Source organism: Streptomyces sp. DH12 (assembly GCF_020873895.1).
Taxonomy (GTDB): Bacteria; Actinomycetota; Actinomycetes; order Streptomycetales; family Streptomycetaceae; genus Streptomyces.
Genome location: NZ_JAHWGT010000022.1, coordinates 1 through 115343, shown reverse-complemented (window position 1 = coordinate 115343; position 115343 = coordinate 1). Strand labels below are relative to the sequence as shown.

The 115343-nt window shown below is 72.8% G+C and carries 104 protein-coding genes and 1 tRNA gene (1 of these 105 running past the window's edge); 83 read left to right on the top strand and 22 right to left on the bottom strand.

Annotation, left to right across the window (positions count from 1 at the left end; genetic code table 11):
* Positions 1 to 273: the beginning of a hypothetical protein gene (locus tag LPA54_RS21295; RefSeq protein WP_228980194.1), read on the bottom strand. It extends 336 nt beyond the left edge of the window; 273 of the gene's 609 nt are visible here — the first part of the coding sequence; the start codon lies at positions 271 to 273; its stop codon lies off the left edge, out of view.
* A 200-nt stretch (positions 274 to 473) separates the two neighbouring features.
* Between LPA54_RS21295 and LPA54_RS42895 the strand changes: the two genes are divergently transcribed.
* The 24 genes from LPA54_RS42895 to LPA54_RS21175 all read left to right on the top strand — a co-directional run bounded on the left by LPA54_RS42895 (position 474) and on the right by LPA54_RS21175 (position 22601).
* Positions 474 to 1238 carry a PP2C family serine/threonine-protein phosphatase gene (locus tag LPA54_RS42895; protein WP_228980192.1) on the top strand — a complete coding sequence of 255 codons (765 nt, stop codon included), beginning with the start codon at positions 474 to 476 and terminating at the stop codon, positions 1236 to 1238.
* Positions 1239 to 1387: 149 nt separating this feature from the next.
* Positions 1388 to 1750, top strand: a complete 363-nt coding sequence (locus tag LPA54_RS21285; RefSeq protein ID WP_228980190.1) for a hypothetical protein — start codon at positions 1388 to 1390, stop codon at positions 1748 to 1750.
* A gap of 31 nt (positions 1751 to 1781) precedes the next feature.
* A complete protein-coding gene (locus LPA54_RS21280) occupies positions 1782 to 2060 on the top strand; it encodes a hypothetical protein (RefSeq protein ID WP_228980189.1) in 279 nt (92 codons plus the stop codon).
* A 206-nt stretch (positions 2061 to 2266) separates the two neighbouring features.
* The gene (locus LPA54_RS21275; RefSeq protein ID WP_228980187.1) at positions 2267 to 2728 is read left to right on the top strand and encodes a hypothetical protein; all 462 of its coding nucleotides are present in this window, start codon (positions 2267 to 2269) and stop codon (positions 2726 to 2728) included.
* Positions 2729 to 3026: 298 nt separating this feature from the next.
* Positions 3027 to 3326, top strand: coding sequence for a hypothetical protein (locus tag LPA54_RS21270; RefSeq protein WP_228980185.1), 300 nt, complete (start codon positions 3027 to 3029; stop codon positions 3324 to 3326).
* 66 nt (positions 3327 to 3392) lie between these two features.
* Complete coding sequence (locus LPA54_RS21265) at positions 3393 to 6137, top strand: DUF3560 domain-containing protein (RefSeq protein WP_228980183.1); 2745 nt, start codon at positions 3393 to 3395, stop codon at positions 6135 to 6137.
* Between the two features lie 116 nt (positions 6138 to 6253).
* A complete protein-coding gene (locus LPA54_RS21260; RefSeq protein ID WP_228980181.1) occupies positions 6254 to 6520 on the top strand; it encodes a hypothetical protein in 267 nt (88 codons plus the stop codon).
* A 63-nt stretch (positions 6521 to 6583) separates the two neighbouring features.
* The gene (locus LPA54_RS21255; RefSeq protein WP_228980179.1) at positions 6584 to 6880 is read left to right on the top strand and encodes a hypothetical protein; all 297 of its coding nucleotides are present in this window, start codon (positions 6584 to 6586) and stop codon (positions 6878 to 6880) included.
* Positions 6881 to 6973: 93 nt separating this feature from the next.
* On the top strand, positions 6974 to 7999 hold the full coding sequence (locus tag LPA54_RS21250; protein WP_228980178.1) for a DUF3560 domain-containing protein: 1026 nt from the start codon (positions 6974 to 6976) through the stop codon (positions 7997 to 7999).
* 132 nt (positions 8000 to 8131) lie between these two features.
* Positions 8132 to 8521 (top strand): hypothetical protein, encoded by a 390-nt coding sequence (locus tag LPA54_RS21245; protein WP_228980175.1) that lies wholly within the window; start codon positions 8132 to 8134, stop codon positions 8519 to 8521.
* 82 nt (positions 8522 to 8603) lie between these two features.
* Positions 8604 to 9431: a methyltransferase gene (locus LPA54_RS21240; protein WP_228980173.1), complete on the top strand. Its 828-nt coding sequence runs from the start codon at positions 8604 to 8606 to the stop codon at positions 9429 to 9431.
* Positions 9432 to 9487: 56 nt separating this feature from the next.
* Positions 9488 to 10537 carry a hypothetical protein gene (locus LPA54_RS21235; RefSeq protein WP_228980167.1) on the top strand — a complete coding sequence of 350 codons (1050 nt, stop codon included), beginning with the start codon at positions 9488 to 9490 and terminating at the stop codon, positions 10535 to 10537.
* 29 nt (positions 10538 to 10566) lie between these two features.
* Complete coding sequence (locus LPA54_RS21230; RefSeq protein WP_228980166.1) at positions 10567 to 11454, top strand: hypothetical protein; 888 nt, start codon at positions 10567 to 10569, stop codon at positions 11452 to 11454.
* Between the two features lie 116 nt (positions 11455 to 11570).
* Positions 11571 to 13376, top strand: coding sequence for a DNA cytosine methyltransferase (locus LPA54_RS21225; protein ID WP_228980164.1), 1806 nt, complete (start codon positions 11571 to 11573; stop codon positions 13374 to 13376).
* A 117-nt stretch (positions 13377 to 13493) separates the two neighbouring features.
* Positions 13494 to 13841: a hypothetical protein gene (locus tag LPA54_RS21220; protein WP_228980162.1), complete on the top strand. Its 348-nt coding sequence runs from the start codon at positions 13494 to 13496 to the stop codon at positions 13839 to 13841.
* A gap of 117 nt (positions 13842 to 13958) precedes the next feature.
* Positions 13959 to 14909 (top strand): magnesium chelatase domain-containing protein, encoded by a 951-nt coding sequence (locus LPA54_RS21215; protein ID WP_228980161.1) that lies wholly within the window; start codon positions 13959 to 13961, stop codon positions 14907 to 14909.
* Positions 14910 to 15005: 96 nt separating this feature from the next.
* A complete protein-coding gene (locus tag LPA54_RS21210; protein ID WP_228980160.1) occupies positions 15006 to 15674 on the top strand; it encodes a hypothetical protein in 669 nt (222 codons plus the stop codon).
* A 142-nt stretch (positions 15675 to 15816) separates the two neighbouring features.
* Positions 15817 to 17058 (top strand): ParB/RepB/Spo0J family partition protein, encoded by a 1242-nt coding sequence (locus LPA54_RS21205; protein ID WP_228980159.1) that lies wholly within the window; start codon positions 15817 to 15819, stop codon positions 17056 to 17058.
* A gap of 133 nt (positions 17059 to 17191) precedes the next feature.
* Positions 17192 to 17704 (top strand): DUF488 family protein, encoded by a 513-nt coding sequence (locus LPA54_RS21200; protein WP_228980157.1) that lies wholly within the window; start codon positions 17192 to 17194, stop codon positions 17702 to 17704.
* 118 nt (positions 17705 to 17822) lie between these two features.
* Positions 17823 to 17899 (top strand) — tRNA-Arg (locus LPA54_RS21195).
* 100 nt (positions 17900 to 17999) lie between these two features.
* The gene (locus LPA54_RS21190; RefSeq protein WP_228980156.1) at positions 18000 to 19457 is read left to right on the top strand and encodes a hypothetical protein; all 1458 of its coding nucleotides are present in this window, start codon (positions 18000 to 18002) and stop codon (positions 19455 to 19457) included.
* Positions 19421 to 20269 carry a ParB N-terminal domain-containing protein gene (locus tag LPA54_RS21185; RefSeq protein WP_228980154.1) on the top strand — a complete coding sequence of 283 codons (849 nt, stop codon included), beginning with the start codon at positions 19421 to 19423 and terminating at the stop codon, positions 20267 to 20269. The genes LPA54_RS21190 and LPA54_RS21185 overlap by 37 nt, the downstream gene beginning before the upstream one ends.
* Positions 20270 to 20346: 77 nt before the next feature.
* Entirely contained in the window at positions 20347 to 21024 is a 678-nt protein-coding gene (locus tag LPA54_RS21180) for a hypothetical protein (RefSeq protein WP_228980152.1), read from the top strand.
* Positions 21021 to 22601, top strand: a complete 1581-nt coding sequence (locus LPA54_RS21175) for a terminase family protein (protein WP_228980150.1) — start codon at positions 21021 to 21023, stop codon at positions 22599 to 22601. The genes LPA54_RS21180 and LPA54_RS21175 overlap by 4 nt, the downstream gene beginning before the upstream one ends.
* Before the next feature lie 43 nt (positions 22602 to 22644).
* Here LPA54_RS21175 and LPA54_RS21170 read toward each other — a convergent pair whose 3' ends face one another.
* A complete protein-coding gene (locus tag LPA54_RS21170) occupies positions 22645 to 23901 on the bottom strand; it encodes a PIN domain-containing protein (protein ID WP_228980148.1) in 1257 nt (418 codons plus the stop codon).
* A gap of 112 nt (positions 23902 to 24013) precedes the next feature.
* On the opposite strand from LPA54_RS21170, the gene LPA54_RS21165 reads away from it, so the two are divergent.
* The 13 genes from LPA54_RS21165 (at position 24014) to LPA54_RS21105 (ending at position 35986) form a co-directional block, all read left to right on the top strand.
* Positions 24014 to 24247, top strand: a complete 234-nt coding sequence (locus LPA54_RS21165; RefSeq protein ID WP_228980146.1) for a DUF2800 domain-containing protein — start codon at positions 24014 to 24016, stop codon at positions 24245 to 24247.
* Between the two features lie 117 nt (positions 24248 to 24364).
* Positions 24365 to 24700: a DUF1360 domain-containing protein gene (locus tag LPA54_RS21160; protein ID WP_228980144.1), complete on the top strand. Its 336-nt coding sequence runs from the start codon at positions 24365 to 24367 to the stop codon at positions 24698 to 24700.
* 4 nt (positions 24701 to 24704) lie between these two features.
* On the top strand, positions 24705 to 26393 hold the full coding sequence (locus LPA54_RS21155; RefSeq protein ID WP_228980143.1) for a hypothetical protein: 1689 nt from the start codon (positions 24705 to 24707) through the stop codon (positions 26391 to 26393).
* On the top strand, positions 26390 to 26617 hold the full coding sequence (locus tag LPA54_RS21150; RefSeq protein ID WP_228980142.1) for a hypothetical protein: 228 nt from the start codon (positions 26390 to 26392) through the stop codon (positions 26615 to 26617). Before LPA54_RS21155 ends, LPA54_RS21150 begins: the two co-directional genes overlap by 4 nt.
* Positions 26610 to 29978, top strand: coding sequence for a phage minor head protein (locus LPA54_RS21145; protein WP_228980141.1), 3369 nt, complete (start codon positions 26610 to 26612; stop codon positions 29976 to 29978). Before LPA54_RS21150 ends, LPA54_RS21145 begins: the two co-directional genes overlap by 8 nt.
* Before the next feature lie 2 nt (positions 29979 to 29980).
* Positions 29981 to 30133, top strand: coding sequence for a hypothetical protein (locus tag LPA54_RS21140; RefSeq protein ID WP_228980139.1), 153 nt, complete (start codon positions 29981 to 29983; stop codon positions 30131 to 30133).
* 120 nt (positions 30134 to 30253) lie between these two features.
* Positions 30254 to 31900 carry a major capsid protein gene (locus LPA54_RS21135; protein ID WP_228980137.1) on the top strand — a complete coding sequence of 549 codons (1647 nt, stop codon included), beginning with the start codon at positions 30254 to 30256 and terminating at the stop codon, positions 31898 to 31900.
* Between the two features lie 84 nt (positions 31901 to 31984).
* Entirely contained in the window at positions 31985 to 32821 is an 837-nt protein-coding gene (locus LPA54_RS21130) for a cupin (protein WP_228980135.1), read from the top strand.
* Entirely contained in the window at positions 32818 to 33318 is a 501-nt protein-coding gene (locus tag LPA54_RS21125; RefSeq protein WP_228980132.1) for a hypothetical protein, read from the top strand. Before LPA54_RS21130 ends, LPA54_RS21125 begins: the two co-directional genes overlap by 4 nt.
* A gap of 96 nt (positions 33319 to 33414) precedes the next feature.
* Entirely contained in the window at positions 33415 to 34116 is a 702-nt protein-coding gene (locus LPA54_RS21120) for a hypothetical protein (protein WP_228980130.1), read from the top strand.
* A gap of 88 nt (positions 34117 to 34204) precedes the next feature.
* Entirely contained in the window at positions 34205 to 35008 is an 804-nt protein-coding gene (locus LPA54_RS21115) for a hypothetical protein (RefSeq protein ID WP_228980128.1), read from the top strand.
* Positions 35009 to 35018: 10 nt separating this feature from the next.
* A complete protein-coding gene (locus LPA54_RS21110) occupies positions 35019 to 35612 on the top strand; it encodes a hypothetical protein (RefSeq protein ID WP_228980126.1) in 594 nt (197 codons plus the stop codon).
* Positions 35609 to 35986: a hypothetical protein gene (locus LPA54_RS21105; RefSeq protein WP_228980121.1), complete on the top strand. Its 378-nt coding sequence runs from the start codon at positions 35609 to 35611 to the stop codon at positions 35984 to 35986. The genes LPA54_RS21110 and LPA54_RS21105 overlap by 4 nt, the downstream gene beginning before the upstream one ends.
* Before the next feature lie 45 nt (positions 35987 to 36031).
* Here LPA54_RS21105 and LPA54_RS21100 read toward each other — a convergent pair whose 3' ends face one another.
* The 3 genes from LPA54_RS21100 to LPA54_RS21090 are packed head-to-tail and all read right to left on the bottom strand — an operon-like array spanning position 36032 to position 37614.
* On the bottom strand, positions 36032 to 36181 hold the full coding sequence (locus LPA54_RS21100) for a hypothetical protein (RefSeq protein ID WP_228980119.1): 150 nt from the start codon (positions 36179 to 36181) through the stop codon (positions 36032 to 36034).
* Between the two features lie 57 nt (positions 36182 to 36238).
* Positions 36239 to 36967 (bottom strand): hypothetical protein, encoded by a 729-nt coding sequence (locus LPA54_RS21095; RefSeq protein WP_228980118.1) that lies wholly within the window; start codon positions 36965 to 36967, stop codon positions 36239 to 36241.
* Between the two features lie 50 nt (positions 36968 to 37017).
* Entirely contained in the window at positions 37018 to 37614 is a 597-nt protein-coding gene (locus tag LPA54_RS21090) for a hypothetical protein (RefSeq protein ID WP_228980116.1), read from the bottom strand.
* A 114-nt stretch (positions 37615 to 37728) separates the two neighbouring features.
* Between LPA54_RS21090 and LPA54_RS21085 the strand changes: the two genes are divergently transcribed.
* The 11 genes from LPA54_RS21085 (at position 37729) to LPA54_RS21035 (ending at position 48736) form a co-directional block, all read left to right on the top strand.
* Entirely contained in the window at positions 37729 to 38259 is a 531-nt protein-coding gene (locus tag LPA54_RS21085; RefSeq protein WP_228980114.1) for a hypothetical protein, read from the top strand.
* Between the two features lie 279 nt (positions 38260 to 38538).
* Positions 38539 to 42258 carry a hypothetical protein gene (locus LPA54_RS21080; RefSeq protein ID WP_228980112.1) on the top strand — a complete coding sequence of 1240 codons (3720 nt, stop codon included), beginning with the start codon at positions 38539 to 38541 and terminating at the stop codon, positions 42256 to 42258.
* Between the two features lies 1 nt (position 42259).
* A complete protein-coding gene (locus LPA54_RS21075; RefSeq protein WP_228980110.1) occupies positions 42260 to 43702 on the top strand; it encodes a hypothetical protein in 1443 nt (480 codons plus the stop codon).
* Positions 43703 to 43716: 14 nt separating this feature from the next.
* Positions 43717 to 44724 carry a hypothetical protein gene (locus LPA54_RS21070; RefSeq protein ID WP_228980109.1) on the top strand — a complete coding sequence of 336 codons (1008 nt, stop codon included), beginning with the start codon at positions 43717 to 43719 and terminating at the stop codon, positions 44722 to 44724.
* Between the two features lie 5 nt (positions 44725 to 44729).
* Entirely contained in the window at positions 44730 to 45152 is a 423-nt protein-coding gene (locus tag LPA54_RS21065) for a hypothetical protein (RefSeq protein ID WP_228980107.1), read from the top strand.
* Positions 45153 to 45208: 56 nt separating this feature from the next.
* Positions 45209 to 45931, top strand: coding sequence for a hypothetical protein (locus tag LPA54_RS21060; protein WP_228980106.1), 723 nt, complete (start codon positions 45209 to 45211; stop codon positions 45929 to 45931).
* A gap of 182 nt (positions 45932 to 46113) precedes the next feature.
* Positions 46114 to 46857 carry a PIG-L family deacetylase gene (locus tag LPA54_RS21055; protein ID WP_228980103.1) on the top strand — a complete coding sequence of 248 codons (744 nt, stop codon included), beginning with the start codon at positions 46114 to 46116 and terminating at the stop codon, positions 46855 to 46857.
* Positions 46858 to 46868: 11 nt separating this feature from the next.
* Positions 46869 to 47096, top strand: coding sequence for a hypothetical protein (locus tag LPA54_RS21050; RefSeq protein WP_228980101.1), 228 nt, complete (start codon positions 46869 to 46871; stop codon positions 47094 to 47096).
* Positions 47097 to 47099: 3 nt separating this feature from the next.
* Positions 47100 to 47987, top strand: a complete 888-nt coding sequence (locus LPA54_RS21045; RefSeq protein ID WP_228980099.1) for an N-acetylmuramoyl-L-alanine amidase — start codon at positions 47100 to 47102, stop codon at positions 47985 to 47987.
* Between the two features lie 4 nt (positions 47988 to 47991).
* Complete coding sequence (locus LPA54_RS21040) at positions 47992 to 48375, top strand: hypothetical protein (protein WP_228980097.1); 384 nt, start codon at positions 47992 to 47994, stop codon at positions 48373 to 48375.
* Positions 48376 to 48424: 49 nt separating this feature from the next.
* Positions 48425 to 48736 carry a hypothetical protein gene (locus LPA54_RS21035; RefSeq protein WP_228980095.1) on the top strand — a complete coding sequence of 104 codons (312 nt, stop codon included), beginning with the start codon at positions 48425 to 48427 and terminating at the stop codon, positions 48734 to 48736.
* Between the two features lie 992 nt (positions 48737 to 49728).
* On the opposite strand, the gene LPA54_RS21025 is transcribed toward LPA54_RS21035, so the two are convergent.
* The 3 genes from LPA54_RS21025 to LPA54_RS21015 are packed head-to-tail and all read right to left on the bottom strand — an operon-like array spanning position 49729 to position 52924.
* Positions 49729 to 50847: a hypothetical protein gene (locus LPA54_RS21025; RefSeq protein WP_228980094.1), complete on the bottom strand. Its 1119-nt coding sequence runs from the start codon at positions 50845 to 50847 to the stop codon at positions 49729 to 49731.
* Positions 50844 to 51746, bottom strand: a complete 903-nt coding sequence (locus LPA54_RS21020; RefSeq protein WP_228980092.1) for a 2-dehydropantoate 2-reductase N-terminal domain-containing protein — start codon at positions 51744 to 51746, stop codon at positions 50844 to 50846. The genes LPA54_RS21025 and LPA54_RS21020 overlap by 4 nt, the downstream gene beginning before the upstream one ends.
* Complete coding sequence (locus tag LPA54_RS21015; RefSeq protein ID WP_228980090.1) at positions 51743 to 52924, bottom strand: hypothetical protein; 1182 nt, start codon at positions 52922 to 52924, stop codon at positions 51743 to 51745. Before LPA54_RS21015 ends, LPA54_RS21020 begins: the two co-directional genes overlap by 4 nt.
* 231 nt (positions 52925 to 53155) lie before the next feature.
* Here LPA54_RS21015 and LPA54_RS21010 point away from each other — a divergent pair, with 231 nt between their 5' ends.
* A complete protein-coding gene (locus LPA54_RS21010) occupies positions 53156 to 54412 on the top strand; it encodes a helix-turn-helix domain-containing protein (protein ID WP_228980088.1) in 1257 nt (418 codons plus the stop codon).
* Between the two features lie 162 nt (positions 54413 to 54574).
* On the opposite strand, the gene LPA54_RS21005 is transcribed toward LPA54_RS21010, so the two are convergent.
* Positions 54575 to 54745 (bottom strand): hypothetical protein, encoded by a 171-nt coding sequence (locus LPA54_RS21005; RefSeq protein ID WP_228980086.1) that lies wholly within the window; start codon positions 54743 to 54745, stop codon positions 54575 to 54577.
* A 759-nt stretch (positions 54746 to 55504) separates the two neighbouring features.
* Between LPA54_RS21005 and LPA54_RS21000 the strand changes: the two genes are divergently transcribed.
* The 3 genes from LPA54_RS21000 to LPA54_RS20990 all read left to right on the top strand — a co-directional run bounded on the left by LPA54_RS21000 (position 55505) and on the right by LPA54_RS20990 (position 59250).
* Positions 55505 to 55942, top strand: coding sequence for an NfeD family protein (locus LPA54_RS21000; RefSeq protein ID WP_228980084.1), 438 nt, complete (start codon positions 55505 to 55507; stop codon positions 55940 to 55942).
* Positions 55943 to 55969: 27 nt separating this feature from the next.
* On the top strand, positions 55970 to 57082 hold the full coding sequence (locus tag LPA54_RS20995) for an SPFH domain-containing protein (protein ID WP_228980082.1): 1113 nt from the start codon (positions 55970 to 55972) through the stop codon (positions 57080 to 57082).
* 230 nt (positions 57083 to 57312) lie between these two features.
* Positions 57313 to 59250 (top strand): acyl-CoA dehydrogenase family protein, encoded by a 1938-nt coding sequence (locus tag LPA54_RS20990; protein WP_228980079.1) that lies wholly within the window; start codon positions 57313 to 57315, stop codon positions 59248 to 59250.
* Between the two features lie 84 nt (positions 59251 to 59334).
* On the opposite strand, the gene LPA54_RS20985 is transcribed toward LPA54_RS20990, so the two are convergent.
* Positions 59335 to 59796, bottom strand: a complete 462-nt coding sequence (locus LPA54_RS20985; RefSeq protein ID WP_228980078.1) for a hypothetical protein — start codon at positions 59794 to 59796, stop codon at positions 59335 to 59337.
* 139 nt (positions 59797 to 59935) lie between these two features.
* On the bottom strand, positions 59936 to 60610 hold the full coding sequence (locus tag LPA54_RS20980; RefSeq protein ID WP_228980076.1) for a helix-turn-helix domain-containing protein: 675 nt from the start codon (positions 60608 to 60610) through the stop codon (positions 59936 to 59938).
* Positions 60611 to 60856: 246 nt separating this feature from the next.
* On the opposite strand from LPA54_RS20980, the gene dxr reads away from it, so the two are divergent.
* The 6 genes from dxr (at position 60857) to LPA54_RS20950 (ending at position 68194) form a co-directional block, all read left to right on the top strand.
* Positions 60857 to 62116: a 1-deoxy-D-xylulose-5-phosphate reductoisomerase gene (dxr, locus tag LPA54_RS20975; RefSeq protein ID WP_228980073.1), complete on the top strand. Its 1260-nt coding sequence runs from the start codon at positions 60857 to 60859 to the stop codon at positions 62114 to 62116.
* Positions 62113 to 63414 carry an RIP metalloprotease gene (locus LPA54_RS20970; RefSeq protein ID WP_228980072.1) on the top strand — a complete coding sequence of 434 codons (1302 nt, stop codon included), beginning with the start codon at positions 62113 to 62115 and terminating at the stop codon, positions 63412 to 63414. The genes dxr and LPA54_RS20970 overlap by 4 nt, the downstream gene beginning before the upstream one ends.
* A 160-nt stretch (positions 63415 to 63574) precedes the next feature.
* Entirely contained in the window at positions 63575 to 64729 is a 1155-nt protein-coding gene (ispG, locus tag LPA54_RS20965) for a flavodoxin-dependent (E)-4-hydroxy-3-methylbut-2-enyl-diphosphate synthase (RefSeq protein ID WP_228980071.1), read from the top strand.
* A 166-nt stretch (positions 64730 to 64895) separates the two neighbouring features.
* Positions 64896 to 65741 (top strand): GNAT family N-acetyltransferase, encoded by an 846-nt coding sequence (locus LPA54_RS20960; protein WP_228980070.1) that lies wholly within the window; start codon positions 64896 to 64898, stop codon positions 65739 to 65741.
* A 59-nt stretch (positions 65742 to 65800) separates the two neighbouring features.
* Positions 65801 to 66340, top strand: coding sequence for a GNAT family N-acetyltransferase (locus LPA54_RS20955; protein WP_228980068.1), 540 nt, complete (start codon positions 65801 to 65803; stop codon positions 66338 to 66340).
* A gap of 156 nt (positions 66341 to 66496) precedes the next feature.
* Positions 66497 to 68194, top strand: a complete 1698-nt coding sequence (locus LPA54_RS20950; RefSeq protein WP_228980066.1) for a proline--tRNA ligase — start codon at positions 66497 to 66499, stop codon at positions 68192 to 68194.
* A 131-nt stretch (positions 68195 to 68325) separates the two neighbouring features.
* On the opposite strand, the gene LPA54_RS20945 is transcribed toward LPA54_RS20950, so the two are convergent.
* The 4 genes from LPA54_RS20945 to LPA54_RS20930 all read right to left on the bottom strand — a co-directional run bounded on the left by LPA54_RS20945 (position 68326) and on the right by LPA54_RS20930 (position 71608).
* Complete coding sequence (locus LPA54_RS20945) at positions 68326 to 69465, bottom strand: slipin family protein (protein WP_228980064.1); 1140 nt, start codon at positions 69463 to 69465, stop codon at positions 68326 to 68328.
* 89 nt (positions 69466 to 69554) lie between these two features.
* Positions 69555 to 70559, bottom strand: coding sequence for an aminoglycoside phosphotransferase family protein (locus tag LPA54_RS20940; RefSeq protein WP_228980062.1), 1005 nt, complete (start codon positions 70557 to 70559; stop codon positions 69555 to 69557).
* 45 nt (positions 70560 to 70604) lie between these two features.
* A complete protein-coding gene (locus tag LPA54_RS20935; protein WP_228980060.1) occupies positions 70605 to 71024 on the bottom strand; it encodes a DUF4439 domain-containing protein in 420 nt (139 codons plus the stop codon).
* Complete coding sequence (locus LPA54_RS20930) at positions 71021 to 71608, bottom strand: hypothetical protein (protein WP_228980058.1); 588 nt, start codon at positions 71606 to 71608, stop codon at positions 71021 to 71023. Before LPA54_RS20930 ends, LPA54_RS20935 begins: the two co-directional genes overlap by 4 nt.
* Before the next feature lie 152 nt (positions 71609 to 71760).
* Between LPA54_RS20930 and rimP the strand changes: the two genes are divergently transcribed.
* The 9 genes from rimP (at position 71761) to LPA54_RS20885 (ending at position 84228) form a co-directional block, all read left to right on the top strand.
* A complete protein-coding gene (gene rimP / locus LPA54_RS20925) occupies positions 71761 to 72261 on the top strand; it encodes a ribosome maturation factor RimP (RefSeq protein ID WP_228980056.1) in 501 nt (166 codons plus the stop codon).
* A gap of 2 nt (positions 72262 to 72263) precedes the next feature.
* The gene (nusA, locus tag LPA54_RS20920) at positions 72264 to 73262 is read left to right on the top strand and encodes a transcription termination factor NusA (RefSeq protein ID WP_228980050.1); all 999 of its coding nucleotides are present in this window, start codon (positions 72264 to 72266) and stop codon (positions 73260 to 73262) included.
* A 295-nt stretch (positions 73263 to 73557) separates the two neighbouring features.
* Complete coding sequence (locus LPA54_RS20915) at positions 73558 to 73836, top strand: YlxR family protein (RefSeq protein ID WP_228980048.1); 279 nt, start codon at positions 73558 to 73560, stop codon at positions 73834 to 73836.
* A 152-nt stretch (positions 73837 to 73988) separates the two neighbouring features.
* Entirely contained in the window at positions 73989 to 77072 is a 3084-nt protein-coding gene (gene infB, locus LPA54_RS42680; protein ID WP_228980047.1) for a translation initiation factor IF-2, read from the top strand.
* A gap of 152 nt (positions 77073 to 77224) precedes the next feature.
* Entirely contained in the window at positions 77225 to 77518 is a 294-nt protein-coding gene (locus LPA54_RS20905) for a DUF503 domain-containing protein (RefSeq protein WP_058943802.1), read from the top strand.
* 27 nt (positions 77519 to 77545) lie between these two features.
* Positions 77546 to 78028 (top strand): 30S ribosome-binding factor RbfA, encoded by a 483-nt coding sequence (gene rbfA / locus LPA54_RS20900; RefSeq protein WP_228980044.1) that lies wholly within the window; start codon positions 77546 to 77548, stop codon positions 78026 to 78028.
* Positions 78025 to 78927, top strand: coding sequence for a tRNA pseudouridine(55) synthase TruB (truB, locus tag LPA54_RS20895; RefSeq protein WP_228980043.1), 903 nt, complete (start codon positions 78025 to 78027; stop codon positions 78925 to 78927). Before rbfA ends, truB begins: the two co-directional genes overlap by 4 nt.
* A gap of 303 nt (positions 78928 to 79230) precedes the next feature.
* The gene (locus LPA54_RS20890; protein ID WP_228980041.1) at positions 79231 to 83226 is read left to right on the top strand and encodes a serine protease; all 3996 of its coding nucleotides are present in this window, start codon (positions 79231 to 79233) and stop codon (positions 83224 to 83226) included.
* Positions 83227 to 83271: 45 nt separating this feature from the next.
* Complete coding sequence (locus LPA54_RS20885) at positions 83272 to 84228, top strand: bifunctional riboflavin kinase/FAD synthetase (protein ID WP_228980039.1); 957 nt, start codon at positions 83272 to 83274, stop codon at positions 84226 to 84228.
* Positions 84229 to 84360: 132 nt separating this feature from the next.
* On the opposite strand, the gene LPA54_RS20880 is transcribed toward LPA54_RS20885, so the two are convergent.
* The 4 genes from LPA54_RS20880 to eccE form a co-directional block, all read right to left on the bottom strand.
* Entirely contained in the window at positions 84361 to 87522 is a 3162-nt protein-coding gene (locus LPA54_RS20880; RefSeq protein ID WP_228980035.1) for an SCO5717 family growth-regulating ATPase, read from the bottom strand.
* Positions 87523 to 87996: 474 nt separating this feature from the next.
* On the bottom strand, positions 87997 to 88230 hold the full coding sequence (locus tag LPA54_RS20875) for a DUF397 domain-containing protein (RefSeq protein WP_168437561.1): 234 nt from the start codon (positions 88228 to 88230) through the stop codon (positions 87997 to 87999).
* A gap of 327 nt (positions 88231 to 88557) precedes the next feature.
* Complete coding sequence (locus LPA54_RS20870; protein ID WP_228980033.1) at positions 88558 to 89274, bottom strand: hypothetical protein; 717 nt, start codon at positions 89272 to 89274, stop codon at positions 88558 to 88560.
* Complete coding sequence (gene eccE / locus LPA54_RS20865; protein WP_228980032.1) at positions 89274 to 90656, bottom strand: type VII secretion protein EccE; 1383 nt, start codon at positions 90654 to 90656, stop codon at positions 89274 to 89276. Before eccE ends, LPA54_RS20870 begins: the two co-directional genes overlap by 1 nt.
* Positions 90657 to 90841: 185 nt before the next feature.
* Here eccE and eccB point away from each other — a divergent pair, with 185 nt between their 5' ends.
* The 7 genes from eccB to LPA54_RS20830 all read left to right on the top strand — a co-directional run bounded on the left by eccB (position 90842) and on the right by LPA54_RS20830 (position 98021).
* Positions 90842 to 92374 carry a type VII secretion protein EccB gene (eccB, locus tag LPA54_RS20860; RefSeq protein WP_228980029.1) on the top strand — a complete coding sequence of 511 codons (1533 nt, stop codon included), beginning with the start codon at positions 90842 to 90844 and terminating at the stop codon, positions 92372 to 92374.
* Positions 92375 to 92391: 17 nt separating this feature from the next.
* Positions 92392 to 93675, top strand: coding sequence for a type VII secretion-associated serine protease mycosin (gene mycP / locus LPA54_RS20855; protein ID WP_228980028.1), 1284 nt, complete (start codon positions 92392 to 92394; stop codon positions 93673 to 93675).
* A gap of 135 nt (positions 93676 to 93810) precedes the next feature.
* Positions 93811 to 94227 (top strand): hypothetical protein, encoded by a 417-nt coding sequence (locus tag LPA54_RS20850; protein WP_228980027.1) that lies wholly within the window; start codon positions 93811 to 93813, stop codon positions 94225 to 94227.
* A gap of 5 nt (positions 94228 to 94232) precedes the next feature.
* The gene (locus LPA54_RS20845) at positions 94233 to 95912 is read left to right on the top strand and encodes a hypothetical protein (protein ID WP_228980026.1); all 1680 of its coding nucleotides are present in this window, start codon (positions 94233 to 94235) and stop codon (positions 95910 to 95912) included.
* A 26-nt stretch (positions 95913 to 95938) separates the two neighbouring features.
* Positions 95939 to 97207 carry a S8 family serine peptidase gene (locus LPA54_RS20840; protein WP_228980024.1) on the top strand — a complete coding sequence of 423 codons (1269 nt, stop codon included), beginning with the start codon at positions 95939 to 95941 and terminating at the stop codon, positions 97205 to 97207.
* Between the two features lie 91 nt (positions 97208 to 97298).
* Positions 97299 to 97658 carry a WXG100 family type VII secretion target gene (locus LPA54_RS20835; protein ID WP_058943790.1) on the top strand — a complete coding sequence of 120 codons (360 nt, stop codon included), beginning with the start codon at positions 97299 to 97301 and terminating at the stop codon, positions 97656 to 97658.
* 60 nt (positions 97659 to 97718) lie between these two features.
* The gene (locus LPA54_RS20830) at positions 97719 to 98021 is read left to right on the top strand and encodes a WXG100 family type VII secretion target (RefSeq protein WP_058943789.1); all 303 of its coding nucleotides are present in this window, start codon (positions 97719 to 97721) and stop codon (positions 98019 to 98021) included.
* Between the two features lie 386 nt (positions 98022 to 98407).
* Here LPA54_RS20830 and eccCa read toward each other — a convergent pair whose 3' ends face one another.
* The gene (gene eccCa, locus LPA54_RS20825) at positions 98408 to 102382 is read right to left on the bottom strand and encodes a type VII secretion protein EccCa (protein ID WP_228980022.1); all 3975 of its coding nucleotides are present in this window, start codon (positions 102380 to 102382) and stop codon (positions 98408 to 98410) included.
* 357 nt (positions 102383 to 102739) lie between these two features.
* Between eccCa and eccD the strand changes: the two genes are divergently transcribed.
* The 6 genes from eccD (at position 102740) to LPA54_RS20795 (ending at position 110055) form a co-directional block, all read left to right on the top strand.
* On the top strand, positions 102740 to 104242 hold the full coding sequence (eccD, locus tag LPA54_RS20820; protein WP_228980020.1) for a type VII secretion integral membrane protein EccD: 1503 nt from the start codon (positions 102740 to 102742) through the stop codon (positions 104240 to 104242).
* Between the two features lie 164 nt (positions 104243 to 104406).
* Positions 104407 to 104697, top strand: coding sequence for a 30S ribosomal protein S15 (gene rpsO / locus LPA54_RS20815; RefSeq protein ID WP_003958228.1), 291 nt, complete (start codon positions 104407 to 104409; stop codon positions 104695 to 104697).
* A 507-nt stretch (positions 104698 to 105204) separates the two neighbouring features.
* Complete coding sequence (locus tag LPA54_RS20810; RefSeq protein ID WP_228980019.1) at positions 105205 to 107424, top strand: polyribonucleotide nucleotidyltransferase; 2220 nt, start codon at positions 105205 to 105207, stop codon at positions 107422 to 107424.
* Entirely contained in the window at positions 107421 to 108800 is a 1380-nt protein-coding gene (locus tag LPA54_RS20805; protein ID WP_228980017.1) for a pitrilysin family protein, read from the top strand. Before LPA54_RS20810 ends, LPA54_RS20805 begins: the two co-directional genes overlap by 4 nt.
* Before the next feature lie 44 nt (positions 108801 to 108844).
* Positions 108845 to 109597 carry a 4-hydroxy-tetrahydrodipicolinate reductase gene (gene dapB, locus LPA54_RS20800; protein ID WP_228980015.1) on the top strand — a complete coding sequence of 251 codons (753 nt, stop codon included), beginning with the start codon at positions 108845 to 108847 and terminating at the stop codon, positions 109595 to 109597.
* 5 nt (positions 109598 to 109602) lie between these two features.
* Positions 109603 to 110055 (top strand): hypothetical protein, encoded by a 453-nt coding sequence (locus LPA54_RS20795; protein ID WP_228980013.1) that lies wholly within the window; start codon positions 109603 to 109605, stop codon positions 110053 to 110055.
* Between the two features lie 111 nt (positions 110056 to 110166).
* Here the strand turns inward: LPA54_RS20795 and LPA54_RS20790 are convergent, their stop codons facing one another.
* Positions 110167 to 110721 carry a hypothetical protein gene (locus LPA54_RS20790; protein ID WP_228980012.1) on the bottom strand — a complete coding sequence of 185 codons (555 nt, stop codon included), beginning with the start codon at positions 110719 to 110721 and terminating at the stop codon, positions 110167 to 110169.
* A gap of 94 nt (positions 110722 to 110815) precedes the next feature.
* Positions 110816 to 111055: a hypothetical protein gene (locus tag LPA54_RS20785; protein WP_228980010.1), complete on the bottom strand. Its 240-nt coding sequence runs from the start codon at positions 111053 to 111055 to the stop codon at positions 110816 to 110818.
* A 196-nt stretch (positions 111056 to 111251) separates the two neighbouring features.
* Between LPA54_RS20785 and thyX the strand changes: the two genes are divergently transcribed.
* From thyX to LPA54_RS20770, 3 genes are all read left to right on the top strand, one after another.
* Positions 111252 to 111971 carry an FAD-dependent thymidylate synthase gene (gene thyX, locus LPA54_RS20780; RefSeq protein ID WP_228980204.1) on the top strand — a complete coding sequence of 240 codons (720 nt, stop codon included), beginning with the start codon at positions 111252 to 111254 and terminating at the stop codon, positions 111969 to 111971.
* 226 nt (positions 111972 to 112197) lie between these two features.
* Positions 112198 to 113097: a 4-hydroxy-tetrahydrodipicolinate synthase gene (dapA, locus tag LPA54_RS20775; protein ID WP_058943782.1), complete on the top strand. Its 900-nt coding sequence runs from the start codon at positions 112198 to 112200 to the stop codon at positions 113095 to 113097.
* Positions 113098 to 113207: 110 nt separating this feature from the next.
* Entirely contained in the window at positions 113208 to 114893 is a 1686-nt protein-coding gene (locus LPA54_RS20770) for a ribonuclease J (protein WP_228980008.1), read from the top strand.
* The last annotated feature ends 450 nt before the right edge of the window (positions 114894 to 115343 follow it).

Below are 115343 nucleotides of genomic sequence, written 5' to 3'. Positions count from 1 at the left end.
CGGCTCGCCCTCCGCCTGGCGGTGGCGCTCGCGCGGCGGGACGTCCCGGTCGGCCATGAGCAGCCGCAGCATCTCCGCCGTCCACGGCAGGTGCTGGGCGAGCACGTTCAGGGTCAGCTGACGGTCGTCCCTCAACTCCTGGGCGATGCCCTCCTCCAGGGCCTCGCGGGCCTGCGGCTCGGTCTCGTCCACAGCCTTTTCCCAGGCGGCGAGGGAGTCGCGGAGCTGGTCACTGGGCTGGTAGCCGCTGGGCGGCGGGCTGGTGGTGGCCATGCCGAAAGTCTGGCACAAGGCCGCCGGGATAAACGTGAGCGCCAGACCCAAGGAATGGAAAAACCCGGCCTGACCTGGCTTTTTATCGGCCAAACGAGTCTGGATGAATGTGGGGTCGGAAAGACTGAGGACGACACACCAACCACCACGAACCCCGAGTGGCCCACCGCCCCACTCGCTGACGGAGAACGGAGCGCCCCGTGCGCAACTACGCCACCGCCCAGGCCCTCGGCTCGCGCGCCGCCCAGTGCGACGCCACGGCCATCCACACCGCGCCCGACGGCGCCCGCGCCTACGTCCTGCTCGACGGCATCGGCGACTACCTCAGCGTCCGCGACTGGAGCCGGAAGGCCGCGCGACGCCTGGCCCGTGCCGCATCCCGCCGGGGCGACGCTGAGGCCGGACTGCGCCACATCTACCAGGACTACGCGGCGGACCCCGACCGCCGGGACCCGTACATCCGGCGCTACATGCCCTCGGCCGCGGCGGTCGTGGTCGTCGTCGCCCCTGGCCGGCCGATGACGGTCGCCTGGTGCGGCGACTCCCGGGCATACCTGCTGGACCGGGGCATCGCCCGCCGGCTCACCGCCGACCACAACGACCGCCGGGTCCACCCGCCGACCGCCATGCACCCGGGCGGGGACCGGAACGTCATCACCTCCTACCTCGGCAGCGCGTACGCCGACGAGGAGCTGATGGCCCGGTTCGGCCACCCGGCGATCGAGGCGGCCACCGTCGGCCTGGACGGGCCCTGTCGGCTGCTGCTGGCCTCGGACGGGGCGTACGGGCCGCACCTTGACGCCGGGCACGACCTCTTCGTGGAGCTGGCCTACGAGCCGCTGGACGAGGTCGCCCGGGACTTCGTCGCCCTCGCGGTCGAGACGTCGCTGCGGACCACGGGTGCGAAGGAGTCGGCCCACTCCTACGCGGACAACGCCACCGTCCTCCTCGCCGACCTGGCCTGAGCGCTCCCTCGGTGCCGCGACAGGGCCGCCGGACGCGAAAGATCGCTTGACCAATCCTTGACCAAATCAACTTGGATAACTTAGACATCCCAGAGATATTTGTTCAATGATGAAGGTGTAACCCCACTCCACCACCCCAGGGAGTCGCCGTGGCCGCCACCGCCGAGACCGAGAACACCACCCGGTGCACCCGGTGCGGCCGGCGACTGCGCAACGTCAGCCCCGACGGCTACGGCCCGAAGTGCAGGCGGAAGGTCCGCAAGGCCACCCGCTCCACCGAGCTGGACCAGCACAAGCCCCACCTGGTCGAGAAGGCGGTCGAGCTGCTGGAGCAGGGCGGCGTGATCCCCCTGCGCGACACCACGAAGAACAAGGTCTTCCTGGTCGTAAGCAGCGACGGCAGCGAGACCTACCGCACCGCCCGCGCCGCCTGCACCTGCCCGGCCGGGCTGCGCGCCCTCCATGTGTGCGCCCACCGGATCGCCGTCCACGTCCTGGACCTGGCGGGCTGACCCCCTTCACCGCCGAGAGAGGAACTACGTCATGTCCGACCACGCCGTCACCTGCCAAGACCCGGTACCCGCCTACGTCGCGATGCCCTGTGTGCGCTGCCTCCTGAGTGGCAGGCGCGCCCAGGCGACCGTCATGATCAGCGCGGCCAGCGGCCACGGGCTCGCGGCCTGCACGGAGCACCGCGAGGAGACGGCCACGGTCGTCCCCCGGATCCAGGTCGACGACGACAACGCGCTCCGGGTGCTGTTCGGGGTGCCGGAGCTGCCCGAGCCGGTCGAGCCCGGCCGGACCCGACCGGTCATCGCGTGACACTCCATCTGCCTGGCCCTCCATGAGGAAGCCCGGTCCCTCACCCGGCGCCATCGCGAGACGGTCGCTGCCGACTTCGTGAACGGCCTCTCGGTCGCCTTCGCCATGGCGCTCGCCGCGCCCTGACCCCTCGCCAGACGTCCGGACGTGTCCGCCTCGACCTCGGACATGTCCGGACCTCCGGCACCGTACAGCAGGAGAACCCGTTGAAGATCACCCCGAGCGTCGTGCGGGGCGTCTACGCCACGGCTGCCGCTCTCATCCCCGCCGACGGTATCCAGGCCGAGCCCCGCCACCTCCGGGAGGCGGTCAGCAAGGCGATCGACTGCCGGCACGGCGACGAGGCGTTCTCGGACCAGACGAAGATCCGCCGCAAGGCCCTGGGCGAGGCGCCCGAGTGGTCGTGTCGGTGGACCCGCAAGGATCTCGTCGGCGAGCTGCACCGCTCCGCCCGCCACGGCCTGGACCTCGCCGAGCTGGTCGGCGAGCGGTACGGGTCGGCGGCGGCCCGGATCTGGTTCCACGGCTCCTACAGCTCGGCGCGCGTCAGGGCCGGCTTCCCCCCGCGTCAGGGGCTGTCGATCGGTGGACGCCCCTGGCTCTGGCTCTGGCCGGACGACGACAGCCAGATCAACCCGACCATCGTCCGGGCCGCGTACGCCAGCTGACGCCGGACACATCCGGACAGTGTCCGTCGAGGTAGAACCCCATCCTCCGTCCGGCCGGACGGCCGGAACGGACAGTGTCCGGACGTCGATCCGGCGGTCTCGCAGGTCCGCTTTGACGGCTGGACGATGGTGCGCGCGCTGTCTGACCTCGACGGCCGGGGCTGACCCGGCGGCCGCGTCCCCGGCGCGGGACGGGGCCCCGAAACTCCTCCAAACTTTCCTGGATACCAGGGTTACTCAAGACCTATTTTGTCAATGAAGAAGGTGTAACAACCACCACAGACCTGGAGGAAACGACATGGCCTTCACCGATCAGCGCTGGCAGATCCGCTACAGCTACCCCGCACCGGCCGAAGCCTGGTGGTGCCGGGACGGCCTGGAGAAGAACACGACCTACCTCAACAACGGCGAGGAGAAGCTGACGCCGGAAGAGGCCGCCGCAATCGTCGCCCGCCAGTACCGGCACGAGGGCCCGCTGACCGACATCACGGTCTGGCAGGAGACCCCCGAGGAGCGCGACGCCCGCCTCGCCGCCCGCCGGAAGGCCGAGGCCGACGAGAAGAACGGCATCTGGTGGGGGATGGGCGGCGCCAACTGACCGCCCCACCCCCCGCGGCCCGGCACGCAGGTGCCGGGCCGCTCCCATCCCCGAAGGAGGAACCCCATGGCAGTCGTCCAGACCGCCCGCACCCCCAGCGTGGCCATCGCCCGCGCCCTTCGCCGGCTCGGCCTCACCCAGGGCCGCGGCAAGGACTTCCGGGTGGAAGGCGAGTACCGCGACGGCGAGCGCGTCGCCACGTACGTCCTCACCCTCACCCAGCACGCGGACGAGACGGTCGCCGCCCACGCGGACGACATCGAGCGCTGGGCGAGCGAAGACGGCGGCTGGTCGTTCAAGGTGTCCGTCCGCTACATCGACGGCAAGCCGCGCCCGATGACCACGATCAGCAACGGGGCGGGCGGGCGGGTCCGCGAGGAGCCGCCCACCACCACCCACGAGCCCGAGCCCGAGCCAGAGCCGGAAGCCGCGCCCACGCCGGACCCGGAGCCCGAGCCGGAGCCGGAGCCGACGGCCGGCAAGGCGGTCCTTGAGGACCCGGCGGAGCCGGAAGAGGAGGAGCCCCCGGCACCCCCCAAGGCGTCGGTGACCATCACCCACACGAGGGCGGACGGCACGCTCCTGGACGGCTCCAGGAAGGGCGACGGCGTCTTCGAGGTGGTCCGGCCGTTCGGCTTCCGGCCCTTCCGCTCCCTCGGCGTCCTCGGCATCCAGCACTCCCGCGACCGGGAGGCGGACTACTGGCGGATCAACCGCGCGATCGCCGCGCTGCGGGGGGCCGGATACGAGGTGACCGTCGAGATTGACGAGACGAAGCGGCGCAGCTTCGCGGAGGCCGAAGCCGAGCGGCTGGAGCGAGCCGGGGACCGCGCCGAGCGGTACAGCGACCGCGCCGACCGCGCCGCGAGCAACAGCACCACCCGGTACAAGGCGGCGATGGGCGCGCTGGACGGCATCGAGCCCGGCCAGCCGATCCTCGTCGGCCACCACAGCGAGCGCCGCCACCGCCGCGCTATCGAGCGCAGCGACAACAACATGCGGAAGTCGATCGAGGAGCAGAACAAAGCCACCCACTACGGCTACCGGGCGGAGGCCGCCGAGCAGTACGAGGACCGCCGCTACGACCCCAACCGCACCCGGCGGCGGCTGGAGAAGCTGCGGGCGGACCTCCGACGGGTTGAGCGCCAACGCGAGCGCGCATCGAACACCAGCCGGTACGACCGCCAGATCGAGGACTTGAAAGAGCAGATCGCCTACTGGGAGGGCGTGGTCGAGAAGGCCCGCCAGGACGGCGTGAAGCTGTGGGAGGCCGACGACTTCGCCCCCGGCGACTTCGCCCGCTACGGCGGCACCTGGTACCAGGTGAAGCGGGTCAACCCGAAGACGCTGAGCATCGCGTGGAACCTCCGGCTGGCCTCCAAGGCGGTCATGACGCTGGAGGACGCCACCGAGTGGGGATCCCTCGGCACGTTCACCATCGACTACAGCAAGATCGCCGCCCGCTGTCCCGAAGAGGCGATGCGGGCCTTCCTCGCGGACGGCAAGGTCCCCGGCATCAAGACGGCGTGGGCGGCCTCCGAGGCGCAGCCGGCGAGCGCGGTCCGCGAAGCCCAGGCCGTCAAGCCGAAGGAGAAGCGGCGCAGCGACCCGAAGGTCCCCAAGCGGGTCAAGGTCGTGTCCGAGTGGGACGCCACCGAGGCCACGCTGACCTATCTCGACGGCAGGGGGAAGCCGCACAAGCTGTACGAGCCGGTCACGATCAGCGCGCCGGACGGCGAGAAGTTCACCGAGGCCGCCTCGTCCCGGTCGCTCCTGGCAGCGGTGAAACGGCACCTGGAGGAACGCGGCTTCCAGTACCGGGGTGACCGGTGGTCAGGTGGCTCCAGGAGCGGCCTGGTCCGCACCATCGAGCCGACCCCGGCCGCGCCCACCGAGACACCCCCGGCGCCCGAGCCCGAGACCGAGAACCCGGCGGTGGAGGAACCACCGGCCGGTGAGCCGGAGCCCGCCCCGCCGGTGGACGAGCCGGAGCCGGAGGAGCCGCCGGCACTCAGGCCCGCCGACGACCCGGAGCCGGAGGAGCCCCCGGGCGACGAGCCCGCCCCGCCCGTCGAGGCCCCGGAGGAACTGCGGCTCCAGCGCGAACAGGCCGCGGCCCTCGGCTGGTCCGCCGGTCAGGCCGAACTTGTCCTTGCCGCAGCGGCCGGACGGCTCTACCGCCACGCGTTCGGAACGCTGCACTGCCAGGACCAGCCAGGCACCGCGGGCCGCACCATCTCCAACCACCGACTCGGCGCCCTCGTGAAGGCGGGGTTCCTCACGGTCGGTACGCCGGACGCGACCAGGCGGCGCCCCATCCTGGTCACCGTCGACGGCCGCCGGGCCGCGATGGTCTGGAAGCGCTGGAAGCCTCGGCCGGTCGAGATGAACCGAGAGCAGGAGTGCGAGCGGCTGCGCCCCCTCCTTCACGGCGAGCAGGCCCGCAGGCTGGCCCGGCAGGCCCAGGAGGAGGACGCGAAGCGCAAGGCTGCGAGGGCGGCATTCCGGGAGGCCCACCAGCGGCTGATGGCGTGGCAGGACCGGCAAGACCGGCTCTGGGACGCCTGGGCGAAGGTCAACGACATCGCGTACCGGATCCACCGGCGGCCGGCCGGATGGGTGCCGACCGAGGAGGAGATCGCCGAGCATCGCCTGGACCCGGCCGTGGTCGCCGAGCTGCGGGCCGACGCGGAGAACCCGGAGCCCAAGCCGGTCCTGCCGGACCTCAACCAGGGGTCGATGGAGGAGCTGCCCCAGATGGCGGCCGACGGTCAGACGCCCGAGCAGCTTGACCTGTTCGCCATCACCTGACCTGGACCGATTGACGAATCTTTGACCAAATTAATCGGCATAAAGACACTACTCCAGATGCTATTGGTCAATGATGAAGGTGCAACACAACCCACCACAACCCCCAGGAGCCGGACATGGCCATCATCCCCACCACCCTCACCGCCACCGAACTGGCCAACCACCTCGCCGAGCAGGTCATCCCCCTGCGGGCCATGTTCCGCTCGACCAACGCCCAGACCGGGATCGGCGCGGTGTACGTCCACGACGGCGTGTTCGCCCTCGTCCGGGCCCTGCGCGCCGGCGAGATGGCCCCGGCCGTCGCCCGGGTCCGACTCCTCGGCATCAACCGGCAGGGCGCCTGCTACGGCATCCGGCACATCACCGCTCACCCCGCGCCCTGAACCCCACCAGCCTCGCCGGCCCGGCGCCCGCCGGGCCGCCCTCCACCCAAGGAAAGGGTCCCCATGGCCACCCAGCCCACCATCACCGCCGACGCCCTCGGTGAGGCCGTCGGCAAGGTCGCCGCCCTGGCCGCCCGCTCGCTCCACCAGTCGTTCCCGCACCTGGACCTGGACCGGCTCGTCGAGACCTTCACCCGCCCCTGCGCGCTCGACATGCTCGCCGTCCGCTTCCTCGCCGGCCTCGACAGCGGCCTGACCCCCGGCGAGGCCGCGGCCAACGCCGGAACCGCCCTCATCCGCGTCTGGGCCGACGCCCGCCTCACCGCCGAGGAGGCGACCGCGGGCCGCCTCCCTTCCTGACCCACCTCCACCGGCCCGGCGGCGACCGCCGGGCCAGCTTCCTCCATGTCCACACCGACGCAGTCACGCCACACAACCCCAGGAGGTACCGGCATGGCACACATCGCGATCAGGCACACCAGAGCCGCAGGCACGACGATCGACGGCTCGGAGCGCGGTGACGGCGTCTTGCCGCTGCTGCGCCCCCTCGGCTTCCGCAACGCCTATTCCACCGGAGTCATCTACCTGCGCGGCTCGCGGGACCGGGCGGCGGACACGAGTCGCATCCGAGGCGCCCAAGCCGCACTCGAAGCCGCTGGGCACACGGTCACCCTGGACATCCAGGAGACCGTACGGCGCCCCTTCGAGGAGGCCGAGGTCGAGCGGTACGAGCAGGCCGGCCGCCGCGCCGTACGGCTCGACGCCAAGGCTGACCGCCTGCAAGAGTCGTCCGACGAGAAGTGGCTGCGTGCCCGGCAGATCGGAGCCAGCTACCAGGGTGAGCCGGTGAAGGTCGACCACTACTCGTCCGGCCGGCACCTCCGCGACCTGGAGCGCGCTCACACCCTCTCGGGGCAGTCCGTGGCCGAGCAGGAAGAGGCCGACCGGTGCCGGGCGCGCGCGGCCGCGGCGGCGCGCTTCGAGCAGGGGCGGAAGGACCCCGGAGCGACCCTCCGCCGCCTCGACCGGTTGCGGGCCGACCGGCGGCGCGTGGAGCGGCAGATGGACCGGGTCGTCCGGACCGCCACCGACTGCGCCGAGGCGGGCAATCCGATCGACCCGCACGTGATCGTCGATCACCTGGTCATCCTCGACGCCGACCACCTCGACCTCTGCGACGAGATCAGCCGGTGGGAGCGTCACATCGAGTCCGTCCAGGCGAAGGGCGTCAAGATCTGGAGCCAGGACGACTTCACCGCGGGGGACTACGCCCGCACCGGGGACCGCTGGTACCTGGTCCTCCGGGTGAACAAGAGGAGCCTGACCGTCCCGAGGTCGGCCGACTGGCGGGCGCGCGTCTACAACCGCGACAACCAGCTGGCCAACCGCACGAGCACCCTGCCGTATGACAAGGTCACCGGCCGGATGAGCGCCGAGGAGATGGCCGACCGGCTCCAGGCGGACGCCGTCACGGAGTAGCCGGGCCAAAGGGCCCGGCGACACGGACCCCTTGACCCTTTCTTGACCAAACTACTTGGGATAACGAGGTTATCCCGTTCTCCTTGTCCAAAGATGAAGGTGTAACCACCCACCACCACCGAAAGGCCCCACATGGCCACCATCAAGGTCATCCCCCCGGAGCTCGCCCAGCGGATCGCCGACCTCGCCACCTCCACCAGTGCCACCCCCCTCCACGAGGCCCGCATCTTCGTCACCCTCGCTGCGGCCGGATACACCACGGACGAGATCGCCGGCATGGCCGGCCGCCGCCCCCGCTACATCAGCTGGTGCCTCGACCTCCTCGGCCTCCTCCCCAGCGGCCAGGCCGACCTGGAGGCGGGCCGACTGCCCGTCACCCTCGCCTGGCACGTCGCCCGACTCAGCTCCGCGAACCAGAACCTGCTGCTCGTCCGCTGGGCGCGCGGCGGATTCTCCAGCGCCCGCCACGCCGAGCGCTACGCCCGCGCCATCGCCGCCGACGAGACCGGCACCCCCGCCTGACCACCCTCCACCCGCGGCGCGCCCCGCCCACCCAACGGACGGGGCGCCACCACCCACGCCCGCACGCACCCAGGAGCAGCCCATGCGCATCCCCGACGACATCCACGCCGTCCTGAGCGACCCCCGCACCGTCATCAACGGCAGCCGCGTCCAGGTCCCCTTCGAACTCGACAGCGCCCTGTACGAGCGGATGAACACGGTCCTCAAGGACATCGGCGGCCGCTGGGACGGCCGCAAGGCGGTCCGCGCCCACGTCTTCCCCTTCCCGGTGCAGGAGTTCATGCGGGCCTGCCTCGCCGCCAAGGAATGGCCCTCGCGGTTCGAGCAGGGGTGGTACCCGACCCCGCCCCGAGTCGTCTTCGACATCCTGGAGCACGCCAGCATCCGGGTCGGCCACACGGTGCTGGACCCGTCCGCCGGCGCCGGCTCGCTCGCCAAACCCGCCGCCGAGCAGATGGGCCTCGTGGACTGCGTCGAGATCGACCCCCGCCGCGCCCACGTCCTGCGCGAGCTGGGCGTCGCCCGCCGCGTCATCGAGGGCGACTTCCTCAGCCTCGACCCGATGGCCATCGAGGACCCGTACGACCGCGTCTTGATGAACCCCCCGTTCGCCGACGCCATTGCGCACGTCATGCACGCCCTCGGCTTCATGGCGGACGGCGGAACCCTCGTCGCGGTCATGCCTGAGTCGATCACCTGGCACACCGACCGGGCCACGGTCGCCTTCCGCAAGCTGATCGCCGACGCCGAGGGCGAGCTGATCCCGCTCCCCGCCGACGCGTTCGCTCCGGCCGGAACGAACGTCCGCACCGTCCTGCTCAGGCTCGACGGCGGCCCCGGCAGCGCCCTCCCCACCCACGGCTGGCACCAGCGCCAGCCGCTCCAGCTCGACCTGTTCGCCCAGGCGTGAACCACCCCGGGCCGCACGCCACACACCACCCGACGCTTCACACGGAGGCACCCGTCATGACCAGCACCACCCCGGACATCACCAGGCTCGAACTGGCCGCCGCCCTCAACTCCGTGGCCAAGGTTTTGCAGGCCCGCATCAACTACTCCGACGGCCGCGCGCTCCTCGACCGTCGGGTCCTCCTCCAGGTGGCCGCCGGGCTGCCCAACACGGCCCGCTTCGACCGGCACGTCTGGGAGAAGGCGTGGCGGGCCAGCCGCCACGACGGCACCGGCCCCCACCGCAGGGCCCTCTACAAGCAGATGTGCCAGACGCTGGCGGACGAACTGGAGGACGAGGCCGGCCGGTGGGAAGGACGGCACGAGCCCGCCGTCATCCGGCGGCTGGCGTCCCGCCTCCGCAGCGTCGACACCCGGGTCTGCATCGACGACACGCTGGGCCCGCTCGACGCCAAGGTCGACCCCCAGGACCGCTGGAACGGCTGGCTCTCGCCCCGCTTCACGCTGGACGCCGTCCGCGAGCTCGCCGCCCAGACGCAGCGCCTCGCCGAGGAATGCGGCGCGGAAAGCGTCGACACGGTGCACGTCATCCACTGCGGCGGCAAGGACGCCGACGGCAACCCGTTGGCCGTCGTCCTGCGGGTCACCTGGATGTACCTGGCAGAGGAGGGCGCCCGCCAGTCCACCCTCATCATCGAGCCCGACGACGAGGGCCGGTACAACGTCGGCGCCTGCGAGTGGACGTGGCACTTTGCGTCCTGGTGGTGCCTGTGCATCGACCCCGGCCAGGACTGGCACGTCCTCCACTGCGAGGACTGCGGGATGACCCGCGAGCAGGCGTTGGCCCTCAAGGACACCACGCGCCGCGTCGGCCAGACCCTGCGCAGGCTCGCCCCCGGGGCCACCGCGGCCCTCTTCGAGGCCGACGGAGCCCCCCGGATCGTCGGTGTCTTCGCCGGCGACACCGAGCTGACCCTCGGCGACGGCGGCCCCTTCGACACCGAAACGCTCGGCGAGGTGGACGCGGTCCTGCTCGCCGGACTGGGCCGCGACCTGACCGACATCGGCCCCCACTGGCTCCGGTTCCCCAACCCGCCCGCCAACTGACCCCCACCCCCACGAGACAAGGACGGCGCATGAAGAACCAGACCCCTCCCCACTCCACCTACCAGCTCCCTGACAGCAACACGCTCGGCGCGGCCGTCAAGGAGGCTCTGGACGGGGCCACGGCGGCACGCGAGCGGCTCGGCCGGGTCATGGCCGTGGCCACCGCCGCGGCGGTCCGCGACATCCTCACCAGCCACCGGCCCGGCGCCCCGTTCGACGCCAGCGCGGTCGAGCTCGTCGAAGGCGATGACGGCTCGCTGTTTCCCACCGGCCAGTACTGGACGACAGCCGGCAGTCTGCGCACCTTCGCCGACATGGTCGGCTGGGTCGAGGCGGTGAGCGCTCTGCACGGCATGAGCGAGTGGACCATGCACCTGGACGGCGGCACCCGCGATGTCTGGCACCCGCTGTGCACTGAACTGCCCGACCGCGGCCGACGGCCGGCTTACGCCCTCGACCTCGTCCGCGCGGCGTCCCTCACCCTCGGCCCACCACCCCTCGCCCACCAGGCCCGCGCGGGGAGCGCGATGGTTGAGGTCCTGGTGTGCGCGAACAACCGCGACCGCTACCCGGCGATGGTGGACCCCGCCGACCAGCGCGACGGGTACGTGCGGCCGTGGTTCGACCTTGACACGGTCAGGCGGATCGCGGAGAACACACAGGAGGAGTCCGACTGCTACGGGCATGGCTCGGTCGACACGGTGCACGTCCTGGACGGCACGGTCGACGGCCGGGCGCACGCCGTGGTGCTGGTCGTCTGCTGGATGTGGCTCGACGGCGAGCGCCGAGAGGAAGCGGTAGAAGTCCTCCAGCCGAACGAGGACGGCCGGTACGCGGTCGGCGGTCACGACTGGTGTTGGTACGTGCTCTCGGACGACCTGACGCCGCTGATCCCGTTCACGCCCGACGGCGCCTGACCTGCGCTTTCCTGACGACCTCTTGACCAAACCCCCCGGGATAACGAGGTTATCCCGGGGGGTTCGGTGAATGACTGAAGACGACACCACCACCCACTCAGAACGGACAGGCCCGCATGCCCTACATCTCCACCACCACCCGCGCCATGGCCGCCGCGCCGACCCAGGCCGCCCACGCGCGGGCCAAGGCGTACAAGCACGACGGCACCGAGTTGTCGGTCATGGACTGGTTCTGCGGAGCCGGCGGCTCCACCCAGGGCGCCGACGCCGTCCCCAACGTCAGCGTCACCCGGGCCGCCAACCACTGGCGGAAGGCCATCGAGTCCCACGAGCGGAACTTCCCCGGCGTCGCCCACTACATCGGCGACATCCGCAAGGCCCCGGTCTGGGCCTGGCCGATCGCGGACATCCACTGGGGCTCGCCCGAATGCACGAAGTGGTCGATCGCCCAGGGCAAGAAGCGCTCGTTCGCCAAGGCGGTCCAGGGCGATCTGCTGGACCTGTACGCCGAGCTGGAGTCGGAGAAGTTCCAAACCGGCGAGGAGCGCGACAACGGCCCCACCGAAGAGGAGGAGGCCAGTCGGGCACTGATGGAGGAGATCCCGCTGTACCTGCGGGGTGTCATCGAACGCGGCCACCTGGTCAAGGCGGGGGTCGTGGAGAACGTGGTCGACGTCCGACAGTGGGCGGAGTGGGACCGCTGGGTGGCCGAGTTCCACAAAATGGGCTACCGCACCCGGCTGATCGCCCTCAACTCCATGCACGCCGACCCCCGCAGCGTCCACCGCGCCCCGCAGTCCCGCGACCGCCTCTACTTCGCCTACTGGCACCAGAGCCTCGGCCGTACGCCGAACTGGGCGAAGTGGCTCAACCCCCGCGCCTACTGCACCGGCTGCCGCGAGTGGATCCGGGCCGAACAGTCGTGGCGGCGGCCCGGCATCGACATGGGCCGGTACAAGAGCCAGTACGACTACCGGTGCCCGAACACCCAGTGCGGCCGCCAAGTCGTGGAGCCCGAGGCGCTGCCCGCCGCGGCGGCCATCGACTGGTCGATCGCCGGTACCCGGATCGGCGACCGCGACAAGCCGCTCGCCGACAAGACGATGCGCCGGATCCAGGCCGGCTTGGACCGGTTCGCTCGCCCGCTGATGGTGCCCACCGGCGGCACCTGGCGGGACGCGGCCACCGACCTGTTCGAGCCGATGCCGACCCGCACCACCCGCGAGAACGACGCCCTCGCGGTTCCCCCGCTCCTCGTGCCCTGCGACGGCCGCGAGGGGAAGAATGCCCGCCCGATCTACGGGCCGATGCAGACCCAGACCGCACGAGCCGAAGCCGGCCTGGCCTGGCTGCCGTGGATCACGGAAATCCGAGGCGGCAGCAGCGACGTCCGCTCGATCGCCGACCCGCTCGCCACGGTCTGCGCCTCCGGCAACCACCACGGCCTGGCCGCCGCGCCCGTGCCGGGGATGATGATGCGGAACAACGGCAGCCGGGGCGACGGCGGCGAGCACTGCACCAGCCTGGCCGACCCGATGCGGACCCTCACCACCACCGGCCACCAGTCCCTCGTCACCTGGGAGCCGTTCTTGGCCCCCTACTACGGCAACGGGACCCCGCGCCCGGTCAGCGAGCCCGTCGGCACCCTCTCGACCCGTGACCGCTACGCCCTGGTCACCGGCGAGGTCAACATCGAAGACGTCCTGTTCAGGATGCTCCAGCCGCACGAGATCGGCCGCGCGATGGCCTTTGCCGACGACTACGTGGTCCTCGGCAGCAAGAGGGACCGCGTCCGCCAGTACGGCAACGCGGTCACGCCCCCGGCCGCCGAGATCCTGATCAGCGCGCTCGCCGAGTGCATCACCGGCGAGGAGATCAGCCGGTACGCCCCCGAGCGCGGTGACTTCACGACGACCGCATGACCAGCGAATACTTGCCGATTACTTGACCAAATAAGATTGGATAAGGAAGGTAACCCCGGTCGCATTGGTCAATGATGAAGGTGTACCCACTCCCCACCACCAACCACGGAGCCCGCCATGACCGCCACCACCACCGCGCGCAACTGGACCACGACGAACGCCCAGACGGCCCTGATGCAGGCCCTGCTCCAGGGCACCGCCCGCCTGACGGAGATGGTGCAGGAGTACCTGCCCGAGGCGACCACCCTCACGATCAACGCCCGCACCGGCGCCCCGGTCGCCATCAGCGAGACCGGCTACCTCGCCTGGCGGGCCGGCGAGGACAGCATCCTCGCCCCCACCCTCCTCCACCGCATCGAGCAGACCGCGGGGAACCTGCTCGGCCTCAGCTCGAAGCGCACCACCTACATCGACGCCGGCTGGAGGCCCACCATCGACCGCCGCTTCGTCATCGAACTCGGCTGACCCCACCAGGCAGGGCGGCCGGCCCCCGGCCGCCCCCTGAGCCGACAGCACGGTCCCCCCAGGAGCGTGCTGCCCGCCCAGGACCCCCCTGGACACCATCCCGGAAGGACACACCCCATGGGCAACACCACCGCCGGCCCCGCGAAGGCCACCCCCCTCCACCCCCTCTACACCGACCCCACGACCGCCGCCCTCTCCCAGGCCGCCGAGGACGCCCTGCAAAACGCCGGCCGCGCCCGCCTCCTCCTCCTGCGCAACACCATCGAGTACGTCGCCGCCTTGATCCGACAGGACCTCCCGGAGGCGGCCGCCGTCACCATCGACACCGCCGAGGCCGAACTCGTGGACGTGATCGACGGCGACGGCCGCACCATCTGGTACGCCCCGGCGAGCGCGGGCAGCCTGCTCCGCGACGGCATCGCGGACGACATCGGCGCCCTCCTGGCCGACGCCATGCCCTACGGCGGGCTGGACGAGGCCGGCTGGGAGGTCGCCGATCGCGGCGAACCGTTCCGCAGGGTCCTGCTCCCCACCGGGCAGGTGTTGCGGCGCGGCATAGCGGCCATCGCGATCCCCACCCGCAGGGGCATGGTCACGGTGCACGCCGAGTACACCCCGGGCGGCACCCCCGCGTTCCAGGTCACCGGCCCCAACTCCATGTGGAGTCGCGAGACCCGCGACCGAATCCGGGCGGCCATCGTGAACAGCGGCCAGGAGTGGAAGCCCGGCCTCATGCAGGTGACCTCCAACTGGCCGATTTCCCTCGGCGGCGCCGGTGCCGACCTGGCAATCGCCTGCACCGCGCTCGCGGCGGCCGGCGCCTTCAGCCCGGTCGCCCTCCACGAGGCCGTGCTTCTCGGCGAGCTGGGCCTCGACGGGTACCTCCGGCAGGTCACCGACCTTCGCCACACCGCCACCGCGGCGGCCGCCACCGCGTGCCGCACCGTCATCGTCCCGGCCCAGCAGGCCCCGTACGTCCACGGCCTGGGGCTCGACCTGGACGTCATCGGCGTCCGGCACCTGCCCGAGGCGGTCGCCGAGCTCAAGCGGCTCGCGCCGGAGGCGTAGCGCCAGCGGGGCGGGCCCAGAGCGCGCAGGACTCCCGGCCCGCCCCCGTACCACGACCCACCAGCCTCCACCCCCTGCCAGAGAAGGGACGTCCGCATGGCCGCCTGGGCGCCGCGACCGATCTACCTCCCGCACAGCCACCTTCCCCACGGCATCGACAGCGGTAGCCCGACCTGCCGGGCCTGCGGCACGGCTTGGCCGTGCGCCATCGCCGGGGAGTACCTGACCACCTGCCGGTGCGTCTGCGGAGCGACCACCTGGGCGGACACGACAACGCCCCGCCAGTGGCACGGCGGCCCCCGCTGCTACACCGACGCCGAGGCCGTCACCGCCCAGGCCGCCAAGCTCCGGCCCGCACACCCGCACTACCCGCCGAGCCACTACTACCCGCCGAAGCCCGCCCGGCCGGTGCGGCAGCGCCCGCCCTACCGGCACACCACGACCGGGCCCGGCGACGTGAACCTCGGCACCTGGGTCTACGTCCGCCCTGGAGCACTGCACCCCGGGTGGGGCGACATTCACCAGCTGGCCATGGTCACCGCTCTCGGCGCGCCGAAGTGCGAGGTGTGGTTGATCCTTGACGGCACCGTGCACCGAGCCCGCGCAGACCTCCTCATCCTCTCCGCGAGCGCCGGACAGTACACCTCGGGTGGCGCCTGGACGCGCTGGACGGTCGCCCAGCACCTGGCCCACCGGGCGGCCGGCCAAGGCGGCGGACCCGTCGTGGAAGCCGCCCAGCTCGACCTGTTCGGCGAGCCGGCCTGAACGCCCCTGCAAGGCGCTGACCTGCGGCTTTGCTTGACGACTTATTGACCAAATCATCTGGGATAAACCGGTAATACCAAGTGTGTTGGTCAATGATGAAGGTGTACCAACCCACCACCCACCACCCACTACGGAGGGCACCATGACGGCCACCACCACCGAGACCACCACCACGGAGGCGGTCCAGGCGGCCACCTCGAAGGCGGCCCCCGAGGAGGCCGCCCCGCGGAAGGCGGCTGCCCAGCGGAAGGCGGCTGCCCCGCGGAAGGCGGCCGCCCGGCCGGCTAAGGCGGTGGCGGCCAGGAAGGCTCCGGCCAAGAAGGTGGTCGAGCCCGCCAGGGTGGCCCGGCCCGAGCTCAAGACCGCACTCAGGACCATCCCCACCGATCGCATCGACCGTGACGAGAACCAGCCGCGCGAGGTCTTCGACGAGGAGGCGCTGCGCGAGCTGGCTGCCAGCCTGAAGGAGATCGGCCAGCAGCAGGCCATCAGCGTCCGCTACGTGCCCTCCGCCAAGCGCTACGTCCTCATCTCCGGCGAGCGCCGCTGGCGGGCGGCCCGGATGGCGGGCCTGACCGAGATGCACGCGATGGTCTTCCACGGCCTGGACGGCGGCTCGGAGACCCTGGAGACCTTCGAGCGGTCGGTCGCGGAGAACCTGAGCCGCGAGAACATGACGCCGCTGGAGGAGGCGCAAGCGTTCCAGAAGCTGGTCGACTTCGGCCTCGCCCCGGAGGAGGTCGCCAAGAGGGTCGGCAAGAGCTGGAACTACGTCGACTGCCGCCTCCAGCTCCTCAAGCTCGTGCCCGCCGTGCGGGAAGCGCTCCTCAAGGGCCACATCCCGGTCGGCCTCGCCTGGTACGCGGCCCAGATCAGCCCGGCCAACCAGAACGCGTTCATCGCCCGCTGGAGCCGGGGGCAGTTCAACACCATCAGGGACGCGGAGATGTTCTGCCAGAAGGTCCGCAGCGAAGAGGAGCAGGCGGCCACCCAGTCCGTCATGTTCGTCCTGGCCGAGGAGGCGCCGACCCCGGGCAAGGCCGGGGACAGCATGTTCCCCGAGCTGGAGGCGGACGTGGACCGACGCGAGAAGATCATCAGCGACCGCGCCAAGCTGGTCGGCAAGATCGGCAAGCTCGGCGCCGCCGGCGAAATCCTCCAGGAGATCGCCAGCATGGACCCCGACGAGCTGGCCATCCTCCTCTCCGGCGCGCACGGCGGCATCCCCGGTAACCGGATGCGCATCGACCACCTGCGCCAGGTCGCCACGAAGGCCGCCCAGAACCTGGCCAAGGCGGCCACCGCGGCCACCGTCCGCGCGGGCGCCCTCCGGGTCGCCCCGGACGCCGAGGCCACCCAGACCCTCGACACCACCACCCCCTGACCCAGGACGCTCAGGGGCCCCGCACGCGCCGGGCCCCTGAGCCAAAACCACCGGGATAACGAACGTAACCCCAGTGGACCGCTGAAGGGTGAGCGAGTACAACCACCACCCGCACACAGGAGAAAGGCCCACCATGATCAACCTTCACCACCTCGGCCTGCACGGCCCCGAACCCGCCGTGGAACGCATCGACGTCGCCCAGCCGCTGGACCTGGCGACCGGCCGCTACCAGGACTGGCGGGAAGAGGCCGGCGTCCCCATCGGCATCACCGTCGGCCGGCCCCGCTTCGTCCGCTACCGCTACATCCAGATCCAGGCCCTGGCCCCTTGGGAGCTGATGCGGCCCCCGCTCAAGGGCATCGACGACATCCCGATCGAGCGCCGGGTCTACCGGCAGCGGCTTACCCGGCACGAGGCGGAGATCCTGGCCGCCCTGCGGGAGGTGGCACGGTCGTACCCCACCCTGCCGGGCGTCCTGCTGTGCTACGAGAAGGTCAACCAGGGCGAGGCGTGCCACCGGCGGTGGGCGGCCGAATGGTTCCTGGAGCGCTACGGCTGGGAGGTCCCGGAACTCCCTGACCCCCAGTCCGCGACGGCGCCCCGCGCCCGCAAGCCGAAGATGCCCGAGCCGCCCACCCTGTTCTGATCGAGGAAGGCCGGTGGCCGGGGAACCACACGCCCGGCCACCGGCCTTCACCGCCGTCCATAAGGCCGCCGAGGGGTGCCGGAAACGCCTGCTACCATTCCGCCGGCGTCACGGCCAACCGCGAGCAGCTCGACTGGATGGAGCACCGCTTCTCGTAGGCGGAGGTTGGAGGTTCGAGTCCTCCCTCGCGGTCCATCCCGGCCCCGTTCCGCTGACCAGCCCAGCAGCTACCCTGTGCCCCCGAACGCTGCTGGTTGTGGGCCGAGCGAACCGCTGAGACCCCCCTGGGATCGCGATGCCCGCTGGATTCGCCCAACCCGGTGTCCTGTTCGCCGGCAACTCCTCAGCCCCAGACCGCGCCTTCTACCGCAAGGTGTTCAACAAGCTGCCGCGCGACCAGTACACGCGGTACGTGGAGGTCGGCGTCGGCTCGTTCGCCGCGGCCCTCGTCGCCGCCAACGCCGGCATCCCCCCGTCGTCCATGGAGACCTCCGACGTCACCCTCTACACCGGCATCGTCGGCACCTGCGTCTCCGGCGGCGACCTGGAGTCGCTGGGCATGACCCTCGACGGCGAGCCGGTCGAGCTGCCCGACGGGCCGCTCGTCGACCAGGCCGCCCACCTGCTGTACGTCCACTGGCTGGCCCGCATGCAGGCCAAGCCGGAGGTCGACTACTGGACGAACCTGGTCACCGACATGATCGAGCGGGAGGACGAGCACAAGAAGCGCCTCTCCGGCTCCCTCGCTTCGATCGCCGAACGGCTCCCCGGCGTGAAGTTCGCCCCGAAGTGCATGTGGGACCACATCGCGGAGGCCGAGGACGACCCGCACGCGATCATCATCGCCGCCCCGCCGACGTACAAAGCCGGGTTCGAGAAGTTCTTCGACACCGGCGGCCGAGTCGAGTGGGCGGAGCCGCCCTACTCGGTGTTCGACCCCGAGGTCGACATGCAGCGGCTCGCCGACCACATGCGAGACAAGGCCGCGCTGCTGATGTTCCTCCAGGAGGAACGCTCCGGCGTCGCTGCACACGAGACCCCCGTGTTCGCGCACCCGCTCGGCGACGTCGCCCGCGCCTTCGTCATCAGCAACCGACCCGAGGAGATCTTCAAGCTCACGGGAGGCCCCAAGGTCGCTCTGGGCATGTCCCGGACCTACGCGCCTACCTCCCTACCGATCATCCCGCCAGACCACCAGGTGACCGACCAGTCCCGCATCGAGGTCGTCCCGGCCAAGGGCACGGAGGTCGACTACTACCGCGACCTGTGGATGCACCGTCTCGCCGCCGCCCCCGGCTCGTACAACATGCTCGTCGTCGTGGACGGCTTCGTAGCCGGCGTCATCGGCTACGGCGCCGAGACGATGACCCGCCCGTACCCCGGCGCGACGAAGTACACGACGCACCTGCTGATGCGGTTCGCGTTCGGCGCCCCCCACTACGAGCTGCGGCTGACCCGCCTCGCCACCATGCTCGCCCTGCGCCGCGACACCGCGAAGCTCGTCTTCACCGGCGCCTCGGAGATCCTGCTGGCCGCCTCGAACGGCCTCGTCACCGTCGAGTACACCCGACACCCCGAGGCGAAGGGCCTGCGCGGCCTCATGCAACTGGAGTCCCGAGCCAAGCACCCCGACGGCTACAAGCTGTCGTACCGCGCCGACTGGGTCACCGACGACATCCCCACCACCCTCAGCACGTTCCTCGCGAAGGAGAAGGCATGGCGCGCAAGCCGCAGCAAGGCGAAGAAGAAGTGACCACCCCGGCCCCCCAGGACCAGGACCCGGCGCCCGCCCCGGAGCCCAGCCCGACAGGCACGTCCTGGGACACGGCGAACCCGCCGCAGGACGTCATGCAGATCGGCGACGACCTGTACATCCGCTGGGTCGATGTCTCCTCCCTCCGCGAGCAGGACATCAACGCGCAGGTCATGCAGCCGCGGCACTTCGAGAGGCTGACCGGCAACATCCGCAAGCGCGGCATGGTCGAGTCCCTGCCCTACTGCCACCAGCCCGGCGGGGAAGGCCCGATCGAGGTCATCTCCGGACACCACCGCTCCCGCGCCGCACGCTCCGCCGGCCTCCAGCGGATCCCCGCCATCATCGACACCCGCAAGATGCGGCGCTCCGAGGTCATCGCCAAGCAGATCGCCCACAACGAGCTGCACGGGGACCCCGACAAGGACGTCCTCGCACAGCTCGTCTCGATGATCGACAACGTGGACGACCTGATCGCCACCGGCCTGGACGAGGACCAGCTCCCCACCGTCGAGCCCGACGACACCAAGCTGGCCATCCCGCACGGCGAGTTCGACTGGCGCGCCGCGACGCTGATGTTCCTCCCCCACCAGATGGAGGACTTCAAGGACGCCGTGACCGCCATCGCCAACGGAACCGACCTGGTCGGCGTCGCCCCCGCCGCCCAGTTCGAGGAGTTCGCCGCCGCGGTGTACGCCTTCGGCCGCTGCAAGGACGTACGGAACTTCACCACGATGATCGCCCTCCTCACCGACATCGCCCGCCGAGAAGTCGAGCAAGCCGCCGAGCAGGACGAGCCGGCCACCACCTGACCCCGCCCAACCACGCCCGCGAAGCACCCGCGTGCGCGCTTCGCGGGCCCCGCACCCCCCAGGGACCGTGATCAGCCATGAGCGACCGCATCACCCTTGACCCGACGCTCGACCCCTGGGAGCGCCAGCCCCGCGAGACCCCGAAACGCCACGCCCGCTTCCTCGCCTTCCGGGACCTCGGCCTCACCCGGACCCTTGCAAAAGCGGCGGACGAGCTAGCACTTTCGTACAGCCATGTACGAGCCATGGCCGCCGAGTACCGCTGGCACGACCGCGCCTCGGCCTGGGACGCGCACCAGCAGCGCCAGTACGCCGCCGAGATGGAAGAGGAGCGCCGCCGCGCCGCCCGCGAGGACGTCCGCGTGCTCCGCATCATGACCGGCATGATCGGCCAGGCCCTGCCGAACGTGCAGCAGCAGGCGGCGGACATGACGCTCGCCGAGTTCACCCGCTTCGTGGACATCACGCTGAAGTGGCGCAGGACCCTGTTCGGGGATCCGACAGAGACGATCGCGGTCACCGGCCCCGGCGGCGACCCGCTCACCGTCGCGGTGGAGGAGTACGCGGCCATGCCGCTGGAGCAGAAGCGCGTACGCCTCGCCGAGCTGGCCGCCACGGTGGCCCGCCGCGCCCGCGCCCTGGGCGACGCGGACGACGAGGACGACGGCGAAGAGACGTACGAGCCGGCCGACGAGGACGACGCCGAGGAGCACGAGCCCACCCCGGCCCTGGACGAGCACACGGAAGACGAGTGACGGCCGAGCACGACTACCGAGAGCTGGACCACCTTGACGACGTCCAGGTGTTCCGGCGGCTCCAGGCTGCCAAGCGGGCCGCCGCGCGGGACCTGCTGCGCGACCCGGCCACCCTCGCCCGCGGCCTGGACCCCGGCTACCGGATGCGCCCGCACCTGAAGATCATCAGCAACGCGCTCGTGGGCCTGGAGCGAGGCGAGTACAACCGGCTCCTCGTCGTCACGCCGGCGCAGGTCGGCAAGTCCACCACGGTCGCGGAGTGGTTCCCGTTCTGGTGGCTGTGCCTGCACGGCGAGGACCGGGTCGGCGTGACGTCGTACTCGGATGACCTGGCGCTGCGGCGCGGCAAGGCGATCCGCCGGTACGTCGCCGAGTTCGGTGGCGAGTACGACCTGGCGCTGCTGCCCGGCTCGGAGGCCGCGCAGGACTACGACACCAACAAGGGTGGCGGCGTCCGCTCCGTCAGCATCGGCGCGGGCCTGACCGGCTTCGACGTCAACCTCCTCGTCGTGGACGACCCGCACAAGGACCGTGCTGAGGCCGAGTCGAAGAAGATGCGCGAGCGCGTCCACGACTGGTGGTCGTCGGCCGCCGTGAAGCGGCTGCAACCGGACCGCCATGCCGTGGTGGCGATCCAGACCCGGTGGCACCCGGACGACTTCGCGGGCCGCCGACTGGCGGAGGACGGCCGACTCGAGGAGGGCGGGAAGTGGAAGGTGGTCCACCTCCCGGCCCTCGCCAACCCCAGCAAGTTCGGGCCCGACCCGCTAGGCCGGCGCGACGGCGACCCGCTGACGCACCCGAAGATCCCCACCCGGAACCGGCAGGCCCTGAAGGCGTGGTGGCAGGCCGACAAGGAGGGCTCCAGCGTCCGCGACTGGCACGCCCTGTCGCAGGGTGACCCGCAGCCGTCCGAAGGCGCGCTCGTCTCCCGCGACCTGCTTCGCTCCATCCGCGACGGGATCACGGTCGTGGAGCCGCAGAAGATCGCCGTGGCGATCGACCCATCCGGCGGCGGCCGGGACACTGCGGGCGTCATCGGCGGGTTCCTTGGCGCCGACAAGCGAGTGTGGATCACCCACGACAAGACGCGGTCCATGTCGTCGGCAGAGTGGTCCCGCACCGCGTGCCTGCTGGCCCACGAGACGCACGCCGGCGTGATCTACGTGGAGTGGAACTACGGCCGGGACATGTGCCTGCTGGCGCTCGACACCGCGTGGAAGGCGCTCCAGGCGGAAGGCCGGATCCCGAAGGGCACGCTGATGCCGGGCCTCCAGCCGATCAACGCCAAGCAGGGCAAGCTACTCAGGGCGGAGCCGATCGCCCAGCAGATGGTGGAAGACCGCATCCGGCTGCGTGGCACGTTCGTCGACCTGGAGAACGAGTGGGCCACGTGGATGCCGACCGACAGCGACAGCCCCGGCCGGATCGATGCCTCCTGCATCCTCGTGTACGGCTTGATCCCCGCGGTCAACCAAGGCGCGATCGTCCACGCCCCGCTACCCACTTCCCCCACGTCGGGGGGCCGGCAGGCCCCATCCGCCGCCGGACCGTACGGGAGGCGCATCGGGAAGTAGGCCGATCTGGCCAGCACCCCCGCCCGGGTTCAGGGCGCCTGCGTTAGAGAGGCGGGCCGTCGTGCCATCGGTTCCATTCAGATGGAGGCCGCAGCTTAGCGATCAAATTCGCAGACGCTCTCGTGCTCTCAAGGAGATTGGAGAGGACCAACTTGTCATGGCGGCGCCTCTCGCCCTCCAGCTGGTAGGCCACCGTCTTTTCCAGCGGTGTGCGGCTGCGCAGAGCCAGAAGCGCGGCGCGCAGCTTGTCGGCGTCCACGACGCGCTTCGGGCGGTTCACTGGTGCGTAATCCAACGCACGCGGCTCGGAATCGCCCAAGACAGCGGCGGTCCCCGACTCTGCCGAAACCAGCAGTCGCGTGTCGTAGCGCGTGCTGACCCACCCGAATTCATCGTCCTCGCCGTGCAGCACCCAGCCCCCGAGTTCCCAGGAGACCTCACAGATCGCCCACTCGTGCCCGCCGATGCGGTAGCCCCTGATGTCGTTGAGGGACAAGGGCATCGCTTCCACGCCGGCCGGGTCGAGCCAACCCGTTGCCCGTGTGTCGTAGCCGCCCTTGTCGTCGAATGCGGTCGCAGCGAAACCGAACGACAGGACGTCGTACTTCATCGCCCAGTTATCGACAGCGGTGCGGATGACGACATCGTGCACAGCCCCGAGGCTGCACGTCTCCTCGACCTTGGAGCGATCGATGTTCGTTTCCTGAGCGAACTCGGCAATGACGTCATCGAGGCTAGTCAGGTGCTTGAACCTGTCTCTGATCTTTTCGAGATCCGCGTCCATAGGCGGCCTGTAATCTGTGCCGTCGCCGAAGTCCGTGGTGTTCCCGCTGACGAAGTAGACCGTCTCATCCTTGTGGGTATTGGCGTATTCCACAGCGGTGAGCCAGATCACGGCGTCTCGACCACCGACCTTGATCGGTCGCTTCTCCGGCCCCGTCCGCTTGCACGGGGCGATAGCGTTCGCTTCCCGTGCCAGCGCCTCCTCCAGGACCTGCTGGCTGGGACGAAGCGGCTCACCGAGGTTTGCGTAGAAGTTGCGCCAGTGAGCTCTGACCCTGTCGGTCTCGTCGGCCAGGGACGCGGTGGTCTTCCATGGAGTCGCTTTCCACAGCGACTCCATGGCCTTCGTAGCCGCCGCGTAGGCGTCGGAGTAGGTCAGAGCCTGCTGAGCGGCTAGTTCCTCCACCACCATCTGTGGGATGCCTACGTCGATTCCAGAACGCCTGATCGCGCGCAGCAGGTCGAGGCCAGTTCCACGGCCGGCGCTCACGAGCGTGCTGCTGTCCAGAATGATCACGTGCACTCCGTGCGTTGGGACGGCTTCCGATCAAGAGTCCCAGATCGCCTTCGTACCCGCATTGGAGTTCACTCACTTGCGCCACACTGGGCAGGTGATGAAGCTGCCCCGCGTGAAGTGCCCCAGGTGCGGTCGCGATGTCGCCGCCGGCCCCGTCGCCGGGCGCCTCAGCAAGGGCCGCGTGTGGCGGCACGACCCACCGAACATGCGCTCCCGCTATGACGCCTTGGTCTCGTGTGACGGGTCGCTGGAGATCGTTGACCTGCCGTACGGCCAGATGGAGCTGGCGGTTGACGAACCAGCCGAGCCGGAGCCCGGCGAACAGGGCGAGCCCGTGTTGTTCTGATCAGCTCCACGACGCCTGGGAACTGGGGCCCGCTGCGGAGTAACGCCGGACCCACCCTCGCGAGATGGCCTATCATCCCCGCCCTCACTCGGCCGGATGATCAGCCTGGGGTACGGAATGATCAGTTTCGCAGAACTCGCCTTCCTGGCGCTAGCGGGGTACCGCGGCACGCAGCTCGTCGTGCACGACTCCATCCTCGACCCGGTCCGCGATCGGATCTTCGCTTGGCACGGCCGAAAGCCCGACAGCTCCGTGCGCAGCGCAGTCATCACGCTGATCTCCTGCGTCTACTGCTCCGGTTGGTGGGTCGCCGGCGCCCTCCTGCTGACTTGGCTCCTCGTCACCGGCCAGTGGCACGAAGCCCCGGTCCTGGTCCACGGCTTCGAGTGGCTGGCCGTCGCGGGCGCGGCGGTCCTCCTCAACCGGTGGGACGACTCCCGGAAGGGCAACTGACGCCATGGCCCGCGAGCTCGTCGGCGCGGCTGTCCGCTACACCCGGACCACCGCGAAGACCACCACGCAGGGAACCGGGAAGGGCCGCCAAGAGCGGGCGTGGAGCTACTACCGCACCCCGGAAGTCCGGTCCTTCGCGAACTGGATCGGGAACGCCATGTCCAAGGCCGTCCTCTTCGCCGGGCGGCGGGGCCCCGGGGACAGCATCGAGAGGGCAGCGGACGACCACCCCGCCGCGCGGATCGTCGCCGAGATAGCTGGCGGCCGCGATGGTCAGGCGCAGCTGCTCCGCGAGTACGGCCGGCACCTGGCCGTCGCCGGGGAGGCGTGGACCGTCATCCGGCCGCGTGAGGCCCGTCCCCCCGACTGGCACGTCGTTTCCGTGCTGGAGATGAGCAGCAAGGGCCGCACCCTCGAAGCCACGATCGACGGGAAGCAGGTGGCCATCCCGCCGGGAGACGACGATGGGCCCGTCTCCGACCTGGACCCGGTCGCGATCCGGGTGTGGGATCCCTCCCCGGAGAAGCACATCGAAGCGGACTCGCCCGTCCTCGCTAGCCTCGACGAGCTGGAAGAGCTGCGCATCCTCGGCGCCGCCGTCCGCGCCATCGCTCTCTCCCGCCTCACCGGCCGGGGCCTGCTCATCGTCCCCAAGGGCACGCGATTCCCGACGGGCGTCGGGCAGGACAGCGAAGACGATCTCATCGACGTATTCATCGAGACCGCCGCCACCGCCATTCAGGACCCAGACAGCGCGGCCGCGACCGTCCCGATCATCCTCGAAGTCCCCGAAGGGCTCGTGGGACAGATCCAGCGCCTGACGTTCGAGTCGAACTTCGACGAGTTGGCGATCCGGCTTCGTGAGGGGAACATCCGCCGCTTCGCGACCGCGGCCGACATCCCGGGCGAGTTCCTCCTCGGCATGGGCGGAATCAACCACTGGGGCGCCTGGGAGTTGACGAGCGAGGCGATCAGCCTGGGCATCGAGCCCCGCCTGTCGGTCGTCACACACGCCTACACCGACCACTGGCTGCGGCCCCTCCTGGAAGCGGAAGGCGTCCCGGACGCCGAGGAGTGGGGGATCTTCGGCGACACCTCACCGCTCCGCGTCCGTACGAACCGCAGCCAAACCGCGCTGGAGCTGTACGACCGGGGCGCCATCAGCGCCCGCGCCCTGCGCCGCGAGACCGGCTTCGACGAGGCCGACGCCCCCGACGCCACCGACACCCCCCAGCTGCAGACCGAGGAGGAACCAGACGTGCCCACCACCGAACCCCGCCTGCCCGTCGACGAGACCACATCGATACCGGACACCCTGCCCGCCGCGGCCCTCCCCGCCGGCGCCCTGGACGCCATCGACGGCGTGATCTGGGCCGCTCTGTACACGGCCGGAGAGAAGCTGAAGACGAAGCCGGCTTGCCCCCGCTCGGAACGCGCCCGCGCCCGCACCATCATCCCCGCCGAGCTGCACACCGCGTTCCCCGTCGAGCCGGAGCAGGTCGACCAGTGGCACCTCCTGGACGGGGCGTGGGTCCGCGTCCCCGAGATCGCCGAGCGCTTCGGCTTCGACCCCGACTGCCTCACCAACCTCCTCGACGAGTACGCCCGCGCGCTGATCGCCGCCCGCCACCCGCACACCTACGAGGAGACCGCCCGCGTCCTGCGCACCTCCTGCCTGGCGGCTGCCGTATGAACCATGACCACGACCAGCCGCCCACCATCGTCGACCTCCACATGACGACACCCCGCCTCGGCCAGTGGTGCCCCACGTGCAAGGCGGCCACCGGTTATACGGCTGACGCGATCACCCTCACCCCCAGCGGCGTGACCGTGGTCGGCCACCTCACGGGCTGTGAGGTCTGCGACGTCCCCGACACCCCGGAGACCCGCCGCGCCCAGGAGTCCCGCGATGGCTGAACTTGACGCGCTGCTGGCGGCCGCTGAAGACGAGATTGCCGCCGACGTGGCCGCTGTCCTCGACGATGTCGCCGCAGAGTTCACCCGAGCTCTCGACGACGCGACGGAGATCGTCGCCGCGCGGTTCTCCGTCTCCCGCATCGCCGGCATGTGGGCGCGCCGGGTCCCGCCCCTGGTACGGCGCCTCCTCGGCGTCGCGGAGACCGCAGCCGCCATGGCCGCCGACGACGTCGACGCCGAACTGCCCGACGGCTGGGACGACCTGCCCGGCCGGTACGAGGACGGCAACCTCCCTCCGTCCCTGGGTGACTACGTCGACGGCACCGAGCATCTGCTGCGCGTCGTTGGGGACCACCTCGCCGATGCGGCCGTCACCGCGCTCGGCGCCGGCCTCGACGCTGGCGAGGACATCGACCAGCTCCGCGCCCGCCTGCGCAATGTCTTCGCCCGCGAGGGGGTGCAGCTGGGTGAGCCACGGGAGGAGCGCATCGCCCGCACCGAGGCCACCCGTGCGTGGAACATGGCCACCCTCGCCGCGGCCCGGGACATGACCGGCCCCGGCCGGCCGCTGGTGAAGCAGTGGCAGACCCGCCGCGATATGAGGGTGCGGGACGCCCACGACAAGGTCGACGGGCAGCTGCGCCTCATCGATGAGCCGTTCAACGTCGCAGGCATCGAGATGGCTGCCCCCGGCGACCCGTCCGCCCCGGCGGCGCTCACTGTGAACTGCCGCTGCATCCTGCGCCTCCAGACCGCCGAACGCGCCGCAGCCTTCGGAACGAAGACGCCGCGGCGGGGCGGCGTCTACGAAACGAAGGACCACCCCATGCCGGTGACCGCCGCCGCGGACGGCTCCCACTACGAGGGCGCGATGATCGCACTCGTCCCCGCCGACGACGACGCCCAGCGCCTGGCCCTCGACGGTGGGGAGGAGGTGGAGCAGCTCCACCTCACCCTGTACTACCTCGGGGAGGGCGCCGACTGGTCCCCTGAGCACCGCACGGAGCTGATCCGGCTCGTCCAGGAGGCGACCGCCGACCTGCCGGGCCCGGTCCACGCCCGAGCGTTCGGCGTCAACCTGTGGAACCCCGGCAGCGACTCCTCGGCATGGGTGTACGCGGTCGGAGACGACCGCGACCGGCCCGACGACGCGCCCACCCTCGCCGACCTCCACGAGGCCGCCACCGACGCCCTGGAAGACCGGCACGGCCCCGAGATGCCCGCCCAGTACACCCCGTGGGCACCGCACGTCTGCGCCGTCTACACCACCGACACCACACCCCTGGACGCCATGGCGCAGCGCCTCGGCCCGATCCGCTTCGACCGCATCCGGCTGGCGTTCGCAGGCGAGCACACCGACATCCCCCTCGGCCCCGAACGGGAGGCCCCCATGCCCGATACCGACGTGACCGCGGACGCAGCAGCCACCCGCCCCTGGTCCACCCCCGACGACACCGCCCTGGCTTTCGAGGACGAGGAGACCGGCGACGGCAGAATCTTCGCCCCCGGAGCCCTGTACTGGGAGGGGCCCGGCCCCTGGCCGCTCCAGTACGCCGACGAGATGCTGTCCGGCCACCAGGGCGCCGAACTCGCCGGCGCGATCGAGTCCCTGGGCAGGGACGGTGGCCGCATCCCTGGCACGGGCGTCCTGTACACCACCCGCACCGCGGGAGCCGACGCCGTCGACCTCCTGGAGCAGAACGCTCCCCTCGGCGTGAGCGTGGACCTCGACGACGTCGACCTGGAGTTCATCGACCGCACCCTGGACCAGGACGACGTCGTGCTCGTCGCGTCCCTTGCTTCCGCGCGCGTCCTTCACATGGAAGACGGCGCCTACATGATCAACGGCGAGACGAGCGGCGCGTGGACCGCGTCCGGCCACGCCATGGTGCGCGCCGGGCAGCACGTCCAGCTCGTCACTGCGCCCGGCGCCCGCGTCCCGGCCGACACCGTCGGCGAGCTCACCGCCGCCGGCGTGCTGACCGCCGCGGCCGGTGACGCCGACGACCCGGACGCCGGCGTGGTCGTCCACGCCGAACGCTCCGGGGACTTCCTCATGCGCATCACCCGTGGCCGGGTGCGAGGTGCCACCCTCGTCACGATGCCCGCCTACAGCCGTGCCCGCATCGTCCTCGACCCCGTCGAAGACGACCAGCAGGAGCCGGAAGGCACCGCCGCGGCCGTCACCGCCGCCGCGCCGAGCAGCGACCACCAGCAGGTCGTCGGCTACGTCCGCTCTGCGCCCATCCCCGTCGGCGCCGCCGAGATCAGCAAGGCCCTGGGGATACCCACCGAGTCCGTGCGAGGGCACCTCCACCGGGCGGCGCAGGCCGGTCGGATCGTCCGTCTCGCCCCGGGCCTGTACGTCGGGGCCTCCACCCTCCCCGAAGGCCCGGAAGTGACCGCGGCCGCCGACGGCGACGACCCGGCCCTGCGCGAGCTGGTCGCCTCCGCGTGGACGGCGATGCAGGACCTGCCGCCCATGCCCGCCGCCTGGTTCAAGGAGCCCACCGCCGAGGAGCTGCCGCCCGGATCCGGCGGCGTCCACTACCAGAGCGGCCGCGTCTACGGCTGGGTGGCGCAGCGTGGCGAGCCCCACGCCGGTTACACCACCCAGCGCCTGACGATCGAATCGCTCGGCGACATCGACCTGAGCCACTTCCTGCGGGCGCGGTTCCACCTCGACGACGGCACGACGATCCGGGCCGGCGCCATGACGATGAACGTCGGCCACCACCGCGACGGCGCAGAATGCGAGACCCCCAGCTGTCAGTTCGACGACACCCGCACGGTCGGGGCGATCGTCACCGTCGGCATGAACGACCGTGGGCTGTGGTTCTCGGGCGCCGCCGCGCCGTGGCTCAGTGAGTGGGACCGCCGGGTGTTCGCTGGGTGCCAGCCGAGCTACCACATGAAGCAGGGCCCCGGCGGGCGATGGCAGCTGCGCGCGGTGCTCACCGTTCCGGTGCCGGGGCACTCCTCACCGCTCCTCGCCTCCGTCGCGGAACGGTCGAACCTGGCGCTCGCCGCGTCCGCCGCCATCGCGGACACCCACCCGGACGGCCGTCCGGACGGGGCGGGCCCCGACGCACCGGCCCCGCTCGTCACCCCGCCCGGCCAGCCCGGACCGCGTCCGGACACCGCATCCGGACACCCCACCAGCCCCGCGCCCGCCGCCCCCGAAACGGTCGCCTCCCTCACCACCAACCCGGAACTCCTCGACGGCCTGCTGGACGCCATGGAACGCCGCCGAGAGCAGCGCGCCGCCGCTATGCGCGCCGAGGTCGAGCAGCTCACGCAGCAGCTCGCCAACGTCCGTGACGAGATCGCCGCCAGCGCGGCCCCCAAGGAAGGAAACTGACCATGCCGTGCGCCTGCCAGAAGAACCGCGAGCAGTACGAAGTGGTCCTCGACAGCGGCAACGGCCGCGTCGTGTACGCCTCCACCTCGAAGATGACCGCTGACTCGGTCGCCGCCCGCTACCCGGGCAGCATCGTCCGCACCAAGAGCAAGTAGACCCCGCACGGGGGCGGCCGAGCACACCTCGGTGACGGCCGCCCCCTCGGGCTAAGATTCGTTTCGTACGTCGATCGCTGGTTTAGGGCCGGGTCTCCCTGATCATCAGGAGATCGCGTCATGGCCGAGCCGTTCGAGCTGCCTGCCGACATCACCATCCTCAGCGACGACGAGCTGGCCGACGCCCTCGGTGGCGCCGTCGCCGCATTCGACGCCAAGTCGAAGAGCTCCGTCGTCACCCCGACCGATCTGGAGCAGCTGCGCTCCCTCGCCACGGCCGTCAACAGCATCCGCGCCGAGCAGGCCGCCCGCGAGGAAGCCGCCCAGCAGGCGGCCGCCGAGATCGACGCCCTCGCCGCGCAGATCCGCGGCAACGACCCGGACACCGACGCCGGCGACGGGACGAGCCCGGACGCCGGTGACGAGCCGGAGCCCGAGCCGACCCCGGAGCCGGAGCCGGAGGCCAGGACCGCCGCGGCGGTCATCGCCCGGCCGGCCCTCGACCTCTCCCGCGTCCGCCAGCGCGCGCCCCGCGTGCTCCCCGAGCCGCCGGCGCCGGGCACCGTCATCACCGCGGCGGTCGACGTTCCCGGCTACACCCCCGGCGCCGCGCTCAACTTCGACGACGTCGTCCGCGGTATCAACTCCCGCGCCACCGCGCTCAAAACGGCAGGCGGTGGTGTCGGGCAGGTGATCAGCTACCGGCACCCCTACCCGCAGGAGACCATCGTCACGGACTCCTCGTCCGCGCCGGAGGGGACCACGGTGGCGATGACCGCCTCCAACCAGCGGCGCCTGCCCCAGGGTGACCTGGTCGCGTCGGGCGGCTGGTGCGCCCCGTCGGAGACGCTGTACGAGCTGACCGACACCTCCTGCCCGGACATGCTGTGGGACGCCCCGGAGATCCAGCTCTCTCGCGGCGGCCTGCGCTACTACCGGCCCCTGTCGCTCGACGTGTCGTCGATGACGTGGGTCCACACCGAGGCCGACGACATCGCCGGGAACACCAAGCCCTGCTTCAAGATCCCGTGCCCCACCCCCACCGAAGTCCGCAGCGCGGCTGTCGGGGTGTGCCTGGAGGCCGGCATCCTGACCCAGAGGCACTTCCCGGAGCTGATCAGCTGGTACCTGCGCAACGCCATGACGGCACACGAGATCCGCATCAGGCAGGTTCTTTTCGCTCAGGCCCTCGCGGCCGCCACCCCGGTCGTCTTCCCGACCACGATGGGCGCCCTGTCCGCTGTGTACTCGGCCGTCGCCCTCCAGGCCGCGGACATGATCGAGCGACACAGCCTGTGCGAGTCCACCGCCCTGGAAGTCACCTTCCCCTGGTGGAGCCGGAACCTGTTCCTCGCGGATCTCGCGCGCCGCAACGGCGTCAGCGTCGACGAGGTCACCACCGCGCAGGTGCAGGAGCTGTTCACCCCGCTCGGCGTCCGCATCCAGTGGGCGCGCGGCCTCTCCCCGGCCGTCCCCACCGACATCGGCGGCACGACCCCGGCCACGGCCTGGCCGGACGCAGTCAACTTCCTGATCTACCCAGCGGGCGCGTTGGTCATCGGGCGTGGCGAGGAGGTCAATCTCGGTGTCATCCACGACAGCACGAAGTTCAGCACGAACGATTACACGGCCCTTTTCGCGGAGGAGGCCGTCGCCCTCGTCGACCGCTCCGTGGACACCCGCCGCGTGACCGTCCCGGTCTGCCCGAGCGGCGAGACCGGCGCCCAGACGCTCATCTCCTGCGCCCCCGAGCCCGCCACCCCCTGATCCACCTCCGGACACGCGTACCGGGTCCGCAGCCACTCCGGCCGGGCCCGGCTCCGCTCCGTAACCCACTGACTGGAGGTGCGCATGCCGGCCGGGCTGCGCTCATCTGTGGAGGCCATCCCTGGAACGCCGCTGCCACACGGCATCCTGGGCGCCCCCTGCACGACCGTCACCGACATCACCGAGGCCACGCTGCACGAGCTGAACGGCGTGCAGTGGATGGGTCTGGGCTGCTGCCCCGTACGGGACTGGGAAGATCCGTGCGCCACCCTCCCTCCCACCCCGCCGGTGGAGAAGGGCTACTGCCGGCCCGAGACCGAGCACGCCGACCCCATCACCGTCTACGCCGGCGCGGAATGCTCGGCTCTCGGCTGGTCGTACGAGGAAGCTCGCGCCCACGCTGAAGCGTCCCTCCTGCTGGGGGAGCAGCAGGCGTTGGAAGCGGCCTGGTGGCGCACGAAGCTCGCAGTCGAGGCCGTCGACCTCACCCCGGCTGCCGGGCCCGTCCACGTCGCCCAAGGCGTCGCTGCGCTGGAGGCGTGCATGGGGCAGCGCTACGGAGGTCTTGGAACCCTCCACGTCCCCACCGATGTGGCGGCGATCCTCGGCTGCTGCAACGTCCTTCGCGAGGACCCAGCGAGCGGTGCGCTGCGCACCCTCGTCGGGAACTGCGCTGTCCTCGGCGCCGGATACTCCGCCGTAGGCACCGGCCCCGGCAACGTACCGGCCGAACCCGGCACGGCGTGGGTGTACATGACCGGGCCCGTGGAGATCCGCCGAGGTCCAGCCATGGTCATCCCGGACAAGCCCGGCCCCTCCGTTGACTACCGGACCAACGACCGCCGAGTGCTGGCAGAACGAACATTCGTCGTCTCGACAACGTGCACTGTGTGCGCAATCCAGGTGGTGACCACGCCATGACCGACATGATCCGTGTCGAGCCCAGCCAGGGCCGCCGCCAGCCCTTCGCCCAGTGGGCTGTCTCCCAGAACCCCAAGGTGGACACCGTCGGCCCCAACGCGTTCGCCGTGCCGGCCAGCCTCTTCGCGGACGCCCCGGAAGACATCCTGATCGGCGCCCTCGTCGACGGACACCGCTACGTGTCCCCAGACGAGGACGCAGTGCTCGGCAGGCCGGCCCCCGGCGAGCTGCTGGGCGTGGCAACCCCCGAGGGCCTGGCCGGCGAGACCGACCCGGACGAGCGGGACGACTACCCGCCCGGCGTCACCACCCTCGTCGGAGAGTCGGGCCCGGAGACCGTCGTACCACTCGCCTCCGACAGCGACGACCGATCCGACAACGACCGAAGCTACCCGCCTTCCCGAAAGGCCGGGCGGTACCCGTGTGGCCTGTGCGACCGCTCGTTCAGCAGCGAGCGAGGCCGCGCCGCCCACCGCCGCCAGGTCCACAAGGGCTGACGTCGCGCCAGCCACTCCGCCGCGCGCCGCGCGGCTAGACTTCAGGTGATAGCCGCTGGTTGTGGGCCGGGCCTCCGCACGTAGGAGGTCCCGAGGATGCCCCTGATCGCCAACGCGGACGTGATCCGCGTCACCCGTGTCGACTCCTGCGGTCGCCCTGTCTGCGGTGACGATAACGCGTACGTTTTCGATTGCTTCGCCACGCTGAGCATGAACCCCAACGTGGAGGACGGCGAGGACATCGAGTACAAGGCCGCCAACGGGAGGATCTGCGGATTCCGTCGCGGCTGCCCGTCGTTCCGTGGCTTCGACGTCGAGCTGAACTTTTTCGAAGTCGCCCCCGAGTTCATTGAGCTGACGACTGGCTCACCGGTTGTGTTCGACTACGCCGGCAAGCCCATCGGCTACGACGACTGCTCGGTGCAGTGCAACTCTGGCTTCGGTATCGAGCTGTGGGCAGAGGTCCTGGGTGAGGACGTCTGCGACGCCGACGGCACCGGGGACGGCGCCTGGATCTACTTCCTCATGCCGTGGGTCGCCGGCGCCCGCCTCGGAGACATGGAGATCGGCAGCGAAGCGGCTTCGCTGACTCTGTCCGGCGCGACCCGGGCGGGCGGCGGCTGGGGGACTGGCCCGTACGACGTGATGCCCATCGACGCCGCCGGCACGCCGGGCCCGCTGCTCACACCGCTCGGCCCGCAGTGCCACCGCCGGACCTTCGTCACCACCACGCCGCCGCCGGAGGTCACCGCCGGGTACGAGCCGGTGCTCTGCCCCGCCCCGGACCCGGTCCCGTGAAGCAGCCGAACGCCGGCCGGCGGCCGGGGCACAGCCAGGGAGTGCCCCGGCCGCCGGCCTGTTCGCACGGAACGATGGAAGGTTGAGCATGCCGCCCGGACCCTGCGAGCCGTGGCCCTTCCTGCCCGACTGCTGCTCGGCTGCCGCCGGCGCAGACCAGGAAACGATCGACCGGTCGCGGCGGGCCGCGACGAGCGTCCTGTGGGCGCTGTCGGGCCGCCGGTGGGGGCCGTCGTGCCCGTACACCGTCCGCCCGTGCAAGCGGTCCTGCCTCGACACGTACGCGGCCCCGGTGAGCTGGCAGGCCGCGGGGCCGTGGGTGCCGTACATCGGCACCGACGGGCAGTGGCGCAACGCGAGTGTGTGCGGCTGCTCCTCCGGCTGCTCCTGCGGCGAGCTGTGCGAAGTGCGGCTCGAAGGGCCGGTGCACGACGTCGTCGCAGTCGAGGTCGACGGCTTGGTGCTCCCCGACGGCGCGTACCGCGTCGACGACGGGAATCTACTGGTCCGTACGGACGGCGGGTGCTGGCCCGACTGCCAGGACATGGCCGCGCCGTGCGGGGAGCCGGGCACGTGGTGCGTGACCTACCGCGTCGGCGTGCCGCTCGACGACGCCGCCATCGCCGCGCACTCGGCTCTCGTCTGCCACCTGCTGAAGGGGTGTACTGGTGCTGGGTCGTGCGGCTGCAAGGTCCCCCGGAACGCGACGCGGGTGTCCCGGCAGGGCGTAGAGCTGGAGATGGCCGACCCGACCCTGATCTACGAGGGGATGCGCACCGGTATCTCGGAGGTCGACCTGTGGCTGACCGCCGTGAACCCCTACAGGCTCACCTCGCCGTCCCGGGTCTACTCACCCGACATGTGGCGCCCCCGCGCCACAACCTGGCCGTAGGAGGCCCCCTGTGGCGCTACACCCACTCGCCGTACACGAGCTGACGGAAACGGTCCTCGGCTGCGTGTGCGCCGCGCTGGAAGTCACCGCAGCGGAGGTCGAGGGACAGCCCGGCTGTCCCTGCCGCGTGTGCGTCGTCCCGGGCCAGCCCGCGTGGGATTCCTGCGACGACCCCTGCACCGGCGAGACCGGCGGACAGCTGACCGTCCACGTCGCCCGCATCTACCCGTCCACCACGTTCCCTACCGAGGACCGGGAGGTCCGCGGGGTCCGCTCGTGCACCCCGCCCCCGGTGACCGCCGTCGAGCTGGTCGTCACGCTGCTGCGGTGCGCGCCGCTCCCCACTGAAGACGGCTGCCCACCGTCGTGCGACGAGCTCGGTGCAGCGGCCCGCACCCTGCACCTCGACGCGACGACCATCTACAACGCGCTGCTGTGCTGCCTGCCTGGGACCAGCACCCGGCGCCGCGGCCGGCGCTTCGTGCTCGGCGCGCAGCGGACGCTCGGACCCGAAGGCGGGTGCGTCGGCATCGAGCAACGAGCAACGGTTGCCCTCCCAGGATGCGCCCGCTGCCCTGGCGACGAACCGGAGCCGCGGCCATGAGCGTGGAGGTGCGCATCGACCCCGGCCGGATATCCCGCCTGCTGCGGCTGCGCGGGTCCCGTACGGAACGCAAGCTCGCGGAGCGCACCGCGCGCACCGCAGGGTTCGTCGAGGAGGAAGCGCCGGGCTCGATGGGCCGGCATGTGACGTGGAAAGTGGAGCAAGGGCCCGGCGGCCTGCAAGGCGTCATCACCGTGGACCACCCGGCGGTGCGGTACGTCCTGGACGGGACGCGGCCGCACCTGATCCGGCCCCGCCGGGCGAAGGCGCTGCGCTTCGAGGTCGGCGGCCGCGTCACCTACGCGAAGATCGTGCGGCATCCCGGCACCCGCGCGAACCCGTTCCTCCAGCGGGCCCTGCGCCGCGGCCGGTAGGCACCCGTCCCGCAGAGCCCCAGTGCGTGCGGGCGCCGGGATAAGTCAGTCGTCGTCCTCGCCGTACCCGTAGACCGTGTTATGCGTGCCGCAGTTGCGGCACGTCACGTAGGCGTCCGGGTTGTTGCCGTCCTCCCACGGGAGAGTCAGCTCCCCGCCCGACAGGTCCTTCTGGCACGCGATGCACTGGCTCACGATCTGTCCCTTTCGTCTCCGCCTCACGGTAGTGGACCGGTACCTCCGGGCACCGGTTCACGACGCGGCAGGCGGCGGAGTGTCGGGGGCGTCGATGTCGGGGTACAGCTCGCGGTAGGCGTCGAGGTGGTCGACGTAGTGCGCGCGGCCCTCCTCGGAGAGGCGGTAGTGCCGCACAGTGCGGGTGGTGTACGCCGGCGGATCGTACGGCCGCAGATTCCAGTCCCGCACCTCCTGCCGCGCGTGCGTCGTCACCACCGTCAGGTACGGGCGGTTGCCGCGGACGGGCTGGCCGGTGACGAGGTACAGGTGAGCGCTGTTCCGCAGCTCGGCGATCGGTAGCCCCTCCACGCCGGCGGCGGCGACGCGGGCCATTGCCCTCCACATGCCCTCCGACAGCGCCCAGCGCGGCCTACTGGGTCGGAGCGGCGCGATGCCGAGCCCCGCCCGTACAGCAGCCCGACCGGCTCGGGTCATCCAGGCACACAGCGCGCCGCCGACCCACCCGGACTCGATCAGACCCCGGTCCGCGAGCGCAGCCAGCGTCGCCCCGGCCCCGGAGTCGTAGACTCCCCGCGCCCGCAGACTCGCCGCGACGGGCGAGTACACCCCGTTGACGTTGATCCGCCGCCAGACCCTGGCCGGTGTGCTGCTCCACTGGCCCTGTGCGCCGAGCGTGCGCCGCTCCTCCTCCAGGGCCTGGTCGGCGTCGTACAGCACCGTCAGGTAGATCTGCTGGCGATCGTTCAAGTCGTCCCAGGCGTGCCGAGCGTTCACCGCTGCCATACCCGGCACTGTAGGGACGTCCGCCGACCTGGCGCCGCTGATCCCGCCATCTAGGCGGAGTGCGACGGAGCAGCGGCCGGGGACCCGCCGGCCTCCCGCTGCGCCCGCTCGGCCTGGGCCCGCCGGAACCGGCGCTCCGCCCACCGGCGGCGCACGTGCCACCTGCGGGTCGTGTAGGACAGATCGTCCCGGCACGCGTCCAGATACGTCCGGTGCCGGGCCACGAGCTGGGCGTTCCTGTCGTCGAACGGCACCTGGTGGCCGGTGTCTGCCAGGTCGGTAAGCATGGTCACCAGCTCTTCGGCGGCGGCGATCACCGCGACGGTGCCGCACAGTCGCACCTGGTACAGGGCTGCGATCAGCTCGCCGCTGGCGTCCATGGCGTGCCGGAAGTCCACCAGCACGGGGGGAGCGTTGAGGGTCGGCACCCACCAGGGCCGGGCCTGGGCGGCGGCCTGGTGCAGGAGATACCCGGTCTGCCAGACACGCGCGGAGGCGTCGAGCAGCCGCCGGTACGCGGCCGCCCGGTCCTCAGCGCTCCCGGTGCGCGGGACACCGACGGGACGGTACTGGCCGATCCACGCGGCCGTGACGCCGCCCGCGGCCCGGATCCCGGCTGCGGCCACCTGCGGAGAGACAAAGTCCATGGCGCCTTGTACCACGGCAGCGGCAGCCGCGCGGCACCTGAGCGGGCAGCTACGCTCTCTGGTACGCCGCTGGTTGTGGGCCGGGCGTCGCGCTGCACACCAGGGGCTGACACCGTGGCCAAGCTCACCATCGCGCTCAACACCTCGCCTCACGTCGCCGACATCGGAGGCGTGGAACTGCTGTTCCAACCCGAGGTGATCGGCACCGACTTCATCGACGCCTACGCCGACGTCCGCGCGCTGCTCGCCCAGCTCGGCGGGAACGGCCAGACCACCGACCCCGACGAGCTGCGGGCGGCGGACGTCGAGATGCGCCGCTTCCTGGCGCGGCTGATGCTCCCGGAGTCCGCCGAGGTCTTCTTCCGGTGGGAGGTCGTCGCCGCCGGCAAGGTCGTCAGCGTGCACACGTCCCCCGAGGCCGCGAAGGACGCCGCCGCACAGAAGAAGAACGCGACGGTGCGGGACGCCGGGATGAGGCTCCCCATGCGGGCCCTGATCGAGTTGATCGAGTGGGTCCCGGGGCTCTACGGGGGCGGCCGCCCTCCTACGTCGTCCAGCGACTCTGCGACAGCATCGTCGCCGGGTGGGACGCGTGGGACGGGCACCTCGCGCTCCGCGGCGTCGACCCGTACGCGTGGCCGCTGAGGCGACTCCTCAACGCCGCTGAGGCGGCCATGGACCAGGCGGCGGAGGACGACGCCGAGCGGCAGCGCACCCGTGCGAAGCTCTACGCCCCGCCGAAGGGGCAAGGCGCGCGCCACGCTGCGGCGCGCGCGATGCCCGCCCGGCACGACCGGTCATCGGCGCAGGCCCTGATGGCGCAGGTCGCGGCAGAGGACGCCCGGCTCGCAGGGGGTCCCACCAGCTAGTCTGGACGGCGCCGCTGGTTCAGGTCCGGGCAACCCGTTTTCGAGGGGTTGCCCGGTGGCCGACGACGAGGACTACGGCACTGGCCGGATCCGCATCGTCCTGGACGACACGGACGCCGTCGCCGACGCCCGGGACGTCGGGCTGCGCATCCAGCGCGCGCTCGATCGCGCGACCCGCAACCTCGGCACGCAGATCCACCGCAACATCACCCGGGGCCTGCGCGCCGGCATTCAGGTCCGTGTCGTCCCGGACCTGTCCCGGTTCGACCGCGCACTGGTACGGGGACTGCGGCACCTGGACGGGATCAACATCCCGGTCCTGCCGGACCTGTCCCGGTTCGACCGCGCACTGGTACGGGGGCTGCGGGACCTCGACGGGCTGAACGTCCCGATCCTGCCGGACCTGACCCGGTTTGAAGCGGAACTCGCCCGGCAGCTCGCGGACCTGGACGAGGTCCGCATCCCGGTCCTGCCGGACCTCGACCGGTTCGACGCCGCGATCCGCGGCCACCGGCCGCCTGACGTCACCGTCCAGGCGGACGTCGACAGCGACCGCTTCGCGCGGGCCCTGGCCGGGCTGGGGTCGGTCGCCTCCCGGGCGGTCGGCGCGCTGCGGGGTCTGCTGACCCTGGGGGCGGTCGGCATCGTCGCGGCGAGCGCGGCGACCTCGATCGGCGGGCTCGTCGCCGCCCTCGCGCCGGCCGCCGGCATCCTCGCCGCCTACCCGGCGCTGTTCCTCGGCGTCCAGGTGGCGGTCAAGACGCTCACATTGGCGCTCCAGGGCGTCGGCGACGCGTTCACCGCGGCGCTCACCGGCGACGCCGAGGAGTTCGCCGACAGCCTGGAGAGCCTGTCTCCGAAGGCGCAGGCAGCCGCCCGCGAGGTCCGCGCACTGAAGCCCGCGTTCGACGAGCTGCGCGCCAGCGTGCAGGACGCGTTCTTCGCCAAGATCGAAGGGCAGATCACCGCCGTCGCTGCGGCGCTGCGCGGGCCGCTGATGTCGGGCCTGACGGCGATCTCCTCGGCGTGGGGCGGCGCCGCCCGTAACGTCTTGGGGTACCTCCAGGGCGCGCAGGGCGTCAGCAACGTCCGGTCGATCCTCGACGCCACCCGGCTGGGCGTCGTCGGGCTGGCCGACACGACGAACGCCCTCACCGCGGGCGTGCTCCAGATGGCGGCCGCCATCAGCGACGCGTACGGCGCCGAGCTGGGCGAGGGCATCCGGAAGACCGGCCAGGACCTCGGGAAGTTCTTCCAGGACGCTGCGACGTCCGGCGACGCGGTGCGGTGGGTCGATCAGGCCCTGAACACGCTCGCGCAGCTGGGGGACGTCCTCGGCAACATCGGCTCCACAATCCGGGGTGTCTTCGCCGCCGCTGACTCCTCCGGGGCCGGGTTCCTCGGGAACCTCCAGCGGATCACCCAGGCGTTCAACAACTTCGTCAACAGCGCGCAGGGGCAGGAGGCGCTCGGCGGGATCTTCGCCACCGTCGGGGAGATCGCCCAGCAGCTCGGCCCGATCCTGGCCGCCTTGGTCGCGCAGGTCGGCGCCATCGCGCCGGCCATCGCCCCGATCTTCACCGCGCTGGGCCCGGCGCTGGTCTCGCTGATCAACGCGCTCGGTCCGGCCGTGGCGGCGCTGGCCCCGAGCCTCCAAGTCATCGGCCAGGCCCTGGCGCAGGCCCTGTCGATCCTCGGCCCGGCCCTGGCCCCGGTCGGCGCCGCGATCGGCTCCGTCCTCCAGGCGCTCGCGCCCGTGCTGCCGCTCGCCGCGCAGTTCGCGGCGCTGATCGCGTCCGTGTTGGCGCCGGCGCTCCAGTCGCTCGCCGCGCTGCTCGGGCCGATCGTCTCCGCCCTGTCGGCCGCGCTCCTGCCCGTTCTGCCGCAGATCACCGCGGCGTTCACGCAGCTGCTGTCCGCGCTCACTCCGCTCGCGGCCGGCGTCGGCCAGGCGGTGGGGCAGATGTTCGCCGCCATGGCGCCCCTGGTCGCCGCCCTCGCTGGCGTCCTGGCGCAGCTCGTCGCCGCACTGGCCCCGGTGATCAGCGCGTTCGTCGCGGCGCTGCTGCCCGCGCTGCCCCCGCTCGTTGACGCGTTCTCCGCGGTCGTGCAGGCGGTCCTGCCGCTCCTGCCCGCGATCGCCCAGCTCGCGCAGGCCGTGGCGCCGCTGCTTGTCCAGGTGGCGCAACTGGCCGCCCCGGTGCTGAAGATGGCGGCCGCGTTCGCGAGCTGGGCCGTAATCAACACGGTGGTGCCCGTCCTGTCCGCGGTCGTCTCCGCGATGACGGGGCTGATCAGCGGCCTCGCCGGGGCCATCACGTTCGTCACCGACCTGCCCGCAACCGTCACGTCCGCTCTGTCGTCGCTCGGGTCGACGATCAGCGGGTTCTTCTCCGGGTTGGTCGGCTCCATCGGGTCGGCCCTGTCCTCCGGGGCGGGCGCCGTCGGCCAGTTCTTCTCGGGCCTGCTCGACTCCGCCGGGTCGGCGCTGTCGTCCGGGGTGGACTCCGTCGTCGGGTTCTTCACTGCGCTGCCCGGCCGCATCCTCTCCGCTCTGTCGGCCGGGCTGAGCGCGGTCGTCGGGTTCTTCACCGCGCTGCCCGGTCGGATCATGGCCGCCTTGGCGGCTCTCCCGGGACTCCTCCTCGATCTGTTCGTGGCGGCCGCGGCCGGCGTCGGTATCGCGCTGCTTACCGCGCTGGCCGCGATCATCTACGCGTTCACCGAGCTGCCCGGCCGGATCGGCGCCGCGCTGACCAGCCTCGGCGTGACCATCCTCACCGCGCTCCAGAGCGCGTTCGTCTCGGCCCGTACAGCCGTGTTCACCTTCATCGCGGAGGCGGTCGCGTACTTCACCGCGCTGCCCGGCCGGATCGGCTCCGCGCTGACCGGCTTCGCCGTCACCATCCTCACCGCGTTTCAGAGCGCGTTCGTCTCGGCCCGTACAGCCGTGTTCACCTTCATCGCGGAGGCGGTCGCGTACTTCACCGCGCTGCCCGGCCGGATCGGCGCCGCCCTGGCGGGACTCGGAAGCAGCATGCTGGCCGCGTTCCAGCGGGCCTACACCTCCGCCCGCGCCGCGACGTTCTCGTTCATCGCCCAGGCCGTGGCCTGGTTCACGGCGCTGCCGGGCCGGATCGGCGCCGCGCTGGCCGCGCTCCCCGGCCGGATCACCGGCCTGTTCCGGTCCGCCGGGTCGCAGGCGCTCGGCGCGGCCCGCTCGTTCGGGTCGTCCGTGATCGGGTTCTTCGCCAGCCTGCCGGGCAGGGCCGGCTCCGCCCTGTCGTCGATCGGGTCGCGGATCGCCGGCGCTTTCCGCAGCGCCTACGGATCAGCCCGCAGCGCGGTGAGCGGACTCATCAACTCCATCGTCGGCATGTTCTCGGGACTCCCCGGCCGCATCGTGTCGTCCCTCGGCGACATCGGAAGCCGGATCGTGAGCCGGATCAAGTCCGGGCTGCCGGCGTCCGTGCGGGAGCTGCTGCCGTTCGCGGACGGCGGCATCGTCACCCGGGCGACGCCGGCGCTGATCGGTGAGGCCGGCCCGGAGGTCGTCATCCCGCTCACCCGGCCACAGCGGGCCCGCGAGCTGGCCGAGCAGTCCGGGCTCCTCGACATCCTCGCCGGCGCCGCGAAGAAGACCTCGGGTCCGGGTGGGCAGTCGAAGGCCGGCGCGACGCAGCAGACGTTCAACTTCACGATCAACGAGGCTGGGGACGGGCACATGACGGCGACGCGGATCATGAACCGGGTAGCACTCGCGGCGGTGGTCTGACGTGTTCACCGATTTCATGGCGCTCGGCGAGGTCGAGCTGTACAACTCGGCGCGGCTCGCCGCCTACCTGGAGTCGGTGGGCTCGCCGCTCGACACGACGGGCGGCGTGTGCGGCTGCGACACGCTCACTGCCGACATGGTCGGTGACCTGCCCTACACGACGCCGGCCGAGGACGGCGCGCCGTGGTACGACCCGAATGTGGCGTCTTCCGCCGAGTTCGCCGGGCTGCTCGTGCTGTCCGTCGACGGGATGGACGACCACCCGGTCGAGCGGACGGTGACCCGGTCCGTCACCGGTGGCGCAGCGACCGGCACCGGCCGGGTGCTGCCGCGCACCATCACCGTCACAGCCGTCCTGCTCGGCGCGTCCTGCTGCGGGGTCTCCTACGGCCTGCGCTGGCTCGCCCAGGCTCTCCGAGGCCGCACGGGCTCCGGGTGCGGCGGGGACAGCCTGACCGTCTACGACTGCTGCCCCGGGAACGCCGTGACGCCGGAGGAGTTCGCGGCGCGGCACCGGCGCACGCTGCGCCGGGTGTCGCTCACCAGCGGGCCACAGGTCATCGCCCGGACCGGCACCGGCTGTGCCAGCGGCGGTTGCCGGTCCGGGGCGGACATCCTCACCGTCGAGTGGGTGATGACCGCAGCGACGCCGTGGCTCTGGACGGACCCGCAACCGGTGCTCGACGTCCTGGTGCCCAACGACAACGGCGTGGGCTGCATCACGTGGTGCCTGCATGGTGAAGGCGCCCGGCAGCGGTCCTTTTGCATCCCGCTCCACACGACGCCGTGTGTAGTGGGCGACGGGTCGGTGCAGGTCGCGTTCACCGACCAACCATGCGCGGTGGCGTGGCCGGACACGAACGTACCGCTCGCGCCGTGCGACCGGGCATGCCGCCTCGCCCCGTGCCCGGATCCGGCCACCCTGTGTGGCGATCCGTCCTGCCGCACCCCGACGTCGCCTGTCGCACCGGCCGCCGCATCGACGTGCTTCTGCCGAGCCGTGGCGGTGAACGAGGCGTTCTACGACCTGGACCTGACAGGCAGACCGGCGGCGTTCGGCGCCGCCCCCCTGATCACAGTGGAAGCGGGGAGCGCGCCGCTGCGCCGCGTGACCGTCACCCTCTACGAGCGGCGCCCGGAGCACGAGGGGATGTCGTGCGAGGAGATAGCCGAACTGGAGCGCTGCGACCCGCACAGCGTGTTCGAGATCGGCTATGTGCCCGCCGGCGGCGTGCTCACCCTCGATGGGCAAACCGGCCGGGCGACGGTGGAGTGCGTCGGCGTGCGGGAGGGCTCCGCGAACGCCTACGGGCGCGATGGGGGGCCGCTGAGCTTCCCCCTGCTGGACAGCGACCGGTACTGCGTGCAGATCGCCGCCGACGCCATCGCCACACCGGCCCCGGACGCAAGCGTCGCCATCGCCCTGTCCGGCCACGACTACTGACAGGAGATCTGGACATGGCAGTCGGGTGCGGGCGCCACAGCGCCGCCATATACGACCGGGACGGCGCGCTCGTCGCGACCGCCGACGAACTCGTGGAAGTGGAGTGGACGCGGGTCCTGGACGACGTGTCCTCGGCGCGGATCGTCGTGCGGCCGGACGGTGACTGCTGCGCCGCGTTCGCCCGCGTCCGATCCTGGCGGCATCGGCTGGTCATCTGGCGGGACGGGCGCCTGGTCTGGGAGGGGCCGGTGCTGCTGCCGATGTGGTCGACGGACGGTGTGGAGGTACACGCCGTGGACATCCTCGCGTGGCTCGACCGCCGCGTCCCCCACCGCGACCAGACCTTCATCCAGAAGGACCTTACGGACATCGCGGCGTGGCTGATCCAGGACGGCTTCGAGCCGGACGACCCAGGCCACAGCGTCGACATCCTCGCGCCGTCACGAGTGTGGGGCGACCGCGAGTATCTGCGGGACGTCGGGCAGACCGGGGAGCACCTGCGGGACCTGGCCGACACCGGCCTGGACTTCACGGCCGTCGGGTCGCGCATCGTCCTCATGCCGGAGGACCACTGCGCCCGGGTCGGCGCGCTCACGGACGCCGACTTCCCCGACGGGCTGACCGTCGCGGAGGACGGCGGAGCTCTCGCCACGAGGTGGGTGGTACACGGCCACGACGACGTGAAGGGAGAGGCCGGCGGCCCGGACCCTTACTACGGGCTCCTGGAACGGTCGATCGAGGAGACGTCGATCCTCGACCACGCATCGGCGGCGGCCGCCGCTCGCTCCCGGCACGGCGGCACCGTCCCGGCGCCCGTGTTCATCGACAGTCAGAACGCGACGCTCGCGTCGGACGCCGCGGTCGACGTGCCGTCGCTCGTGCCCGGCTGGTGCGTCGACGTGACGACGACCGCGACCTGTCGGACGATCACGCAGGCGCTGAAGATCATCGGCGTCAAGGTCGTGGAGAACGGCGAGCGGGAGTCGGTCGGCGTGCAGCTCGCTCCGGGTGGTGTGTCCTGATGGCCGTGCGCGGGACTCCGATGCGCCGCTCCCCGGACGGCCCGCTTCCCGGGGTCCTGCGGGACCTCAAGCGCCAGAGCAGCAAGGCCGCGGCCGCACGGCGGGTGCCGGGCCCGCCGGGCCCCGAGGGCCCGCCCGGCCCGCCCGGCCCGACTCCGGCTGCCGGCATCGTCACGACGGGCGCCGACGGGCGGGCGGAGTGGCGCTTCCCCAGCGACGGGGGAGCCCCAGTCATCGCCGCCACGCCGGTCCAGCCGTCGGGCCTGGACGCCCCGGTGTATGTGCTGCTGGAGACGGTAAAGCCGGGCGTGGTCACGGTGCGGGCCTGGGAGGACCGGCCGGGAGCTACGCCCGGCGCCCGCGCCGCCCGACCTGTCCCGGGCGTGACGGTGCACCTGACGGCCATCCCGGCCAGCCCCGTACCCTAGGGCTGCTGCCGCTGGTTGTGGGCCGGGCCGACATCCCCCTCAGCGAGGTGTGCCTCATGGCCAACGCGTGCGTCTGCGGCGAGTACTTCCAGGTCAGTGACACCGGGGAGCTGTGCCTCCGCCCAGGCCGGCAGGGCCTGCGTGACGTCATCGTCTACGACACTGTGGGAAGCCACCAGTTCCAAAAAAGCAACTACCCGTGGCTCGCGCGCGTCCGCGTCCAGGTGCAGGGCGGCGGGGGCGGTTCGGCCGGAGCGTTGGCGGCCGCGGGTGAACTGGTCGCACGCCCCGGCGGGGGTGGGGGCGGCTGGTCCATGTCGGTGATCTCCGCCTTGCTCCTCGGCACGGTCGAGACCGTCGTAGTCGGCGCCGGGGGCGTCGCCGGCACGACGAACGGCACAGGTGGCGCCGGCGGCAACTCGTCTTTCGGCGGCCTGGTCGTCGCCCAGGGCGGTCCCGGGTCGCCCGCAGCCATGGCCAGTGGCACGGGCCCCGAGGCCACCGGCGGCATCGCGGGGGCGAACCCGGGCACCGGACTGGTCGCGCTGGGGGGTGGCGCGAGCAACGGCGCGATCCGCTTGTCCCAGTTCCAGGCGCTGGCTGGCGCGGGCGGCGAATCGCGACTGGGTCACGGCGGCCTCGCCAGGCACACCCCCGGCCCCGGCACCGCACCGCAGGGCTACGGCAGCGGCGCCGGGGGCTCCCTCTCCGCAGCCAACACGGCCCAGCCCGGCGGCGCCGGCGCACGCGGCGTCGTCATCGTCGAGCTGTACGGCTGATCAAGAGTGGTGCCGCCGCCCCACCGGCTCCTCACACCGCGAGTGGACCCGCGCCGCCGTCTAGACTCCCTGTAGCTGCTGGTTGTGGGCCGAGCGTTCTCGTCGAAGCGGAGATGAGACGACGTGGCCCGAGCCCACACTGGCGGGGATGCCCGCCAGATGCCGACCCGGCGGGGCGCCCAGTGAACAGCGTCGCGCCTGCGTCTGCGGCCCTGATCGACCGGCCCCTGATCTACTACAGCCCCCACCAGGACGACGAGACGCTGTGGGCCGGCCAGATACTGGCCCATCACAGGCTGGTCGGACGACCCGTCATTGCGGTCCTCGCCACCGACGGGTCGACGTCAACGATCCGCAGCGCCCTCAACGGCGAGGAGAACAACGGTTGGTGGCGCGGCTGGCACACGCCGGCCCGTGACCGCACGCCGTACATGTCGCCTGAGGACTTCGCCGCAGCGCGGGACAGGGAGATGCTGCGCGCGTGTGCCCAGCTCGACATCGCCCCGGAGTTCGTTCACCTGCGCCACGGCGAGCGCCGCCCGTACATCAGCCTTGACGAGGCCGAGGCGTTGGTCCTGGCCTATGAGGCGGCCTACCCGGGTGCCGGGCACTGGACGACGTGGTGGGGGGACACCGACCCAACCCACGCCACCCTCGGCACCGCCGTGCGCAACCTGCGCCGCGCCGGGAAGATCACCGACGCCCGATGGGTGGTGCGCCGGGCTCAGGCCAGCAGCGCCCCTGGGGCCGTGCACTACGACGCCGGCACGCACGCCGAGCAGTGCCGCCGGATGGCGTGGCGGGCGTGTCTCGCCTACGGCGCGTGGGCGCCTCCGGAGGCGTACGCCATCGGAATGCACTCCGTTCCGAGCGAGTTCGAGTGGGCCATGTCCGGCGCCCCGAACGTCGTTGTCCGTACCTACTGAAGGGACAGCCGATGCCTGCACCCCAGCACCCGAGTGTCACCAGCCTGTTGCGCTACTTCACCTACGAACACCTCCCGCCGCGGCTGCGCGACGTGTCCCGACGCTTCCACTCCCTGGCGCACGCCCTGGCCGACGACGAGCAGCTGCACGGCCCCGAGCTGGCGGTGGCCCTCCGCAAGCTCTTGGAGGCGAAGGACGCGGCCGTGCGGGCGGCGCTCGACCCGGCCGGCGAGGAGTAGGCCGTGGCCTGGTACCCCGCTGCCACAAAACTGGAGCTCCAGCCGGAATCGGACGGACAGCCCGCCATCCGGCCGACCCAGTTCATCCTGCACAGCGTCGCGGCCCCGTGGACGGCACGCCGCATGTACGAGTACTGGCGGGACGCTGTCGCACTCGAAAGCCATTTCGGGCTCGGCTTCGAGGGCGACTTGGCCCAGTACATCGGCACCGAGACGCGCGCCGACGCGAACTACCGGGCGAACCGGCGGCCGGACGGCACGGGTGCGGTGTCGATCGAGACGGCGTCGAACAAGCAGCACACCGACCCGTGGACGGACCAGCAGATCGAGCAGCTGATCCGGGTCGGGGTGTGGCTGCACCAGCGGCACGGCATCCCGCTGCGGAAATGCCGCACCGCCGACGACCCCGGATACGGCTACCACCGGCTCCACGCCGCCTGGTCGTCGGGCGGCACCGCTTGCCCGGGTGACGCCCGCGTGAAGCAGTTCGAAAAGGTCGTGTTCCCGCAGATCGTCGCGCGGGCCAAGGGCCAGACCACACCACCACCGAAGGAGGAAGACATGCCGCTCAGCGACGCCGACATCGAGCGCGTGGCCAAGCAGACCGCCCTGGCGACCCTCGGCTACCGCAACGAGGTCATGAACGCTCGGAGCTTGGAAGAGACCGGCCGGCCCATCCCCGACGTCTACGCCATGCAGTCGCGCACCTACGAGGGCATGCAGGCGATGCGCACGCAGCTCGCCGCGCAGTCCGCAGCGATCCAGTCCCTGGCCGCGCAGCTCGGCGACAACGCCGACACGGACACCGTCGTCGCCGCTGTCGAGCGCGCCATCCGCGACGCCGTCGTCCACGTCAGCGTCGACGTCACCGGCCCCACCAAGGAAGCGTGATCACGTGAGGATCTTCGGACGAGAGCCGGTCGTCATCCTGGCCCTGGTCTCCATCCTGCTGAAGCTCGGCGCCGCCTACGGCCTCGACGTGTCCGCCGACCAGCAGGGCAGCATCATGGCCGTCCTGTCGTGCCTCGTGGCGGCCGCCACCGCGGTCGTGCTGAAGACGGGCGCGGTGTACGCAGCCCTCGTGAATGTCGGGCAGGCGGTGCTCTGGCTCGTCATGGCCTTCGGCATGAGGATGCCCGCCGAGACGCAGGCGCTGTGGATGCTCGCGATCGAAGGTGCGCTCGCGCTCCTGGTCCGCCGTGACGTCGAGGCGCCCGTGCCCCTGACCCGTATCGAGATGAAGAGCCCGGTGGCGCCCCAGCGGCCTCACGGGATCTGACCGGAGTGCTCACGTGCCCGACGACCCCAGCGTCGGTGAACTCGGGCGCATGGTAGACGCCATGCGCGCGGAGTTCCGCGACGGCATGGCCGCCATCAACAGCCGCCTCGACCGGCTCGTGTCGGTCGAGGTGTACTCCCTGCAATCCGCGCACACGGACCAGCGGATCACGGCTCAGTCCCAGGACATCCAGAAGCTCCGCGACGCGTACGACGCCCTGGAGGAGAGCTTCCACGCGTACCAACGTGACGAGCGGGACCGGCGCGAGCGCGACCGCCAGGCGCGCCTGTACCAGCTCATCGTTCCCGGCCTCCTGGCTCTGCTGGCCACGGCGGTCTCGATCTGGTCGGTGGTGTCATGAGCAGCACCCGAGCACGGCACACACTGCGGTGGCTGCCCCGGGCCGAGTGGCTCGGTGTCCTGACCGCTCTCCTGCTGCTGGCCTTCCTGGCCTGGCTGGCCGTCCAGGTCGTCACGCTCACCCACGACCTGCGGGCATCGACCGCGGCGCGGGACGCCTTGGCCCGACAGGTGGAAGACCTCGGCGGCACACCAGTCGCCGGGGAGCCTGGCGCACCGGGTGACGCCGGTCCGTCGGGGGCGCCCGGCCGGCCGGGGGAACCGGGCCCGACCGGTCCGGTGGGGCCTCCCGGCCCCAGCGGGCCGCCCGGCCCGCCGGGAGCGCCGGGGAAGTCGGGTACGCCGGGTGCGCCGGGGGCTGCCGGTGTGAACGCTACGGGGATGCCCGGTGCTCCCGGGGTCCCCGGCGCCGCAGGGAAGGAGGGGCCCGCCGGCCCGGCGGGGCCGCAGGGCGAACCGGGCCCGGCGGGGCCGCAGGGTGAACCCGGCCCTCAGGGGCCCGCCGGACGGGACGGACGGGACGGGCAGACGTGCCCGGCCGGATACAGCCTCCAGCCGCCGCCCGGTGATCCGGACGCGTTGGTCTGCCGGCGGGACGCTCCACCGAGCCCCGACCCCGAGCCGCAGCCGTCAGGGGCCTCGCCGCCGGTCGTCCTCAGCGAGCGACGCCGCCTGTAAGGGACCGCGCGGTGCGGACCCAGGAAAGCGCTCGTCCCGCCCCAGCGCTACGGTCGGTGCTGTCCGTGCTGCTGCTCTCGGACCTGCGCCCCGCCCGTGCTCCTCGGACGGGGCGCGGCGCTGTCCGGCCGCATGCCCGGCACCGTCCGGACATGCGGGGCAGATGTCCGGACGGAGCGTGCGGCCGTCCCGGGCGTCGTGATGTTCGAGGCGGCCGAGCTGGGCGGATACGTGTCCGGACGTGACATCCGGACATGCCGGACGCCGCGTCCGCCCGTAACCGGAGCGGGCCGCGGCGTCGCTTCGCGCGGTGAGTCAGAGCACCTGGCTGGCAGCCTTCTCCAGGGCTACGGTGCTCGCGCTGGTGTCGTGGCTGAGTGTCAGCCCCTGGTGCGGGAGCTGCGCGAGCCGGTCCGCGAGGTCTCGGGTGTCGCGGGGCGGCGGGAGGAGGCCGAACACGTCGGGGTAGCGGTCTTCGGTGGCTCCGGTGAAGAAGTCGCCGGGTTCGATGCCGCGGGACGTGGTGGCCAGGGCCGGATCGGCGTCGGGGGCGATCGTGGGGAACAGGACGGCGGCCGCGGTGCCCTCGGTGGCGAGGGTGAGCGACAGCCAGTCTCGGAGCTGGTCGGGGAAGAACTGCGGCTTCAGCTCCCGGCCGGGCGACTTCCACAGGGGTGTGCGGTTCCCGGCGAGGAGGGCGTCCGTCACGCGCCGGCTCTGCGTCGGGTGCATCGCCTCGCCCGACAGCAGGCGCTCCCGGACAGTCTCGAACCAGCCGAGCGCGTCGAGCAGTCCGAACCCGATCGCGGCGGCGGAGGGCCATGGCAGCACCCGGACGCGGTCGCCCTCGGCGCGGACGAACACCCGGTCGTTGGCCAGCAGGTGGAACCCGCAGCGGGCGAGGAGGAACCCGCTGGTCGTCTTCCCCGCGCCCTTGTTCCCGAGGGCCAGGAGGGTCGCGCCGTCCGTCGGGCGGGTGACGGCGGAGGCGTGCAGGATGTGCCAGCCGTCGGCCAGCAGTCGGCCGCGCACGATCTCCCGTGCGAGCCGGGCGGCCCCCGTCGCGACGGCCGTTGCGTCCTTACCGACGATCCGCAGGCGTCGGGAAGCGGGCAGCCACTCGTAGGCAAGGAAGTCGCCCGGCTGCGCGGCGATCGTGCTCCCGGCCGAGGTGGTGCGGTGCACCATGCGGGAGTTGGCGTAGGTGACCTCCTCGGCGTCGCCGGCCAGGACACGGCCCGTGAGCGCGTCGGTTTCCGCCTGGTCGATGTCGGCCACCACCATGGGGCCGGTGACCGCGCTGGGGTCCGTGGGGTGGGCGTTCCACCAGGTGCCCATGTAGCGGGCGGCCCAGGCGGTCACGGCCGGGGTGGCGCTGAGGACGGTGACGGACTGGCCGTCCGGCGTCTCGATACACGTGGCGGTGGTGCTCATGCGGGGGTTGTCTCCTTCTCGGTGGACCGGAGGGTGTCGTACGCGGCGCGGAGCTTGGCCTCGGCGGCCGCGAGTTGTCGGGCCTCGTCCGCGTCGAGCGGCGGGAGGCATACGGTGGGGCGGCCGCCGCTGTAGCGCAACGGGATTCCCAGGTAGGTCCCGCGCCAGGGGGCGGACAGCTCGACCACGCCGTCCGTCACGCCGAGCGCGTGGGCGAGGGCGGTGACGGTGGCGCCGGCGGGGCCGAAACGGGTGCGGCCGATCCCGGCCGCAATGCGGACAGGGCGGGCCGCCAGCTCGTCACGGACCTGCGGGACGGGCACCGGGGCGGGATGGCCGTGGACGGTGGTGGAGCTGGCGCAGACCACGGCGTGGTCGCCGTGCTCTCCAATCACGTGCCCGTCGACGGCGGACGAAGGCACGTCGAGGAGCCGGGCGAGGATGGCCCGGTAGCGGGCACTGTCGGTGTTCGAGCCGACGCCGAGGACCCGGGCGCAGCCGGACACCTCCGCGAACAGGCGGGTCATGATGTCGACCGGGTTGGTGACGACCAGGACCACACCGTCGTACCCCTCGAACCTGCCGGCCAGGCGGCGCACCAAAGAGCCGTTGGCGCGCAGGCCGGCCATGCGGACGTCGCGGGACGCCCGGTTGGTGAACGCGGCGCGGGGGCAGACCACCACGGCGTCGCACTCCCGCATGTGGGCGGTCGTCGAGGCGGTCACCCGGACGGGGGACGCGGTGGCGTGGCTCATGTCCTCCAGGTCGGTGACTAGCCCGGCCGCGCTGCGCCCGGCGTGTGAGGAGACCCGCAGCGTCCGGCACCAGCCGGAGGCGACGAGGACCGCGCCGACGGCCTGGCCCACGGCCCCGGCGCCGATGATGCCGACGGCGGTCACAGGGCGGCCGCCTGGGCTGCCTCGACCAGGCAGGCGCTCCACGCGTCCCGCGAGGAGCGGCGTGCGGTGAGAGCGGGACTGGCCAGATCGAGCATCCGGCACACGGCCCCGGCCCGCGCAACGACGGCCGTGGCGTATGGGGAAAGCGGCAGGCCGGGCGGCTGGGACAGGTAGGTCGTCACGATGTTCGTGGTGTCCATCAGCCACAGCGTCGCCATGTGGTGCAGCCATGCGGCCCGCTCGCCGGCGGACAGGTGGGCGGTCGCGGCGGTGAGGTGGGCGGTGATGCCGTCGAGGACGGCCCGGGTGTGCTGCGGGGGCGGCGGGCATGCGATCAGCCCGAGGACGAGACGACTGACGAGCTTGGCGGTGTCGGCGCATGGATGGGCGCGCATCAGGCCCGGGTCGATGAACACCGGCCGCCCGTCGTGGGGGAGCAGGACGTGCTCAGGCTTGAGGTCCCCGAAGACCACGCGCCGGGCGGGTTCAGGGGCGGGCGTCCGGTAGGCCCGGCGGAGCCGGGTCACGACGCCGTGCAGGACCCCGCCGTGCGGAGTCATCGCCAGGTAGGTGGGGCCGCTGATCCCGTTGAACTTCCGCAGGAACGTCCCGCTGATGGAGCGCTCCGGGATCGGGGAGCGGTCGACGACGACTGCCAGGCGCCGGTGCCGCAGGGCGGTGTCGAGCTCGCCGGCGGCGAGGTGGAGCACATCGGCGGTGCAGTCGGGGTCGGCGGCGACCAGCTCACCCATGGTGCGGCCGGGCACCGGCTCGGTGAAGAGCACGCCATGGCGGTACCCGGCGACGGCCGGGACGCGCAGACCGGCCTCGTCCAGCGCCGAGAGGTGCCCGGCCTCACGGGCGAGGAGCGCCGACGGGGAGGCGACGTAGGCATCCTGGTTCGCCTTGACGGTCGGCCAGTCCCCGCACGAGCCGCGCAGGATGGTACCCAGCGACACCCCGAGCAGGGACACCTTGGCGTACAGCTCGCGGCCCTCGACGGTGACCTGCTGGACGTGGCTGGTGACGCTCGGGATGATGTGGCCCAGTCGTACGGACGCGGTCGGCCACAGGCTGTCGGTGGCGTCCTCGATCTGCTGTGCCGCGTAGGCGGCGACCAGGTCCGGGCTCGGCGGCCGTACGGCGTCGAGGTCCCTCGTGCTGGCGGATCCGGGCATCAGCGGCTCCTTCGGCCATGCGGGACACGGGCCCGCGACCTTCTGAGAGATGGGGCCGCAGCCCAGGGCCGGGGGCGGATCGCTCGTCCCGGCCCTGGGGCGGCGTCTCTCATTCAACGGCCGGCGCCCGCTCGCGCAGGGGTGCCGGAAAGGGGTGCGTTTCCCCGCGGGGGGCCAGGTTGGGGGGCCACAGTGGGTATCAGCCTTGCGACGACACAGGAGGCGCGGCGCATGATGACGTCGGACGGGATCGGCGCCCTCTTACGGGGGATCCGCGAGCGCGCGGGCCGGTCGCGTGAGCAGCAGGCGCAGCGGTTGGAGGACGCCCAGGGCGGGCGGTTCTTCGACCCGGAGAACCTCAAGCGGTGGGAGACGGAGCGGCGGTTGCCGACACCGATCTTCCATGAACCGATCGCCCGTGCCTACGGGGTGACAGTCGCGGAGGTGCGCCGGGCCATCGCCGTCTCCCGCCAGTTCCGCCGCCAGAGCAAAGGGGAGTTGAGTGACGTGGACCGACGACGTCTCTTGGGGGCAGCGGCCGTCGCAGTCGGCGCCGCCGGACTGCCGGGGATCGCCCAGGCCAGGGAGGCCATCGACAGCGCACTCATCGCCGCGCCGGACGGGGACCTCGCCTATCTGGAGTCGGCGTACGAAAGGCATCGCGGCGGGTACCGCGGGCGGGCCCCGGAGGCGGTGCTGACGGAGATGCGGGCCGACCTCGACCTGCTCCGCCACTCCCTGGCCCGGCCGCACTCGACTCGGGCGCGCACCGACCTCGTCCGTACGGCCGCCGGCCTGGCCGGGCTGGTGGCGATCATCCAGCACGACCGGGGCGACCAGCCGGACGCCGCCCGCTGGTTCTCCACAGCGGAACGGGCCGCGCGGGAGTCAGGCGACCGGCGGGTGACCGCGTGGGTCCTGGCCCGGCACGCCATGGTGGGTGCCAACTACGGGGCACCGCGTCAGGCGGCCCTACTCGCGGCGAAGGCGCGGCGTGCGGCCGGATCGGCGCCGACGGCGGCTGCCGCGCTGTCGGCCGCCGTGTCCGCTCGCGCGCTTGCCGCCGCCGGGGACCGAGCCGGGGCCATGACCGCCATCGAGGACGTCCGTACCCTCGTGGACCGGCTCGACGGCGAGGACACAGCCGACACCTGGACCGGCTACCCGGCGCAGAAGCACTACGTCCACCTGTCCCAGGCGTACACGCTGCTGGGGGACACCCGCTCGGCGTACGCAGCGCAGGACCAGGCGCTCGCGCTGACCCGTGGGGCGTCGGTGATGACCCGGGCGCTGCTGACTCTGGACCGGGCGGCGTGCCTCCACGCGGACGGCGACCCGTCGTCAGCGGCCGCAACGGCAGCCGGCGTGCTGGAGCAGCTCCCCACGGCCTACCGCACCGGCCTGGTCGGATCCCGCGCCACAGCCCTGCACCGCCGACTCACCGGCCGGCCGCAGGACCAACTCGGGCAACTCCTGGCTGACGGCTGAGCGCGGCCGCCTCGGCAAGCGGGTGGCCTGTCACCACCCGTACGCCTACCGTGGTCGTCCCAACCCTTCTGGAGGACACATGCGCGGCGACAGCATCTGGGGCTGAGGACAACGGCGCCCCCACTGCCTGCTGGCGGTGGGGGCGTTCCTGCGGACCGGGCGTTACGCCGCCGTGGTCACCTCGGGCTGGGTGAGGGTCGCCCATTGGGCGAGCAGCCGCGTGTACTCCTCCGCCCGCTCGTCCGTGGCGGGCTGCGTCATCAGGCGTCGGATCCGCAAGTTCAGGTCGATCAGGGCAGGGCACAGGCCCCCGGGTGGGGAGACGGTGGACATGCGTCCTACTCTACGGCGCCGCTCCGACAGGGGTGGTGCGGTATCTCCGCTTTCCCCCTCCCCGGGGCGGGGGGGGGACATGGGTCGTGGCGACATCGCTCCGTGACGGGCAGACAGGGGCTGGCCTCGGCAGGGTGCCCGCCCAGCGGGACACCACCCACCCGCCCGGCACCGCCCCCGCGGGGAGGACGGCCGGGGCCGACGCTTGTCCCTTTCGTGCACTGGCCGCCCCCACCTGGAAGGCCCCGCATGCGCCCCGCACCCTGCAATGTGCCCGGAGATCGCAGCGATCGAACGCTGGTCGACCCGGCCGGGCGCAGGCGCGAAGGTCGCGAGGGGGATCACCGTCATGTTCCACAACCGGGCCCGGATCTTCGCCCGGCTCCTCTGAAGACGGCGCCGGATGCCCCGTTCGGAGGGCCCGCAGCAGTGTGTTCTCAGCCGTGTTCCCGTGGGAACACGGGGGCGGCCGGAAGCGGGAAAATAAGGCCGCATGCGTGAAGATGCGGAAGGAAGTTCGAACCGTTTCCGCAGGTGAGGAAGAAACCCCAGTTCAGGGGCGGTGTCAGGATTCCTCTGTGCGGGGGCTCCGGCCGCCTCTTTTGTCCCGGCCGGCGGGCGGCCGGGCGGCCCGGACCGGGCGCGGACCCTCGCGACACGGCGACCCCCGGACGGTCACGGACCGCGGTCGCGGTCCCTGTCCGCCCGGCGCTCCGCGGAGTAGCTTGGTGGAAAGGCCCCGTGAAGGAGGGCGATCCGATGCCGTGGTTCGTATGGCTGCTCGCCGCCGGGGTGCTGGGTGCCGCGGAGTTCTTCACCCTGACGCTGGTCTTCGGGTTGCTGGCGGGCGCCGCGCTGGTCGCCGCCGTGGTCGCCGGTGTGGGCGTCGGCGCCCTCGGCCAGCTGATCGCCTTCGGAGTGGTGGCGGCGGCGGGCCTCGCCGTCGTCCGCCCCCTCGCGCTGCGGCTCACGGCACAGCAGCCCGTCGTGCGCGAGGGCAGCGACGCGCTGATCGGCAAGCGGGCGGAGGTCGTCCGGGAGGTCACCGCCACCCGGGGCCTGGTCAGGCTCTCCGGCGAGGAGTGGTCCGCCCGCGCCCTCGACGAGAGCCACGTGATCCCGGTCGGGGCGCTGGTGGACGTCATGGAGATCGAAGGCGCCACGGCCGTCGTCTATCCCCGAGAGCTCCTTCCATGAACGGCTGAACCCGGCAGTGGAGGCACCGTGGACCCAGTGGTCATCCCCATCCTCGTGGCGGCGATCGTCGTCGTCTTCCTCGTGGCCTCCAGCGTGCGGATCGTCCCGCAGGCGCGCCGCTACAACATCGAGCGGTTCGGCCGCTACCGCCGCACCCTGCAGCCCGGCCTGAACCTGGTCCTGCCGGTGGCGGACCGCATCAACACCAAACTCGACGTGCGCGAGCAGGTCTACTCGTCCGACCCCAGGCCGGTGATCACCGAGGACAACCTCGTGGTGAACATCGACACCGTGCTCTACTACCAGATCACCGACCCGCGGGCGGCGGCCTACGAGGTCGCCGACTACCTCCAGGCGATCGACCAGCTCACCGTCACCACGCTGCGGAACGTCATCGGCAGCATGGACCTGGAGGAGACGCTCACCTCCCGAGAGGAGATCAACTCGCGGCTCCGCGCCGTCCTCGACGACGCCACCGGCAAGTGGGGCATCCGGGTCAACCGCGTCGAGATCAAGGCCATCGACCCGCCGCACACCATCAAGGAGGCGATGGAGAAGCAGATGCGGGCGGAGCGTGACAAGCGCGCGGCCATCCTCCACGCCGAAGGCGAGCGACAGGCCAAGATCCTCACCGCGGAGGGCACGAAGCAGAAGGACATCCTGGAGGCGCAGGGCACGCAGCAGGCCATGATCCTTCGGGCGGACGGCGAGGCGAAGGCGGTGGAGCTCGTCTTCCAGGCCGTCCATCGCAACAACGCCGACGCGAAGGTCCTGGCCTACAAGTACCTCGAGACGCTCCCGCACCTGGCGAGCAGCGACAACAACACGTTCTGGGTGATCCCGGGGGAGCTGACCGAGGCGATCCGGACCGTCACGAGCGCGTTCGGCGACCAGTCGGCGGCGGGCCCTTCCCAGCCCGCGCACACCGGGGCGGCGGCGGCCGCGGACGCCGGGGACACGTCGGACGGAGGGCTGCCTCCGGCGCTGGAGGCGGCGGGCTCGACGGTCGCGTTCGACGCCGCCACGGCCGCCGACGAGGCCGTGAAGCAGGCCGACGCCGCGGTGAGCGACGCCAAGGCGGAAGCGGCGGCCGCGAAGGCGCCCCAGGCGCCGGGCCGAGGGCGGACGTCCGTCGACTGAGCCCGGCCGCCCGTCGGGATTCGCACGGACGGGTGAAGATGCGGGCGGATGTGCCCGGCGTTCGCGCAGGTGAGCGGAGCCCCGCAGGTCGGAGACGGCGTGGCGAGGCCGCTGTGCGGGCGCGCCGGCCGGCTTTTCGTACTCGCTGCCATCGGGTAATACGGACGGGTAGCACCGTCCGGCACGCCCACCGGACGGCCGCCCCCGATCCGCGGTGAGGTGAGCCCTCCATGTCCGGCCCACACCACAAGCCCAAAGTCTCCGAACGCGAGGCCCGCCAGGTCGCCGAGGCCGCCCGCCAGCAGGACTGGCACAAGCCCAGCTTCGCCAAGGAGCTGTTCCTCGGCCGCTTCCGGCTCGACCTGGTCCACCCGCACCCCCTGCCGCCCGCCGAGGACGCCCAGCGCGGCGAGGAGTTCCTCGCCAAGCTGCGCGACTTCTGCGAGACGACGATCGACGGCGCACTGATCGAGCGCGAGGCCCGCATCCCCGACGCGGTGGTCGACGGCCTCAAGGAACTCGGCGCGCTCGGCATGAAGATCGACACCAGGTACGGCGGCCTCGGCCTCACCCAGGTGTACTACAACAAGGCCCTCGCCCTCGTCGGCTCCGTCAGCCCCGCCGTCGGCGCGCTGCTCTCCGCCCACCAGTCGATCGGCCTGCCGCAGCCGCTCAAGCAGTTCGGCACCCAGGAGCAGAAGGAGACCTACCTCCCGCGCCTGGCCCGCACCGACATCTCCGCCTTCCTCCTCACCGAGCCCGACGTCGGCTCCGACCCCGCCCGGCTGGCCACCACGGCCGTGCCCGACGGCGACGCGTACGTCATCGACGGCGTCAAGCTGTGGACCACCAACGGCGTCGTCGCCGACCTGATGGTCGTCATGGCCCGCGTGCCGAAGTCCGAGGGCCACAAGGGCGGCATCACCGCGTTCATCGTCGAGGCCGGCTCCGAGGGCGTCACCGTCGAGCACCGCAACGCCTTCATGGGCCTGCGCGGCCTGGAGAACGGCGTCACCCGCTTCCACCGGGTGCGCGTCCCGGCCGCGAACCGCATCGGTCCCGAGGGCGCCGGCCTGAAGATCGCCCTGACCACCCTCAACACCGGGCGCCTCTCCCTGCCCGCGATGTGCGTGGGCGCCGGCAAGTGGTGCCTGAAGATCGCCCGCGAGTGGTCCTCCGTACGCGAACAGTGGGGCAAGCCGGTCGCCCGGCACGAGGCCGTCGGCGCGAAGATCTCCTTCATCGCCGCCACCACCTTCGCCCTGGAGGCCGTCGTCGACCTCGCCAGCCAGATGGCCGACGAGGACCGCAACGACATCCGCATCGAGGCCGCCCTCGCCAAGCTGTACGGCTCCGAGATGGCCTGGCTCATCGCCGACGAGCTGGTCCAGATCCGCGGCGGCCGCGGCTACGAGACCGCCGAGTCCCTGGCCGCCCGCGGCGAACGGGCCGTCCCCGCCGAGCAGCTCCTGCGCGACCTGCGCATCAACCGGATCTTCGAGGGCTCGACGGAGATCATGCACCTGCTGATCGCCCGCGAGGCCGTCGACGCCCACCTCGCCGTCGCCGGCGACATCATCGACCCCGACAAGACCCTCGGCGACAAGGCGAAGGCGGGCGCCCAGGCCGGGGTCTTCTACGCCCGCTGGCTGCCCAAGCTCGTCGCGGGACCGGGCCGGCTGCCCGGCGCGTACGGCGAGTTCCGCCACCCCGGGCACGCCGACCTCTCCGCCCACCTGCGCTACGTCGAGCGCACCTCCCGCAAGCTGGCCCGCTCCACCTTCTACGCCATGTCCCGCTGGCAGGGCCGCATGGAGACGAAGCAGGGCTTCCTCGGCCGCGTCGTCGACATCGGCGCGGAGCTGTTCGCGATGAGCGCCGCCTGCGTGCGCGCCGAACTGCTGCGCACCACCGGTGACGACGGGCGCGCGGCGTACGAGCTGGCCGACGCCTTCTGCCGCCAGTCGCGGCTGCGGACGGAGGAGCTGTTCGGCCGGCTGTGGGCCAACACCGACGACCTGGACGGCCGGATCGTCAAGGGCGTCCTCGCCGGCCGGTACACATGGCTGGAGGAGGGCGTCCTCGACCCCAGCGGCGACGGCCCCTGGATCGCCGACGCCACCCCCGGCCCCTCGACCCGGGAGAACGTCCACCGCCCCATCCGCTGACGGCGCCGGAGCGGCGTGCGGTGCGCCGCCGGGCGGGTGCGCGGCACCCGCCCGGCGGACCGGCGCGCGGGGGCGCCGGGGCCGTCAGATGTCGATGACCCGGTAGGCGATGGTGTAGACGCCGCCGGACCCCTCCAGCGAGCGGTACTGGACCTCGGCGCCCGCCTCGCTGCCGGTGACGAGCGTCGAGCCGAGCTTGTCGTCGCCGCTCGTCGTGTCGTCGTCCCACAGCGTCATGGTGCGGGCCTGCTGCTTGCCGAGGACGAGGGCCGCGTTGCCGTTGCCGTCCGCCATCGACCGCACGTAACCCGCGCCCATCGTCTGGTACTTGAGGCTTCCGGGCCACACCTTGACGGCGTTGCCGTTGGCGTCGGTGACCTTCAGGTAGGCCTCGTCGTGATCGCCCTCGCTCTGCTGGTGGCAGGTCAGCTGCAGCAGCTCGATGCGGACGTAGTCGATCGGCTCGGCCTGCGCCGTCCCGGCGAAGCCGGCGACGCCGGCGAGCGGGACGAGGGCGGCTGCGGCCACTCGAACGATTCCACGCATGGTTGGTTCCCCCTCCGGTGTGGTGGCCCCGCGTCGTCCCGCGGGGCCCGTGCCTTCCCCCGGCACGGCTCCACCCTGCCCGCCGCCACCGACTCGCCTCCACGCGCGTCCCACTCAGCGGAACGCGGCCGGACGCGCCTCACGGCCGCACCTCGACACGCGACCGGGCCAGCGCGCGGGTGACGGCGGCGGCCGCCTCCGCGACCCGGCCCGCCACCACCTCCAGCCGCTGGCCCGCCTCCACCATCGCGGCCACCGCACCCACCACGGCCCCCGCCGGGGACCGCACCGGCAGCGCGGCGCAGCAGACTCCCGCCACCACCTCCTCCCGGTCCAGTACGGCGCCGCCGCGCACCGGGCCGCGCAGCGCCTTGCCCAGCGCCGTGTCCAGCGGGAACGCCCCGCCGTCCCGGACCGGCACCAGCGACTCCACCCGGCCGGGCACCGAACAGACCGTGAGGGCCCGCTCCTCGCGCATCACCGCCAGCAGCACGCTGCCTCCGGTGGCGGCCCGCAGCCGGTGCAGCGGCAGGCGCCCCGCCCCCCGCAGCCCCGGGTGCGGCTGCCAGCCCTGGCCGAGCCGGTAGAGCTGCGCGCCCAGCCGGTAGCGCAGGCCGTGCCGCTCCACGGCCCGGAGCGCCACCAACTGCTCCAGCAGCCGGTGCGCCGTGCTCTTGGGCAGTCCGCAGGCGACCGCCAGTTCGGTCACCCCCGCCTCGTCGCCGTGCCGGCGCAGGGCCTCCAGCAGGGCGAACGCCCCCTCCAGCACCCCGCGTCCCCCGCCCGCCGCCCCGGCGCGTACGGCTGTGTCCATGGCATCCCCCCGGATGGCGTGACCCGGCCGCGTCCCCCGAACAGCCGCGCGGCCCCGGCCCTGGTCTCCGCGGACATGTTCCCGGGACCGGCCCGCCGAGTGAAGGAGTTCCGACGTGTCGCCGCGCCCCCGCGGCCGCGACGCGGCGCAGTCCGCGCCGGAGGAGGGAGCGGAGTGGGACCCTCCGGGGGATCCCGCCGGGGGACCCGGTCAAAGGCCGGGGCGGATGCGGCAAGAATGGGGGGCATGAGCGACAGCCCATCACCCCTCGCCGACCCGCACATCGCCTTCGATCCCACCGAAGGCCGCCGGGACGTCGTCGTCCTCGGCTCCACCGGGTCCATCGGCACCCAGGCCATCGACCTGGCCCTGCGCAACCCCGACCGGTTCCGCGTCACCGCGCTGTCCGCCGCCGGCGGCAGGGTCGGCCTCCTCGCCGAGCAGGCGCACCGGCTGCGGGTGCGCACGGTGGCCGTGGCCCGCGAGGACGCGGTCCCCGCGCTGCGGGAGGCGCTGCGGGCGCTCTACGGCTCCGAGCCGCTGCCGGAGGTCCTGGCGGGGCCGGACGCCGCCACCCACGTCGCGGCCTCCGACTGCCACACCGTGCTCAACGGCATCACCGGCTCCATCGGGCTGGCGCCGACGCTCGCCGCGCTCCGGGCGGGGCGCACGCTGGCCCTCGCCAACAAGGAGTCGCTCATCGTCGGCGGCCCGCTGGTGAAGGCCCTCGCGGAGCCGGGCCAGATCATCCCGGTCGACTCCGAGCACGCCGCTCTCTTCCAGGCGCTGGCCGCCGGCACCCGCGCGGACGTCCGCAAGCTCGTCGTCACCGCCTCCGGGGGCCCCTTCCGCGGCCGCACCCGCGCCGAGCTGGCCGATGTCACCCGCGAGGACGCGCTGGCCCACCCCACCTGGGCGATGGGCCCCGTCATCACGGTCAACAGCGCCACGCTCGTCAACAAGGGCCTGGAGGTGATCGAGGCCCACCTGCTCTACGACATCCCCTTCGACCGCATCGAGGTCGTCGTCCACCCGCAGTCGTACGTGCACTCGATGGTGGAGTTCACGGACGGCTCGACCCTCGCCCAGGCCACCCCGCCCGACATGCGCGGCCCCATCGCGATCGGTCTCGGCTGGCCCCAGCGCGTCCCCGACGCGGCCCCGGCGTTCGACTGGTCCACGGCGTCGACCTGGGAGTTCTTCCCGCTCGACACCGAGGCCTTCCCGTCCGTCGGCCTCGCCCGGCACGTCGGCGAGCTGGGCGGCACCGCCCCGGCCGTCTTCAACGCCGCCAACGAGGAGTGCGTCGACGCCTTCCTCGCCGGCCGGCTCCCCTTCACCGGCATCATGGACACGGTCACCGAGGTCGTCGCCGAGCACGGCGCACCCGCCCCGGGAACCCCGCTGACGGTCCAGGACGTCATGGAAGCGGAGACGTGGGCCCGCGCGCGGGCCCGGGAGCTGGCGGCGAAGGCCGCCGGGACGACGGTGGAGGTCGGCGCATGACGGTTCTGCTCACGCTCCTCGGCATCGTGCTGTTCGCCGTGGGGCTGCTGTTCTCCATCGCCTGGCACGAGCTCGGCCACCTCTCCACGGCGAAGCTCTTCGGCATCCGCGTCCCCCAGTACATGGTCGGCTTCGGCCCCACCCTGTGGTCGCGGCACAAGGGCGAGACGGAGTACGGCATCAAGGCCATCCCGATGGGCGGCTACATCCGCATGATCGGGATGTTCCCGCCCGGCACGGACGGCCGCATCGAGGCCCGCTCGACCTCCCCCTGGCGCGGCATGATCGAGGACGCCCGCTCGGCGGCGTACGAGGAGCTGCAGCCCGGCGACGAGAAGCGGCTCTTCTACACGCGCAAGCCGTGGAAGCGCGTGATCGTCATGTTCGCCGGGCCGTTCATGAACCTCGTACTGGCCGTCGCGATCTTCCTCGGCGTCGCCATGTCCTTCGGCTTCGCCACCCAGACCACCGAGGTCGCCGGCGTGCAGAAGTGCGTCATCGCCCAGAGCGAGGAGCGCGACACCTGCGCCCCGAGCGACCGGCCCTCCCCGGCGCACGCGGCCGGGCTGCGCGAGGGCGACCGCATCGTCGCCTTCGACGGCGAGCCCGTCGCCGACTGGGCCGAGCTCTCCGCCCGCATCCGCGACACCATCGGCCCCGCCACCGTCACCGTGGAGCGCGACGGGCAGCGGCTGGACCTGCACCCCACGCTGGAGAAGAACCTGGTGGTGCGCAAGGACGCCGACGGCGAGGCCGTGCCCGGCCAGTACGTCGCCGCCGGCTACCTGGGCTTCGCCGCCAAGACGGAGATCGTCCCGCTCGGCTTCGGCGAGTCCGTGGACCGCATGGGCGACATGATCGAGGACGGCGTGCACGCCGTGATCGCGCTCCCCGGCAAGATCCCCGACCTGTGGAACGCCACGTTCGGCGACGGCGAGCGCAAGGCCGACTCCCCGGTCGGCATCGTGGGCGCCGCCCGCATCAGCGGCGAGGTGATGAACCTCGACGTGCCGACGCAGAACATCGTCGCGTCCTTCCTGCTGGTGCTGGCGACGTTCAACCTCTCGCTGTTCCTCTTCAACATGCTGCCGCTGCTCCCCCTGGACGGCGGGCACATCGCCGGCGCCCTGTGGGAGTCCGTGCGGCGGAACGTGGCGCGGGTCTTCCGGCGCCCCGACCCCGGCCCCTTCGACGTCGCCAAGCTCATGCCGGTCGCGTACGTCGTCGCGGGCGTCTTCATCTGCTTCACGGTGCTCGTGCTGCTCGCCGACATCGTGAACCCGGTGAAGATCTCGTAGCACCCGGGTGTACGGCCGGGCGCGCGGGCGCGCCCGGCCGCTCCCTACACGGCGGCGCGCCCCGCCGCGATGTGCTGGCGGCAGTACGCCACCTGTAATCTCGAAGCCCTGGAGCCCGCCGATACGGGACCTCGATCCACACCTTGGGGTTGCACAGCAGATGACCGCGATTTCTCTCGGCATGCCGTCCGTTCCGACCAAGCTGGCCGAACGCCGGGTCAGCCGCAAGATCCAGGTCGGCTCGGTGGCCGTCGGCGGCGACGCACCCGTGTCGGTGCAGTCCATGACCACGACCCGGACCTCCGACATCGGCGCCACGCTCCAGCAGATCGCCGAGCTGACCGCCTCCGGCTGCCAGATCGTCCGCGTGGCCTGCCCCACGCAGGACGACGCCGACGCGCTGGCCACCATCGCTCGGAAGTCCCAGATCCCGGTCATCGCGGACATCCACTTCCAGCCCAAGTACGTCTTCGCCGCCATCGACGCCGGCTGCGCGGCGGTCCGGGTCAACCCCGGCAACATCAAGCAGTTCGACGACAAGGTCAAGGAGATCGCCAAGGCGGCCCGCGAGACCGGCACCCCGATCCGCATCGGCGTCAACGCCGGCTCCCTCGACCGCCGCCTCCTGCAGAAGTACGGCAAGGCCACCCCCGAGGCGCTCGTCGAGTCCGCCCTGTGGGAGGCGTCCCTCTTCGAGGAGCACGACTTCCGCGACATCAAGATCTCGGTCAAGCACAACGACCCGGTCGTGATGGTCAACGCCTACCGGCAGCTCGCCGCCCAGTGCGACTACCCGCTGCACCTCGGTGTCACCGAGGCGGGCCCCGCCTTCCAGGGCACCATCAAGTCCGCCGTCGCCTTCGGCGCGCTGCTCGCCGAGGGCATCGGCGACACCATCCGCGTCTCCCTCTCCGCCCCCCCGGCGGAGGAGGTCAAGGTCGGCATCCAGATCCTGGAGTCCCTCAACCTCCGCCAGCGCCGCCTGGAGATCGTCTCCTGCCCGTCCTGCGGCCGGGCCCAGGTCGACGTGTACAAGCTCGCCGACGAGGTCACCGCCGGCCTGGAGGGCATGGAGGTGCCGCTGCGCGTCGCCGTCATGGGCTGCGTCGTCAACGGCCCCGGCGAGGCCCGCGAGGCGGACCTCGGCGTCGCCTCCGGCAACGGCAAGGGCCAGATCTTCGTCAAGGGCGAGGTCATCAAGACCGTCCCCGAGTCGAAGATCGTGGAGACGCTCATCGAGGAGGCGATGAAGATCGCCGAGCAGATGGAGAAGGACGGCGTGGCGTCCGGCGAGCCCGAGGTCTCCGTCAGCTGACCCCCGCCGCCTGCGCCCGGCCGCCCGCGGCGGCCGGGACGCGGGTCCGCGCGGCCCGCCGACGCCCACCGGGGCCCGCCCGCGTCCCCCGTCCGCGGGCCCCGTCAGGTCGCCGGAGCGCCGGGTACAGTGCGGTGACCGACAGACCCACTGGTGAGGCCCCCTCGTGTTGACGCACACCACAACCCGGGTCCTCGAACCCGGGGACCTCGGCGCCGCGCTCGCCGTCCTGGAGAGCGACCCCGTCGCCAACGCGTTCGTCACCGCCCGCGTCCAGGCGGCCGGCCTCGACCCGTGGCGCCTCGGCGGCGAGATGTGGGGCTGGTACTCCGAGGGGCGGCTGCGCTCCCTGTGCTACGCCGGCGCCAACCTCGTCCCCATCTGCGCCACCCCCGAGGCCGTCCGCGCCTTCGCCGACCGCGCCCGCCGCTCCGGGCGCCGCTGCTCCTCGATCGTGGGCCCCGCGCAGGCCACCGCCGAACTGTGGCGGCTCCTCGAACCCAGCTGGGGCCCCGCGCGTGACGTACGGCCCCACCAGCCGCTCATGGTCACCGAGCGGCCCGCCCCGGACGTCGCGCCCGACCCGCTGGTCCGCCGCGTCCGCAGGGACGAGATGGACCTGATCATGCCGGCGTGCGTGGCGATGTTCACCGAGGAGGTCGGCGTCTCGCCCACCGCCGGCGACGGCGGGCTGCTGTACCAGGCGCGCGTCGCCGAGCTGGTCGCCGCCGGGCGCTCCTTCGCCCGGGTCGAGGACGACCGCGTCGTCTTCAAGGCCGAGATCGGCGCGGCCACGCCCCGGGCCTGCCAGATCCAGGGCGTCTGGGTCGACCCGGAGTACCGCGGCCGCGGCCTGTCCGAGACCGGCATGGCGGCCGTGCTGCGCTACGCCCTCGCCGACGTCGCCCCCGTCGTCAGCCTGTACGTCAACGACTACAACGCCCCCGCCCGCGCCGCCTACCGCAGGGTCGGCTTCCGCGAGGTGGGCGCGTTCATGAGTGTCCTGTTCTGACCACCGCGCCGCCCCGCGCGAGCTGTTCGGACGGCGGTGCGGCGACGTAGGGTTCGACCATGGATGACGCCGTGGTGGTCGGACCGCTCGACCTCGTCGCGCGGGCGGACGACGCGCTGGCCGTACAGGCCGTCGCCTTCGGCCTCAGCGAGGGCGAGGTCGCCGTGCGCCGCCACATCGTGGTCCGCCACATGGCCTGCCGCGGCGCCCGCGCGTACGGGGCGACCACCTCCTCGGGCCGGCTCGTCGGCTTCGTGTACGGGATGCCCAACGAGCGCGTCCACTGGTGGTCGACGGTCGTCCAGCCCTACCTGGTCCGCGAGGGCGGCGAGTCCTGGCTGGACGACGCCTTCGTCATCACCGAACTGCACGTCCACCCCGACTACCAGGGCCGGGGCATCGGCACCGAGCTGATCACCACCATCACGGGCACGGCCGACGAGCCCCGCTCCCTCCTCTCCGCCATCGACGTCGAGAGCCCCGCCCGCCGGCTCTACCGCTCCCTCGGCTACCGGGACCTGGCCCGCCAGGTCCACTTCCCCAGCGCGGCGCGGCCGTACGCCGTGATGGGCGCCCATCTGCCGCTGCGCCGGCAGTGAGCCCGTCAGGCGGGCGCGGCGGTGCGGCGGGGGAGCGGCGAGACCGCGCCGGGGCCCGCGGCGGCGGGGCGCGCGGGGCCCGTTGATTTCCGCCCGCCGGGGCCGCCCGGCTAACCTCCTGCCCATCACACATTTGACCGCAGGAGAGAGTTCCCCATGGCCCAGGTCCAGCGCATGTCCCGGTTGATGGTCAAGACACTGCGCGACGACCCGGCGGACGCCGAGACGCTCAGCCACAAGCTGCTCGTCCGCGCCGGCTACGTCCGCCGCAACGCCGCCGGCATCTGGTCCTGGCTGCCGCTGGGCAAGAAGGTCCTGGAGAACGTCGCCCGCGTGGTGCGCGAGGAAATGGACGCCATCGGCGGCCAGGAGGTCCTGCTGCCCGCCCTGCTGCCGAAGGAGCCGTACGAGGCGACCGGCCGCTGGGACGAGTACGGCGCGGAGCTGTTCCGCCTCCAGGACCGCAAGGGCGCCGACTACCTGCTCGGCCCCACGCACGAGGAGATCTTCACCCAGCTGGTCAAGGACCAGTGCACGTCCTACAAGGACCTGCCCGTGATCCTCTACCAGATCCAGACGAAGTACCGCGACGAGGCCCGCCCGCGCTCGGGCATCCTGCGCGGCCGCGAGTTCCAGATGAAGGACTCGTACTCCTTCGACACCACCGACGAGGGCCTGGCCGAGTCCTACCGCCTGCACCGCGAGGCGTACGTGCGGATCTTCGAGCGGCTCGGCCTGCGGCACAAGATCGTGTCCGCGGTCTCCGGCGCCATGGGCGGCTCGGCCTCCGAGGAGTTCCTGGCCCCCGCCGCGGCGGGCGAGGACACCTTCGTCCACTGCCCGTCCTGCGACTACGCGGCCAACACCGAGGCCGTGACCTTCGCGGGCGGCGCGCCGGCCGACGGCTCGGCGCACGGTCCGGTCGAGGAGCTCGACACCCCGGACACGCCGACCATCGAGACCCTCGCCGAGCACCTCGGCGTGCCGGCGTCGGCCACGCTGAAGAACCTTCTGGTGAAGGTGGACGGCGAGATCGTGGCCGTGGGCGTGCCCGGAGACCGCGAGGTCGACCTCGGCAAGCTGGAGGACCACCTCGCCCCGGCCGTCGTCGAGATGGTCACCGCCGACGACTTCGAGGGCCGCCCCGACCTGGTCCGCGGCTACGTCGGCCCGCAGGGCCTGGACAAGGTCCGCTACATCGCCGACCCCCGCGTCGCCCCCGGCACCGCCTGGATCACCGGCGCGAACAAGCCCGACACCCACGCCCGCAACGTCGTGTCCGGCCGCGACTTCCAGGTCGACGAGTACCTCGACGTCGTGGTGGTCGAGGAGGGCGACCCCTGCCCGCGGTGCGGCGCCGGCCTGAAGCTGGACCGCGCCATCGAGATCGGCCACATCTTCCAGCTCGGCCGCAAGTACACCGACGCCTTCCAGCTGGACGTCCTCGGCCAGAACGGCAAGCCCGTCCGGGTCACGATGGGCTCGTACGGCATCGGCGTCTCCCGCGCGGTGGCGGCCCTCGCCGAGCAGACCGCCGACGACAAGGGCCTGTGCTGGCCCCGGGAGATCGCCCCGGCCGACGTGCACGTCGTCGCCGCCGGGAAGGCCCTCCAGACGGAGCTGGCCCTGGAGGTCTCGGAGAAGCTCGGCGAGGCCGGGCTGCGCGTCCTCGTCGACGACCGCGCCGGGGTGTCGCCGGGCGTGAAGTTCACCGACGCCGAGCTGCTGGGCGTACCGCGGATCCTCGTGGCGGGCCGCCGCTCCGGCGAGGGCGTCGTCGAGCTGAAGGACCGCCGCACCGGTGAGCGCGAGGAGCTGACGGTCGAGGAGGCCGTGGCCCGCCTGACGGCCTGACCGCTCCCCCCGGGCGCCCCGCCGCAGGCGTCACGGGCGCGTGACCACCCGCACGCCGGTGCGCCGCCCCACCCGGGGCGGCGCACCGGCGTGCGCGCGTACCCGCCCCCGCCGGACGGGCGGGGCGTGCGTCACAGGCACCCGGCGGTACCGGCGTCCTCGTCCCGGATCCGCAGGGGCGGCGCGGGATGTGCCGGGTGCGCCGGGGACGGCTCGTGGCGCCCCTGGCCCTGGTCCTGGTCCTGGCCCTGGCCTTGTGTCGGCCGCCGCCCCAGGGGGTGGGCGGCGGGCTCCCAGGGGGCCGGGTCCAGCGCGGACGGCCCCCGCACCGCCGGTCCGAGCGCCGACGGGCCGTGCGCCCCGCCGCCCGATCCCGTGCCCCCGTGCGCCCCCGCGCCCTCGTCACCGGCGTCACCGGCCTGCCCCCGGCCGTACCGGTCGCCCCCGTCGCGGTGGTCGTGGTCCCCGGCGCCCCGGTCCCGTCCGTGCCCGGCGGTCTCGTGCTCGGCCCGCTCGGCGGAGCGCTCCAGGAACCGCAGCAGCTCGACGGGGATCGGCAGGACGAGGGTCGAGTTCTTCTCGGCCGCGACCGCCATGACCGTCTGCAACAGCCTCAGCTGGAGCGCGGACGGCGTGTCGGCCATCTCGCGGGCCGCCTCCGAGAGCTTCTTCGACGCCTGCAGCTCCGCGTCCGCGTTGATCAGCCGGGCCCGCCGCTCGCGGTCGGCCTCCGCCTGCCGCGCCATGGAGCGCTTCATGGTCTCGGGCAGGGACACGTCCTTGATCTCCACCCGGTCGATGGTCACGCCCCATTCGACGGCCGGGCTGTCGATCATCAGCTCCAGCCCCTCGTTGAGCTTCTCGCGGTTGGAGAGCAGGTCGTCCAGCTCGCTCTTGCCGATGATCGAACGCAGCGACGTCTGCGCGATCTGCGAGACCGCGAACCGGTAGTCCTCGACGCGGATGACGGCGTCGACCGGGTCGACGACCTTGAAGTAGATCACCGCGTCGACCCGCACCGTGACGTTGTCCCGGGTGATGCCGTCCTGGGCGGGGACCGGCATCGTCACGATCTGCATGCTCACCTTCCGCATGCGGTCGACGAAGGGGACGATCACCGTCAGCCCCGGCCCCCGCACCCGGCTGCGCAACCGCCCCAGCCGCAGGACGACGCCCTGCTCGTACTGTTTGACGACCCTGACGGCGGCCGCGGCGTACGCTCCGGCGGCCGTGCCCGCCAGGATGACCGCGGTGACTGCTTCCTCGACCATGACGACCCCCTGCCGTCGGATGGGCCCGGACGTGCACGAGCAGATACGCCCATATTGCACCCAAACGGTCGAAAGAGGTCGGGGTCGGGTCAGAGCCAGCCCGCGAACTCCAACAGGGTCTCCGCCTCGCGCCCCCGCCCCGCGGCCATCGCCCGGGTCGCGGACTCCACGGCGCGGAACAGGGTCCAGCCGCGCAGCCGGTCGCGGTCGACCTCCAGGGCGTCGGCCAGCTTGTGCACCCGCCGCCGCCCCGTCGCCGCGCCGGTCGCCTCCGCCACCAGGTCCTCGACCCGGTCCCGCACGAGCCGCGCCAGGTCGTACGCCCGCTCCCCGACGACCGGCTCGGGACCCACCGCAAGCCAGGGCGCCCGCTCGCCCGCCAGCACCTTGCCCTGCCGGAAGCAGCCGTGCAGCAGCAGCGCCTCCGCGTCCGCCGCCACCAGCTCCCCGCGCGCCCGGAGCGCGGCGGCCACCAGGGGGCCCGCCGTCGGGTCCGCGCGGTACGCGGCCATGGCCGCCGCCTGGCGCTCCGTCCGGTCGGCCACGGTCTCGAAGGCGTGGCCCTCGGGCGGCTCGACCCACAGCCGCCGGACCGTGCCGGCCGCCTCCAGCAGCGCCTTGGCGTCCGGTAGGGAGCGCAGCGACACGTCCGGCCGCAGCCGCTCCAGCAGCAGCCCCGCCGTGCCCGGCGTACCGCCGCCGGCGGCCGCACCCGTCCCGCTGGCCCCGTCGGCGTCGTCGGCGTCGTCATCAAGGTTCGCGTCGTCGGCGGGCGGCAGCAGCCGTACGGCGCCCCAGCCGTCCCAGTGCGCGAGGGCCGCGCGCTCCGGCTCCGGCCCCGCCACCGGCGGCGCCAGCTTCAGAGCGGCCGGCTCGCCCCCGGCCAGGCGCACGAGCACCACGAGGCTGCTGCGGCCGCCCGGCTCCACCACCCGCTCCGCCGCGGCGCCGTGCCGCGCCAGCTCACCGCGCGCGGCGGCGGGCAGCCCCGCGAGCCACTCGGCCGTCCCGCCGCCCCCGCCGTACGTCTCGCCGAGCGCCCGCACGAGGCGGCGCGGCGGAGCGAAAGCGGGGGCGTCACCGGCGTGGGCCATGCGTGCGGGGTTCCCTTCCCTGCGCTGCTGAGTCGTGTGAGCGGCTCACGGTCGCTCGGCGAGCCCAGGAAAGGCTACGCCGCCCCCGCCCCGCCAGCGCACGGCCCGTACCGCCGCCTCGCGCAGCGCCGCGGCGGCCTCCCGGCGCAGCGGCCCCCCGGCGGCCCGAACGAGGTCGGCGTAGACGCCCGCCACCCGGTCCTCCAGCTCGGCGGCGAGCCGCGCCGCCGCCGGGCCGTCCGCCACCGCGAACGGCAGCGCGTACGCCGGCTCCGCGGCGACGGGCGCACCGCCCAGCCCCCGCACCGTCCGGACCAGCGCGTCGCGCCGTGCCCGGTGGGCGGCGTGGGCCTGCGCGGCCTCCGCGCGGCGCGCGTCACCGACCCGGGCGCCGACCACGCCGTACCCGTACACCGCGGCGTGCTCCGCCGCGAGCGCCGCCCGCGCGGCCTCCAGCGCGCTCACGGCCGCGCCCCGGGGCCCAGCAGGTACGCGTGCGCGGCGCCCGCCGCGGCGACCGAGGCCAGCAGCCGCGCCAGCTCCGGCGGCGCGCCGTCGAGCGCGGCGGTGTGCGCCGCGGCGGTACGGGTGGCCAGCGCGGCCAATCCGGCGAGCGCGGCCCCGGGGTCGGCGGCTGCGGCGCCCGCGGAGGGCGCCCCGGGGCCGGGCGAGGAGGCGCGCGCACCAGGGGCGGGCGCGCGCCCTTCCGACCGCGCGCCCCGGGCGCCGCCGGCACCGGCGGCCGCCCCGTCGGCCGGGGCCAGCGCCGTCACGTGCCGCGCCGTCGCCTCCCGCAGCGGCGCGAGGCGGGCGCGGAGCGAGGGGTGCGCGGCCAAGGCCGCGTCGTATCCGGCCAGGAGTTCGGCGCTCACCGCGGCGGAGCGGCGGCGCAGCGCCGCCTCCGCGCGCCGGGCGCGGTCGGCGGCGGTCGTGCGCGCCGCGCCGCCGGGCCCGCCGCCGTCCGGCTCCGCACCCGTGCAGCCCGCGGGCACCGCGCCGACCGCGGCCACCGCGAGGGCACGCCTGCGCGTCAGCCCCGTGCGCTCCACGTCACTCCTTCGGGTACATACCGCAAGATCACCGCTGGCGAGCGTACCCGCGGCCCGTCACGGGGTGGACGGCAACACCCTCCGCGACCGGATACCCTTTGTCTGACACGCGACGAACCCACAACAGCACACGCGGCCGAGGAGTCACCCGGATGAGCACCACCCAGAGCGAGAGGCTGCGCGAGCTGCTGGAACCGCTGGTCGCCGCCAGGCAGCTGGACCTCGAGGAGATCGAGGTGTCCCGGGCGGGCCGCCGCAGGGTGCTGCGGGTCATCGTCGACTCGGACGACGGCGTGGAGCTGGACGCCTGCGCCGAAGTGAGCCGCGCCCTCTCCGAGAAGCTCGACGAGACGGACGCGATGGGCGAGGACGAGTACGTCCTCGAAGTGAGTTCCCCCGGCGCCGACCGCCCCCTCACCGAGCACCGCCACTACGTGCGCGCCACCGGGCGCCTGGTGAAGCTGCGGCTCACCGAGGGCTCCGAGCTGGTCGCCCGCGTCCTCGGCGTGGACGACGAGGGTCTGGACCTGGAGGTGCCGGGCGTGAAGGGCCGCAAGCCCACCGCCCGGCGCGTGGAGTTCGCCGAGGTCGCCAAGGCGCGCGTGGAGATCGAGTTCAACCGCAAGGACAAGAAGGAAGAGGAGGAGGCGTAGCCGTGGACATCGATGTGAAGCTTCTCAAGGGCTTGGCACATGAGAAGGAGATCCCCTTCGAGCTGCTGGTCGAGGCGATCGAGTCGGCCCTCCTCATCGCCTACCACCGCACCGAGGGAGCCCGCCGCCACGCCCGTGTCGTGCTGGACCGGCAGACCGGTCACGTGACGGTGTGGGCGAAGGAGGACCCGGCGGACCTGGAGGAGGGGCAGGAGCCCAAGGAGTTCGACGACACCCCGTCGGATTTCGGCCGCATCGCGGCGACCACCGCCCGCCAGGTCATCCAGCAGCGGCTGCGCGACGCCGAGAACGACGTGACCTTCGGCGAGTACGCGCGCCGCGAGGGCGACATCGTCGCCGGCATGGTGCAGCAGGGCAAGGACCCGAAGAACGTCCTGGTCAGGCTGGACGACAAGCTGGAGGCCATCCTCCCGGTGCAGGAGCAGGTGCCGGGCGAGGAGTACACGCACGGCCTGCGGCTGCGCACGTACGTGGTCCGCGTCGCCAAGGGCGTGCGCGGCCCCTCCGTCACCCTCTCGCGCACCCACCCGAACCTGGTGAAGAAGCTCTTCGCGCTGGAGGTCCCGGAGATCGCCGACGGTTCCGTCGAGATCGCCGCGATCGCCCGTGAGGCCGGCCACCGCACCAAGATCGCCGTCCGGGCCACCCGGTCCGGTCTCAACGCCAAGGGCGCCTGCATCGGCCCCATGGGCGGCCGTGTGCGCAATGTCATGGCCGAACTGCTCGGCGAGAAGATCGACATCGTCGACTGGTCGGACGACCCGGCCGACATGGTGGCGAACGCCCTCTCCCCGGCCCGGGTCTCCAAGGTCGAGATCGTCGACCTCGCCGCCCGGTCCGCCCGGGTGACCGTGCCGGACTACCAGCTGTCGCTGGCGATCGGCAAGGAGGGCCAGAACGCCCGCCTGGCCGCCCGCCTCACCGGCTGGCGCATCGACATCCGCCCGGACACCGAGCAGCCGGCGCCGGACGCCTCCTGAACCCGCTCCGGGGCGCGCCTCGGACCGCCGTCCCCCTGCCCCGCCGCCGGCCGCCGCGGAAATCCGCGCGACCGGGGCGGGACGGGTGGGGCAGACTGGGCGGTCCGTGTCGCCCGCGGGCGCCGCTCCCGAGCGGTCCGGGCGGGCCGTCCGACCGGGAGCGACCCCGGCCGGACGGGAATAGGATCGGCCGCGGTCACGTTGGGCAACCACGAGACCACGACGGGATCACGACAACATCCGTTCGATTCTTGCCCCAAAGGGGTGAGGTCGGTGCGGGGAGGTAGACTTAAGCGTGTCTGGCCGGACGCATGCCCGCGCATGCCCTGAGCGAACCTGTGTGGGATGCCGGGAGCGGGCGGCCAAGACCGATCTGCTGCGCATCGTGGCGGTCGGAGGTGAGTGTGCCCCCGATCCTCGCGGTACGCTGCCCGGTCGGGGTGTCTACGTGCATCCCGTCCGGTCCTGTCTCGATCTGGCGGTCCGCCGCCGGGCGTTCCCCCGGTCCCTCCGGGTCCAGGGTCCGCTCGACACCGCGGACGTCCGCCGATACGTCGAGCAGGCGACACCGTAAGAAAGAAGTACGGCACGGGGTGAACCCGTGCGGTCAGGTACCTCGCGAGTTGGAAGTAGGTCGAGATTGCGATGAGCACTCGATGAGTACGCGATGAGTACGCCCATGAAGTAGCGACGGTCCGGCGGTAACCCGGACCTCAAAGGAGCGAAGTGGCTAAGGTCCGGGTATACGAACTCGCCAAGGAGTTCGGTGTGGAGAGCAAGGTCGTCATGGCCAAGCTCCAGGAACTCGGTGAATTCGTGCGTTCGGCGTCTTCGACGATCGAGGCGCCGGTTGTCCGCAAGTTGACCGACGCTTTGCAGGGACCCGGCTCCGCCGGCAAGTCCGCTGCGAAGCCCGGGGCGCCCCGCAAGGCCGCCCCCCCCGCCCCCGCCAAGCGCGAGGGTGCCCCCACGTCTGCCAAGCCCGCCGCGCCCTCCCCGGCGCAGGCGGCACGTCCGGCCGCCCCGAAGCCCGGCGCCCCCGCGCCGAAGCCCGCGGCCGCCGAGAAGCCCGCGACGCCGGCCGCCGGCCCGCGTCCGACCCCGGGTCCCAAGCCCGCCCCGGCCCCCAAGGCGGCCCCGGCGGCTCCGGCCCCGTCCAAGCCCGAGTTCACCGCGCCGCCGTCGGCTCCCGCCGCCGGTTCCCGGCCCGGTGCCACCCCGGGTCCCCGTCCCGCCGCTCGCCCCCAGGCGTCCGGCCAGGGCCAGGCCCAGGGCCAGGGCCAGGGCGGCGCACGCCCCGGCGCCCCGCGCCCCGGCCAGCAGGCCGCCCGTCCGGGTGGCCGTCCGGCCGGCCCGCGTCCGGGCAACAACCCCTTCACCTCCGGCGGCTCCACCGGCATGGCGCGCCCGCAGGCGCCCCGTCCCGGCGGCGCCCCGCGTCCCGGTGGCGCCGGCGCCCCCGGCGGCCCGCGTCCGCAGGCCCCCGGCCAGGGCGGCCCGCGTCCCCAGGCCGGCCCCGGCGGCCCGCGTCCCACCCCCGGCTCCATGCCGCGTCCCCAGGCCCCGCGCCCGGGTGGCGGCCCCGCCGGCAACCGCCCGAACCCGGGCATGATGCCGCAGCGTCCCGCTGCCGGCCCGCGCCCCGGCCCCGCCGGCCGCGGTCCCGCGACCGGCGGTCGTCCCGGCGGTCCCGGTCGTCCCGGCGGTGGCGGCGGCGGCTTCGCCGGCCGTCCCGGTGGCGGCGGTGGCGGCGGCGGCTTCGCCGGTCGCCCCGGTGGTGGCGGTGGCGGCGGCGGTCGTCCCGGTGCCCCGGGTGGCGGCGGCGGCTTCGGCGGCCGTCCCGGCTTCGGTGGTCGCCCCGGCGGCCCCGGCGGCCGCGGTGGCACGCAGGGTGCGTTCGGCCGTCCGGGCGGTCCCGCCCGTCGCGGTCGCAAGTCGAAGCGTCAGAGGCGCCAGGAGTACGAGGCCATGCAGGCCCCGTCCGTGGGCGGCGTGATGCTGCCCCGCGGCAACGGCGAGCCCGTCCGCCTGTCGCGCGGTGCGTCCCTCACCGACTTCGCGGAGAAGATCAACGCCAACCCGGCGTCGCTCGTCGCGGTCATGATGAACCTCGGCGAGATGGTCACGGCCACGCAGTCCGTCTCCGACGAGACGCTGCAGCTCCTCGGCGACGAGATGAACTACACCGTTCAGATCGTCTCCCCGGAGGAGGAGGACCGCGAGCTGCTCGAGTCCTTCGACCTCGAGTGGGGCGAGGACGAGGGCGGCGAGGAGTACCTCGCGCCGCGTCCGCCGGTCGTCACCGTCATGGGTCACGTCGACCACGGAAAGACCCGACTGCTCGACGCGATCCGCAAGACGAACGTCATCGCGGGCGAGGCCGGCGGCATCACCCAGCACATCGGTGCCTACCAGGTCGCGACCCAGGTCAACGACGAAGAGCGCAAGATCACCTTCATCGACACCCCGGGTCACGAGGCGTTCACCGCCATGCGTGCCCGCGGTGCCAAGTCCACCGACATCGCGATCCTCGTGGTGGCGGCGAACGACGGTGTGATGCCCCAGACGATCGAGGCGCTGAACCACGCCAAGGCGGCCGACGTGCCGATCGTGGTCGCGGTCAACAAGATCGACGTCGAGGGCGCCGACCCGGTCAAGGTGCGCGGTCAGCTGACCGAGTACGGCCTGGTCGCCGAGGAGTACGGCGGCGACACGATGTTCGTCGACATCTCCGCCAAGCAGGGTCTGAACATCGACTCCCTGCTGGAGGCCGTGATCCTCACGGCGGACGCCTCGCTCGACCTGCGGGCCAACCCGGAGCAGGACGCGCAGGGCATCGCGATCGAGTCCCACCTCGACCGCGGCCGCGGCGCCGTGGCGACCGTCCTCGTCCAGCGAGGCACGCTGCGGGTCGGCGACACGATGGTCGTCGGCGACGCGTACGGCCGCGTCCGGGCGATGCTCGACGACAAGGGCAACAACGTCGAGGAGGCGACCCCGTCGACTCCCGTCCTGGTCCTGGGCCTCACCAACGTCCCGGGTGCCGGCGACAACTTCCTCGTCGTCGACGAGGACCGCACGGCCCGCCAGATCGCCGAGAAGCGCGCCGCGCGGGAGCGCAACGCCGCCTTCGCCAAGCGCGTCCGCCGGGTGTCCCTCGAGGACCTCGACAAGGTGCTCAAGGCCGGTCAGATCCAGGAACTCAACCTCATCATCAAGGGCGACGCGTCCGGTTCGGTGGAGGCCCTCGAGTCCTCGCTGCTCCAGCTCGACGTCGGCGAAGAGGTCGACATCCGGGTCCTGCACCGCGGTGTGGGTGCGGTCACCGAGTCCGACATCGACCTGGCGATGGGCTCCGACGCCATCGTCATCGGCTTCAACGTCCGCGCGGCCGGCCGTGCCGCGCAGATGGCGGAGCGCGAGGGCGTCGACGTCCGCTACTACTCGGTGATCTACCAGGCCATCGAGGAGATCGAGGCGGCCCTCAAGGGTCTGCTCAAGCCGGAGTACGAAGAGGTCGAGCTCGGTACGGCGGAGATCCGCGAGGTCTTCCGCTCGTCCAAGCTGGGCAACATCGCGGGTGTCCTCATCCGCTCCGGCCTGGTCAAGCGCAACACCAAGGCGCGCCTCCTGCGCGACGGCAAGGTCGTCGCGGAGAGCCTCAACATCGAGGGTCTGCGTCGCTTCAAGGACGACGTCACCGAGATCCGCGAAGGGTTCGAGGGCGGTATCAACCTCGGCAACTTCAACGACATCAAGGTCGACGACGTCATCGCGACGTACGAGATGCGCGAGAAGCCGCGCGGCTGACACGGCCGACGCGACTGACGAGCGGTACCCGGGGCCGGTCGGCGGAAGTATTTCCGTCGATCGGCCCCGGCCGCTGCGTGTACGGTTCAGCTGTCCCCGCCGGTTCGCGGCGGGGACCGTCGAACCCGAACCGGCGGGACATCCGGGCACGCATGTATGTGGGGACGCTGTCCTTCGACCTGCTTCTCGGCGACGTACGGTCGCTGAAGGAGAAGCGCTCCGTCGTCCGGCCGATCGTCGCCGAGCTCCAGCGGAAGTTCGCGGTGAGCGTGGCGGAGACCGGCAACCAGAACCTCCATCGCAGGGCCGAGATCGGCATCGCGTTGGTCTCCGGGGACGTCGGGCACCTCACGGGGGTACTGGACCGGTGTGAGCGCCTCGTCGCCGCCCGGCCCGAGGTGGAGCTGCTGTCCGTACGGCGGCGGCTGCACACCGACGAAGAGTGAACGCAAGACGGAAGAGGAGACGGACCGGTGGCCGACAACGCGCGGGCCCGCAAGCTGGCCGATCGCATCCAGGTCGTGGTCGCGGAGACCCTGGACCGGCGAATCAAGGATCCGCGGCTGGGATTCGTGACCATCACGGACGCCCGGGTCACCGGCGACCTGCGGGAGGCCACGGTCTTCTACACGGTCTACGGCGACGAGGAGGAGCGTGCCGCGTCCGCGGCGGCGCTGGAGTCCGCCAAGGGCGTCCTGCGCTCCGAGGTGGGCCGCCAGACCGGCGTCCGCTTCACCCCGACGCTGACGTTCGTCCCGGACGCCCTCCCGGACAACGCCCGCACCATCGAGGACCTCCTCGACAAGGCGCGCGCGAAGGACGCCGAGGTGCGCGAGGTCTCCACGGGCAAGACGTACGCCGGCGAGGCCGACCCGTACCGCAAGCCCGAGGACGACGACGCCGACGACGCCGAGGACGGGCCCGAGGACGACGAGGACGGCACCGGCGCCCGATGAGCAGCACCACACCTGTGCCCGACGGCCTCGTCATCGTCGACAAGCCGTCGGGCTTCACCTCGCACGACGTCGTCGCCAAGATGCGCGGCATCGCCCGCACCCGCCGCGTCGGCCACGCCGGCACGCTGGACCCCATGGCGACCGGCGTCCTCGTCCTCGGCGTCGAGCGGGCCACCAAACTCCTGGGCCACCTCGCGCTGACGGAGAAGGAGTACCTCGGCACGATCCGGCTCGGCCAGAACACGGTCACCGACGACGCCGAGGGCGAGACGACCTCGTCGACCGACGCCTCCCGGGTCACCCGTGACGCCGTCGACGCCGCCGTGGCCAAGCTGACCGGCGACATCATGCAGGTGCCGTCGAAGGTCAGCGCCATCAAGATCGACGGCAAGCGGTCGTACGCCCGCGTCCGCGGCGGCGAGGAGTTCGACATCCCCGCCCGCCCGGTGACCGTCTCGCAGTTCACCGTCCACGACATGCGCGACGCCGTCGCCGACGACGGCACGCCCGTCGTCGACCTCGTCGTCTCCGTCGTCTGCTCGTCCGGCACCTACATCCGGGCGCTCGCCCGTGACGTCGGCGCCGACCTCGGCGTCGGCGGGCACCTCACCGCGCTGCGCCGCACCCGGGTCGGCCCGTACGGGCTGGACGCCGCGCGCACCCTCGACCAGCACCAGCAGGACCTCGCGGTCATGCCGATCGCCGACGCGGCGGGCGCCGCGTTCCCGCGCTGGGAAGTCGACGAGCGGCGCGCGAAGCTGCTGCTCAACGGCGTGCGCATCGACATGCCCGCCCACGGGACGAGGGGACCCGTCGCCGTCTTCGGACCGGACGGGCGTTTCCTGGCCCTGGTGGAGGAGCGCGGCGGCAAGGCGAAGAGCGTGGCCGTCTTCGGCTGAGCCGTCTGGCCCGCCCGTCGGGCTCGCCCCGGGGCGCCGGCGGCCCCCGGGGGGTACGGGAGCGCCGTGGGGGGCTCGGCGGCCGGTCCGTACCGGGCCGTCCGCGCGGGAGGCCCGGCACCGCGGGGCGGGCGTCCGCCCTCGGCGGCCGGCCGCCCCGCGCCCCCCCACAGGGACTCTTTCCGCGCCAGTACGCGTATTCACCCAGTCGGGCGGGCGCTCGGAGTGAACGGCGGGGGTACTCGGGGGCGCGTTCGAGCGACGACCTTCACCGGTTGATCACCCCGGTCCTACGGTCGACCCATGGGACGCGCTGACGGGGCGACGCTGGTACTCATCTGTGATCAAGCCGGCCGGACGCGGGGCACCGGCTTCGTCGCCGACGCCCGCGGCACGGTGGTCACCGCCCACGAGGCCGTCGACGGCCTCGAACGGATCGTGGTGCGCGGGCCCGACGGGCGGGAGTGCGCCGCCGCGGCCGGTGCCGTGACGGCCCTCCCCGCGCAGGCCCTCGCCCTCGTCCGCACCGACGGCCTCGGCGTCCGCCCCCTCGCCGTCGCCGACCGCCCGCCGCCCGACGCCGGCGCGTACGTACGGGTCCACGCCCACGGCTGGCGCGAGGCGCGCGTCCTCGGCACCACACGGGCCCTCTACACGGCGACCGAGGGGTTCCCCACCGTCGAGGGGGTCCTCGAACTGGCCATCGGCACCGACGGCAGCGAGGCGATGCGGCGCGGTGGCGCGGCGGCGGGCGGACCCGTCCTGGACGCCGCGACCGGCACGGTGGTCGGTGTGCTGGCCACGGCCCTGCACACCGACCACCGCGCGGCGGCGCTCGCCGTGCCCCTCGCCGAGGCCGCCGCCCGGACACCGGGCGGGCCCCTCGCCGACCTCCTCCGCCGCAACGCCGCGACGGTCCCGGCGTACGGGCCCGCGCTCAATCTCGCGGGCGCCCTGGAACTGGCCGCGGGCACCCTGCCCGCCGGTGGCGGCGGGACGGGCGGGACGGTGGCGGTCGAGCCCGTCGCACGGGCCGCCGTCGTACGCCGGCTCGACCGGTTCGCCGGCCCGGGCCACGCCGCCGCCGACCCCGTAGCCGGAGCCGACCCCGGAGCCGGGGTCGGGGGAGGGGCGGGGGACGGGGTGGCCGGTCCCAGGCCCCCGGTGCCGGATGCCGCAGGCCCCGACTGTGCCGCAGGTCCCGACTGTGGCGCGGGTCCGGGGAGCGGCGCAGGTCCGGATGGCGGTGCCGGTCCCGGCGCCCGCCCGGACCACGGCGCTCGCCCGGACCACGGCGCCCGCCCGGACCACGGCGCCGGTCCGGGCCGCGATGCCGTCCCCGGCCGCGACACCGGTCCGGGCCGGGCGGTCGTCTGCGGGCTCGTCGGGGAGCCCGGCACCGGGCGCACCACCGAGCTGGCCGCGCTGGCCCGGCGGCGCGGTGCGGGCGACCCGCCCGAGCCGACGGTGTGGCTGCGCGGTGCCGACCTCCGCCCCGGCGACGCCTCCCTCGGGGACGCGGTGGGGCGGGCCCTCGGCGGCGCCGGGCGCGCCGTCGCCGCGGCCCACGGCGACTGGAGCGCCTACCCCGGGGCGGGCGGCGACGCCCTGGACGAGGTGGCGCGGCGGGTCGCAGCGCTCGCCCGGGACGCGGGCCGACCGCTGGTCGTGCTGCTCGACGCCCCCGAGGAGATGCCGCCGCCCCTCGCCCACCGGCTGCCCGCCTGGACCGCCGCCACGGTCCGCTGGCTGCGCGCGCACGGGGCGCGGCTCGTCGTCGCCTGCCGCCCCGAGCACTGGGAGGCGGCGGCACCCCTGTACCCGCCCGGCAGCCTCCACCGGCCCGACAGACCCGACGGGCCCGACGCCCCGGACCGGCCCGGCGGGACCGCCGGGCGCCTGTCCGGCGCGGTGCTCCTGGGCGACCTGACCGACCGCGAGGCCGAGGAGGCCCACCAGCGGTACGGGCTGCCCGCGGGCTGCCTCGCGGAGGCCGACGCCCGCCACCCCCTGACCCTGCGCCTCCTCGCGGAGGTGCGGGCGCTGCTGCCCGGAGCCGTACCGGAACGGCCCACCAGGGCCGACGTCCTCGCCGCCCACCACGACCTGCTGTGCCTGCGTGTCGCCGGGCGCATCGCCGCCGGTTGCCGGCCGCCGCTGTCCGCGCCGGACGTGCGGGGGCTCGCCGCCAGGGTCGCCGACCGCGTCCACCAGGCCGCTCGCCGCTGCCTGGTGTCCGGCCACGGCGAGCTGGACCGGGCCTCCTTCGAGGAGCTGTTCCCCTGGGGGACCAGCTGGGCGTCGGCCGCGCTCGCCGAGGGGTTGCTCGTCCCGGCGGGAGGCGGGTACCGCTTCCTCCACGGGGAGTTCGCGGACTGGATCCAGGGCGCCCACGTCGACGTCGACGCCGCGCTGGACGTACTCGTACCGAAGGGCGCCGCCCACCCGACGCCCCCCGGCCGGCTGCCGTGTCGCCCGGACACCCACGCCGCGCCGCCGGACCGGGCCGTGCCGACGGGGCAGGGCGTGGCGCCGGGGCCCGTCACGACGTCCGGGTGCGTCGCCGTCGTCCCCGGCACCCGTACGCCCGCCGGCGGGCCGGTGCCGCACCACCGACTCGGTACCGTGCTCCACGCCCTGCTGCACCTGGAGCGGGACCGGGGCCCGTCCGCCCTGGCGGTGCGGTTGCGGCGGCTCGTGGACGGCGACGCGGCCACCCCGGAGGCCGCCTGGTGGCGGACACGGCTGCTGCGGGGCACGCTCCTCGGCGTGCCGGACGCCCGCCCGTACACCGGCGTGCTGCGGCTGCTCGCCGCCCGCCTCGCGGCGCGGCCCGCCGCGGCCGGCCCCGACGACGGCTTCGGCCCCTGGTTCTGGGAGCGGCTGCGTCTCTCCGAGGACGAGCTCCTCGACCTGCTGCGGCGCCTCCTCCCCGCCGACGGCCCGCCCGGAGGCCCGCGCAGGCCCCGTCACCTGGAGGCCGTCGCGCGGCGGCTCTCCGCCGATCCGCGCGGCGTCCAGCCGCTGCTGTGCCGCTGGTTCACCGACGAGCGGCCCCTGCCCGCCGAACCCGGCTCCCGCCTCCGGCCGACCGTCGCCGGTGTCGCCCAGGCGCTCCTGCACACCCACCGCGACCTGGCCGTCGACGACCTGTGCGAGGCGCTCGTCACCACCGCCCACCCGCGCGCCGACGAACTCCTCGCCGGCCTCGCCGACGACGAGCCGTCCGCCCTGTGCCGCGCCGTCGACCGCTGGGCCCACGACGACGTCCGCCCGGCCCGACGCGCCGCGGCGGCCTCGTACGGACGGCTCCTCGCCGAGCGCGTCACCCGCGGTACCGACCGGGAACTCCTGCGGTACGCGGCCCTCGCCCTGCTCGCCCGCCCCGACGACGGGCACCTCCACGGCGCCGCCCTCACGGTCCTGCTGCGCGACCCGCACAGCCGCGCCGCCCATCTGCCGCAGGCGCTGGCCGCGTTCCGCGCCGGCGGGGCGGGGGTGAGCGCCCACGCCCTCGCCGGGGCGCTCACCACCCACCCCGAACCGGTCCTCGCGGCCTTCCGCGCCCGGCTGCGCGACGCCGACCCGACCGCGGCCGCCGACGTGCTGGCCGCGCTCGCCGACGTCCGCGCCCCCGCCCTCGCCCGCCGCGCCGCCGCCCTGGTGCGCGAGTACGCCGACCGCCACCCCGCGGGGGCCGCGCACGCCGCCGCCTACGTCGACCGGCGCCTCGAACGGGGGCCCGCCGCCCGCGCCGTGCTCTTCCCGCTCGTCGCCGACCTGCTGCGCGGACGCCCCGCCGAGGCGCGCGCGGCCCTCACCCGCGTCCTGGCCGCGCCCGGCACGCCCGGATCGCGCCCGCTGCGCGACGACCTGCTCGACGTGCTCCTGGACCTCTCGCACGACGACCGCCACGACCCCGCCGTCCCCGACACGGTCCTGCGGGCCGCGGCCTTCGGCGCCGCCGGGCGCCCGGAGGCCCGCACCCGCGAGCTGGTCCTGCGCGCCGCCCGGCTGCTGGTCCGGACGGCCGACGGCGCCGCCCACCTGGACCGGGTCCTGACGGAGCTGGCCCGGGACGTGCCGGGCTTCGCCGTCCTCATGAGCGGCTGGACCGCCCGCGACCCGCGCGGCTGGGCCTCCGTCGTCGGCCCCGCCGCCCGGCGCGCGGTCGAGCGGCTCGCCGCACCCGGCCCCGCCGCGCGGCCCGCCGCCGTGGCCGCGCGCGTACCGGCGGCGATGCCGATGCCGGACGGACCGCGCGGGCATGGCACCCTTAGACCTGCGTATCGGTCATGACGTAATGACGTACACGGGTTCGGGTTCGGGCGAGGAGCGGTCACAGTGCAGCGCTGGCGAGGCTTGGAGGAGATTCCCCAGGACTGGGGGCGCAGCGTCGTCACCATCGGTTCCTACGACGGCGTCCACCGCGGACACCAGCTGATCATCGGGCGGGCCGTGGAGCGCGCCCGCGAACTGGGCGTGTCGGCGGTGGTCGTCACCTTCGACCCGCACCCCTCGGAGGTCGTCCGTCCCGGCAGCCACCCGCCGCTGCTCGCCCCCCACCACCGGCGGGCCGAGCTGATGGCGGAGCTCGGCGTCGACGCGGTGTTGGTCCTCCCGTTCACCGCCGAGTTCTCGAAGCTGTCCCCGGCGGACTTCATCGTGAAGGTCCTCGTCGACAAGCTGCACGCGCGCGTCGTCGTCGAGGGGCCCAACTTCCGCTTCGGCCACCGCGCCGCCGGCACCGTCGACTACCTCACCGAGCTGGGCGGGACGTACGACTACGAGGTCGAGGTCGTCGACCTGTACGTCACGGGCGAGGCGGGCGGCGGACAGCCGTTCTCCTCCACGCTGACCCGCCGTCTGGTCGCCGAGGGCGACGTGGCGGGCGCCGCCGAGATCCTGGGCCGCCCGCACCGCGTCGAGGGCGTGGTCGTCCGCGGCGCGCAGCGCGGCCGCGAACTCGGCTACCCGACGGCCAACGTCGAGACCCTGCCGCACACCGCGATCCCCGCCGACGGCGTCTACGCGGGCTGGCTGACCGCCGACGGCGAGCGGATGCCGGCGGCGATTTCCGTCGGCACCAACCCGCAGTTCGACGGGACGGAGCGGACCGTCGAGGCGTACGCCATCGACCGCGTCGGGCTCGACCTGTACGGGCTGCACGTGGCGGTCGACTTCCTCGCGTACGTGCGCGGCCAGCGCAAGTTCGCGTCGATCGAGGCGCTGCTGGAGGCGATCGGCGACGACGTGAAGCGCTGCCGCGACCTCACCGGCGGGTACGACGCGGCGCCTTGACGCCACACACGCACGACCGAGGGCCCGCACCGTGCTGACGGTGCGGGCCCTCGGTCGTGCACCGGACGCACCGGACGCACGGGACGCGCCCCGCCGCTCGGGCGGGGCGCGTCCCCTGGCGCGCCGGGGCCGCTACTGCTGCGGCGGGGCCTGGTGGGGCTGCTGCGGCTGCTGTTGCGGGTGTTGAGGCCACGCGGGCGGGGAGGCCGGGGCGTGGGGCTCCGCCTGCGGCCGGTCGGGGTGCTGCTGGGCCGGGTGCGGCTGCTGATCCTCGTGGGGCTGCTGGTCGGCCGGGGGCTGCTGCCACCCCTGCGGCGGTACGCCCGGTTGCCCGTACGGAGCGAACTGGCCGGGGACCGGCGGCTGTTGTGCGTACGGGCCGCCGGGCAGGGGCTGCCCGGCCGGGGCGGGCCCCGGGTGGCCGGGCGCGTGGGGGCCGGGCGGCGCCGACTGGACCGGTGCCGCGGACTGGCCCTGGACCGGCGCGGACGGCGGGCCGCCGTAGGGCTGTGCGGCGTACGGCCCGCCGGGGGCGGGTGCCGGCGGGCCCGGATACTGCTGCCCCGCGCCGGGCCGGCCGGGCAGCGGCTGGCCGGGCTGGGGCTGGCCCTGGTGGCCCGGCAGCGGAGGGGCCATCTGCGGCGGCAGGGCGCCGTGGCCGTCACCCGTCCACAGCCCCTGGGCCTGCTGCGCGCGCGTGAAGTCCTCGGCGACCAGCGCGGCGAGGTGGAAGTACGCCTCCCGCGTCTTCGGCCGCATCATGTCGAGGTCGACCTCGGCTCCGGCGGCGAGGTGCTCGTCGAAGGGCACGACGACGACCCCGCGGCAGCGCGTCTCGAAGTGCTGGACGATGTCCTCCACCTTGATCATCTTCCCGGTCTCCCGGACCCCCGAGATGACCGTGAGGGAGCGCTGCACCAGATCGGCATACCCGTGCGCCGAGAGCCAGTCGAGCGTGGTGGAGGCGCTGGAGGCACCGTCGACGGACGGCGTCGAGATGATGATCAGCTGGTCGGCGAGGTCCAGGACGCCCCGCATGGCGCTGTAGAGCAGGCCCGTGCCTGAGTCCGTGAGGATGACCGGGTACTGCCGGCCGAGGACGTCGATCGCGCGCCGGTAGTCGGCGTCGTTGAACGTCGTGGAGACGGCCGGGTCCACGTCGTTGGCGATGATCTCCAGCCCGGACGGCGCCTGCGACGTGAACCGGCGGATGTCCATGTAGGAGTTGAGGTAGGGGATCGCCTGCACGAGGTCGCGGATGGTGGCGCCGGTCTCGCGCCGCACGCGGCGGCCGAGCGTGCCGGCGTCCGGGTTCGCGTCGATCGCCAGGATCTTGTCCTGCCGCTCGGTGGCGAGGGTGGCGCCGAGCGCCGTCGTCGTCGTGGTCTTGCCGACGCCGCCCTTGAGGGAGATGACGGCGATCCGGTAGCAGGACAGGACGGGCGTGCGGATCAGCTGGAGCTTGCGCTGCCGCTCCGCCTCCTCCTTCTTGCCGCCGAGCTTGAAACGGGACGCGGCGGCCGGGTTGCGGCTGCTCTTCGGCTTCTGCTTGGTGTTGCGCAGCAGGCGGTCCGAGGAGAGCTCGACGGCCGCGGTGTACCCGAGCGGGGCGCCGGGCACGGAGGGCTGACGCTGGTCGTGCGCCACGGGCGAGGGCCAGGCCGCGCCGGTGCGGGGGTCGGTACCGGGCGCCGGCGCCTGCGGCGGCTGGTGCGGGGCCTGGCCCTGGGGCGGGAGCGGCTGCGGGTGCGGCTGGGGCCGGCCCGGGGCCTGCTGGGGCTGGGCGTGGGCCTGCGTGTCGGGGTGCGGGAAGCCGTAGCCGGCGGGCGGTTGCCCCGGGGCGGGAGCGTGGGCCTGGGGGAATCCGTATCCGCCGTGGGGCTGCCCCGACTGCCCCGGCCGGCTCGCCTGGTCCTGGCCGGGGTGCGGGGCCGGGAAGCCGTGACCACCCTGCGGGGCGGCGGTGTTCGCGGCGTACGGCTGCTGCTGCGGCGGCACGCCGGGCGCGGGCGGCGACGCGGGCCACGCGGCGGGCGCCTGCGCGGACGGAGCCGAGGGGCCGGCGCCGGGCGGCTGCGGGGCCTGCGGTGTCTGGGCGGGCCACTGCGGGGCGGCCGCCGGGGCCGCGGGCTGGAACGCGGGCGGCAGCGGCGGCAGTCCGGGCATCCGAGCGCCGGGCGCATCGGGCTGCGGCGCCCACGGCTGGGCGGGCGGTACGGCGGCGGCGGGCCCGGCCACCTCATCGGGCTGCGGCTGCGGCTGCGGCTGCGGCTGTGCCTGGGACTGCGGCTGTGCCTGCGGTTCGGGCTCCGGCTGCGGTTCGTGTTCCGGCTGCGGGGTGGGGGCGGCGTCGGCGCCGGTCGCGGGGGCGCCGTCCTGCCGGGGGCCGTGGACGGGGGCGGGTTCGTCGGCGGAGCCGCCGTCCGTGGAGCCACCGCCCTCCGGGGCGTGGCTCCCGGCGGCACCGTGCTCCGGGGTGCCGTCCGTGGTCGGGGTGTCGCCCGGTGCCGCGTCGGACGCGCCGCCGTCGGCTGGTACGCCATCGCTGTGGACCGCGTCGCCGCCGGCAGCGTCCGGGGTCCCGGGCGGCACGTCGGTGGTGGCAGCGGCGGGCGTCTCGTCAGGCGTCCCGTCGGCGTCCGTCACGGCGCCGGCCGGGTACGCCGGGGCCGTTCCGTCCTCTCCGGTCGTCGCGTCCGTACCGGCCACGCCGGCCGGGGTGTCCTCCGCCGTCGGCGCGGCGGGGTCGTCGGCGGCCGGAGCGGTCGCCTCGGGCCGCTCCTCGGCGGAAGGGGAGGCGTCGGGGGCGTCGGGAGCCGGGTGCCCCGCCTCCGCGTCGGGCCGGAGGGCGGCGGGGGAGAAGCGCATGGTCGCCCCGGCCGCCGCGTCACCGCCGCCGTAGGGCTCGTACCGTACGGGCTCGGCCGGGGGCGCGGTGGGCTCCGGCACCGGCACCAGCGCCGAGGGCGGCGCGGGCGCGGGGGCCGGCGGGGCGGGGTAGGCGGAGGGGTCCGGCGGCACCGGCGGGGCGGCGGGCGCCGGGTACGGCTGGAAGCCGCCGGTCTGCGGCAGCCCGGGAACGGCAATCGGCTGCCCGGTCGGCGGCGGGGGAGGGGGCGGCGGCGTGGCACCCTGCGACGCCGTGTCCGCGCCGCCGGCGTTCTGCGTGTACCAGGCGGGCGGCGTGTAGTCGATGGTGAACTCACCCGTCATCTCGGCGGCGTCCACATCCGACTGATCGTCGACGGGAGGAGCGTTCCATCCCCGGTGGATCTCGTCGCGATCGCCGTTCACGTTGCCTCCTGGTGGGGTCGAGCACCCTTGTGCCGTCATGGGTGTGGGCGACCGTTCCTGTCGTCCGTCAGCCCGGCTCTCCCCCTCTGGGCGCCGCACGCCCGAGCGGGGTCATGGCCGGCCCTTCCCACCCTAATCGCCGACGGCGCCCACGTGTCAGGGCCGTCGGCCCGCCGGGGCGGCCCCCGACCGCCCGACCGCACCGCCATGTGACGCCCTCGCACCACTGCGTGAACACCACCCCTGCCAAAAGGGGTCGAAAAGCCATGAAGTGAGGGGTGCTCAGGCCACCGGGCACCGGTGCGACCTATCCAACAATCAGGTCTCGAACGGACCACTCCCGCGCCCCGCGCGCCCCTCGCGCTCCCCACACCTCCGGCGCCCCGGCGCCGCCCACCGCGCGCAAGGAAGGGGCCCGCCGGCCCCGGGAGCCCGGGGCCGGCGGGCCCGTCCGTTCCGCCGCGCCGCGGCGGGTCACTTCAGGTCGAACTCCCCGTCCCGCGCGCCCAGCACGAAGGCCCGCCACTCCGCCTCCGTGTAGCGCAGCACCGTGTCCGGGTCCAGCGACGAGCGCATCGCGACCGCGCCGCCCGGCAGGTGGGCGATCTCGACGCGCTCCTCGTCGGGCGACGTGCCCGGGGCGCCGTGCCACTCGACCCCGGAGATGTCGAGGGCGTACAGCTCGTCCTTCTCCTGTGCGCTGCCCATCGCTCCAGTTCCTTTCGGTAACGGTCGGGGCGGACACGGTCCCGTCGGGACCCCCGCCCGGACGTGTGCGCGTGCGGTCCGCGCCGCGTCCTTCGGCATCCTAGGGCCGCGGCCGACCCCCGGTCCGGCGCCTTGACAGGCCCGTATCCCGTCCCCTAAAGCGGGGGCACCCGCCAGGGGCGGTCGCTCACCACGGGCCGACGCTCAACACGGGCCGTCGTTCACCACGGGCCGTCGTTCACCACGGGCCGTCGCTCACCACGGGCCGTCGCTCACCACGGGCCGTCGCGAACCCCGCGCGGGCCGCCACCCGCCCCGCCCCGACGGTCAGTCCATGCGGCGGGCCACGCCCAGCAATCCCGTCTCGGCGTCGGTCGCGCCCGTCATCACCCAGTGCCGCTCCCGGCCCGCGCACCACAGGGTCACCCCGTCGGCGAGCGTCGGCAGGGCCTCGTACTCGGCCCGCGCCAGGCCGAGTATGCGGCCGATCTGCTCCGCCTCCTGCGGGGAGACCCGCTGGACGCCCACGAGCGTCGCGGCCCGCATGAGCCGGGGCGCGACGGGGCTCAGGTACGGCAGCAGTGTCAGCACCGACTGCCAGGGCGAGGACACCACCCGGCCGCGCGGCGGACGCATGCCGCAGTCGCGGACCACCACGACCGGGCTGCCGACCGTGGCGCCCATCGGCGGCACGCGGCCCACGTCGTGCAGCGTCACGCACTCCAGGCCCGCGCCCGCCGCGTGCGCCAGCGCCGTCCACGCCTGCGCCCGGCCCGTCTCGACCGCGACCCGCGCGCCCGTGCCGGCCGCGCGGAGCGCCAGCACCTGCGCCGTCCACAGGCCGCCGATGAGCAGCACGTCGTACGGCGTGGAGCGGTGGAAGCCGACGATGCGCGGGTTGCCCTCGGCGTCGTCCCCTATCACCACGCCGTCGTCGCCGACGGGCAGGGACAGCGCCTCCAGGCCCTCCACGGCCACGCGGTGACCGGCGTGGCGGGGGCCGATCAGCCCGCGCGGGGCGTGTCGCCCACGTGCTGTGAACATCACTGCGTCCCTCCCAGCGGCAGCGTCGCCACCACTCCGGGCAGCTGCTCGCGGTCGAGCCGCACCAGCCCCACCTTCGCCGACCGCGCGGCCTGCTCCAACGCCCGGCGCACCCCGATCAGCTCGGTGTCCGAACCGCCGGTGATCCGGACGTACCCGGCCACGTCCACGGCGCCCTGCCGCGCGCCGCGGTGCAGGGCGAGGCTGAACGTCGTCGCGTGGGCGGGCGTCGCGGTGAGCAGCGACACCAGACCGGCCAGCGGGGTGCCCGCACCGCCCGGGCCCAGGTCGGGCCAGCGGCCGACCGCGTACGTGGTGTGCCAGCGGTCGTCGCACCGCCAGACGCGGGCCGTCTCGACCGTGCGGCGCTGCGGAGTGGCGTCCGGGCGGTGGGCGCGGGCCGCGAGGCGGGGGCTCGCGCAGGCCGCCGTCGCCATCGTGGAGTTCAACTCCTCCTGGTCCAGCACGACCGCCTCGAAACCGGCGCCCGTGATCCTGCTCGCCACGTGGTCGGCCGCGCGCACCAGGCACCGCTGCGCTCCCTCGACCCCGCCGCCGCGCGCCTCGATGGCCTCCCGGCAGCGCTCCGGGTCCAGCTTCAGCGCCACCCACGTCATCCGCAGGGCGGGCGCCCCGGTGCGCTCCTGGAGGGGGACGTACGAGAGGCGGGCCACGGCCTGCTGCGGCAGGTGCGGCGCCGGGGCGGACCGCACCTGCTGCACCAGCTGCACCGACTCCAGCACGATGTCGTCGACCTCCAGCGCCCCGCCCAGCAGGGACAGCGGCAGCGACCGCGCGCCGAACGCGGGCCGCGGCGCCGCGCCGCTCGCCTCGACGCGCACGACCGCCGTCAGGAACGAACCGTCCCCGAGCATGCCGACGGTGCGCCGCTTCCGGTCGACGTACGGGAAGGGGCGGAAGCCCGGCAGGCCCTCCGCGATCGGTGCGAGCGACGGGTCCGCGTCCGCGGCGGCCGGCTCCGCTGCCCGGCGGCGGGCGCGCAGCGCCAGCGCCGTCGCCGCCCAGTCCTGCAGCGCCTGGCCGCGCCGGCGCGCCACGGCGACCAGCAGCAGCACGACGGCGACGACACTCGTGAGGACCATCCACATGCCGCCCAGCGCGACCCCGACCGCGGCGAGCGCCAGGGCGAGCTCCACCAGTACCAGCTGACGCAGCTGGAACGGTCCGACGCGTCCCACCCGCGACAGCGGGCGCGGGGCCGGCACCGGGCCGCCGGGCGGGCCGTCACCACCGGGCGCGGCCGGGGCGGACGGGGCCGGGCGGGTGCCGCCGGCCTGGTGGGCGTTGCTGCGTTGCCGCCGGGAACGGGCCGGGCGTGCCTCGCCGGACCGCCTCGTGCGCGCACGCGTCCCCGTACCCATCGCCGCGTTGCCCCCTCGTGTCCGTAAAAGCCGAATTCCCTACGGCCGTTGACCGGGCGATCACCCTACCTGAGCAGAGGCGGCCCACCGCCAGCAGGCATAGTAGGGGGGCGGTAACGACGGAGGCCGCCCCTTGGCGGCCAAGGGGAACGCGGCAGCCCAGCGGGGAGAGGGACAGCGGACACATGGCATCGCGCCGGGACGAACTCAACGCCTACACCTTCGCGAAGCGGAGACTCGTCGCCCAATTCCTCCAGCCCAACGCCAGCGGTTCCGAGGAGGGCGCGCCCCGCCCCCTGCGCGCGGTGCTGCCCGGGACCATCGTCGGTGTCGTCGTCCTCGCCGTGTTCGGCGCGTGGGGCATGTTCCGTCCGGTCGCCCCCAAGAACTGGGACAAGCCCGGTGAGAACGTCATCATCGCCAGCAAGTCCACGACCCGCTACGTGGTCCTGAAGACCGGCAAGACGACCCAGCTCCACCCCGTCCTCAACATGGCGTCCGCGAAGCTCCTGCTCCTCCCCGACAAGGGCACGGTCATCAAGGTCGACGAGTCCGTGCTCGACAGCGGCAAGATCCCGCACGGCGCCACCCTCGGCATCCCGTACGCGCCCGACCGGCTCCCCGACCCGAAGGAGGCCGGCGCCGCGAAGCGGTGGGCCGTGTGCGAACGCCCCGTGGAGGGCGGACGCGCCATCCAGAAGGCCGCGTTCGTCTTCGCCGAGCGGGAGCGGGACCGCACCGAGGGCGACGAGCGCCTCGCCGGGGGCGACCTCCTGTACGTGGAGGGCCCCGCCCCGGACCGCACGCGCTACATCGTCGACGCCGGCGGCACCGCTTACCCGGTCGGCACGAACGAGCTGCTGCTGCGCCAGCTCGTCGGTCAGGGCCGCGTCCCGCAGCGCGTCTCCGCGGCGTGGCTGGACACCCTCCACAAGGGCGACGAGATCACCTTCCCCACCGTCGACGGACGCCCGGGCGCCCCCGCGGGCGCGCCCGGCGGACTGGACGACGACCTCGACAAGGTGGGCATGGTGCTCACCGCGGTCGACGGCACGAAGAAGCAGAGTTACGTCGTCCTGCCGGGCCGGGTGGCGCCCGTCTCGGACTTCACGGCGAAACTGCTGCTGGCCAGCCGCGACCTGGTCGAACTCGGCCAGGACGGGCAGGCGGCGTCGGTCAGCCCCGGCGCCTTCGTGCCGGGCGAGGCGTTCAACCAGGACAAGAAGTGGCCGCGGGCCGCCCCCCGCGCCGTCAACTCCGCCGGCACGGGCGAGGGCAGCCGCAACACCGTCTGCAACGTCCTGCATGAGGTGGACGAGGACGACGGCTCCACCACGCTCGCCACCTGGGCCGGCGAGGACTTCCCGGCGCCGCTGCCCACCGGCTCCAGCAGCGCGTACGTCACGCCCGGCGCGGGCCAGCTCTTCCGCCAGTTCACCGGCTCCCGCACCGACACCGGTTTCCTGTTCCTCGTCACCGACACCGGGCTGCGGTACGCGATGCAGTCCAACGGCGACAGCTCCGCCGGAGACTCCGGCATCGGCTCCTCCGGCTCCGACGAGGAGAAGAGGGCGCGGCTGCTGGAGGCGCAGCAGGCGCAGAACCGGCTCGGTTACAAGGACGTCGCCCCGGTGCCCGTACCGGCGGCCTGGTCCGCGTTCCTGCCCACCGGCCCCCGCCTGTCGACGTCCGCGGCGCGCCAGCCGCAGGGCTCGTGAGACCGGAGGCGGCCGCGATGAACCACACCCGCACCACTACCACCCGCACCCGCGTGCCCGTCCGCTCCCGCCGCGCGGTGACCTCGGTGACCGCGGCGGCCGCCGCGGCGCTCACCGTCCTCTGCCTGCCCGCCGCCCCCGCGGCGGCGGACACACCCGGCCAGTGCACCTTCCCGGCCGAGCCGTACGAGGGCCGCCCGTGGGCGCTTCAGCGCGTCCTGCTCGACGAGGTGTGGAAGCAGTCCACGGGCAAGGGCGTGCGCGTCGCGGTCATCGACACGGGCGTCGACGTCCGCCACCCGCAGCTGAAGGCGGCCGTCGACACCAAGAGCGGCGTCAACCTCATCCCCAAGGACGCGAAGGACGAGCACGGCAACAAGATCGACCGGGGCAAGGAGGACGGCACCACCGACACCGTCGGCCACGGCACCAAGGTCGCCGGCATCATCGCCGCCCGCCCCGCCCCGGGCACCGGCTTCGTCGGGTTGGCGCCCGACGCGACGATCATCCCCATCCAGCAGAACGACGCGGTGGGCAACGGCACGGCCAAGTCCCTGGCGGCGGCCATCCAACACGCGATCGACGAGAAGGCCGACGTCATCAACATCTCGCAGGACACGGCGAACGCCATCGAGCCGACGCCCCTCCTGAAGCAGGCCGTGCAGAAGGCCCTCGACGCGGAGATCGTCGTCGTCGCCTCGGCGGGCAACGACGGCATCGACGGCAGCGACAAGAAGACCTACCCGGCCTCCTACGAGGGCGTCCTCGCCGTCGCCGCCTCCGACCGCAACAACGAGCGGGCCGCGTTCTCCCAGTCCGGCGACTTCGTCGGGATCGCCGCGCCGGGTGTGGACATGATCACAACGGTGCCGGGCGGTGGCCACTGCGCCGACAACGGCACGAGCTTCTCCGCCCCGTACGTCGCGGCCGTCGCCGCCCTCGTCAAGGCCAAGCACGACGACTGGACGCAGGAGCAGATCGTCGCGCAGCTCCAGCAGACGGCGGAGCGGTCGGTAGCCGGCCACGACCGGCTTGTAGGGTGGGGCGTCGTGGATCCGGTCCGGGCCCTGACGGAGGACGACAAGCCCCTGGAGGCCCCGGTGGCCCACGAGGGCGTCACCAAGGCGGAGCCGCCGACACCGGCCGCGCTCCACCTGGGCGAGACGCCCGAACAGCGCGACGCCCGCCTCGCGACCTACGTCGTCGTGGGCGGCGGCGTCCTCGTCGCGGCCATCGCCGGCGTCGCGGTCGCCATCCGCGACGCCCGCCGCCGCAGCCCCGCCCGTACGGCCGGCGCATGACGGACGCGCCTGCCACACAAGGCACTTGGGGCTGTCAGAGGCACTGGATAGAGTGACACGCGTGCGATCGGCACCCAGGTACACGAGTGCGAACGCAATGCGTGACAGCGGTAACAACGGGGAGGAAGACGGGTCATGGGCGACCTTGAGCGCGGCGCAGGCGCGCTGCAGAAATTCCAGTCGAGCATCAACGGCCTTCTGAGCGACCTCGAGACCGGCCCGGGCAGCAGCTCCAAGGTGGCCCAGCACACCGTGGAGCGCGGCGCCTTCAGCGGCGGCAACCTCCCCTTCGGGGAGGCCGACGGCTTCTACCGGCAGTACACCCGCGTCCACAAGGAGCTGGTGTCCCTCTCCAAGCTGCTCGCCGACCAGATGGAACTGCTCCGCCTGGGCGTCCGCGCGACCGACGTCGGCCTGGACAACGTCGACGAGGACACCCGCCGCCGCTTCCACAGCATCGCCAGCCGCGTCGACGTGGCCGTCGACGCCCAGCAGGAACGCGACAAGAAGGCGGACCACGACATCGACACCGGCACGAAGGACCTGGGGTAAGGCCGATGACGAGCGACGACACGAAGAACCAGAACCTCACGCCCGAACAGCAGCAGGTCCAGGACGCCTCGACCATCAAGGCCCGCTTCACCGCCACCGACACCGCCGAGCGCCTCTCCGCCGCGTTCGAGCGCATGGGCATGGGCCCCGGCAGCGGCCCCGGCGGCCTCCTCGGCAAGACGAGCTTCGAGAACGCCCAGCTGAACGCCATCCTGGACGTCCTCGAAGCGGCCAACCCCAGCGACCTCGAAGCCGCCGGTGACGCCCTCCAGCAGGCGTGCAAGGAGCTCAACAAGGCCGCGAACGCCCTGAAGAAGGACGCGGCGATCGTCGACCTCAAGGGTGAGGCGGGCACCGAGTTCCAGCGGTACGCGGGCGAGCTCGCCACCTACACCTTCAACCTCGCGAGCTTCGCCAACGTCGTGGGCGCCCAGATGAAGGTCGCCAGCGAGGGCCTCACCTCCGTCCGCAACGCCAGGCCGCCCCGCGACGGCCGCCCGGACCCGAAGAAGCCCACGGACTTCCCCCCGGACAAGCGCACGGCGGACAACGAGGACTACCAGAAGGCCGTGAAGGCGGAGCGCGACCGCCAGGAGGCCATCAACCAGATCAACCGCCTGGCGTCGTTCTACGCGGTCTCGGAGATGACCCTGGCCGGCCAGGAGGCGCCGAAGCTGCCGGAGCGGCTGAAGGTGGACGTGCCAAGGCCGAGCGGTGGGGGCGGAATCAGTGACGGCCCGAGTTCTGCGTCATCGTCAGCGTCGGTAGGTATGCCGAGTCACCGGACGTCGCAGGCTGACGCACCGCCGATGGCCGGAGGCGTGGACCCCACACGCGGTGTGCGTCCCCAGTTGCCTGATGCACCGCCGACCCAACCGTTCCCTGACACCTCGATGAGGATCGACACGGTCGCCACCCCGCCCGCGCCGACTCTGCCCCCGACTTCGACGCTGCCCCCGTCCCCGGCAGGACCGCCTGGCCAGGGCACCGGCCCGTTCGTACCGCCCGTGGCACCCGGCCTGCCTGCGCCTGGGCGGGGCGGCGGTGGCGGCCGGTTCGTCAACCCGCCGTCCGCCACCAAGGCTGGCGGCCCTCCGCAGGCCGTCGGTCGAGCGGGCGGCGGCCAGGCCGGTCCCGTGGCGCGCTCTGGCGGACCGGGACAAGCGCAGGCCGTGGGCCGCCATACCAATGCCCCGACCGGACGACCGAACGTGGTCGGCGGCCCGGGACAGAGTCCCGTCACGGGCCGTGCCACCGGTACTTCCGGCGCCATGACCGGGCGTGCGGGAGGCCCCGCGCCCGCCGTCGGCCGACCGACCGGCATCGTCGGCGGTACGCCGCAACAGCGCACGGCCACCGGCCCTTCGGGTTCGGCGTCCCGCATCCCGCGCGGGACGGTCATCGGCGGCGAGGGGGCCGCCCAGGCGCGCGGCTCCGTGGGCCGTCCCGGTCAGACGGGCGTGGTCGGCGCACAGGGTGCGGCTGCTCCGCGTCCCGCTGGTCGCGGCACCCCCAGCGTCAACGGAGTGGTCGGCACGCCTCGCGGCGGTGCCGCACCGCGATCCCAGCGGCCGGTGGGCAACGACGAGGAGTCCGGCGGCTCCGAGCGGCCGGACTACCTGGTGGAAGACGAAGAGACCTGGGCGGTACGACGGCGTGGTGCCGTTCCGCCGGTGATCAACTGATCGTGGGAAAGGCGCAGGGAGCCGGAATGGCAGCAGGAAAGACGACACGATCGCGCGAGCGCCTGACGTGCGGCGTGGCACTCGTCGGTGCGTGGGTCATCGGGTTCGCCGGCCTGGCTCCCTCCGCCGCGGCCGCCGACATGCGCGCCGAGCAGTGGTACCTGGACGCGATGCACGTCGATGACATCTGGAAGAAGAGCACCGGCAAGGGCATCACCGTCGCCGTCATCGACTCCGGCGTGAACGCCTCGACCGACGCGCTTAAGGGGCAGGTGCTCAGGGGAATCGACGTCACCAAGGTCGACGGCAAGACCGACGACTATGACGGCCACGGCACCACCATGGCCGAACTCATTGCTGGTACCGGCCATAGCGGCAGCATCCAAGGGCTGGCGCCAGGCGCGAAGATCGTGCCCATTCGCATCGGCTTCAAAGACAGCGCGTACGACAAGAACGTCTGGGACATCGAGGACGCCATCCGGGCTGCGGCTGACAGCGATGCGCAGATCATCAACATGTCCATCAGCTCGGAGTTCAAGACCGACCGCATGGTTGAGGCCGCGAAGTACGCCAGAAGCAAGGGTAAGTTGCTGTTCGCTGGCACCGGAAACACCGGAGACGAAGACAACAAGGCGGCGTACCCTGCGGCTCTTGCGGAAGTGGTCGGGGTAGCGGCGACCGACCGTGAAGGGAAGGTCGGGGAGTTCTCCCAGCATGGCAGCACTGTGGACATCGCCGCCCCCGGCAAGGATGTCCCCAGCTGGTGTGATGCCAAATTCCAGGAGTACTGCTCCGGCCAGCAGGGCACGTCTCACGCCACCGCCATCGCCTCCGCCTCCGCGGCGCTCATCTGGTCCGCGCACCCGGACTGGACCGCGAACCAGGTGCTGCGCGTGATGTTCGAGAGCGCCGGCAGGAGCGAGGGGTGGAAGGCCGGTACGACCAGCAGCTACCTCGGCCACGGCATCGTCCGCCCCAACGCCCACCTCACCCGCGGTCTGGGCAAGCCCGGTGACCCGGGTGTCAGTCCGCTGGCGGACGAGAACGCCCCCGCTGCCAGCGGCGGTTCGTCCGCCTCGCCCGCCGCATCCGCCTCACCAGGCACATCTGCACCAGGTTCGTCACAGAGCCCGCAGGGCGCGCCCGCTCCCGGCTCGACCGTGGCAGGCTCCAGCGAGAACACCGCGAAGGCTGACGACGGCATGCCGCTCGGCCTCGTGCTCGGCGGTGCCGCGGCCGTGGTCGTCGTGGCGGGAGGCGCCTTCGCCCTCGTCCGCAGGCGCCGTACCGCCTAGCCGGACCCCCGAGCGGCGGGCCGCGGCCCCCGCCCGCATCCGACGGTGGCGAACCGGACCACCGAGACCCTCCAGAGAGGAAGACACCCGCATGGCAGTCCAGAAGGTCAATGGCGTTGCGCTGAAGGGGCTCCAGGACGAGCTCTCCAGCAACTTCGACGACGTCAAGAGCCAGCTGTCCGTCCTGCAGGCCACGATCGACAGCCTGGAAGGCGCCTGGGCCGGTATCGGTGCCGGTGCGTTCAACCAGAAGCAGGACGCGATCAACCGGAACATGGTCGACATCGGCAAGCTCCTCCTGAACTACCAGGAGGCCATCCAGGCCGCGCGCACCATCGCCGGCAACACCGACACCGAGGTCGAGGCCGCCCTCCGCGGTGTGGACGTCGTCGACGGCTACTCCGGTGACGCCAAGGCCGAGGCCCGCACCTCGAACCTCAACAACTACTGATCCACCCCCGGCCGTGCACGTCTCGGCCGGTACACCAAGCTTGACGCGGTTGGAGGACCGATGGCGAACAACAACGACGGCACGATGATCGTCACTTACGCGCGGCTCGAGGACGCCGCGCGTGACATCAAGAAGCAGGCGGACCGCCTGGACCAGAGCCTGAAGGCCATCAAGGCCAAGATCAACTCGATCTCGGAGCTCTGGCAGGGTGACGCCCGCGAGGCGTACAACACCGCGCAGGCCGAGTGGGACCGCAAGGCGATGGCCATCCACACCTCGCTGATCCAGATCTCGAACGCGGTCCGCGAGGCGGCCCCGGCGTACCAGCAGGGCGACAAGAAGGCCGCGTCGAACTTCATGTGAGCGGGCTGGGCCGCCAGGCGGCCGAAGTGACGGGGGCGGACACGCGCGGGAGGTGTCCGCCCCTTCGTCATGCCCCCGCCCTCCGGACCCGTCGCCCGCGCCCCGCGAACCCGTCGCCCGTGCCGCGCCCCGCGCCCACCAGCCGCCCGCCACCCGCCGCCACCCCCCGGCAGCCCGGACGGACGGCCCTGGCAGCCCCCGTACACGCCGAAGGGGCGCCCGCCACAGCGAGCGCCCCCGCGCCGTACAAACACCAGCACCGGCCCCGGACCCCAGGCCCGCCACCGGCACCAGCACCGGCCCCGGACCCCAGGCCCGTCACCGCCACCGGCTCCGACCCCGGTCCCCAGTCCCCAGGCCCGTCACCGCCGCCGGCCCCGGTCCCCCTACCGGACGTCCGACGGCATGAGGCCGGTCTGCACCAGGGGGTTGCCGCGCCCGCGCGAGACGAACAGGCCGCGGCCCGGGGGCATCGGGCGGGGCCGGACCCCGCCGAGCACCTCGCCCTCGTGCGGGTCGCCCGACAGGAGCACGCCCTGCGCGCCGAGCTCCATCATGCGCTGCATGAACGGCTCGTACGACGAGCGGCTGGCGCCGGCCGAGTTGCGGGCGATGATGAAGCGGACGCCCACGTCCCGCGCGAACGGCAGCATCTCGGTGAGCGCCGCCAGCGGGTTGCCGCTGGACGTCGACACCAGGTCGTAGTCGTCCACCACGACGTACACCGACGGCCCCTGCCACCAGCTGCGGTCCCGCAGCTGCTGCGCCGTGACGTCCTCCGACGGGGTGCGGCGCCGCATCAGCCCCGACAGGGCGTCCACGTGGTGCTCCATGTTGTTGGACATGGGCACGTACTCGGCGAGGTGCGTCGCCGGGGTCGCGTCCAGCAGCGCGCGGCGGTTGTCGATGACGAACAGCTTGCAGCTGTCGCCGTCGTACCGCTCGCTGAGCTGCTTGATCAGCAGCCGCAGCAGGTTCGTCTTGCCGGACTCGCTCTCGCCGAAGACCAGGAAGAACGGGTCCTTCTCGAAGTTGACGAAGACCGGCGCCAGGTTGTTCTCGTCGATCGCGAAGGCGACGCCGCGCTCCGGGTGGGCGAAGCCCGCGGGGAGGTTCCGCGCGGGCAGCTCGCGCGGCAGCAGCCGTACGGCCGGGGCGCCCGGCAGCGTCCAGTGGCGGGACACCTCCTGCGCCATCGCCGCGGTCGCCTCCGACAGGTCGCTGTCGGAGTTGATGCTGTCGATGCGCGGCACCGCCGCCATGAAGTGCAGCTTCTCCGGTGTGAGGCCGCGCCCGGGCACCCCGGCCGGGACGTTCTGCGCGACCCTGCGGTCCAGCTCGGAGTCCATCGGGTCACCGAGCCGCAGCTCCAGCCGGTTCATCAGGTGGTCCTTGAGGTTGGCGCGCACCTCCATGGAGCGGGACGCCGTGAGGACCAGGTGGATGCCGTAGCCGAGGCCGCGCGCCGCGATGTCCATGACGAGGTGCTCGAGCCCCTCGTAGTCGGTGCGGAAGCTGCCCCAGCCGTCGATGACGAGGAACACGTCGCCGAACGGCTGGTCCGTCACCGAGATGTCGCCGCGCGCCCGCAGCCGCCGGTAGGTGCCGATCGAGTCGATGCCGGAGGCCCGGAAGTACTCCTCGCGGCGCGACAGGATGCCGTACACCTCGGAGACCGTGCGCCGCACCCGCTCCGGGTCGAGGCGGGAGGCGACCCCGCCCACGTGGGGCAGGCCGGCGATCGACGACAGGCCGCCACCGCCGAAGTCGAGCCCGTAGAACTGCACCTCGTGCGGCGTGTGCGTGAGCGCGAACGCCGAGACGAGCGTCCGCAGCAGCGTCGACTTGCCGGACTGCGGGCCGCCGACGATCTGCATGTGGCCGGCCGCGCCGGAGAAGTCCCGGTACAGGGTGTCGCGCCGCTGCTCGAAGGGCTTGTCGACGACGCCCAGCGGCACGACCAGCCGGCCCGCGCCCTCGAAGCCCGGCTGGGTCAGCCCCCGGCCCGGCACCTCGGAGAGGCCCGGCAGCAGCTCGTCCAGCGGCGGCGGGTTGTCCAGCGGCGGCAGCCACACCTGGTGGGCCTCCACACCGCGCCCCTCCAGCCGGCGCACGATCACGTCGAGGACCGAGTCGGCCAGCGCCTCGTCCTCCGCCCGGCCGCCCTCGGGGCGGTCCGCCCGCGCCGACGGCTGCACGTACCGGATCGGCACCGGCGCCGCCGTGAACGGCACCGGCCGCCGGTCCACCGGCAGGGGGCCGCCGGAGTCGGCGAGCGCGTGCGTGTGGGAGCGGTACACGCCGGAGACGTACGCGGCCTTGAACCGCACCATCTCGTCCGTGCCGTACTTCAGGTAGCCGGAGCCCGGCACGTTCGGCAGGTGGTACGCGTCGGGCACGCCGATCGCCGCCCGCGACTCGGCGGTGGAGAAGGTCCGCAGGCCGACCCGGTACGACAGGTACGTCTCCAGGCCGCGCAGCCGGCCCTCCTCCAGGCGCTGCGACGCGAGCAGCAGGTGCACGCCGAGGGACCGGCCGATCCGGCCGATCTGCACGAACATCTCGATGAAGTCCGGCTTGGCGGTGAGCAGCTCGCTGAACTCGTCGATGACGAGGACCAGCGAGGGGATCGGCTGGAGCGCGGCGCCCGCCGCGCGCGCCTTCTCGTAGTCGTGGATGTTCGCGTAGTTGCCCGCGTCGCGCAGCATCTCCTGGCGCCGGTTGAGCTCGCCGCGGATGGAGTCGCCCATCCGGTCGACCAGCGTCAGGTCGTCCGCCAGGTTGGTGATGACGGCGGCGACGTGCGGCATCTGCGACATGCCGGCGAAGGTCGCGCCGCCCTTGAAGTCCGCGAGGACGAAGTTCAACGTCTCCGACGAGTGCGTGACCGCGAGGCCCAGCACCAGCGTGCGCAGCAGCTCCGACTTGCCGGAACCGGTCGCGCCGACGCACAGGCCGTGCGGGCCCATGCCCTCCTGCGCGGCCTCCTTCAGGTCGAGCATGACCGGGGAGCCGTCCTCGCCGACACCGATCGGCACGCGCAGCCGCTCCGACTGCGAACGCGGCCGCCAGGTGCGGCTGACGTCGACCGACGCGGCGTCGCCCAGGTTCAGCAGGTCGGTGAACTCCAGGTTCGCCAGCAGCGGCTCGTCGTCGTCGCCGCCCGACGCCACCCGCAGCGGCGCCAACTGCCGGGCGAGCGCCTCCGCCGCCTCCAGGCTCAGCCCGTCCGGCATGCCCTCGTACACGTGCCCGTGGCCCGACTCCAGGCGCAGCTCGCCGGGGTGCACGACCACCGACAGCTGACCGCGCGCCCCGGCGCCCTCGCCGCGGACGACCTCGATGATGGTCACGCCCTGGAGGCCCTCCGGCGCGGCGAGCGGCGACATCGGCGGGACGGTCTGCCCGTCGAGCACCACCACCAGGTGCGGCTGGTCCAGCAGCGGGTTGTCCCCGCCCTGGAACCGCGGCCGCCCCTCCAGCAGCCCGGCGAGGAGGTCCTGCAGGTCCGTCGGGTCCGTCGTGATGAGGCGGCGCGTGCCCGCCCCGTCGACGGCGCCGCGCGCCTGCACGTGCGGCAGCCATTTGGCCCACTCCCACCGGTCGGCCGCGTCCGGGCCCGTGGCGACGGCGACGACCAGGTCCTCCGGCGAGTGCAGCGACGCCAGCGAGCCGACCATCGCGCGCGCGGCGGCCCGTACCGACTCCTGCTCACCGCTCACCGTGACGTGGTAGAACGCCCGCAGCGACACCGCCATGGGCAGCCCGTCGAGCGTGGCGTGCGTCGCCAGGAACCGGCGCATCGCCCCGGCCGTCAGCGGCTCCAGGTCGTCCACCGGCGCCGTCTCCGGGGGGACGAGGGGCGTGGCGAGCTGCTGGCTGCCCAGGCCGACGCGGACCTGGCCGAAGTCGTCGTCGCCCACGCGCCGCTCCCACACCCGGCTGCCCTCGGCGACGAGCGCCCACAGCTGCTCGGGGGAGGGGTGCAGGTAGAACTGGGCGTCCCGCTGCTTGCGCGCCGTGCGCAGCACCGCCCGCCGCGTCTGGTTCAGGTACGTCAGGTAGTCGCGCCGCAGGTCCGCCAGCTGCCCCTGCGTACCGCGCCGGTAGCGCACCAGCATGGCGATGCCCATGCCGAGCGTCGACGCGATCATCACCATGCCCATGATCCGCATGATCGGGTTCGGCGTCATGAAGAAGAAGACGACGGACCCGCCCATGCCGAGCATCGGCAGGATCTGCATCAGAGCGCCCTCCTGCTGTCCTCGGGGCAGCTCGGGAGGCGGTTGCACCTGCACCTGCGTACCGGGCACTTCGGATGGCAGGACCCGTGGTGGGCGCTTGACGACGATCTGACTCACAGCTCACCAATTCCCTTGCCGGACGGAAACGTTCCTATTCGGCGCCCCCGTGGCGACGGGTTCCATCCGCGGATGGGGATCCTACTTGCGTGGGGGCCGGGGACCGGGCGGTAGGGTGACGCGACGGATTTGCGCAGCCGTGAACTACCGCAAAACAAGGGACATTCGGAGCGCACCCCGCACCCCGGGCCCCGCACCCCGCGGCCGCACCCCGCGCCCCGGTCACCCGGGTCCGCGCCGACGGGTCGCGGAACCGGCCGCGGAACCGGCCGCGGAGCCAGCCGGCCACAGAACCACCCGGCACACAACCACCGAGCCACCGAGCCACAGAACCACGAGGGGAAGCAGAAGGTGAGCATGACGGCCCCAGCGGCGGCCACCACGACCGGTCACCCGGGTCCCGCGACGCCGTCCGGCGGCGGAACCGGCTTCTGCCGCGTCACCGTCGTCGCGCCGGACGGCCGCGTCGACGTGGCGCTGCCCGAGGACATCCCGGTCGCCGACCTGTACCCGGAGATCCTCAGGCTCTCCGGCCAGAGCCCGGTCGAGGGCGGCCCGGTCGGCTACCACCTGGTGCGCCGCGACGGGACGGTGCTCGACTCCGCCCGCTCCCTGTCCGCGCAGCGCATCCTCGACGGGGAACTGCTCTCCCTGCGGCCCTTCGCCGAGTCGCTGCCCCCGGCGGTCTTCGACGACGTCTCGGACGCCGTCGCCTCCGCCGTCGCCCGCGACCGCAGGTTCTGGACCGACGGCCTGATGCGCGGCTCCGGCCTCTTCGGCGGCTCGGTGCTGCTCGTGCTGCTCGCCTTCGTCCTGTGGCAGGCCGACCCGCGCCACGACATGCACGGCCTGCCGGGCATCCTCGCCGGCGTCGCCGCGCTGCTCCTGCTCTCCCTCGCCTGCGTCCGCGCCCGCGTGTACGGGGACCGCGGCTCGGCCGTCGCCCTCGGCGTCGGCGCGATGGCGAACGCCGCGGTGGGCGGCTCCGGACTGCTGTCGCTCGCCGCCGGGCACGGACCGGGCCGGCTCCAGTTCCTCCTCGCCTGCGCCGCCGTGCTCGTCACGTCGCTGATCCTGATGCTGGTCGCCCCGTCCGGCGACAGCCCGTTCGTCGCGTTCGTCTTCGCCTCCACCGTGGGCCTGCTCGTCTCGTTCGTCGCGATCCTCACCGGCATGACGCCCGTCGAGACCGCCGCCGTCTGCCCGCCCGTCGCCGCCGGCGCCTTGGCGTTCCTTCCGAGCCTGTCGACCCGCTTCGCCCGCCTGCCCATCGGCTTCGACCCGCCCCGCACCAGCGTCGGCGGGTACGACGCCGGCGACACCCCGCCGCAGGGCCCCGTCGACGCCGTCCGCATCGCCGCCCAGGCCCGCCGCGGCCACGAGCTGCTCGTCGGCCTCGTCGGCGGCTGCGCCCTGGTCACCGCCACCGCGGCCGGGGTGCTCGGCTTCTCCGACAACGTCTGGGGACAGCTCCTCGCCCTCGCCACCGGCGCCGCGATGATGATGCGCGCGCACCTGTTCCGCTACTCCGCTCAGGTGGGCTGCGCCCTCGCGGCCGGGCTCGGCTCCCTCGTCCTCCTCGGTCTCGGCCTCGCCGTCAACCCGCCGGAGGGCCTCGTCCGCGCCGCGCTGCGCGGGGACGGCGGGGCGCTCGACCTGCGCACCATCTGGCTCGCCGCCGCCATCGCCGCCGTCGCCGCCCTGATCGTCGCCATCGGACTGATCGTGCCGAACAAGGGCGTCACCCCGTTCTGGGGCCGCTTCCTGGAGATCGCCGAGGGCTTCTTCCTGCTCACGCTCGTCCCGCTCTGCCTCGCGGTCTTCGACGTCTACCACGCGATCCGGGCCCTCACGTCCTAGCCCGCACCCGCCGGCTGGTACGCTGTGTGACGGCCGTTTGTGTACGCGCCCCCGGAGCATCTGGGAGCAGCGCTCATCGCGCCTTCGCCTCCGAGTCACGGAAGTCCCCCTGAGACCCAGACCAGGGGCACTCGCAGGCGCTTCGAACACCCTGAGGAGTACGCGTGTCTCTCGACGCCGCCACCAAGAAGCAGATCATGGCCGAGTTCGGCACCAAGGAGGGCGACACCGGCTCCCCCGAGGTCCAGGTCGCGATGCTCTCCCGCCGCATCTCGGACCTGACCGAGCACCTCAAGACGCACAAGCACGACCACCACTCCCGCCGTGGTCTGCTGATCCTCGTCGGCCAGCGCCGCCGCCTGCTGCAGTACCTGGCCAAGAAGGACATCCAGCGCTTCCGCGCCCTGGTCGACCGCCTCGGCATCCGCCGCGGTGCGGCCGGCGGCGCCAAGTAAGACGCCGTGAAGGGAGCGGTTCCCGACCGACCGGGAGCCGCTCCCTTTGCTGTACGCGTGTAATCCGCGCGGCGACCGGAAATGCGATCCTGGGTGGAAGCTCAGTAATCTGGTCGCACGAGACACACCGCGCGACGGTCCGCCGCACGGCGGATCACCGCACGGTGCACCGCACCAAGAAGTACCGCACCAAGAAGTACCGCACGAAGAAGCACAGCACGACGACAGACCGCACGACGACACAGCGCATGACGTGACACCCCCCGGTGTCACCCCATGACGCCACCGTGACGCGCATCCCGCGCGGACACGGTGGGACCGGAGAGACCGCCCCCGCCGTCGCCGGTCCTCGGTAGTGGCCCCCGGGCCCCACGGGACACCGTCCCCAAGGGCGCACCCGGGTGCTTCGATCGAAGACCGGCCCGCACACAAGGCGCACCTCTCCGCCCCGTCCCGCGCCACACGGGCGCCGGGCGAAAAGACGACGAGTAGACGGAGACACCGCTGGTGGAGAACGAGACCCACTACGCCGAAGCCGTGATCGACAACGGTTCCTTCGGTACCCGCACCATCCGCTTCGAGACGGGCCGCCTGGCCAAGCAGGCCGCCGGCTCCGCCGTCGCGTACCTGGACGACGACACCATGGTGCTGTCGGCCACGACCGCGTCGAAGAAGCCCAAGGACCAGCTCGACTTCTTCCCCCTCACGGTGGACGTCGAGGAGCGGATGTACGCCGCCGGCAAGATCCCCGGCAGCTTCTTCCGCCGTGAGGGCCGGCCCTCCGAGGACGCGATCCTCACCTGCCGCCTGATCGACCGCCCGCTGCGCCCCTCCTTCAAGAAGGGCCTGCGCAACGAGATCCAGATCGTCGAGACGATCATGGCGCTCAACCCCGACCACCTGTACGACGTGGTCGCCATCAACGCCGCCTCCTGCTCCACGCAGCTGGCCGGCCTGCCCTTCTCCGGCCCGATCGGCGGCACCCGCGTCGCCCTGATCAACGGCCAGTGGGTCGCGTTCCCGACGCACACCGAGCTCGAGGACGCCGTCTTCGACATGGTCGTCGCCGGTCGCGTCCTGGAGGACGGCGACGTCGCGATCATGATGGTCGAGGCCGAGGCCACCGAGAAGACGGTCGAGCTCGTCAAGGGCGGCGCCGAGGCGCCGACCGAGGAGGTCGTCGCCGCCGGTCTCGAGGCCGCGAAGCCCTTCATCAAGGTCCTGTGCAAGGCCCAGTCGGACCTCGCCGCCAAGGCCGCCAAGCCGGTCGGCGAGTTCCCGGTCTTCCTCGAGTACCAGGACGACGTCCTGGAGGCGCTGGCCGCCGCGGTGAAGAGCGAGCTGTCGCAGGCGCTCACCATCGCCGGCAAGCAGGAGCGCGAGGCCGAGCTCGACCGCGTCAAGGAGATCGCCGCCGAGAAGCTGCTCCCGCAGTTCGAGGGCCGCGAGAAGGAGATCTCCGCCGCGTACCGCGCGCTGACCAAGAAGCTGGTCCGCGAGCGCGTCATCAAGGACAAGGTCCGCATCGACGGCCGCGGCCTGACGGACATCCGCACGCTGGCCGCCGAGGTCGAGGCCATCCCGCGCGTGCACGGCTCGGCGCTGTTCGAGCGTGGCGAGACCCAGATCCTGGGCGTCACCACCCTCAACATGCTCCGCATGGAGCAGCAGCTGGACACCCTCTCCCCGGTGACCCGCAAGCGCTACATGCACAACTACAACTTCCCGCCGTACTCCGTCGGCGAGACCGGCCGCGTCGGTTCGCCGAAGCGCCGCGAGATCGGCCACGGCGCGCTCGCCGAGCGCGCGATCGTGCCGGTCCTCCCGACGCGCGAGGAGTTCCCGTACGCGATCCGCCAGGTGTCCGAGGCCCTCGGCTCCAACGGTTCGACGTCCATGGGCTCGGTCTGCGCCTCCACCATGTCGCTGCTGAACGCCGGTGTGCCGCTGAAGGCCCCCGTCGCCGGCATCGCCATGGGCCTCATCTCCGAGGAGGTCGAGGGCAAGACGCACTACGTCGCGCTCACCGACATCCTCGGCGCCGAGGACGCCTTCGGCGACATGGACTTCAAGGTCGCCGGCACCAAGGAGTTCGTCACCGCCCTCCAGCTCGACACCAAGCTGGACGGCATCCCGGCCTCCGTCCTGGCCGCGGCCCTCAAGCAGGCCCGCGACGCCCGCCTCCACATCCTCGACGTGATGATGGAAGCGATCGACACGCCGGACGAGATGTCCCCCAACGCCCCGCGGATCATCACCGTGAAGATCCCCGTGGACAAGATCGGTGAGGTCATCGGCCCCAAGGGCAAGATGATCAACCAGATCCAGGAGGACACCGGCGCCGAGATCACGATCGAGGACGACGGCACCATCTACATCGGTGCCCAGGTCGGCTCGCAGGCCGAGGCCGCCCGCGCCACGATCAACGGCATCGCCAACCCGACCATGCCGGAGGTCGGCGAGCGCTACCTGGGTACGGTCGTCAAGACCACCACCTTCGGCGCGTTCGTCTCCCTGATGCCCGGCAAGGACGGCCTGCTGCACATCTCGCAGATCCGCAAGCTCGCCGGTGGCAAGCGCGTGGAGAACGTCGAGGACGTGCTCGCGGTCGGCTCCAAGGTCCAGGTCGAGATCGCCGAGATCGACCAGCGCGGCAAGCTCTCCCTCGTCCCCGTCATGGCGGACGAGGACGGCGCCGAGGGCGACAAGGACGACACCGACCAGTGACGTCCCGTAGTTCGAAGGCGACGGCCCGCACCTCCTCGGTGGCGCGGGCCGTCGCCCGTACCCAAACGCTCCTCCCGGGCCGCGACGGCATCGGCACCGTCCGCCGCACCACCCTCCCCGGCGGCCTGCGCGTCGTCACCGAGACGCTGCCGTCGGTGCGCTCCGCGACCTTCGGCATCTGGGCGCACGTCGGCTCCCGCGACGAGACGCCCGCCCTCAACGGCGCCACGCACTACCTGGAGCACCTCCTCTTCAAGGGCACCCGCGAGCGCAGCGCCCTCGACATCTCCTCCGCCGTCGACGCGGTGGGCGGCGAGATGAACGCCTTCACGGCGAAGGAGTACACCTGCTACTACGCGCGGGTGCTCGACACGGACCTGCCGCTCGCCATCGACGTCGTGTGCGACATGCTCACCGGCTCGCTGATCCGCGAGGAGGACGTCGACGCCGAGCGCGGCGTCATCCTCGAGGAGATCGCGATGACCGAGGACGACCCGGGTGACGTCGTCCACGACCTCTTCGCGCAGACGATGTTCGGCGACACGCCCCTCGGGCGGCCCGTCCTCGGCACCGTCGACACGATCAACGCCCTCACCCGGGACCAGATCGCCCGCTTCTACAAGAAGCACTACGACCCCACGCACCTCGTCGTCGCCGCCGCCGGCAACGTCGACCACGCCACCGTCGTGCGCCTGGTCCGCCGAGCCTTCGAGAAGGCCGGCGCGCTCACCCGCACGGACGCCGTCCCGGTCGTCCCGCGCGACGGGCACCGCGCGATCCGCACGGCCGGCCGGGTCGAGCTGGTGGGCCGCAGGACCGAGCAGGCGCACGTCGTCCTCGGCATGCCCGGCCTCGCCCGCACCGACGACCGCCGCTGGGCCCTCGGCGTGCTGAACACCGCCCTCGGCGGCGGCATGTCCTCCCGGCTCTTCCAGGAGGTCCGCGAGAAGCGGGGCCTGGCGTACAGCGTGTACTCGTACACCTCGGGCTTCGCCGACTGCGGCCTGTTCGGCGTGTACGCGGGCTGCCGCCCGAGCCAGGTTCACGACGTCCTGCGGATCTGCCGCGACGAGCTGGACCTGGTCGCCCGCGAGGGCCTGACCGACGACGAGGTCCACCGCGCCGTCGGCCAGCTCTCCGGCTCGACCGTCCTCGGCCTGGAGGACACCGGCGCCCTGATGAACCGCATCGGCAAGAGCGAGCTGTGCTGGGGCGACCAGATGTCGGTCGACGACATGCTCGCCCGCATCGCGGCGGTCACCCCGGACGACGTCCGCGCGGTGGCGTCCGAGCTCCTCGGACAGCGGCCCTCGCTCGCGGTGATCGGACCGCTCAAGGACAAGCAGGCGGACCGCCTCCACACGGCCGTCTCCTGACCGACCCCCCGCCGCAACCCGTCCCGTCCCGTAAGGAAGCAAGCATGAGCAAGCTGCGCGTGGCCGTCCTCGGCGCCAAGGGCCGCATCGGCTCCGAGGCGGTACGAGCCGTGGAGGCCGCCGACGACATGGAGCTCGTCGCGGCCCTCGGCCGGGGCGACTCGCTGGACGCGCTCACCGAAGCCGGCGCCCAGGTCGCCGTCGAGCTGACCACGCCGGACTCGGTGATGGACAACCTCGACCACTGCCTCCGCCACGGCATCCACGCCGTCGTCGGCACGACGGGCTGGACCGACGAACGCCTCGCGCACCTGCGCGGGCAGCTCGACGCCAGCCCCGGCACGGGCGTCCTCATCGCCCCGAACTTCTCCATCGGCGCCGTGCTGACCATGAGGTTCGCGCAGCTCGCCGCCCCGTACTTCGAGTCCGTCGAGGTCGTTGAGCTGCACCACCCGCGCAAGGTCGACGCCCCCTCCGGCACCGCCACCCGCACCGCGCAGCTCATCGCCGCCGCCCGCGCCGAGGCGGGCTGCCCCCCGCAGCCCGACGCCACCACCACGGGCCTGGAGGGCGCGCGCGGCGCCGACGTCGACGGCGTCCCCGTCCACGCCGTACGCCTCCGCGGCCTCCTCGCCCACCAGGAGGTCCTCCTCGGCGGGGAGGGCGAGACGCTCACCGTCCGCCACGACTCGCTGCACCACAGCAGCTTCATGCCGGGCATCCTGCTGGGCTGCCGCCGCGTCGTCACCACTCCGGGCCTCACCTTCGGCCTGGAGCACTTCCTCGACCTCGGCTGACCCCCATGGGCGCGAAGATCACGTACTTCGTCATGGCCGCCTTCCTGGCGATCTGGTTCGTCCTGGTCGGCGGCCGGGGCCTGGCCCTGATCCGGCAGGGCAGCGCGGTCACCGTCGTGCTGGGGCTCGCGGCGCTGGTGCTGCCGGCCATCGGCGTGTGGTTCCTGTGGATGAACACCCGGTTCGTCACCCGGGCCAACCGCCTGGCGGCCGAGCTGGAGGCGGAGGGCGGCCTGCCCGTCGACGAGCTGCGCCGCACCCCCGACGGCCGGATCGACCGCGAGTCCGCCGACGAGGTGTTCGCCCGCCGCCGGGCGGAGACCGAGGACACCCCGGACGACTGGCGCTGCTGGTTCCGGCTCGCCGTCGCCTACCGCGACGCCCGCGACACCCCGCGGGCCCGCAAGGCGATGCAGCACGCGATCGCCCTCCACGACGGCCGCCCCGCCCCGCGCTGAGCCGACCCGGTCCCTGACGCGCCACCGGCGCCGCGCCCCGGACGGGGTACGGCGCCGGTGGCGCGGCCGCTCCCGGTGGAGCAGCCGCTCGGAACGGAGCGGACGCGCCGCCTACGAGACGGGCGTGTACTCCGCGGTCCACGCCTCGACGGTGTCGGCTGCCCGGTCGAAGGCCTCCACGCGCGACAGGAAGTCGGCGTTGTGGTCGGTGAGCAGCGTCAGCGGCTCCCCCTCACCCTGCCGGTGGAGCACCAGGGCCTGGCCCTGCACGGTGCGCGGCAGGCCGAGCCACCGTACGGGCTGCTGGACGGTGCGGACCGACGCGGCCCGCGTCCACGGCACCGTGGTGGTGCGGAAGAACCGCACGCGCCGCACGCCGTGGCGGCTCACCCACGTGCCGACGCGCAGCAGCCGCAGGGCGACCAGGACGACCAGCGTCGCGGCCGCCAGGCACACGCCCGCCGCGGGCAGCGCGCCGGCCACCGCGATGATCAGCGTCGCCAGCAGCATGAACGAGGCGATCAGCAGGGCCAGGGCGGAGGCCACGACCCGCCAGGGGCCCGGCCGGTACGGGCGACGCCACTGGTCGTGGTCGTCGAACGGCAGCGCCGTGTCGTCGCTCGCGGCGTCGAAGGCACGGTCGGCCGTCAGGAAGGGCAGGGGCACGGCTGTTCCTTAACTCTCTGCACGCTCGTTCGGGCTGTGCCCGGTGAGGCTACCCAGCGGCCCCGTGCCCGGCCACACCAGGGGCGCGTACGGGTCAACGACCCTCGGCTGCCTCGGACTGCTGGGTGTGCCCGGCCGACGGGCCGGCCTGCATCGCCGGCATCCCGAACAGCAGCGACCCCACGAGCCCGGCCACCACGGTCAGCCCGATCAGGGTACGACCGGCGACCTCGGAGACACTGGGACGCTGCCGGGCCGGAGGGGTGACGTTACTGCGGAAGCGGTCGGACTCGGCGACGAACGCGAACGGGACTGCCTCACGCCGGCGGAACATCAGGGTTCTCCTTCGGTGGCTTGTGGTGTTTCGGGGCTGCTACCCCTTCAGACGCGTGTACGCACGGTTTGGTGCCCGTGAATCGATCTCGGTCCGGCAACGTAGAGTGGGCGCGCCCCGTGCGACGCGACTTCGGAAGGACCCGCCGGTGACCGACACCCCCGCCGCGACCCCCCAGGAGCCCGAGGAGCCCCCGGTGCTCCGGCCGAGCTTCCGCAGCGACGTGACCGTGGAGCTGGTCAAGCACAGCGCGGCCGACTCCGACGTGCTGTGGGCGGCCCGGGTCTCGACCGCGGGTGAGCAGTCCCTGGACGAGCTGAGCAAGGACCCGGAGCGCTCCAAGGGCCTGATCAACTACCTGATGCGGGACCGGCACGGCAGCCCCTTCGAGCACAACTCGATGACCTTCTTCATCAGCGCCCCGATCTTCGTGTTCCGCGAGTTCATGCGGCACCGCGTGGGCTGGTCGTACAACGAGGAGTCGGGCCGCTACCGGGAGCTGGAGCCGGTCTTCTACGTCCCGGGCACCGACCGGAAGCTGGTCCAGGAGGGCCGGCCGGGCAAGTACGTCTTCGTCGAGGGCACGGAGCAGCAGCACAAGCTGGTCTCCCACACGATGGAGGAGTCGTACGTCCGGGCGTACACCGCGTACCAGGAGATGCTGGCCGCCGGCGTCGCCCGCGAGGTGGCCCGCGCCGTCCTGCCGGTCGGCTTGTTCTCGTCCATGTACGCCACGTGCAACGCCCGCTCGCTGATGCACTTCCTCGGCCTGCGCACCCAGCACGAGCTGGCGAAGGTGCCTTCGTTCCCGCAGCGCGAGATCGAGATGGTCGGGGAGCGGATGGAGGCCGAGTGGGCCGCGCTCATGCCGCTCACCCACGCCGCCTTCAACAAGAACGGCCGCGTGGCCCCGTAGGGCCGCCGCGGCCGCCGCCCCGAACCGCCGAAACTCCGTTCCGGCTTCTGTACGGATGTACGGATCAGCCGCCCGAAGTGTCCGTATTGCGGCATTCTGAGAAGTTCATCTAGGCTGATCAGACGGACCCGGCACTGCTTGAACCCCCGAGCAGGCAGTGCCGGGCTCCTCTTCCGCACGTCCCCGAGGGGACCCCACGTGCTGAGCAGCGAGTAGCGTGTTACCCATGGCTCCGATCTCCACTCCGCAGACCCCCTTCGGGAGGGTCCTCACCGCCATGGTCACGCCGTTCACGGCGGACGGCGGACTCGACATCGACGGCGCTCAGCGGCTCGCCGCCCACCTCGTGGACGCAGGCAACGACGGCCTGATCGTCAACGGCACCACCGGCGAGTCCCCGACCACCAGCGACGCGGAGAAAGACCAGCTCGTACGGGCGGTCCTGGAGGCCGTGGGCGACCGGGCCCACGTCGTCGCCGGCATCGGCACCAACGACACCCGGCACACCCTGGAGCTGGCCCGCGCCGCCGAACGCGCCGGCGCGCACGGCCTGCTCGCCGTCACGCCGTACTACAACAAGCCGCCGCAGGAGGGCCTCTACCGGCACTTCTCGGCCATCGCCGACGCCACCGAGCTGCCCGTGATGCTCTACGACATCCCCGGCCGCAGCGGCGTCCCGATCGACACGCAGACGATCGTCCGCCTCGCCGAGCACCCCCGTATCGTCGCCAACAAGGACGCCAAGGGCGACCTGGGCCGCGCCAGCTGGGCCATCGCCCGCTCCGGCCTCGCCTGGTACTCCGGCGACGACATGCTCAACCTGCCGCTGCTCTCCGTGGGCGCGGTCGGCTTCGTCTCCGTCGTCGGCCACGTCGTCACCCCCGAGCTGCGGGCCCTCCTGGACGCCCACCTCACGGGCGACGTCCAGAAGGCGACCGAGATCCACCAGCAGCTGCTCCCCGTCTACACCGGCATGTTCCGCACCCAGGGCGTGATCACCACCAAGGCCGCCCTGGCCCTCCAGGGGCTCCCGGCCGGCCCGCTGCGCCTGCCCCTGGTGGAGCTCTCGCCGGCCGAGACCGCCCAGCTCAGGAGCGACCTCGCCGCCGGCGGGGTAGAGGTGTGACAACGGACTTCACAACTCCACAGACAACAGAACAGTCCCCAGCACACGCATGAACGTCACACGCGCCACGTGTCTCAGCGGCACGTGGCGCGCGTGGTGAGGAGAGTCTTTTGAGTCATCCGCATCCTGAACTCGGTGCCCCGCCCAAGCTTCCCCAGGGCGGCCTGCGCGTCACCCCGCTCGGCGGTCTCGGCGAGATCGGCCGCAACATGACCGTCTTCGAGTACGGCGGTCGCCTGCTCATCGTCGACTGCGGCGTCCTCTTCCCCGAGGAGGAGCAGCCGGGCGTCGACCTGATCCTGCCGGACTTCACGACGCTGAAGGACCGCCTCGACGACATCGAGGCGGTGGTCCTCACCCACGGGCACGAGGACCACATCGGCGGCGTGCCCTACCTGCTCCGCCTGAAGCCCGACATCCCGCTGATCGGCTCCAAGCTGACCCTCGCCCTGATCGAGGCGAAGCTCCAGGAGCACCGCATCCGCCCGTACACATTGGAGGTGTCCGAGGGTCACCGGGAGATCCTGGGCGCGTTCGACTGCGAGTTCATCGCGGTCAACCACTCCATCCCGGACGCCCTGGCCGTCGCCATCCGCACCCCCGCGGGCATGGTGGTGCACACGGGCGACTTCAAGATGGACCAGCTGCCGCTGGACAACCGCCTCACCGACCTGCACGCGTTCGCCCGCCTCAGCGAGGAGGGCATCGACCTCCTGCTGTCGGACTCGACCAACGCCGAGGTGCCGGGCTTCGTCCCGCCGGAGCGCGACATCTCGAACGTGCTGCGGAACGTCTTCGCGAACGCCCAGAAGCGGATCATCGTGGCGAGCTTCGCCAGCCACGTCCACCGCATCCAGCAGATCCTGGACGCCGCCCACGAGTACGGGCGCCGGGTGGCCTTCGTCGGCCGCTCCATGGTCCGCAACATGGGCATCGCCCGTGACCTGGGCTACCTGCGGGTGCCGCCGGGCCTGGTGGTCGACGTGAAGACGCTGGACGACCTGCCCGACCACGAGGTCGTGCTCGTCTGCACGGGCTCGCAGGGCGAACCGATGGCGGCCCTGTCCCGGATGGCCAACCGGGACCACCAGATCCGCATCGTCCAGGGCGACACGGTCATCCTGGCGTCGTCCCTGATCCCGGGCAACGAGAACGCGGTCTACCGCGTGATCAACGGCCTGACCCGCTGGGGCGCCAACGTCGTCCACAAGGGCAACGCCAAGGTCCACGTCTCGGGCCACGCCTCGGCCGGCGAGCTGCTGTACTTCTACAACATCTGCCGGCCGAAGAACCTGATGCCGGTCCACGGCGAGTGGCGCCACCTGCGGGCCAACGCTGAGCTGGGCGCGCTGACCGGCGTGCCGAAGGACCGCATCGTCATCGCCGAGGACGGCGTGGTCGTCGACCTGGTCGGCGGCAAGGCGAGGATCGTCGGCAAGGTCCAGGCCGGCTACGTGTACGTGGACGGCCTCTCGGTCGGCGACGTCACGGAAGGCGCGCTGAAGGACCGCCGCATCCTCGGCGAGGAGGGCATCGTGTCGGTCTTCCTGGTCGTGGACTCCACGTCCGGCAAGATCGTCGGTGGTCCGTTCGTCCACGCCCGCGGCTCGGGCATCGACGACGCGGCGTTCGACGCGGTCCTCCCGAAGGTGGGCGAGGCGCTGAACAAGTCGGCGCAGGACGGCGTGGTGGAGCCGCACCAGCTCCAGCAGCTGATCCGCCGGGTCATCGGCAAGTGGGTGTCGGACACCTACCGCCGCCGGCCGATGATCCTGCCCGTGGTGGTCGAGGTCTGACCCTCTTACCAGGGCCGACCGGAGCGGGGCACCTCGATTTGCATCGGGGCGCCCCGCTCCAGTAGGTTTACGGCTCCGCCCGACGGGAACCCGACCGAGCTACGTGCCGGACAGGGTCCACCGGACCGGGGCGGGAATTCCGACTCAGAACCTCTGATAAAGTCGGGACTCGCCGAAAGGCAAAAGGCCCCCGACGGCCATCGGAAACAGAATCCGGACCGGAAACGGAACGGAAAGCGGATCTGATAGAGTCGGAATCGCCGGAAAGGGAAACGCGAAAGCGGAGAACGGCCCGGCAGCCCGCTCCAGCGGGTGGCAGAGAAGGAAATCGGATCTGCTAGGCTGGAGACACGAAAGACCGAAGGGAAGCGCCCGGAGGAAAGCCCCAGAGGGTGAGTACGAAGGAAGCGTCCGTTCCTTGAGAACTCAACAGCGTGCCAAAAATCAACG

Excerpts from the sequence above, each read along its gene's own strand:
- LPA54_RS21280 (WP_228980189.1), top strand. The coding sequence starts at position 1,782 with ATGTCCGACCACGCCGTCACCTGCCAAGACCCGGTACCCGCCTACGTC.
- LPA54_RS21270 (WP_228980185.1), top strand. The coding sequence starts at position 3,027 with ATGGCCTTCACCGATCAGCGCTGGCAGATCCGCTACAGCTACCCCGCA.
- LPA54_RS21265 (WP_228980183.1), top strand. The coding sequence starts at position 3,393 with ATGGCAGTCGTCCAGACCGCCCGCACCCCCAGCGTGGCCATCGCCCGC.
- LPA54_RS21260 (WP_228980181.1), top strand. The coding sequence starts at position 6,254 with ATGGCCATCATCCCCACCACCCTCACCGCCACCGAACTGGCCAACCAC.
- LPA54_RS21255 (WP_228980179.1), top strand. The coding sequence starts at position 6,584 with ATGGCCACCCAGCCCACCATCACCGCCGACGCCCTCGGTGAGGCCGTC.
- LPA54_RS21250 (WP_228980178.1), top strand. The coding sequence starts at position 6,974 with ATGGCACACATCGCGATCAGGCACACCAGAGCCGCAGGCACGACGATC.
- LPA54_RS21245 (WP_228980175.1), top strand. The coding sequence starts at position 8,132 with ATGGCCACCATCAAGGTCATCCCCCCGGAGCTCGCCCAGCGGATCGCC.
- LPA54_RS21240 (WP_228980173.1), top strand. The coding sequence starts at position 8,604 with ATGCGCATCCCCGACGACATCCACGCCGTCCTGAGCGACCCCCGCACC.
- LPA54_RS21235 (WP_228980167.1), top strand. The coding sequence starts at position 9,488 with ATGACCAGCACCACCCCGGACATCACCAGGCTCGAACTGGCCGCCGCC.
- LPA54_RS21230 (WP_228980166.1), top strand. The coding sequence starts at position 10,567 with ATGAAGAACCAGACCCCTCCCCACTCCACCTACCAGCTCCCTGACAGC.
- LPA54_RS21225 (WP_228980164.1), top strand. The coding sequence starts at position 11,571 with ATGCCCTACATCTCCACCACCACCCGCGCCATGGCCGCCGCGCCGACC.
- LPA54_RS21220 (WP_228980162.1), top strand. The coding sequence starts at position 13,494 with ATGACCGCCACCACCACCGCGCGCAACTGGACCACGACGAACGCCCAG.
- LPA54_RS21215 (WP_228980161.1), top strand. The coding sequence starts at position 13,959 with ATGGGCAACACCACCGCCGGCCCCGCGAAGGCCACCCCCCTCCACCCC.
- LPA54_RS21210 (WP_228980160.1), top strand. The coding sequence starts at position 15,006 with ATGGCCGCCTGGGCGCCGCGACCGATCTACCTCCCGCACAGCCACCTT.
- LPA54_RS21205 (WP_228980159.1), top strand. The coding sequence starts at position 15,817 with ATGACGGCCACCACCACCGAGACCACCACCACGGAGGCGGTCCAGGCG.
- LPA54_RS21200 (WP_228980157.1), top strand. The coding sequence starts at position 17,192 with ATGATCAACCTTCACCACCTCGGCCTGCACGGCCCCGAACCCGCCGTG.
- LPA54_RS21190 (WP_228980156.1), top strand. The coding sequence starts at position 18,000 with ATGCCCGCTGGATTCGCCCAACCCGGTGTCCTGTTCGCCGGCAACTCC.
- LPA54_RS21185 (WP_228980154.1), top strand. The coding sequence starts at position 19,421 with ATGGCGCGCAAGCCGCAGCAAGGCGAAGAAGAAGTGACCACCCCGGCC.
- LPA54_RS21180 (WP_228980152.1), top strand. The coding sequence starts at position 20,347 with ATGAGCGACCGCATCACCCTTGACCCGACGCTCGACCCCTGGGAGCGC.
- LPA54_RS21160 (WP_228980144.1), top strand. The coding sequence starts at position 24,365 with ATGATCAGTTTCGCAGAACTCGCCTTCCTGGCGCTAGCGGGGTACCGC.
- LPA54_RS21155 (WP_228980143.1), top strand. The coding sequence starts at position 24,705 with ATGGCCCGCGAGCTCGTCGGCGCGGCTGTCCGCTACACCCGGACCACC.
- LPA54_RS21150 (WP_228980142.1), top strand. The coding sequence starts at position 26,390 with ATGAACCATGACCACGACCAGCCGCCCACCATCGTCGACCTCCACATG.
- LPA54_RS21145 (WP_228980141.1), top strand. The coding sequence starts at position 26,610 with ATGGCTGAACTTGACGCGCTGCTGGCGGCCGCTGAAGACGAGATTGCC.
- LPA54_RS21140 (WP_228980139.1), top strand. The coding sequence starts at position 29,981 with ATGCCGTGCGCCTGCCAGAAGAACCGCGAGCAGTACGAAGTGGTCCTC.
- LPA54_RS21135 (WP_228980137.1), top strand. The coding sequence starts at position 30,254 with ATGGCCGAGCCGTTCGAGCTGCCTGCCGACATCACCATCCTCAGCGAC.
- LPA54_RS21130 (WP_228980135.1), top strand. The coding sequence starts at position 31,985 with ATGCCGGCCGGGCTGCGCTCATCTGTGGAGGCCATCCCTGGAACGCCG.
- LPA54_RS21125 (WP_228980132.1), top strand. The coding sequence starts at position 32,818 with ATGACCGACATGATCCGTGTCGAGCCCAGCCAGGGCCGCCGCCAGCCC.
- LPA54_RS21120 (WP_228980130.1), top strand. The coding sequence starts at position 33,415 with ATGCCCCTGATCGCCAACGCGGACGTGATCCGCGTCACCCGTGTCGAC.
- LPA54_RS21115 (WP_228980128.1), top strand. The coding sequence starts at position 34,205 with ATGCCGCCCGGACCCTGCGAGCCGTGGCCCTTCCTGCCCGACTGCTGC.
- LPA54_RS21105 (WP_228980121.1), top strand. The coding sequence starts at position 35,609 with ATGAGCGTGGAGGTGCGCATCGACCCCGGCCGGATATCCCGCCTGCTG.
- LPA54_RS21095 (WP_228980118.1), bottom strand. The coding sequence starts at position 36,967 with ATGGCAGCGGTGAACGCTCGGCACGCCTGGGACGACTTGAACGATCGC.
- LPA54_RS21090 (WP_228980116.1), bottom strand. The coding sequence starts at position 37,614 with ATGGACTTTGTCTCTCCGCAGGTGGCCGCAGCCGGGATCCGGGCCGCG.
- LPA54_RS21070 (WP_228980109.1), top strand. The coding sequence starts at position 43,717 with ATGGCAGTCGGGTGCGGGCGCCACAGCGCCGCCATATACGACCGGGAC.
- LPA54_RS21060 (WP_228980106.1), top strand. The coding sequence starts at position 45,209 with ATGGCCAACGCGTGCGTCTGCGGCGAGTACTTCCAGGTCAGTGACACC.
- LPA54_RS21050 (WP_228980101.1), top strand. The coding sequence starts at position 46,869 with ATGCCTGCACCCCAGCACCCGAGTGTCACCAGCCTGTTGCGCTACTTC.
- LPA54_RS21035 (WP_228980095.1), top strand. The coding sequence starts at position 48,425 with ATGGTAGACGCCATGCGCGCGGAGTTCCGCGACGGCATGGCCGCCATC.
- LPA54_RS21025 (WP_228980094.1), bottom strand. The coding sequence starts at position 50,847 with ATGAGCACCACCGCCACGTGTATCGAGACGCCGGACGGCCAGTCCGTC.
- LPA54_RS21015 (WP_228980090.1), bottom strand. The coding sequence starts at position 52,924 with ATGCCCGGATCCGCCAGCACGAGGGACCTCGACGCCGTACGGCCGCCG.
- LPA54_RS21010 (WP_228980088.1), top strand. The coding sequence starts at position 53,156 with ATGATGACGTCGGACGGGATCGGCGCCCTCTTACGGGGGATCCGCGAG.
- LPA54_RS21005 (WP_228980086.1), bottom strand. The coding sequence starts at position 54,745 with ATGTCCACCGTCTCCCCACCCGGGGGCCTGTGCCCTGCCCTGATCGAC.
- LPA54_RS21000 (WP_228980084.1), top strand. The coding sequence starts at position 55,505 with ATGCCGTGGTTCGTATGGCTGCTCGCCGCCGGGGTGCTGGGTGCCGCG.
- LPA54_RS20990 (WP_228980079.1), top strand. The coding sequence starts at position 57,313 with ATGTCCGGCCCACACCACAAGCCCAAAGTCTCCGAACGCGAGGCCCGC.
- LPA54_RS20985 (WP_228980078.1), bottom strand. The coding sequence starts at position 59,796 with ATGCGTGGAATCGTTCGAGTGGCCGCAGCCGCCCTCGTCCCGCTCGCC.
- LPA54_RS20980 (WP_228980076.1), bottom strand. The coding sequence starts at position 60,610 with ATGGACACAGCCGTACGCGCCGGGGCGGCGGGCGGGGGACGCGGGGTG.
- dxr (WP_228980073.1), top strand. The coding sequence starts at position 60,857 with ATGAGCGACAGCCCATCACCCCTCGCCGACCCGCACATCGCCTTCGAT.
- LPA54_RS20970 (WP_228980072.1), top strand. The coding sequence starts at position 62,113 with ATGACGGTTCTGCTCACGCTCCTCGGCATCGTGCTGTTCGCCGTGGGG.
- ispG (WP_228980071.1), top strand. The coding sequence starts at position 63,575 with ATGACCGCGATTTCTCTCGGCATGCCGTCCGTTCCGACCAAGCTGGCC.
- LPA54_RS20955 (WP_228980068.1), top strand. The coding sequence starts at position 65,801 with ATGGATGACGCCGTGGTGGTCGGACCGCTCGACCTCGTCGCGCGGGCG.
- LPA54_RS20950 (WP_228980066.1), top strand. The coding sequence starts at position 66,497 with ATGGCCCAGGTCCAGCGCATGTCCCGGTTGATGGTCAAGACACTGCGC.
- LPA54_RS20945 (WP_228980064.1), bottom strand. The coding sequence starts at position 69,465 with ATGGTCGAGGAAGCAGTCACCGCGGTCATCCTGGCGGGCACGGCCGCC.
- LPA54_RS20940 (WP_228980062.1), bottom strand. The coding sequence starts at position 70,559 with ATGGCCCACGCCGGTGACGCCCCCGCTTTCGCTCCGCCGCGCCGCCTC.
- rimP (WP_228980056.1), top strand. The coding sequence starts at position 71,761 with ATGAGCACCACCCAGAGCGAGAGGCTGCGCGAGCTGCTGGAACCGCTG.
- LPA54_RS20905 (WP_058943802.1), top strand. The coding sequence starts at position 77,225 with ATGTATGTGGGGACGCTGTCCTTCGACCTGCTTCTCGGCGACGTACGG.
- truB (WP_228980043.1), top strand. The coding sequence starts at position 78,025 with ATGAGCAGCACCACACCTGTGCCCGACGGCCTCGTCATCGTCGACAAG.
- LPA54_RS20890 (WP_228980041.1), top strand. The coding sequence starts at position 79,231 with ATGGGACGCGCTGACGGGGCGACGCTGGTACTCATCTGTGATCAAGCC.
- LPA54_RS20875 (WP_168437561.1), bottom strand. The coding sequence starts at position 88,230 with ATGGGCAGCGCACAGGAGAAGGACGAGCTGTACGCCCTCGACATCTCC.
- LPA54_RS20870 (WP_228980033.1), bottom strand. The coding sequence starts at position 89,274 with ATGTTCACAGCACGTGGGCGACACGCCCCGCGCGGGCTGATCGGCCCC.
- eccE (WP_228980032.1), bottom strand. The coding sequence starts at position 90,656 with ATGGGTACGGGGACGCGTGCGCGCACGAGGCGGTCCGGCGAGGCACGC.
- eccB (WP_228980029.1), top strand. The coding sequence starts at position 90,842 with ATGGCATCGCGCCGGGACGAACTCAACGCCTACACCTTCGCGAAGCGG.
- mycP (WP_228980028.1), top strand. The coding sequence starts at position 92,392 with ATGAACCACACCCGCACCACTACCACCCGCACCCGCGTGCCCGTCCGC.
- LPA54_RS20850 (WP_228980027.1), top strand. The coding sequence starts at position 93,811 with ATGGGCGACCTTGAGCGCGGCGCAGGCGCGCTGCAGAAATTCCAGTCG.
- LPA54_RS20845 (WP_228980026.1), top strand. The coding sequence starts at position 94,233 with ATGACGAGCGACGACACGAAGAACCAGAACCTCACGCCCGAACAGCAG.
- LPA54_RS20840 (WP_228980024.1), top strand. The coding sequence starts at position 95,939 with ATGGCAGCAGGAAAGACGACACGATCGCGCGAGCGCCTGACGTGCGGC.
- LPA54_RS20835 (WP_058943790.1), top strand. The coding sequence starts at position 97,299 with ATGGCAGTCCAGAAGGTCAATGGCGTTGCGCTGAAGGGGCTCCAGGAC.
- LPA54_RS20830 (WP_058943789.1), top strand. The coding sequence starts at position 97,719 with ATGGCGAACAACAACGACGGCACGATGATCGTCACTTACGCGCGGCTC.
- eccD (WP_228980020.1), top strand. The coding sequence starts at position 102,740 with ATGACGGCCCCAGCGGCGGCCACCACGACCGGTCACCCGGGTCCCGCG.
- dapB (WP_228980015.1), top strand. The coding sequence starts at position 108,845 with ATGAGCAAGCTGCGCGTGGCCGTCCTCGGCGCCAAGGGCCGCATCGGC.
- LPA54_RS20795 (WP_228980013.1), top strand. The coding sequence starts at position 109,603 with ATGGGCGCGAAGATCACGTACTTCGTCATGGCCGCCTTCCTGGCGATC.
- LPA54_RS20785 (WP_228980010.1), bottom strand. The coding sequence starts at position 111,055 with ATGTTCCGCCGGCGTGAGGCAGTCCCGTTCGCGTTCGTCGCCGAGTCC.
- dapA (WP_058943782.1), top strand. The coding sequence starts at position 112,198 with ATGGCTCCGATCTCCACTCCGCAGACCCCCTTCGGGAGGGTCCTCACC.